The following is a 114,368-nucleotide window of genomic DNA, read 5'->3' on the forward strand; positions in this document are numbered from 1 at the left end:
TCACCGCCCGCCCTCCGCCCCGCCCCCATGCAGAACTGCGACGGCTGCGAACGCGGGTTCCGGGCGGCTCTCCCCGGCCGCTGCCGTGACTGCCGGGCGCGGTCGGGGAGAGCGGCCTGAGGCTCAGTCGGGCAGCCGGTCGAGGACCCACTCGCCGATCTCGGGAGTCATGAGGGCGTGCGGGTCGTTGTCCGAGGAGAGCAGGTAGTCGCTGAGCTCGGACTCCTCCGGCGGGAGCTTGTCGATGTTGACGTACAGGTCCTTCTGCTCGCCCAGGTCACGGATGGCGACCGCGCTGACGGACGGCACGAAGCACACGGACCGGTGGGGCATGTCGACGCGCTCGCCGAAGGCGGCGAGGGTGTCGCCGAGGAGGCCGAACGATTCGAGCGTCCCGCCCGGTGCCCCGTCCAGTTCGGGGAAGCCGCCGGTGGTGATCGTGTGCGGACCGCCGAGGACGCCGTTCAGCACGGCCACCTCCGCCGGGTCGCCCTGCGGCTGGGCGAGGAAGTACGTGCCGTCGAAGAGCGGCCCGGCACAGCTCAGCGTCTTCTCGCCGGCCCGGACGCCGTTGCCCACGCCGTCGCCGCGGCCGCTGGACACCCCGAGCAGCATCGGGATCTGGGGCCACCCGCCAACCCGCTGGAGCTGCTCCTTGAACTCCGTGCGCAGCGGGCTCTCCTGCGGGGTGCCGTCCACGCCGTCCAGGTACCGCCAGAGCATCTGCTGCGAGGCCGGGCTGCTGATCTGCCGCAGGTAGGTGTCGTCGACCTGGGCGAGGTAGTGCGCGAAGGCCTGGAGCCCGATCGGCACCCAGGCTCCCCGGTGCGGGCTGTCGAACGACACGTAGACGCCGGTCCGGTGGTCCATGCGCTGCGTTTCCATCTTCGCCAGCGCGTAACGGGCGACGATGCCGCCCATGCTGAACCCGCCGACGAGCAGCCGGGTGTCGTCCAGCTGCTCGGCGATGGTCTGCATGATGGCGGCGGTCATCGTCTCGGCGTTGCGGAGGATCGACTCGCTGCGCTCCTCGAACCCGACGAGGACCAGCGTGCGCCCGCGGCGCCGCAGCTCGCTGATGAACGGGAACCGGCCGCTCTCCAGCCCGTCCCAGAGCCAGTCGAAGTCGGTCGGCCCGAGGTTGAACCCGTCCGCCAGGACGACCGGCCGGACCACGCCTTTCTGACCCTCGCCGTAGTACACCCGGGCGCTGCCGTGCGGCAGCTGCCACTCCTCATCGGCCCGGGGTGCCTGGGGGGCTGCCGGCCCGCTCACCGGGGTCACGAGTCCGATCGACCCGGCGGCTTTCCTGGCTTTATCGGTCTTGCTGTCGGCCATGGACGTCCCTTCCACGTTGTTGTCAACGACTCAAGGGACATGCTCGCCGGGTAAACACAGCATTACGTACGTATTATGGGGGTTTCACCGTATTGGCCGGGCGTGGGTCCCCGGCCGGGCGCGCCGGTGTACGGCCGTACACGCCGGGGCGTCCGGCCTGAAACCGGCCACTCGGGGCCACACAACCCACACTTCGCATACCTAACTGTCCCCTGAACGGACCGTTCCCGGTCGATTACAGTGCTGACCGCTTGTATGTACGGACGGTGCCCGTGAGGAGGTCATGGTGGTGAGTCCGACGTTGGGTGCCGTCTGGGGCCGGGTCGAGCAGCAGGACTTCCGGAGCAGGGTGCGGGGGACGCTGCTGGGTACTGCCGTGGGGGACGCGCTGGGCGGGCCCGTCGACGGGCTGACGCTGGAGGAGATCCGGGCGGCCTACGGGGCCGAGGGGCTCGTCGATCTCGGGTTCGGGTACGGGCGGCGCGGGAGCGTCACGCATCACACGCAGCTCACCCTTTTCACCGTGGACGGGTTGATAAGAGCCCAGGTGAGGAGGGACACCGGGGCCTGGCATCCGCCTACCGACCTGCACCGGGCCTATCTGCGGTGGGCCGCCACCCAGAGAGACTGGGGGCCGGACGAGCGTCGGCCGGAGGATGGGTGGCTGGCGAGGGAGGAGTGGCTGTATGCCCGGCGGGAGCCCACCCGCGCGCTGCTGCTCGGGCTCGGTGACGAGAAGATGGGGACGCTGGAGTCGCCGAAGAATCCCGATGACATGGGACCGGAGGCCGTCGCCAGGTCCGCTCCCTTCGGGCTGCTCGTCGGGTGGGAGCCGCAGCTCGTCGTCCAGCTCGCCGTGGAGTGCGCGGCGCAGACGCACGGGCATCCGACCGCCTGCCTGTCGGCGGGCGCGTACGCGGTGATCGTGCACGGACTGGCGCGAGGCCAGTCCCTCGACGGGTCGGTCCAGCAGGCCCTCGCGGTGCTCGCCGCCCGGCCGGGGCACCGGCCCGTGTCGGACGCGTTGCAGCACGCGCTCGGGGCGGTGCGGCAGGGGATGCCCTCCCCGGCCCGGGTCGAGGAGCTGACGGGTGACGGAGCGGCGGACGGGATGCTGGCCGCCGCCGTGTACTGCGCGCTGGTGGGGGAGGACGTACGGCACGGGCTGTGCCTTGCCGTCAACCAGGCCGGGCCCTCCGCCGTCGCCGGTGCCCTCACCGGCGGCCTCCTCGGCGCCCTGCACGGCGAGACGGCCCTTCCGCCGGCCTGGGTGGCCGAACTGGAGGGCCGCCAGACCATCCTCGAACTCGCCGACGACTTCGCGATGGAGATGACCCAGGGGCCGGCCCTGCACAGTCCGGTGGGTGCGTCACCGGGGTGGCTCGCGCGCTATCCGCGTTAGGCCGGGCCGTCTCGCCGAGCACCGCAGTCGCCGACCCTCACCAGACCGGTCTCGTAGGCGACCACCACGGCCTGGGCGCGGTCCCGCAGCCCCAGCTTGGCGAAGATCCGGGCCACGTGGGACTTCACCGTGGCCTCGCTCAGGGTCAGTTCGGCGGCCAGCCGGGTGTTGGACAGGCCGCGGCCCAGCAGGGTCAGGACCTCCAGCTCGCGGGGCGTCAGCGCGGTCAGGTCGGCGTGCACGGCGGGGGCACGGTCCGGCTCGGCGGCGAAGCGTTCCACCAGGCGTCTGGTGATCGACGGGGCGAGCAGGGCGTCGCCGGTGCCGACCAGCCGTACGGCCGCCGCCAGGTGTTCCGGTGTGACGTCCTTGAGGAGGAAACCGCTCGCCCCGGCCGAGAGCGCCGTGTACACGTAGCGGTCCAGGTCGAAGGTGGTCAGGATCAGGATCCGGCACTCCGGGAGCCGGTCCAGGATGAGGCGGGTGGCCTCCAGGCCGTCCAGGTTCGGCATCCGGATGTCCATGAGGACGACGTCCGGCCTGAGCCTGTGTGCCGCCGCCACCGCCTCCGCGCCGTCGGCCGCCTCGCCCACGACCTCGATGCCGCGCGCGGTGAGGATCAGCCGGAAACCGGTGCGGATCAGGGTCTGGTCGTCGGCGATCAGGACCCGGGGCGGCTGTCCGGAGCCGTCGGCCGCCGTCACGGGCGGTCCAGGGGGATGCGGGCCCGGACCCGGTAGCCGCCGCCGAGGCGGCGCCGGGCGTCCAGGTCTCCGCCGTACACCGCCACCCGCTCCCGCAGGCCCAGCAGTCCGCGGCCCGTGCCGGGGCCGCGCCGCGGCCCGGTCCGCACCGGTTCCGCGGGCGCCGCGCCGGTCAGCGCGCTCGGGCCGGTGTTCAGCACCTCCACGCGCAGCGCGTGGTCCGCGTAGCGCACGGTCACCTGGGCCGTGCCGCCGTCGTCGCCGTGCCGGAGCGCGTTGGTCAGCGCCTCCTGGACGATGCGGTAGGCGGTCACGTCGATGCCCTGGGGCAGCGGGCGCGGCTCGCCGGAGATCCGTACCTCCACGGGCAGCCCGGCGAACGAGATCCGGTCCACCAGCGGGCCGAGCCGGTCGAGGCCGGGCTGCGGTGCCGGTCCGGTCGCTCCGGTGCCGGTGCCGGTGCCGGTGCCGTCGCTTCCCGTGAGGCCGACCAGGTTCTCGTAGTCCGCGTCCTCGCCGGTCTGGGACGGCGCCAGCAGCCCCAGCAGGTGCCGTAGATCGGTCATCGCCCCGCGTCCCGCGTCCTCCACGGCCCGCAGCGCCGTCGCGGCCTCGTCGGGCATCGTGCCGAGCACCTCCCGGGCGGCGCCCGCCTGGACCACCATGAGGCTCACGTTGTGACTCACGATGTCGTGCAACTCCCGTGCGATACGGTCGCGTTCGGCCGCCACCGCGGCACGCGCGGCGCTCTCCCGCTCCCGCTCCAGCAGCCAGCCGCGCTCGCCCACGACCGCCTGCCACCTGCGCCGGGTCCGCAGCAGTGCCACGGTCAGCCAGCCGACGGCCGCGCCCGCCACCCCCAGCGCCGCCACCAGCGCGTAAGTCCCCTGCTCCGACACGGGGTTCACTCTCGCAGACCACCGCCGCGACCGCATCGGCCCGTGGGACCCGGACCCTGCACCTCCAGGATGAGACGCCGGCCAGGTGCAACCCGGGGGTGGATGCCGCCGTGTCCCCTTCCGCCTTAGCGTCCGGTGCATGGTCACTGACGACAGCGGAGGCGAGACCGTCGTACGACTCGACGGTGTGCGCAAGGAGTACGGCGGGACGACGGCCCTGGACGGGGTGTCGCTGCGGATCCGGGCGGGCGAGGCGGTCGCCGTGATGGGGCCCTCCGGGTGCGGCAAGTCCACGCTGCTCAATATGATCTCCGGCCTCGACCGGCCGACGGACGGGACGGTCGTCGTGCACGGCGAGGACGTGGGGAAGCTCAGTGAGAAGGGGCTTGCCCTGTACCGGCGGCGGCGCATCGGCATGATCTTCCAGTTCTTCAATCTCGTCGACGACCTGACCGCCCTGGACAACGTGGCCCTGGCCGCCCAGCTGACCGGCTCCCCGGCCCGGCAGGCCCGCCGCCGCGCCCTCGAACTCTTCGAGGAACTGGGCATCGCCGACCGCCGCAACGCCTATCCCGCCGTACTGAGCGGCGGGGAACGGCAACGCGTCGCCGTGGCACGGGCGTTGATGAACCGCCCGGCCCTGCTGCTGGCCGACGAGCCGACCGGCGCCCTGGACAGCCGGGCCGGCGAGCAGGTGATGGACCTGCTGCTCGACCTCAACCAGATCGGTCAGACACTGATCCTGGTGACACACGACGAGCACCTCGCGCGGCGCTGCGCGAGCCGGCTGGTCCTGCTCGCCGACGGCAGGGTGGCCGGCGAACACACCCTGGAGCCGTCCGCATGAGGGCGGTGTGGCCGGCCGCACGCGCGGCCGTACGGCGGCGTCGGCTGCAGACCCTCGTCATCTGGCTGGTGACGCTGACCTCGACCGGGGCGATCGTGGTCGCGCTGGGTCTGGTCGACTCGGCGTCCGCGCCGTTCGACAGGGCCTTCGCCAAGGAGCACGGGCCGCATGTCGTCGCCGCGTTCGACCCGGCGAAGGTGTCGGACGCGCAGTTGCGGCAGGCGGCCCGCCGGTCCGGGGCCGAGGCCGCCGCCGGGCCCTTCGCCCAGGCCGCCGTCGACATACCGGCGGATGCCAACCGGGAACTCACGGGCGCGGTCACGATCGTGGGCCGTCCCGGCCCCGGGGGTCCGGTGGACCGGGTGGACCTGTGGGCGGGCCGGTGGGCCGACCGGCCGGGCGAGGTCGTCCTGAACCGGCAGCCGGACTGGTCGGCCGACGCGCTCGGCAAGCGGATCCGGCTGCCCTCGGGCACCGTCCTCACCATCGTCGGGTACGGCTACGAGATGAGCCGCACCGCGGACGCCTGGGTCGCACCGGCCCAGATGGCGGCCCTGCGGCCGACGGCCACCCAGATGCTGTTCCGCTTCACGGACGCCTCGTCGCAGAGCCGGCTCCGCGCGGAACTGTCGACGGTCACCTCGGAGCTGCCGAAGGACGCGCTCACCGCGTCCCAGACGTACCTCACCCTCAAAGAGCAGATCGGCGCGACGGCCCGGGCCTACGCCCAGTACCTGATGGCCTTCGGCTTCCTCGGCGTCGTCGTGGCCGTGCTCATCGTGGCCAACGTGGTGAGCGGCGCGGTGATCTCCGGCTTCCGGCACATCGGGATCCTCAAGGCCCTGGGGTTCACCCCCGGCCAGGTGGTCGCCGTCTACCTCACCATGGTCTCGGTGCCCGCGGTCGTGGGCTGCGCCCTCGGCACCCTGGTCGGGAACGTCCTCGCGCGGCCCTTCCTGCGGTTCGTGTTCACGGGACCCGACGCGGGGATGCTGCACCGCAGCGTCGGCATCGCGCCCTGGGTGAACGCGGTCGCCCTGCTCGGGATGCCCGCCGTCTGCGTGGCCGCCGCGCTCGTCCCGGCGTCGCGCGCGCACCGGTTGTCCGCGGCGCGGGCGATCAGCGCGGGCACCGCCCCGCGGGCCGGGCGGGCGCTGGGGCTCCAGCGGGCGCTGGCCGGCACCAGGCTGCCCCGGTCGGTGAGCCTGGGGGCGGGTCTGCCGTTCGCCCGGCCGGGGCGCAGCGGTCTGACCCTGGCCGCCGTGGTCCTGGGGGTGGCCACGGTGACGTTCGCGACCGGCCTGGCCACGACGATGACCAGGTTCGGGGAGACCGGTGACGACTACGACGTGACGGTGTACGCGGGCCGGGTCAGCCACGGCAGGATCGTGGAGCCCGAGCACGGGGACCGCCGACTCGACGCGATGCTCCGTGCGTTGCCGGGCGCGAGCAAGGTCACCGCGCGGGGGGACGTCGAGGCGCTCATCGCCGGATCCGTGCAGCCGGTGATGTTCGAGGGCCGTCGCGGGGACCTGCCGCGGCTCGGCGACGTGCTCACCGAGGGCCGGTGGAACCACGGCAGCGGCGAGGTGGTGGCCTCCTCGGCGTTCCTGCGCCGGCACGGCCTGCGCGTCGGCGACCGGCTGGTGGTGGCGAAGGGCGACCGCCGGGAGCGGGTGACCGTCGTCGGCGAGACCATGGAGACCGACGGCCGGCTGCTCGTCGGCGACTGGCCGACGTTCACGGCACTCGCCCCGGGGGAGAAGCCCATCTCCTACCACGTGAAGCTCCGCGACGGCGCCGACCCGGCCGGCTACGCGCGGGCCGCCCGTGCCCTGGACCCCGGCCTCGATCCGGTGGTGAACGGCCCCAACAGCAGCGTCGAGACCATCATCGGCTCCGCGACGCTCCTCACCGTCATGCTCGCCGTGGTCGCCGCGCTGGGCGTGTTCAACACGGTCGTCCTCAACACCCGCGACCGCCGCCGCGACCTCGGCATGCTCAAGTCCATCGGCATGACGCCACGCCAGGTCACGGTCATGACGGTGACCTCGATGGGGGTACTGGGAGTGATCGGCTCCCTGCTCGGCGTCCCGCTGGGCATCGCGGGCTACGACCTGGTGATGCCGCGCATGGCGAATGCCGTGGACATCGTCCTGCCCTCCTCCCTGACGGACGTCTGGCGGGCCGGGGTCCTGACCCTGCTGGCCCTGTCGGGCCTCGCGATCGCGGTGCTGGGCGCGTACCTACCGGCCCGGGGCGCGGCACGGCTCACGGTCGCGGAGGCGCTGCACAACGAGTGAGGCGGCGGCGCGCGGTGGGCCGTGCACATGCCTGAGCGCTCTGCTGGATGTGCCGCGAAGCGCCGTCTGCCGTCTGCCGTCTGCCGTCTGCGGCGCCGTCGTGGCTGGTCGCGCCCACGCGGCGGAGCCGCATATTGATACAGCCCCGCGCCCCTTACGGGGCGCTGCCGAACCGTCGCCCGGTACCCATGACTCGGCCCGCCACGGGGGCGGGCCGAGTCGGGGGCTCCGTGTGCCGGTTGCCGTCGGTCAGTCGTTGACCGGTGTCCCCAGGGCGTCGCCGCTGCCCGCCTGTGCGGGAACCGGGACCGCCGCGGCCGCGCTGTCCCCGTCCGTGTTCACGGTCTCGATGACCGCCAGGCGTTCCGGGGTGTCCTCCGGCTTCAGGAAGCCGATGAGGATGTAGAGGACCAGGGAGACGGCGAGCGGGACCGAGACCTGGTACTGGAGCGGGACGCCGCCGTCCACGTTCCAGTTGATCGGGTAGTTGACCAGCCAGAAGGCCAGCAGGCCCGCCGCCCAGCTGGTGAGTGCCGCGGTCGGGCCGGAGCGGCGGAACGGGCGGAGCAGGCCCAGCATCATCGGGATCGCGATCGGGCCCATCAGACCGGCCACCCACTTGATGACCACGGTGATGATGTCCTTGAAGGTGGGGGAGTTGACCTGGGTGGCCACCGCCATGGACAGGCCCAGGAAGACGACCGTGGTGACGCGGGCCGCGATCAGGCCCGAGCGTTCGTTCCAGGCCCGCGCCCGCTGCGACAGGACCGGGGCCACGTCACGGGTGAAGACGGCCGCGATCGCGTTGGCGTCGGAGGAGCACATCGCCATGGTGTGGGAGAAGAAGCCGACGACGACCAGGCCCAGCAGGCCGTGCGGGAGGAGCTGTTCGGTCATCAGGCCGTAGGAGTCGGAGCCGTCCGGCTTCTGGGCGTGGACCAGGAGCGGCGACATCCACATGGGGAAGAACAGGACCACCGGCCAGACCAGCCAGAGGGCGGCGGACAGGCGGGCGCTGCGCTCGGCCTCCTTGGGGCTGCCCGTCGCCATGTAGCGCTGGGCCTGGTTGAGCATGCCGCCGTTGTACTCGAAGAGCTTGATGAAGAGGAAGGCGAGGAGGAAGACCGTGCCGTAGGGGCCGACGAGCGGCTTGCCGTGGCCGTGCAGGGCCGGCTGGTCCCAGGCGTCGAAGAAGCCGATGCCCTTGTCGTTGAGCTTCAGGACGACGGCCACGAACATCGAGACGCCGGCCAGGAGCTGGATGACGAACTGGCCGAGTTCGGTGAGCGCGTCCGCCCACAGGCCGCCGATCGTGCAGTAGACCGCCGTGATCGCGCCGGTGATGAAGATGCCCTGGTTGAGGGAGACCCCGGTGAACACCGACAGCAGGGTGGCGATCGCCGCCCACTTCGCGGCCACGTCCACGATCTTCAGCAGCATGCCGGACCAGGCCAGCGCCTGCTGGGTGGAGAGGTTGTAGCGGTTCTTCAGGTATTCGAGGGGGGACGCCACGTGCAGGCGGGAGCGCAGGCGGTTGATGCGCGGGGCGAAGAGTTTCGAGCCGATCGCGATGCCGAGCGCGATCGGGAAGGACCAGGTGACGAAGGACGTCACGCCGTAGGTGTAGGCGATGCCCGCGTACCCGGTGAACATCACCGCGCTGTAGCCCGACATGTGGTGCGAGATGCCGGACAGCCACCAGGGCATCTTGCCGCCCGCGGTGAAGAAGTCACTGACGTTGTCGACGCGTTTGTGCGACCAGACGCCGATCGCGACCATCACACCGAAGTAGCCGATGAGCACGGCCCAGTCGAGCCCGTTCATACGCCCCCCTTCCAGGGTCCGCCTACTGAACTCCGCTCAGCTGGCTGGCACTTCGCATAAGCGGAGTGGGGACGGGGAAGGCCGCGAAGTGCCCGCTCATCGTGGGTTCCGTTGCGCGGACACGACAAGCGGGCGTAAGGTCAAGTGAAAGTAAAATCGTTCGCCTTCCTGACCTTGGTTCACGAGTATGAACGAGTCGATGGTCCGTGAATGACCCCTCAGCGCATCAGCTCCCCCGCGTTGACCAGCAGCGACTGGCCCGTGATGGCCCGCGCCCGGTCCGATGCCAGGAACACCGCCGCGTCCGCCACGTCCCCGTCCGTCGCCAGCTCCGGCAGCGCCATCCGCCCGGTCAGCCGGCCCAGCACCTCGTCCTCCGGCACCCCTTCCGTGTGCGCGGTGAACTGGACGTACGCCTGCACCGGCGGCCCCCACATCCAGCCCGGCAGCACCGTGTTGACCCGGATCCGGGACGGCCCCAGCTCCCGGGCCAGCGAGTACATCGCGCTGGTCAGCGCGCCCTTGGAGGCGGCGTACGCGGCCTGCCTCACCTGCGAGGGCGCGGCGACGGCGGACTGGGTGCCGATGAAGACGACCGAGCCGCCGCCCGCGGCCTTCATCCCCGGCAGGCACGCCCGGGTCATCCGCAGCGTCCCCAGCAGGTTCACGTCGATCACCGAGGCCCAGGTCGCGAAGTCGGCGTCCTCGACCCCGCCGAAGTAGGAGTCCCAGGCGGCGACATGGACCACCGCGTCGACCCCGCCGAACCGCTCTCGCGCCAGCTCCGCCAGCGCCTCGCACTGGCCCTCGTCGGTGATGTCGGTGGGCAGGTACGCGGTCCGGGTGCCCTCCGGATCGATCCCGGCCGCGCTCTTCGCGAGGTTCGCCTCGGTCCGGGCGCCCAGCACCGCGTTCCCGCCGTCCCGTACGACGGCCGCCGCGACCTGGTGCCCGAGCCCGGCGCCGACTCCCGAGACGACGACGGTCTTGCCCGCGAGCAGCGACATGGAAGCCTCCTGAACCCTGACGCTTTGTCTGACGGAGCGTCAGGGTAGGGGCGGCCACCGGAAAGGGGAACCGCATGGGCGACGGCACCCGCGGTGACGTCTACGCCGGACTCGCCGTGAGGTGCACCATTTTCCTGGGGTCGACGATCCGGTCGAAGTCCTGTGCCGTGATGTAGCCGGTGGCGAGGGCGGCTTCGCGCAGTGTGGTCCCCTCGTCCTCCGCCTTGTGCGCGATCCGGCTGGCCTTGTCGTAGCCGATCTCCGGCGAGAGCGCGGTGACGAGCATCAGGGAGCGGGAGAGGTAGTCGTCGATCTGTTGGCGGTGCAGCTCGACGCCCTCGATGCAGAAGGTGCGCAGCTTCTCGCCGGCGTCTCCGAGAATGCGGGCGGAGTGCAGGAAGTTGTTGATGATGACGGGCCGCATGGCATTGAGTTCGAAGTTGCCCTGGGTGCCGGCGAAGGCGATGGCGCTGTCCTCGGCCAGGACTTGGATGCAGACCATGAGCATCGCTTCGCACTGGGTCGGGTTGACCTTGCCGGGCATGATGGAACTGCCCGGCTCGTTGGCGGGCAGGGCGAGTTCGCTGATGCCGCAGCGGGGGCCGGAGGCGAGCCAGCGGATGTCGTTGGCGATCTTCATCAGCGGCACGGCGAGCGCCCTCAGTCCGGCCGAAGCCGCCACCATGGCATCCAGGCTGCCCTGGGCGGCGAAGGAGTTGGAGGCCGTGGTGAACGGGTAGCCGGCCAGCCGTGCGATCTCCTGCGTCACCTGGGCACCGAAGCCCTCGGGGGCGTTGAGACCGGTGCCGACCGCGGTCCCTCCCACGGCCAGTTCGTACAGTCCCGGCAGGGTGGCCTCGATGCGGTCGACGGCGTCGGAGACCTGGGCGGCGTAGCCGGACCACTCCTGGCCCACGGACAGCGGGACGGCGTCCTCCAGGTGGGTGCGTCCGATCTTGACGATGTCCCACCACGCTCGGGACTTGGCCTCCACGGCGTGTTGAAGGTCCCTCACCTTCGGGAGCAGGTGCTCGCGGATCTCGCGGACGGCGGCGATGTGCATCGCGGTGGGGAAGGTGTCGTTGGAGGACTGTCCCATGTTGACGTGGTCGTTGGGGTGGACGGGCGTCTTGGACCCCAGCGTGCCGCCGGCCAGCTGGATCGCCCGGTTGCTGATGACCTCGTTGACGTTCATGTTGCTCTGCGTGCCGGACCCGGTCTGCCACACGTACAGGGGGAAGTGGTCGTCCAGCGAGCCGGAGATCACCTCGTCGGCGACTCGGGCGATCAGATCGGCCTTCCAGCCGGGCAGGCGGCCCTCGCGCCCGTTGACGAGCGCGGCGGCCTTCTTGACGTAGCCGTACGCGTGGTAGACGGCCTTCGGCATGCGGTCGTCGCCGATGGAGAAGTGGATCAGGGACCGCTGCGTCTGGGCGCCCCAGTACCGGTCGGCGGGCACCTCGACGGCGCCCATCGAGTCCGTTTCGCGGCGGGTGCCCGTGGCGGTGATGCCGATCGGGATGTCCAGCAGCTTCGGCGGCTGCCCGGTGGCGGCGTCCTGGTGCCCGGCGGTCATGGCGACGCCTCCTTCTCGGACAGCGGTCCATAGACCGGCTGCCACATGGCGTCCTGCACGGCCTGGACCAGATCGGACGGCCGGCGGGTGGCGACGTCGTCCTGGACGGCCGCACGTACGACCGCCACGGCCACCGTCGCCGAGGAAGCGCGCAGGTTCGCCACCGGCGGCAGCAGCGGCGCGCCCGGGGCCCTGGCGTCGACCTGCCCGGCCACCGCCTCCGCGGCGGCGAGCAGCATCCCGGCGGTGAGCCGGGTGGCTCCGGCGACGACGGCGCCCAGGCCCAGACCGGGGTAGAGCAGAGCGTTGTTGGCCTGCCCGATGACGTGGCGGACTCCGCCGTGTTCGACGGGGTCGACCGGGATGCCCGTCGCCGTCAGGACCTTGCCGTCGGTCCAGGCCAGCAGGTCGGCCGGCATGGCCTCGATCTTCTCCGTGGGGTTGGACAGCGGGAAGACGATCGGCCGCTCGGCATGCTCGGCCATCGCGGTGACGACCTCCTTGTCGAAGGCGCCCGGCGAGGTCGAGGTGCCGATCAGCATGGTGGGGTGGACCTGCCGGACGGCGGTCAGCAGGTCGATGTCCCCGTCCGCCCAGCCCTGCACCTCCGAGGCCGGCCGCGCGTAGGGGGCCTGGTAGTCACGCAGCTCCGGCATGCCCTCGACCAGCAGCCCCTGCTTGTCGACCAGCCACACCCGCCGGGTGGCCTCCTGGGGCTCCAGCCCGTCGCGGACCATCGCGTCCCGCAGCTGGTCGGCGATGCCCACCCCGGCCGTGCCGGCGCCGAAGACCACGACGCGCTGGTCACGGAAGGACTCGCCGGTGATCTTCAAGGCCGACACCGCGGCGGCCAGGGTGATCGCCCCGGTGCCCTGCATGTCGTCGTTGAACATCCGATAGCGGTTCCCGTACGTCTCCAGGATGCGGCGGGCATTGCCCGGCCCGAAGTCCTCGAAATGCAGCAGCGCGTTCGGATACAGCTCCGAGACCGTCTCCAGGTAGTTCTCGATGAACGAGTCGTACGCCTTCCCGCGCACCCGGCTGTGGCGCACGCCCAGATAGAGGGGATCATTCAGCAGGTTCTCGTTGTCGGTGCCGACGTCCATGACCACCGGCACGCAGCGGGCGGGATGCAGCCCCGCCGCAGCGGTGTAGACGGCGAGCTTGCCCACCGATATCTGGATGCCCTGCACACCCCAGTCGCCGATCCCCAGGATCTCCTCCGCGTCGGTGACCACCACCAGGTCGACCTCGTCCCGGTGGAGCTGGAGTGCCTCGAACGAGCGGCGCACGTCCTGCGGCCGGTCGATGGACAGGAACACCCCGCGCGGGCTCCGGTACTCGTGGCTGTACCGCTTGATCGCCTCACCCACGGTCGGGTCGTAGACGATCGGCAGCAACTCGGCGAGGTGATCCTGCAGCAGCCGGTAGTACAGCACCTCGTTGCGGTCGTGCACCTGCTCGAGATTGATGAACTTCGCCAGCTCGGTCGGCTCCTGCTGCAGCTGCTCGTAGGCGCGGATCGCCTGCTGGTCAAGGGTGAGCACGGCGTCCGGCAACCGGCCTGCCAGCCCGAGGCGCTCCCGCTCCTCCGCCGTGAAAGCGGTACCCCGATTGGTCAGCGGATCCAACAGGACGGAATGCGTGTGTATCGGCATGAGAACCCCTCTATAGGCATGACTCCGGTTGTCCACCCCCTATTTCCATGCTTGTCCCGTTCTCCGGGCGGTGCCACTGGGCTCCCTCTCCGCAGGCGGTCGGGCATGCCTCTTGTCGACGTATCGCGGCAGAATGCGGAAAATTGTCCCAAGAGGCCGTTTCGGTATCTGCCAGGGAGCCACAGATGGACGCCTCGGACGAACTCCTTCGAGGGGCTGACCCGGCGGCTCTTCTGACGCTGGACGGTGTCATCCGGAGCCTCAACGATGCGATGGCCACGGCGCTGGGCAAGCCTGCGGAGCAGTGCCTGGGACGGGACTTCGGGCATATGTGGCCCGCAAACCAGCGGATGTCGGCCGAGAGCCTCGTAGCCCACGCCGCCAGGATGAAGACGGTCGCGATGCGGGTGCTGGACTTCCCCGGGCCGGGCGAAGCCCCCGTCGCCTGCCTGATCGAGGCACGCACGGTCAAGGACCCCGCCGGTGACGGGCAGTTGGTCTGGGTGCACGCACTGGATGCGCGAAACGACCTGGCCAGCCTGGTGATCCCGTTCCGGCTGGCCACCACGGCCGCCCGCCTCGGCCTGTGGATGTACTCACCCTTTGACCACCAGATGGAGTGGCTCGGTGGCGCACCCGCCCTGGCAGCGCTCTTTCCGGATCCCGCCACGCCGCTTTCCGCAGTGATCTCGGCCGTGCACCCTGACGACCGGGAGGCCTTGCGGCAGCTCCTGCGCTCGGCCTCCGCCCGGCAGTCCCCCTGGGTGAAGCTGCGGTACCTCCCCGAGCACGACGGCTGGCACCAACTGGCCGCCCAGACCCGTCGGATCCAGTTGGGATACGGCGGCCCCGAGCGGATCTTCGGAATGCTCCGCGACGACACCAAGCAGGCGAAGCGCAAGGAGAAGGCGCAGGCCGCACTGACGGCCGAGCGGCAGCGCGCCAAGGACATCGCCGACTTCTCCTCCGCCTTGATCACCGCAGCCACCGAGCAGGAGCTGCAGCAGGTCGCCCTGACCCGGCTCGCCGCGACCTTCGGCGCCACCGGCGCCCTGCTCGCACTCGTCGACGAAGGCCGCCTGCGCGTCTCCACCGATGCCGGGATAGCCATGTGGGAGGTCGACGTCCTGCACGGCCTGCCACTGGACCATCCGAGCGCCCTGCCCGAGGCGATCCGCACCGGCAGGCCGCAGCTCATCGTCGACCGGCAGGACTATCTCCGCCGCTGGCCGCACGGGGTCGACTTCCCGCGGCTCGGCCGACTCGGCCGCGACTACGCCGTGTCCATCACCCCCCTCAGCGAGACCGGCAACCAGCCACTCGGGGCGTGGCTGGTGACCTACGGCAGCGGATACCGGCCGTCCCTGGACGAGCGGACCCTCATGGGCACGCTGGCCGACCTGGCCGGCCAGGCACTGCGGCGCATCAGGCTGCAGCAGGCACGGGTCGAGCTGGCCACGGCACTGCAGCGGACCATGCTCCCCACGCTGCCCGAGCACCTCCCGGGGCTGGAGGTCTCCGCCCGCTACCGGCCCAGCCGGGACGGGCTGGACATCGGCGGAGACTGGTACGACGTCTTCGTGATGCCCGACGGCGCGATCGCCCTGGAGATCGGCGACGCCCAGGGGCACGACGTGGGCGCCGCCGCGGCCATGGGACAGGTACGCGCCTCCATGCGCACGATCGCCGCCCACGAACCGGATCCCGCAACCGTGCTGACGCGCACCAACGACCTGCTCGTCACGATGGACGCGACACGGTTCGCCAGCTGCACCCTGCTGCACATCGACCCGGACAACGGACAGGTCACCGGCACCAGCGCCGGCCACGTGCCGTTGCTGTGCGCGCACAAGGACGGCAGCCACAGCATCCGCGAGCTGGCGGGCGGCCCGGTCCTGGGAGTCGTGCCCGACACCGAGTACCGCGAGGAGACCTTCACCCTGGACGAGGACAGCGCGCTGGTCATGGTCACCGACGGCGTGGTCGAAGGACCGGGCCTCACGCTGGACGCCGGGCTGGAGCGAGCCGGCACACTGGCCGGCACGGCCCTCCACGACGGACTGAACGCCGAGGAGACCGCCGACCGCATCCTCGACGCCGCGGTCGCGGTGGACCACCTCGACGACGTGGCCGTGCTGGTCATCCGACGCACCTGACGGCGCCCACGCCCGCACGACCTCGCTGCGGGACCGCCGAACGCGACGCCCTCAGCGGCGATGCCGAGGACTCCCGCCGGGCCGGCGCGCCTTCGTGTCGTCCCCGGACGGCTGCATGACCGTGGAGCCCAGGTACTTGACGGCGAGCAGGGCGACCTCAAGATCGGTATGTCCTGCCCGGACCGAGTGGCCCATGATCCTCTCGGCCTTGCGGATGCGGTAGTGCACGGTGTTCTTGTGCAGGATCTCGTTGCTTGCCGTAGCGGTGTAGTTGCATCCGGTCGCAAGGAAGTCGTGCAGGGTCTGCCGCATCTGTGCGCTCGGCTCGTCGTCGACGGCCAGCGGCCCGAGGACGCTCCCCACCCAGGTGCGCAGATCCGGGAGGTTCCTGCACATCAACGCGACCGGAGCGACCTGGGAGTACGCGGTGAACCGACGGCCGGGACTCGCCGCCGTGGCAAGCTCCTGTGCGCGTAGTGCCTCCCTGTTCGTGCTGCGGAACCCCTCGATCCCGCGCTGCACGCTTCCGGCGCACACCTGCACGGAGGTCTCGCCGCTCTCGACCACACCGGACAACTGTTCCCAGGAGACCTCGCTGTGTGAGCCGAAGGGCAGCCAGACCCAGGCCAGTCCTTCGTCCCGGGGTATGAACAGCGGACTGGCGGGACAGTCGAGTTCCTTTGCGATCCTGTGGGTGAGCCGGTCGAGCCGGACCAGCCCGGCGCCGTCACCGGCCGGCCCCGGCAGCCAGGCCACCAGCCCGAGGTGATGCTGTCGCAGGCGGTAGCCGAGAGCGGACTCCGCCGAGTCGAGGTCCACTTCCTCCTCGGCTTCCTCCTCGGCCAGGATGCACCGCACACGCGCGGCACGTATGGCGTGCCGGCTCAGCAGCCAGCGTTCTCTCTCCAGGCGGTACACCTCGATGACATGCTCGGTGATGCTGTCGATGTAACCGAAGCTCACTTTCAGCATGCGCCGGTTGACGGTGGCGGAGACGACGTCGTCGGCGCCCTGGCGGGAAAGCTCGTCCAGGCACCATTGCAGGAATCGCCAGTGCCCGATCCTGTAGGCCCGGATCAATGCGCTGACAGAGATATCCCGCTGAGCCAGTCTCCTGGCATGCTCATTGGCCGCGGAAAGCCCCTCAAGATTTTCCAGAGGGATGTCGTTCTCGAAGATGTGCAGCAAAGTGGCGACATTTTCCTGGACGCTCGCCAGTAGGATTCTCTCGACGGCGTCGTCCCCTCTGACCTGCGGGATTTCAATGAGCAGGTGTTCCCATACGTCGTGAGAGATCTCCATGAGGCGTGACTCTATGTTTGCCGCACTCACGGACAGTTCCCGTGCAGGTTCCGGACGCTCCATGCCCATGCCCCAAAGGCTACGGCGGTGATCGGTTTGTTTCTATGTCACAAGCCGCAACCAGAAGATGGTGATTTACGTCCGGCACCTCTCCCGTTTCCCGCTCTTACTCTCGTTCTTACTGTCGCGATCCGGACGGCACGGCCCCGATCCTCCCGGACGGCGAGGAGCGGCGGCGCCCCGGCCGCCGGCCGGTGCGAAAACGGTCGCCCTGCCGTCTCCGGCCCGATTCCTGGAAATCCACGTGAGGGGAGAAATCCGGTGACCGAGATGTTCCAAGGCAGCCTCTGCGAGCGACTGGATCCTCAGGAGACGCCCGACGCCGCCATCGCGATGACCGACGCCGAGGGGACGGTGGTGGGATGGACGAGTACGGCGCAGCGGCTTGTCGGTTACCCGGCCACGGAAGTGGTCGGCCGGGCCGTCTCCACGATCCTGCCCGTCACCTGCCGGACACTCCTGGAGTGGGCGTCGACCGAGGAGTGCCTTGCCCGGGGCGGCTGGTCCGGCACCGCGACCGTCCGGCACCGCGACGGCCACACCCTCAAGGCAAGCCTGCGGTTCTCACTGCTGTGGGGGCAGGACCGGGAAATCCACTGGCTCATCTCCGGCACCGACATCGCCTCGCTCTCCCCGGTGGCGACCACCGGATGGGTACGGGACTCACTTCTCACCCGTACACCGATCGGCGTCGTGGTTCACGACCGGGACCTGCGCTGTGCCTGGACCAACGACGCGATGGAGCGGCAGGACGGCATTCCCCGCGACCAGCGGCTGGGACGCCGTCTCCCGGAGACGCTGCCCGGCATCGAAGCCGAAAGGCTGGAGGGGGTGATGCGACAGGTCCTGGACAGCGGCATCACCACCGTCCACGAGTACCGGGCGTGGCCGCCGGCGGATCCGCGCCGCGAGCACGCGATCGCGGCCTCGTACTTCTGCCTGCAGGGCGCCGACGGCCGGGCCATGGGGGTGTGCTGCACGAGTGTGGACGTCACCGGCAGCCAGCGGGCGCGCGAGCGTCTGGCCATCCTCAGCGAGGCCAGCACGCGGACAGGGAACAGCCTGGACGTGATGCAGATCGGCCAGGAGCTGGCGGACCTCGCCGTGCCCCTGCTGGCCGACTACGTCAACGTCGACCTGGCCGAGTCGATCCAGTTCGGCGAAGCACCCTTCGCCCGCATCGGCCCGTCGGACGACCACCGCCGCATTCTCCGGCGCGCGGGCATCGCCTCGATCCACCACGGGGTCCCCGAGTCCCCGTGGGCCCGCGGTGAGCTGGTCGCCGTGCCGCCCGACTCGCCCCTCACGAAGGTCCTCTCCTCCGGCCGTTCCCATCTGGAACCGGTTCTGGACTGCTCCCCGGGCACCTGGTTCGACCGCGACCCCGACCGGGCACGGACCATGCGCGAGAACGGCATGCACTCCCTGCTGGTCGTCCCGATCCGTACGCGGCACACCTTCCTGGGCACGGCGGTGTTCATCCGCACCGAGGAACCCGCGCCGTTCCAGGAGGACGACCTGCTCCTCGCCGAGGAACTCGTCAGCCGGACGGCGCTCGCCCTGGACAACGCCCGCCGGTACGCACGTGAACGCAGCGCGGCCCTCACCCTGCAACGCAACCTGCTCCCGCAGCGTCTGAGGGAGGGCACGGCCATCGAGACGGCCTCACGCTATCTGCCGGCCGACACGGACAACGGCGTCGGGGGCGACTGGTTCGACGTCATCCCCCTGTCCGGCGCCCGGACAGGGCTCGTCGTGGGCGATGTGGTGGGACACGGCATCAACGCCGCGGCGACCATGGGCCGGCTCCGCACCGTGGTGCACACGCTCGCGGATCTCGACCTGCCCCCCGACGAGCTGCTGACCCACCTCGACGACACGGTCCGGCGGCTGGCCGAGGAGGACGCCGACTCCCAGGACCCGACCCGCATCACCGGTGCGACCTGCCTGTATGCCGTCTACGACCCCGTCACCCGGAAGTGCACCATGGCACGCGCCGGGCACCCCCCGCCCGCGGTCATCGACCCGCACGGCAGGGTCGCCTTCCCCGACCTGCCCTCCGGAACGCCGCTCGGCGTCGGGCTGGGGGTCCCTTTCGAAGCCGTCGAGCTGGAACTGCCCGAGGGCAGCAGGCTCGCCCTCTACACCGACGGCCTGATCGAGAACCGCGACCACGACATCGGCGCCGGCATGAAGCACCTGGGCGGCGCCCTGGCATGCCCTGGCCGGTCCCTGGAAGACCTCTGCTCCTCGGTGATCGCGACCATGCCGACCCAGTCACCGGGCGACGACGTCACCCTGCTCGTCGCGCAGACCCATGCGCTGAACCCGAGACAGACCACGTGCTGGGAACTGCCCAGCGACCCGGCCGTCGTCCGCCATGCCCGCACCCTGGTCACCCGGCGACTGGCCCAGTGGGGACTGGAACGTCTGGAGGCGTCCACCCAGTTGATCATCAGCGAACTGGTCACCAACGCCGTCCGCCACGCCACCGGTCCGATCCGCCTCCGCCTGATCCAGCACCAGGTCCTGACCTGCGAAGTCTCCGACTCCAGCGACACGCTCCCCCGGCTGCGCCATGCACGCACCAGCGACGAAGGCGGCCGCGGTCTCTACATCGTCGCGCAGCTCTGCCGGCGCCACGGAGCCAGGTGCCTGACGAGCGGCGGCAAAACGGTGTGGGCCGAACAGGAACTCGACCCCGGGATCTGAGACGGGAAGCGCGACGAAGCGGACGCGCGGGCTCACCGCAGCTCGTCCGTGTCGTAGGCCCGGCCGGGCGGCCTTGACTGCCTCCTTCGGCGAGGGCTCGGCGACCTCCTTTGGTGCGTCGAGCCCGCCCTCTGGTGCCGAGTCCATCCGGCCCGCGCCGGACTCGGACATCAGCTGTTCGCTCGTCGACGCTATAACCTCCCGCGAAGTCCGCAGGTCAGGCAGCTGGCGAAATGTGGTGTACTTCGTAAACGCATTCCGCTGGAGAATGACGTCCGCGTGACGGGGGTCACAGGCGGATGTCGGGGAGCCGCCTGTCGGGATCGACCGTCATCAGATGCTGAACGCCGGGACATGTCCCACCTTCAGTTCGCCACGGAGTACTGGCGCACGGCGACGAGACCTGCGGCACAGATCTCGGACCACCTCGGCTTCGTCACGCCCGCCCGGTTCGGCAAGCACTTGATGCAACGCACAGGCCGTTCCCCGATCGACTTCCGCAAGGGGATCCGGGGGCTGGCGGCGAGTGAGTCGCATTTTGACCATCAGGGTGTCGGTTCAGGCATCGCCGCCACCCCTGCACGGATGGAACATTGACACAGTTCAGACTGTCGCTCACGGGAAATCCCCTCGTCGTCGACAGCTGTCGCCTACACGTTGATGTACAGAAAAAGCAAAGGTGATCTTGCTGATGAACCGCTCCCTTCGTATCTCCCTGTCCGCAGCCGCCGTCGCCCTCGTGGCCGGCGCGGTGATCGTTCCCTCCGCGTTGGCCACGCCCGAGCACAGCACGCCGACGCATGCGTCGAGCCGGCTGTCCGCCCAGGAACTGCGCAACCGGAAGGCCGCCGTGGCCCTGTTGAACGAGGCCTTCAACCAGCACCGGCCGGGCAAGGCTGCCGAGAAGTACATCAGCGCCGGCACCTACATCCAGCACAACCCGAACTTCGGCAACGGCCGCGATGCCTTCGTCACCGGTGTCACGGGCTACCTCCAGCAGTTCCCGGACGCCTCGCTGACCTTCAAGCGGACCGTGACCCAGGGCAACCTCGTGGTCGTGCAGGGCTTGGCGAAGACGTCGGCCGAGGACCGCGGCACGGTTGAGGTGGACACTTTCCGCTTCGACCGGCACGGCCGGATCGTCGAGCACTGGGACGCCCTGCAGGCGGTCGTGGAGCAGAGCGCCAACGGCAACCCGCAGGTCTGACCGGCCAGGACCATCACAACGCCCGCACCTCACAACGCCCGCACTGAGGGAGGTGTGGGCGTTCTGTGCTGTGCCCGGGGCGGACCGATCAGAAGGGGTAGTGGGCCTGCTGGGTCGCGATCGTCACCCAGCGGGTGTTGGAGAACGCCTCGATGCCCCACCGCCCGCCGAACCGGCCGTATCCGGAGGCCTTCACGCCACCGAAGGGCGCGTGGGGCTCGTCGGCCACGGACTGGTCGTTGATGTGCACGATACCCGTCCGGACACGACGGGCGACGCTCAGCCCGTGGGTGGCGTTCTCGGTGATGATGCCGCAGGTCAGACCATTGTCGGTGTCGTTGGCGACGGCCACGGCGGTGTCGTCGTCGCCGAACGTCTCGATGACGCAGACCGGTCCGAAGGCCTCCGCGTAGTGCAGGTCCGCGTCCTTGGGAACGCCGGTGAGCACGGTGGCCGCGTGCACCGCGCCCTCCGGTCGTCCGCCGCCCGTCAGCACGGTGGCGCCCTTGGCGACCGCGTCCTCCACCAGAGCGGCGACGCGCTGTGCCGCGGAGGCGGTGACCAGCGGGCCCACCACGGTGCGCGGATGGACGGGGTCCCCGGCCTGGAGGGAGGCGACCTTGGAGGTGAACTTCCGTGTGAACTCCTCGGCCAGCGACTCGTGTACGAGGACGCGGTCGCCGGACATGCAGATCTGCCCGGAGTTCATGAACACGCTGAAGGTGACGGCGTCGACGGCGTAGTCCACGTCCGCGTCGTCCAGAACGATCACCGCGTTCTTGCCGCCCAGCTCGAGTACGGCCGGCTTGAGGTGCTTCGCCGCGTGGGTGCCGATGATCCGGCCGACCCCGGTGGAGCCGGTGAAGTTCACGGCACGCACCCGGGGATCGGCTATCAGCACCTCGGCGATCTCCGCCGCGTCCTCGCTGGCGTTGGTGACCACGTTGAGTACCCCGTCGGGCAGTCCCGCCTCCCGCAGCACGTCCGCGACGAGCAGTCCGCAGGCGATCGGCGCATCCTCGCTGGGCTTGACGACGACCGTGTTGCCGGCCGCAAGGGGTGCCGCCACGGCCCGGACACCGAGGATGACCGGAGCGTTCCACGGCGCGAACGCCGCGACCACGCCCAGCGGTTCCCGTACGGCCAGGCCCAGCGCGCCTTCCTCCTGGGCGCTGAGCACCTCACCGCGCGGAGCGGTGATCGCGGCGGCCGCCTCTCGTAGGGTGTTCGCCGCAAGCGCCACGTTGAAGAACGCCCAGGGGCGTGTGCCGCCGGCCTCGTGGGCCATGATCTCGGCCACCTGCTCGGCGCGTGAGTCCAGCAGGTCGGCGGCCCTGAGGAAGATCGCACGACGCGCGAAGGGCGTGACCGTGGCCCAGTCGGCGAACGCGGCGTCGGCGGCGTCCACGGCACGGGTCACGTCCTCCGGCCCGGCCGCGGCGACGGTCGCGTAGACCTCGCCGGTGTAGGGGTTGATGTCCTCGGCGGTGCGGCCGGAGCGGGCGGGCACGTCCTTGCCGCCGATGAGGAGTTCACGGGTGAGAGACATGAAGGGCTTCTTTCGGTACGGGGGAGTCGTGGCAGGGCCACGGGGCGCGCGGGGCTCAGGCGGGCATGCGGACGATCGGCTTGATGACGTCGCCCGCGTACGACGCCTCCAGCGCCTGCTCGATCTGGTCGAAGGCGAACCAGGAGACGAGGCGTTCCATGGGGAAGCGGCCCTGGCGGTACAACTCGATGAGCGCGCCGATGAGTTGGGTACTGCGACCGCCGCCGCCGAGGACGCCGACGACGCGTTTGCCCCACAGGGTGGTCAGGTGGTCGAGGGTGAACTCGGCTCCCGCCGGGGCACCGCCGATGAGTGCGCAGGTGCCGAGCATGCCGACCGAGTCGGCGGCCTGGCGTACGACGGAGATGATGCCGGTGCACTCCAGGGCGTTGTCGGCGGGCCCGTCGCAGATGTCGTGCACGGCGGTCACGGGGTCCGTGTCGGCGGCGTGCACGGTGTGCGTGGCGCCGAGTTCCGCGGCCAGCTCCAGCCGTGAGGTGTGCCGGTCGACCGCGATGATCGTGGTCGCGCCGCTGTTGCGGGCGGCCATGACGGCGGCCAGTCCCACCGAGCCGGTGCCGTAGATCACGAGGCTGGAGCCGGTCTGGGGGCGCAGCGTGTTCAGCACGGCGCCCGCTCCGGTGGACAGCCCGCAGGCCAGGGGGCCCAGCAGGTCGAGCGGGACGTCGTGCGGGACCCTCACCAGGCTGTTGGCCCGCGTCAGGGAGTGCGTGGCGAACGACGACTGGCCGAAGAAGTGTCCGTGGAGGGCACCCCCGTTCAGTCGGCGCAGGGCCGAGGCCCCGGTCCCCGGCCGGACTCCGCCGACGAGGAGTTCCCCGAGCCGGGCACAGTAACGGGGCTCACCGGCAAGACAGTTGCGGCACTCGCCGCACCAGGGCCAGCCGATGACGACGTGGTCGCCCTCCCGTACCGACGTAACACCGGATCCCACCGCGGCCACGACACCGGCGCCTTCGTGTCCGAGCACACCGGGAGCCGGGAAAGGGAGATCACCGTGCCGCGCCAGGCCGTCGGTGTGGCAGATGCCGGTGGCCGCGATCCGCACGAGGGCCTCGCCCGTTCCCGGCTCGTCCAGCTCGACGTCCTGGAGCTGGAACGGGCCGTCCTGCTTGTCGAACACGGCGGCTTGTATACGCATGGCGGCCTCCCGGACACAGGGAACGACTCTGTTCGCCTGGTGAAGTAGCGTCCATAGAAGTATGGCGGCGTGAGTCTGTGCCCGTCCGGAGCCGGTGTCAATGAGATGAGTCCCCACTGTTCCGTATGCGGGGACTAGTGTTTCAATTATTCAAACAATATCGCCGAGACGGCTTGGCATCAGGCCTGCGGCCGATGACCGAGTCGGGTGGAGATCTCCGTCGTGGCGCGCCGCAAGGGGGCTTCGAGGCGTGACATGACGGATTCCACCGACGCGTTCCATACCGTGAGGTGCACCGCGATGTTGACCGCGGCCACGACGGCGCCGGACCGGTCCTGCACCGGCGCGGCCAGCGACCGCAGCCCGGGGGCGAGTTCCTCGTCGTTGAGCGCGAACCCGGTACGCCGGACCCGAGCCAGCGCCACCATGAGCTGCTCCCGTGCGGTGATCGTCTTCGGCCCCCGCCGGGCGAGGTCCGTGCGATCGACCAGGTTGCGCAGCACGGCCGGATCCTGGTGCGCCAGCAGAACCTTGCCCATCGAGGTGCAGTAGGCCGGAAGTCGGGAGCCGACGTGCAGGTGGAGGCCCATGGCGAAGGTGCTCGCGCGACCGCTGCGCCGCCGGTCGACGTACACGATGTCCGGACCGTCGAGCACGGCCATGCTCACGGTGTAACCGGTCTCGTCCGACAGGGCCTGCAGGAACGGCCCGGCGACGCGGGTGATCTCCATGGAGTTGATCGCCGCGAAGCCCAGATCGACGACCCTGGGCCCGAGGGAGTACTTCCGGGAGTCCGGATCCTGTTGCAGATAGCCGAGTTTGGCGAGTGTCGCCACGTACCGGTAGGTGGTGCTGCGGTTGAGGCCGACCGCACGCCCCAGGTCGGAAATGCCCAGTACGGGACAGGTCTCACTGAACGACGAGAGGATCAGCAGTCCGCGTTCCAGGGACTGGGAGAACCCCGCGGCGGCTGTCTTGGGCGGCGCCGTTTCGTCGTCATCGGCGCCGGCTGCGAGGGGGTTCGTGGGCTCGTCGGATGCCGACGGCGGTGTCCGTGAGGTCATGTCGCATAGTAGCGCCGGTTGTTTCAGTTATTAGAACGCTGCGTTGACTTTCGTGACAGCCGCTCCTACGTTCCCCTCACCTTTGGCTCATCAGGAGGGCAAACATGCCTAAGTCTCCTATGTCCGAACCATCTCCCGAGCCCAGCAGACGCCAGATTCTGCGTACGGCGGGACTCGGTGTGTCTGGACTCGCCCTGGCGAGTCCGCTGCTCGCCGCCTGCAAGGTCGGCGGCGGCGACAGCGGAAGCAGCAGCGCAGCGGCCACGCTGAAGATCGGGTTCGTCAGCCCGCGCACCGGCGCCGCGGCCGGTTTCGGCGAGCCGGACGCGTACGTGCTCAGCCTCGCCCGTAAGGCTTTCGCCGACGGCCTGACCGTCGGCGGCAAGAAGTACCAGGTCAAGATCATCGACAAGGACGGTCAGTCCAATCCGCAGCGCGCATCCCAGGTGGCCAACGACCTGATCAACGCCGAGGGCATCGACCTGATGCTCACCACGTCGACGCCGGAGACGGTCAACCCGGTCTCCGACGCGTGCGAGGCCGCCGGCGTCCCGTGCATCTCCACCGTCGTCCCCTGGGAGGCCTGGTACTTCGGCCGGGGAGCCAAGCCGACCCAGAAGCAGGCCTACCGGTACACCTTCCACTTCTGCTTCGGCGTCGAGCAGTTCCACCAGGCCTACACACATCTGTGGCCGCAGGTGAAGACGAACAAGAAGACGGGCGTCATGTGGCCCAACGACTCCGACGGCAATGCCATCCGAGAGGCACTCGGACCCCTGCTGAAGAAGGACGGCTACGACGTCGTCGATCCCGGCGCCTACACCGACGGCACCAACGACTACTCGTCGCAGATCGCCAGGTTCAAGTCCGAGAACTGCGAAATCTTCAACACCTTCCCCATCCCCTCCGACTTCGCCACCTTCTGGCGGCAGGCGGCGCAGCAGGGCTACAAGCCCAAGATCGTGCAGGTCGCCAAGACGGGCCTGTTCCCCTCTCAGGTCGAGGCGCTGGGCTCCATAGGCATCGGCATCGCGGGCGGCGCCTACTGGACCCCGACCTTCCCCTACAACTCCTCCCTCACCAAGATCTCGTCCAAGGACCTGGCCGTCGGCTACCAGAAGTCGTCCGGCAAGCAGTGGACCCAGCAACTCGGCCCCAGCCTCGCCCTGTTCGACGCCGCCGCGGCCGCGCTCCAGGCCGCCACCGACCCCAAGGACAAGAGTGCCGTCGCCAAGGCGATCGCCGGTCTCGACGTGCAGACCCCGGTCGGCAGGCTCCAGTGGGGCAAGGGCCCCAACGCCAACGTCGTCGCCACCCCCATCCTCGGTGGCCAGTGGGTGCAGGCGGCCAAGGGCAGTCCGTACAAGCTGGATTTCGTCCTGTGCGAGAACTCCAGCGACCCCAATGTCCCCGTCGCCGCGCGACTGCGCCCCTACACCTCATGAGCGCCGTGAGCACCCCGGCAGCGGACGCCACGAGGACGGAGGACCTCCAGCACGTCCTCGTCGGGGCCGGCCTGACCCTGAACTACGGTGACCTGCGCGTCCTGGACGGCGTCGACTTCCGTGTCGGCGCCGGCGAGGCGGTCGGCATCGTGGGCCCCAACGGCGCGGGGAAGACCACGCTGTTGAACGCCCTGGCCGGATCGGTGACACCGGACCGGGGCACCATCCGCCTCGACGGCCACGACGTCACGTCGATGCGACCGGAGTTGCGATGCCGTCAGGGGATCGGCCGGGCGTTCCAGATCCCGCGCCCCTTCGGCGGGATGACCGTCCTGGAGAACGTCCTGGTCGGCGCCTCCTACGGCACCCGGCTGTCACGGCGCGCCACCCACCAGCGGTGCATCGAGGTTCTGGAACGCTGCGGTCTGATCGATCTCGCCAACCGGCGCGCCGAGAGCCTCGGCCTGCTGCACCGCAAACGGCTCGAACTCGCCCGCTCCCTGGCGACCGACCCGCGCGTCCTGCTCCTCGACGAGATCGGCGGCGGCCTCACCGACGCCGAGGCCGCCGAACTCGTCGGCACCATCCAGCAGTTGCGGACCCTCGGCATCAGCATCGTGTGGATCGAGCACATCGTCCACGTGCTGGTGCAGGTCATCGACCGCCTGGTGTGCATGGACGCTGGACGGGTGCTCGCCGAGGGCGAGCCGCAGGCCGTCCTGCGCGACGCGCATGTCGTCGACGCCTACCTGGGAAGGGGCAGCCATGGCTGACCTGCTGCACGTCTCCCACCTCGACGCCCGTCACGGACTCCTCCCGGCGGTACGGGACCTGTCGCTGACGGTGTCCGACGGTGAGGCCGTCGCCCTGGTGGGCGCCAACGGGGCGGGAAAATCAACCTTGTTGCGTACCCTTGCCGGGGCCCATCCGGCCGCCGGAGGAACCGTCACTTTCGACGGAGACGACATCACCGGCCTGGTGGCGTACCGACGCGTGGCGCGTGGTCTGGCCCTCGTCCCCGAAGGCCGCAAGCTCTTCTCCGACCTCACCGTCGAGGAGAACCTGCTCGTCGCCGGCCGACGCGCCAGGCCCGGACCATGGAGCGTCGACACAGTCCTGGACGCCTTCCCCCTCCTGCGACCGATCCGCCACAAGCGGGCGGGCAGCCTGTCCGGCGGCCAGCAGCAGGCCACCTCCATCGGCCGCGCCCTGATGACCAACCCCAGGCTGCTGCTGGTCGACGAGGTCTCGCTCGGCCTCGCACCGGTCGCCGTCGACTCCGTCTACGAGTCGCTCACGGCACTCATCGCCGACGGCGCCACCGTCGTCCTGGTCGAGCAGGACCTCAGCCGCGCGATGTCGGTGGCGGACAGGGTGGTCTGCATGCTCGAGGGCCGCGTCGTCCTCGAAGCCCCCGTCGGCGAGGTCACCCGCGACCAGGTCACCGACGCCTACTTCGGCCTCGGCCGTGTCAGCACGACCTCCGCCGCGGTCGACACACCGGCGGCCCACCCCACTCCGGAGCGGACATGAGCTGGATCAACGCCATCGTCCAGGGCCTCTTCCTCGGCGGCCTGTACGCCCTCTTCGCCTGCGGCCTGTCCCTGCTGTTCGGTGTCATGCGCATCATCAACCTCGCCCACGGCGACCTCGCCGTGCTCGGCGCGTACGGGGTCTGGTGGGTCTCCACCCAGGCCGACGTGTCACCGTTCCTGGCCCTGCTCGCGGTGCTCCCGGTGATGCTCGCCCTCGGCTACGCGCTCCAGCGCACCGTGCTGGCCCGCAGCCTGCGCGGCGGGGAACTCACCCCTCTGCTGACGACCTTCGGACTCGCCATCGTCCTCCAGAACGCCCTGCTGCAGATCTTCTCCCCGGACGTGCGCTCCCTGGGTCCGTCCGTGGGCTCGCTGTCGACCGGCAGCTGGAGGATCACCGACCAACTGTCCGTTCCCTACCTCGGCGTGCTGATCCTCGGCGTCGCCGTCGCGGTTCTGGGCACACTCCAGTTCCTGCTGCAACGCACCGGATTCGGCCGCGAGATGCGCGCCACCGCCCAGGACCCGGATACTGCGGCGCTCGTGGGCGTACCGGCGGCGTCCGTCTACGCCCGCGCCGCCGCGATCGCCGTCGCGGTCGCCGCCCTGGCCGGGACCTTCCTGGCCGTCCACTCCACCTTCGACGCATCCAGCGGCCCGACCCAGCTCATCTTCGCCTTCGAAGCGGTCGTCATCGGCGGCCTGGGATCCCTGTGGGGCACGCTCACCGGCGGCGTCGTCCTCGGCATCGCCCAGACCCTCGGCGCCCAGATCGACCCGCAGTACTCGATCCTCGCCGGACACCTGGTCTTCCTCGTCATCCTGGCCGGCCCCCGCGGCCGTCTCATCGCCGCCCGGAGAGCCCACGCATGACCACAACAGCCGCCCCCGCCCCGCCCGGCGCATGGTCCGTCCAGCGCGCCGGCCTGGCGTCCCGCATCGGTTCCAGTGCCCTCGTCCTCGTCGCGATCGCCCTGTTCGCCGTTCCCCAGGTCCTCAGCGCGAACGTCGTCCAGCAGCTCACCAGCCTGCTGATCTTTCTCATCCTCGCTGTCATGTGGAACGCCCTGGCCGGGTACGCCGGGCTCGTCTCGGTCGGCCAGCAGACGTTCATCGGGTTCGGCGCGTACGGCACGATCTACCTCACCCAGCGCGGCATACAGCCGTACTTCGCCGTAGTACTGGCATCCCTGGCTTCCGCCGTGCTCGCGGCGGTCCTCTCCCTGATCGTCCTGCGGCTGCGCGGCGGCCAGTTCGCCGTGGGCACCTGGGTCGTCGCCGAGGCGATCGCCCTGTTCGTCATGCTCGACCAGAGCCTCGGAGGCGGAACCGGTGTCTCCCTCCAGGGGCTGAGCGGTTACGCCCCCGAAGTGCGCCGCGCCTTCACCTACTGGCTCACCCTCGCCTTCGCCGTCCTTCTGCTCGTCCTGTTGTTCCTCCTGCTGCGGCACCGCACCGGAGCGGCTCTGCAGGCGATCCGCGACGACGAGGACGCCGCAGCCTCGCTCGGCGTGCGGGTCAGGCCACTCAAGCTCGTGCTGTTCGTCCTCGCCGGCTTCGGATGCGGTGCCGCGGGCGCTCTCACCCTGGCCAACACTCTGTTCATCCAGCCTCAGTCGATCTTCGGGGTGCAGTGGTCGGCGTACATGATCTTCATGGTGCTGGTCGGCGGCATCGGCACCTTCGAGGGACCGATCATCGGCGCCGTCCTCTTCTTCGCCGTGCAGTACTTCTTCGCCGACCAGGGAACCTGGTACCTCATCGCGCTCGGCCTGGCCGCCGTAGCCTTCGCCCTCTTCCTCCCGCGCGGGCTGTGGAGTCTGCTGAACGACCGGCTGCATGTCCAGTTGCTGCCTGTCGGTTACCATCTGCGGCGGCGGGGGGCCCGTCCCCAGTCGTCAGCGAGGGAGACTTGACCAGGTGAACGTTCCTGACTCCACGGCGACGGACGCAGGCAGACCGGATCTCCCGGTCACGGTGCGCCACCACATCGGCGGCGAGTGGACCGAGCCGCTGGGCGGAGGAACCTACCCCGACCACGACCCCTGGACCGGATCCGTCATGGCGACGGTCGCCGCGGGCGACGCCGAGGACGCCCGCCGGGCGGTGGACGCCGCCCAGGCAGCCTTCGCCGGGTGGGCCGGCTCGCTGCCGGCCGAGCGGCAGCGGGTCCTGCTGCGCGCGGGCGACATCCTCGACCGCCGTCGCGAGGAGGTCATCGGCCTGCTGACGAGGGAGACGGGGTGCGGCCGCCACTACTCGACGGTCCAGCTGGACTTCAGCGTCTCGTTGCTCCGCCAGGCCGCCGGACTCCCCTACTCCCCTGTCGGACAGGTGCTGCCCTCGGACATCCCCGGCACCCGGGCGCTCGCCGTCCGCCAACCGGTCGGAGTCGTCGCGGCCATCGCCCCGTGGAACGCCTCCCTGGCGCTGTCCGGTCGCAGCATCATCGGCCCGATCGCAGTCGGTAACACGGTCGTCCTCAAGCCGTCCGAGGAATCTCCCCTCACCGGCGGCACGCTCTGGGCCGAGATCTTCGCCGAGGCCGGACTCCCGCCGGGTGTTCTCAACGTGATCACCCATGCCCCCGGCGACGCCGGCGCCGTAGCAGACGCGCTCCTCTCCCATCCCGCTGTGCGCCGCGTCAACTTCACCGGCTCCACGCCCACCGGCCGCCGTCTCGCCGAGACGGCCGGCCGCCACCTCAAGCGCATCGTCCTCCAGCTCAGCGGCCAGAACCCGCTCCTCGTCCTCGCCGACGCCGACCTGGCCTACGCGGTCGACGCCGCGATCTACGGAGCGTTCGTGCAACAGGGGCAGGTGTGCATGTGCGCCCGCCGCATCTACGTCGAGCGAGCCATCGCGGAGGAGTTCACCCGGCTCTTCACCGAGAAGGCGGCGGCGCTGCCCGTCGGCGATCCGCACGATCCACGCACCGTGATCGGACCGGTGATCAACAAATGGGCGCTGTCCCTGTTGGACCGCCGCGTCGAGGAGGCCGTCTCGATGGGCGCTCGTCTCCTGACCGGGGGCACGGCCGAGCCGCCGTGTTACCTGCCCACCGTCCTGGCCGACGTTCCCGAAGACGCCGAACTCGCCTTCGACGAGACCTTCGGGCCGGTCGTGATCCTGGAGACGGTCGACGACGCCGACCATGCGGTGGAGCGCGCGAACGCCTCCCGCTACGGGCTGACCGCAGGTGTCCTGACCAGCGACGCCCATCGTGGACTGGACATCGCCCGCCGTCTTGAGGCGGGGATAGTGCATGTCAACGACCAACCGGTCAACGATGAGCCGAACATGCCCTTCGGCGGTATGAAGGAGAGCGGCTGGGGCCGCTTCGGCACGGGCTTCACGGCGGAGGAATTCACCGAACTCCGCTGGATCACGCTGCGCGGGGAGCCTCGCGACTTCGCGTTCTGACGGGGCCGCCAGCGGATTTCGGCTGCTGACTGTCCTGAATCGGTAGTGGTATTGCGCCTGAACGGCGATCAAATCGCCGTCGGTTGGCCTGTACGCGAGTCGATGCGTGTCGTCGATCAGCTCGTTGATGCGTTTGACCGTTTTGCGGTCGTTCTTGGCCCGGTAGGTGTAGTCCTCCCAGACGTGCGAGGCGAAGGAGATCAACAAGCGCCTCGGTGGGGCGACGGCGGCCTTTCCCTCGGTCCTGTACTCGCCGTGGCTGGCGACCGTCGGCGGCCGGTAGTGGACGATCTCAAGACCGTCCTCGCGTCGGTGACGCCGGCCCGGGCGTTCCCGACCCCGAGGAGTGCGGCCGGGCCGTCCGGGAACTCCGGCGGACGTTCCCCGGCGTGACCGCGTTGGAGACCATCGGCACCTCGCGCGAAGGCCGCCCGCTGCGGATGCTCACGGTCGGGGACGGCGGCCGGCACGCTCTGGTCGTCGGGATGCCCCATCCCAACGAGCCGGTCGGCGCCGTCGCCGCCCTCCGACTCGCCGGGATACTGGCGAAGAACGCCGCACTGCGGTCCTCGCTCGGCCTGACCTGGCACATCGTGCCGTGCGCCGACCCGGACGGCGCGGCACTGAACGCGGCATGGTTCCGGGGCCCCTACACGCGCGAGACATACGCCACGGGGATCTACCGCTCGCCCTTCGACGAACAGTTCGAGTGGACCTTTCACCGAGCCGACCTCCCCGACCCGGGGCTGCCCGCCACCCCGGAGAGCCGGGCCGTCATGACCGTGATCGACACCCTCCGCCCCGAACTGCTCGTCTCACTGCACAACGGCGAGGTCGGCGGCCTGTACTGCTATGCCACCGACCCCAGCCCGTCGCTGCGGGACGGACTCGCCCGCACCAGCGCCACCACCGGCATCCCGGTGGACCACGGGATTCCCGAGGAGCCGGCCACGCTCCTGGCACCCGGCGTCTTCCACGTCCCGGCGAATCTCACGGGCGGGCCGATGCTCTGCAGCACCGACTACGCCGCGCAGTACGGCACCTTCGGGGTGATGACCGAACCACCGCTGTGGCTGGACCCCCAGGCCGACGACGTCTCAGCCATCGCCTTCCGGTAGCCAGGTGGGCCATCTTGTTCCGGGTGCCAGCGAGCGATCCGAGGTCTGTGTAGAGCGCGGGGTCATCCTGATGGAGGGATCGCCCGGTGATCGCTTTCGCAACAGGTCCGTAGAGTTCGGCCGCGGTGCCGCGTGTCCGCTACAACGATCTGACGCTGGGAGACGAGCTGGACGGCCTCTACGAGTCGAGTGACTGCTTGGCGTGTGTCTCGGCGGCCACTGCCGCGAGCAGGGTGTCCACCTGTGCTTTGCGGACCCAGGTCCGCACCGTCTCCGCCGCTCCGATGCCCGGCTTCGCAGCCACCGCCTTCATCGCGGCCCAATCGGTCGGGTAGTTCGGGCGGACCTCCGCGACCATGAGTACGCACGTTCACGAAGTTCAGCAGGGTAGGGGACGGACGTGCCATGACTCGATCCTCTTAGGGAATCGAGCCTCCAGCAGACCCGAAGCGGTTCATGAGTGCCTTGTCCGCGTGGATCTCGTCGAGCAGCTCCGGACTCACCGCGTCGATGCGCTCGCCGTCGGACTTCGACCGGGGCTTCAAGAACCAGGTCGTCGCACACGGCCTCGGCCTGGGCGCGACGTCGACATCGTCGAACGCACCCACGGGCAGCGGGGATTCCTGCCGCAACCCAAGTACCGGCCGCTTGCGTGTTCGGTCCCCCCAGCGAGGCGATCGGGATCTCATGAGCCACGCATTGACGGCTTTTGGCAATGGCCTGTCACATTTCTGTCTCGATGGCGACAGTTACGCCTCTTACAGTTAGATAGCAGGGCAAGGGCGAAAGGCATCGAGATACGTGCCGTTGGCGCGGCCTTTCGGATTCGTTGCCCGATCGGACATCCCTGTATGGCTGGATCCGGTCATAGTCCTCGTCGCCCTTGATCGCCGAGTGCCGCGCGTGAATTACTTGAAGGGTGGTCGAGATCGTGGAAGGGAATTACTTGAAGTGGTTTTTCATCCACAACAGAGGGAAATTCGGAAAGCCGGCACGAGCGAGGAGTTAGACCGGCTGTTCCTCGAACAGATTGCCCTGCTGAGGCCCCGGGTCTTCGTCGAAGCGGGAGCCCACGAGGCACAGACCTCACTGGCGGTCGCCGCCGCAGTCCCCGACTGCGCGGTGGTCGCGTTCGAGGCGAACCCGTACGTGCACCGGAAGTTCGCCGCCGGTACGGACTTCGCCGCCCACCACGTGGACTACCGGCATCAGGCACTGTCGAGCCTGCCCGGTGAGGCCACTTTCCTCGTGATCACCGACAGCGCCAGCCTCGCCGACGACCGTGTCGAGGGCTACAACTCCCTGCTGCGCAGGGCAGGCGGCGACTGGCTCGGCGACGTCGAATACGAAGAAGTCACCGTGGCCGCGACGACGCTGGACCACGAATTCGCCGACCGCGCAGGACCGTTCGCCCTGTGGCTGGACGTCGAAGGCGCCACGGAACAGGTCCTGGCCGGGGGCCGGGAGTTTCTCGGCCGATGCGACCTGCTGAAGGTCGAAGTCGAGGAGACGCCGTTCTGGCAGGACCAATGGCTCGCCGAGGACGTCGTCGCCGAACTGCGCGGCCACGGCCTCGAACCCGTCGCCCGCGACACCCAGACCGAAGAGCAGTACAACGTGGTGTTCGCCAGCGAACGCCTCCGGTCGGCAAAGGCCTCCGCATGATGTCCGCGTTCAGCCGTCGCCTGCTCGACCTCGAATCCAGGATCGACTCCCGGAACCTCCGCTGGTACACGGACAATCTCAGCGAGCCGGTCATGGACTACTGGCGCGTCGAACGCCCTGGCCGGCTCGTGCGCGATCCCGCCACCGGCGCCCCGGTCACCGAACGCGTCACGATCGCCGAGTTCCTCGCACGCACCGGGGTCGCGGACCTCTTCGCTGAGCGCGACACGGTCGGCATCACGGCTGTCCAGGCGGCGGTGGTCAACCCGTGGGGCTTCGTCGGATTCCAGTTCGGCGAGGCGCTGCTCACCGACCTGCAGTACTACCGCCCGGTGCGCGACACCGTCGTCCTCGACGGCGAAGAGGCCGAACTTCCGTCGTACTACGCCCCGGCGCTGCCGGAGAGCACCTGGCGCGGCGGCACAACGAGCCACGTCCACCACGACGAGGGCATCGGCGGTCCCCGAGTGGGCACGGACGTCAACGAGTGGCGCGGCACGTTCACCGGCCGCGACGGCATCCACTCCTTCGCCGACCTCCGCCGCCATGACAACCAGCTCGCCGTACTGCGCCGCGCGCTGCGCCACAACGCCAGGATCGTCAACCGCCACTTCGCGAAGTCCGGCCGCGACCTCTGGAGTTCGGCCGAGCCGTCGCCGGCATCGTTGCTCGGCGCTGCGCACCTCTGCGGACCGTACGGCGTGCTGGCGTACCTGGACAACTGCTCACGGCCCACCGACGAGGCCGGCACCTCCATCACCGCCTACCTGCGGGCCTTCTCCGACGTCGAGTTCACGCCGGACGACATCGGCGCGGTGTGAACGCCATGTCCGTTTCCATTCTGTTCGTGGTACTCACGGCGTTGTCAGTCTTCTCCTCTCTCCAGGGGTTCGTCCTGCTGGCTGTCGCGAGCAGACCCGTGAGCGGCCCGCAAAAAGAGCCCCGGCGGCGCGTGTCGGTGATCGTGCCGTGTTTCAACGAGGAGAAAGTGCTGAGCAAGACCCTCGACTCCATCCTCGCCTCCCGGGGAGTCGAGCTCGACCGCGTGATCTGCGTCGACGACGGTTCGACCGACAGCACGCCCAAGGTGATGGACGAGGCACAGCAGCGACACGGCGACGTGCTGCTCGTGCTCGGCCAGGACAACCGCGGCAAGGCGGCCGCCCTCAACCACGCCCTCACGGCCGTCAGCACGGAGTTCTTCGCCTCCGTGGACGCCGACACCCAGGTGTTGCCCGACACCCTCGCCCGGCTGCTCGCCCACTTCACCGACCCGCGCGTGGCCGCCGTGTCCGGACAGATGATCGTCGGCAACCGCCACCCGCAGCAGGAATTCGTCTACGCCGCGCAGGTACGCGAGTACGAGTCCGCGAACAACATCGAGCGCCGGGCGTTCGCGCACGTGCGGCGGATCACCGTGATCCCCGGGGCGATCGGTGCCTTCCGCCGCAGCGCCGTGGCCGAAGCCGGGGGCTACCCCGAGGGCACGCTGGCCGAGGACGCGCACCTCACGTTGGCGCTGCTGCTCGACGGTCACCGTACGACCCACGAGGCGTCGGCGACCGTGCTGACGGAGGCACCGGACACGATGGCAGGGCTGCGCCGCCAGCGCGTCCGCTGGGCAACCGGCAAGACGCAGGTGCTGCTGCGCGTTGCGGGCCCGGCCCTGCGCCGCGGGGGTCTCGCGGCGGCGCTGTGGCTGTACCTGCTGTGGAACAACTCGATCCTGCCGCTGGTCTGGCTGCCGAGCGCGCTGCTGCTGCCGCTCTCGGCCGTGACGCTCCTCGCGCGGGGTCCGGAAACCGTGACGTGGGTGGTGGCGGCGTGCGTGCTCACCCTTGCGGTGAACTACGGCCACTTCGTGGTGTCACGCCAGTTCGCGCGCTCGCTCGACGCCGCCGGTCGGGCGGCGGCCGGGCTGGCCGAGGTGCGTAACAGCGTCCGGTCCGCCGTGGTCGTCCCGCTCGTGGGCTCCCTGGCGACGTGGATCGCGTGGGCCCGGATCCTCACCGGCCGGCCCGGCGGCTGGGACAAGCTCGACCGCAGCGGTGACGTGCAGGCGCAGCCGATCTCCCCGGAAGGAGCCCTCAATGCCGACTGACAAACGCGTGGCCTTCACCTTCGACGACACCCCGCACGACCCCGGTGTCTTCTTCACCCCCGACGAACGCACGGCCACCCTGGTCGGGCAGCTGGCCGACGCGGGAGTCGAACAGGCGGGCTTCTTCGTGGTGGTCGGCGATCTCCAGGAGCCCCGCGGCGTCGGCGGCGAGGACCGGATCAGGGCCTACACGGCTGCCGGGCACGTACTGGGCAGCCACGGCTACCGCCATCCCCGCCTGGAGGAGACGTCGGTCGAGGACTTCCTCGCGGACGTCGACCGGGCCGCCGACTGGTTCGTGGACCGCGAAGGCGCCCGGCCGTGGTTCCGGTTCCCGTTCCTCGACGAAGGCGACGCCGACCCGCACAAGCGAACGGCGGTCCGCAAAGCCCTGGCCGAACGGGGTCTGCGCAACGCGTACGTCACCGTCCTGACCCTGGACTGGTATCTCGACGCCCTGGTGGCCGAGACCGTCTGCGCGGGCCGCCCCTACGACCGCGCAGCTCTCCGCGACTTCTACGTGGAATCCCTCTTGGAGCCCGCCGAGTTCTATGACCAGCTCGCCGTGGCCGCGATCGGCCGCTCGCCCGTCCACGTGGTGCTGCTCCACGAGAACGACCTCAACACGCTGTTCGTCGCCGACGCCGCCCGCGCGTTCCGGGAAGCCGGCTGGGACATCGTCCCGGTCGACGAGGCATACCGGGACCCGATCGCCTCGAGCGAGCCCGAGGGCTGGTGCGGCTCCGGCCGCGTCAGCGCACTGGCCCTGGACAGCAAGAGGATCCGCCCGGGCGGCCTCGACCTCGAAGCCCTCGAAACGCCCGTGATGCTCCGCTCGTTCGAACGCCGAGTGGCGGTCCGGTAGCGCGCGAAAGGAGAAACCATGGCAGCACTGTTCGACCTGTGCGTGGGACTGGGCCAGCACTGTGAGTCCACCTACCAGATCCGGCGCATCACGGGTCAGGAGACCGCGCACTTCTTCGACTGGCTCGAAATCGACCTCATATACGTACAGCAGGCTTTCGACAACGACTTCCAGGGACTGCTCGAACCCGGCCGTATGGCATTGACCACTGACGGGCAGGGGGCGATGGACCTCGACGCCGGCATCGAGTTCTACCACGAGTTCCACGCCCGGCCAGGCGCCGAGCTCACGCTCGCCGATGTCGAGGAACAACTGGCCGCCGTACGCGAGAAGATGGAGTTCCTCGCCGGCCGCTGGCGGGAACTGGTCGCCTCACCCGCGCGCGTGCTCTACGTCCGGCAGGACGCCAACGGCGTCGAGACCGCCGCCGACCTCGAACGACTGCACACCACCCTGCGCGATCGCCACCCCGGACACGACTTCGCGATCCTCTGGCTGCGCAGGGCGGCCCCCGAAGACCTCGACAAGCTGCCGCCGGGTGTCGTGTACCGCGAGATCCCGTTGCTCGAAGGCCGCTGGCAGGGAGACGACCGGGCCTGGGACACACTGTTCGCCACCCTTCCGGTCGGCGAACTGTGGCCGTGAACGCAGTGTCCGTCGACGGCCTGTCGATGACCTACCGGGTCCCGGTCCGGGAAGCAGGACTGAAGGCCGCGTTCCGCTCGCTGGTGCACCGGCGGTACCGGGAGGTCCAGGCCGTACGAGACCTGTCCTTCGAGATCCCGCACGGTCAGGTGGTCGGCCTGCTCGGGCCTAACGGCGCGGGCAAGACCACCGCGATGAAGCTGATGTCCGGACTGCTGCACCCCACGGCCGGCTCGGTCGACGTGCTGGGGTTCACGCCGTGGCAGCGCCGGACCCCGTTCCTCAAGCAGATCGCCCTGGTCCGCGGCAGTCGGCCGACGGGCGGGGCACAGGAACTGACGGTACTGGATTCCCTGCAGTACCAACGAGTGCTCTATGGCATCCCCGACACCGACTACCACGCCGGGCTCGACGAGCTGATCGGGCTGCTGGGCCTGGGGCCGTTGCTCCACCGGCAGCTGCGCGCCCTCAGTCTCGGGCAGAAGATGCGGGCGGGGCTAGCGCTCTCCCTGCTGTACCGGCCGAAAGTGCTGTTCCTCGACGAGCCCACGCTCGGCCTGGACGTGTCCGCGGCCACCGCCGTCCGCCGCTTCCTCGCGGAGTACACCGGACAGAGCGGCGCCACCGTCGTGCTCACCAGCCACTACATGGCGGACGTCGAGTCACTGTGCCGGCGGCTCATCCTCGTCGACCACGGCCGGGTCCAGTACGACGGGCCGCTCGAACGGCTCTCGGCGCAGCTGTCACCGTACAAACTGCTCCGCATCAGCGCTCCCGCGGCGACGAAGGAGAATTTCGAGGGCGTCGCGGAGGCCGTCGCCACCCACGGGGTGTCCTGGGAGCTGCGAGTGCCCCGCGACGACATCGCCCGGGTCACGGCCCACCTGCTCACCACACTGGACGTGATCGACCTGGCGGTGGAAGAACCATCGCTGGAGACCGTGCTGGACCGCGTGTACCGGGAGGGCCTGTGAGGACCTCGCGGCTGATCGCACTGGCGGTGCGCAACCAGTTCCTGGAATGGGCCGGCACCTGGTGGTTCACCGTGTCGCTGGTCGTGAACTACGCGGTCGGGCCGCTCATCGGACTCGTCGTGTGGTCGGCGGTCCTGCCCGGCGACGAAGTGATCGTGCGGTACTTCGTGGCGCTGACGGCGGTGCACCTGCTGACGGCATCGTTCGAGGACTACACCTTCGCCGAGTCGGTCTACGACGGCACGGTCGGCCACCAACTGCTGGAACCGCAGCCCGTGGTGCTCGGACCGGCGGGCGCCAACCTCGCAATCCGGCTGTGGCTAGGCCTGTTCGGGCTGCCGCTCACCGTGACGGTCGCGCTCGTCACCGGCGCGTCCTACCGGTGGCAGGCCGTGCTGCTCGCGCTGCCGTCGCTCGTGCTGGCCGCGCTGCTGCGGTTCCTGTGGACGTGGCTGCTCGCGCTCACGGCGTTCTGGACCGAACGCGTGCACGCGATCGTCGGGTTCGGCAACATCCTGGTGTTCGTGTTCGGCGGAATAGCCGCGCCGCTGGGGGACCTCCCCGGCAGCTGGCAGACCGCCGCCGCCCTCCTGCCCTTCCACGCGATGCTCGGACTCCCCGCGGGAATCGCCGCGGGGATGCTGTCCGGTTCCGGAACCGCAGTCGCGCTGCAAGCCGGGTGGTGCGTGGTCCTCACGGCCGGCGCCATGGCCGTCTGGCGGTCCGGTGTCCGCCGGTACACCGCGGTGGGGGCATGACGCGTGAAGCTGCTGAAGCTGTTCGCCACGAGTTTCTCCCTGTCCCTGCGCCAAGCTCTGACCTTCCGGGCGAACCTCGTGTTCGACGCGGTCCTGTCGGGGGTCGCCCTCGCCTCGACGATCGCCACCGTGCTGATCATCTTCTCCCGCACCGGCCGCCTCGCTGGCTGGACACAGCCCGAGGTGCTGGTGCTCATCGGCACGTTCGAGCTGCTCAGCGGCGTGAAGACGACGTTCGTGGACCCGAACCTCGCCGGCTTCCCGACCCGTGGTGTGCGGCAGGGACAGCTCGACCACCACCTGCTGCAGCCGGCACCCAGCATGTTCCTCGTCAGCTTCGCCACCGCGGCGCCCCTGGCCGGCGTGCAGATCCTGCTCGGATTCGCCGTCGTCCTCGCCGGTGCGGGCACGTCGGCCCACCACCCGGGCGCGGGCGCGTTCGGAGCGTGGGCGCTGCTGGTGCTAGCCGCGACTCTGACGACGTGGGCGGTGGGCATACTCTTCGCGAGCCTCGCGTTCTGGGCACCGAGACTGGACCTGCACAGTCTGTTCGGCAGCGTCTGGCAGCTCGCCCGTTACCCCGCCGACCTCTACGCGCGCCCCCTGCGGCGGCTGTTCACGTACGTCCTGCCGCTCGCCGTCATCGCCAGTGCGCCGACGCGCGCACTCGCACGGCCGGGCAGCCCGGCCCTCCTGCTCGGTGCCCTGGCGACGACGGCCGCCGCCGTGCTGGCGGCGACCGTCGTGTGGCGGGCCGGCCTGCGCCGCTATACGGGAGCCGGCGGCTAGCCTGACGCACCGCCGGACCAGGGAAGTCGGGCGGCTGTCTGCCGGCGGTGTTCGAGTGCGTCGGCGGCCTTGCGGCGGGCGGTGTCGGTCACGTCCACGGGTGGTCCGGCGCCGAGTCCGGGCCGCCTGGCCCGCGACTACGAAACCCACCCACACCGCTCCGAAGCCGTGATCCACATCGCCATGACCGATCTCATGGCCCGCCGCCTCACCGGTGAGAACACCCCGTGTAGCGGGCCCGCACCGCCAGCACCAACGAGTGACTGGTGCTGCCACGGCGCACGATCTGCTGCAGCCGCTGCCCCTCCTGGTCATCCGCGACCGGCAGCCCAACCGGCCGAACGCCACCGGCAGAACCCGCAACTGGAAGGAAGCCATCAACACCCTCGCCGGCTACTACGGCGACCGCGTCACCGACCACCAGTAGGCAAACAGAGCACCGGGCTTACACAAAGAAAAAAAAGACACTCTCCGTCGCCCTCGATCGACAACCTCACCAAGCGCATAACGGACGAGACGACACCCACCTGGCGAGGAAATTACTGGAACATGAAGAGCAATCCGCCTAGATCAAACGCCCTTTCAGGGGCGGTCCTGGTGCTACTTCAGCTTACCCCGGTCCTTTGGCAGCACCACCTGGGGGGAATTCGGCGCGGTGCGGTATCGGCCGGATTCGACGATCCAGCGGGCGTGTGCGGCTGTGATGGCGCGCAGGGTGTTCGTCGTGTCCGTGAGGGCGCGGATCTCAGGACCAGGCAGGCGCCGGAACTGCTCCAGCAGAGCGTCTTCGTAGTCGAGGAGGTCTCCGACGCGGCTGGTGATTTGCCGTTCCACCAGTGTTGAGGCTTCCTTGCGTCCGCACCCGAGGGTGTGGGCGAGGACGGCGACGTAGTTGTCGTGGTTACCGATGGCAGATTCCTTGCTGAACGAGGCGAGATCGTTGCGCCAAGCGGTGATCTGGTTGGAACAAGTGGTCAGGTAGCGCCAGGCGATGGTGCGGGTGGCCGGCGTGGGGGCCTCGTGCGGGTGGACGGCTTCGATCAGGTCCCACATGAACATGCCGTTGGACCATGGGCGCAGGTCCATGAAGGCGGCCAGCGAGGGTACTCGGGGCCCCGCTCTCAATCTTGCCTCCCAGGCCAGCGCCTGGCCGTGGCGGGAGAGATGGCGGATGAACCGGTCTCGCCAGGCGGGGGACAGGCTTTCAGGTAGTCGGTGCCACTGCTCACGGATCGCCCGTACCAGAGGGTCTTGGGGTTCGACGTTCTGCCCGGCCAGGACGGCTGTGATCTGTTGGTACAGGGTCTGGATGTGATCCGGCTGCGCGGTGCTCTGCTCGCTGCGGTCATCCAGGGCGAAGAGGATGACCAGCCAGCGGGCGTAGGTGCGGACCCGGGTGGCGGGTTCGGCGGGAAAGATGCGGGCAGCCAGGCGGGGGAAGCGGGCCTGACGGAGCACGTCCACGCCTTGGGGAGCCAGGCCCTGTTCGGCGGCCCATTGGTGGGTGTCCGACTCGATTTCGTCGCTGTCGGTGTGAAGGCCGTCGGGGGCGAGCCCAAGTTCGGCGAAGGCGTCGGCTGGCGGGCGGGACATGGAGGACATTGACGGACTCCTACTGGGAAGTTGCGCTGGAGAAGAGGGCAAGGTCTGTGGGCGTGGACGAGCGCCAGCAGAGCCCTTCAGCAGCCCCTTTCTCAACGGTGATGGCGATGTCCTGGACCGTGCGGTCCGCTCGAGCTGCCAGCACCGGCATCCCGAAGGTAAACAAGTAGGCGCCGCGGGTAAGGTCGCCGAGCGCATGCAAGCGAGGATCGGTCAAGCCGCGCGTTGGAGGGCGCAAGAACTCAGGTAGACGAAATCTGAGCTGATGTCATCCAGTCGGAATGATATTTCGCGAGACATCAGTTTCGTTTCATTTGCGTGATCCCCAATCTGAAGAGCTGAGTGGCAGACTGGTTCTTCAAACGGAAACTGGCCGCCGTGACGATCACACAGACAGCCGACTCGGCGGCGGAGCCGCTCTCGCTGATTCCAGTGCGAAGGTGCCGTATTCGCTTCGAATTTGATTACGCTCGGTCGGCAGCCTCCTCCGACCGGAAGATTGGCTTGTATTCGGTCGCCGCTTCACGGCTACTGCCTAACTGTAAGAGGCGTAATTGTCGCTATCGAGACAGGAATGTGACAAATCATTGTCAAAAGCCGTCAATGGGTGGACCGGACACGCAAGCTACCGGTACTTGGGCTGCGGCAGGAATCCCCGCTGCTCGGGGGTGCGTTCGACGATGTCGACGTCGCGCCCAGGCCGAGGTCGTGTGCGACGACCTGGTTCTTGAAGCCCTGGTCGACTGCCGACGGCGAGTGCGTCGACGCGGTGAGTCCGGAGCTGCTCGACGAGATCTACGCGGACAAGGCACTCATGACCCACGTCCCCGAGAGTTCGTAACGCGATCTTGCTGGGGTGTTCCTGATCGAGCGTGACCAGCGCGACGATTCCGCCGTCGTGAGGTGTGGGGAACCGGCCGTGGATCGTGGACGATGACTTGTGGGCGGTGAGTAGCTGTTTCTGATCCTCCCCCTCGGCCGTCCAGCGTCCCGTGACGAAGTCCGCCATCATGCCTCGACCATGCCCGGAATCGCCCGCATTGCGAAGCGGCTTCCCTGAAGCCGCACCTGACTCACCGTCACCCCGCTAGCCTCGAAACTGCGCCTTTGACCAGCGGGAATGGTGAAGTCCCACTGGAGTACTAAATCGACAGGCGACCAGGCTCTCGTGTTGCCGCGAGCAGGGCACGGCGGTCGGGGCCGTCGGCGTAGCGGGGCGCGTGCGCGGCCAGTTCGGCGAACCGGGCCATGAGGCCCGGTTTTCCCATGGCCTCTCGCGCGTCCGTGAGCAGGAAACCGATCTCGGCGAGCGCGCGCATGACACCGGCGTCCCGCAGGGCGGCGGTCCGTCCGGCGACGTGCTGGTTCCAGGCGGGGTCGGGGCTGTGGTAGGCCTCGCCCCGCATATCGGCGGCTATCTCGGCCTGGCGGTGCGTTTCCCAGGCGGCCAGCCCTGACCAGAGAGGTGTGAGGTGACGCTCTGTCAGATCATCGAAGTGAAGGACCAGTTCGGTGTCCGTAGCGCGGAGAGTGTCGCGCAGGATGGTGGCCTGCATGATGCCGAGGGTGATGCCGAGACCGAACTGCGGATTGGTGGTGGCCCAGGCGTCCCCCACCGTCACCAGCCCCGTCACGAGCGGCCGTCCGGCGTGCACGAGCCGGCGCCGCACAGTATGTATCCCGCCCACGGCGACGACGCCACCCAACGGTTCCCCCTGCGCCCAGGGCGCCAGACCGGGATACAGGGCCGCCGTCCGCTGCCAGATGTCGCCGTGGGCCAGCCGCCTGAGGTCCTGGTCGGCGCCGGACGTGACCAGGGTCATCGACCAAGTGCCGTTGTCGCCGGGAACGACGATGACCGACACGCTGTCGTGGTGGTGCAGGGGCCAGGGCGCCGGTCCGAGGAGGTGTCCGTCCGCGGCGCGGAAGTGTTGGGTGTAGTAGCGGAATCCCCGGTTCGTTCCCCGCTCCCTCCCCTCCGGCCCGGTGGTTGTGACAGCAGGCAGCGCGGTGGTGAACCCGCCACGGCCGGAGGCCACCACGACCAGGTCGGCCGTGATGTGTTCGCCGTGGTCCAGCACGACTCCGGTGACGTGCCCGCCGGGCACTCCGGGAGCGTCCTCGGCCGACAGCCTGGTGGCCCGTACACCGCGCCGCAGTGTGATGCCTGAGGTGCGCCCTGCCACCGCAAGCAGGGCGGCCTCCAGTACCGGGCGGCGTGCCGCGACCGTGCCGAACCGTGCGTCGCCCGATTCGGCCATGCCTTCGGGCAGCAGGCTCAGCGCGCCGACGATCATGTTGTGGCGGTGGCCTCCCCACCGCACCACCTCGGACACCGTCTCAGGCAACTCCCGCCGCAGCACGGAGTGTCCGGCCGGGGCGAGGGCGTGCGCGGCGGCGAACTGGCGCACCCCGGGCCGCCGCCACTTCTGCCAGACGCCGTAGGGGCCGTCGGCGGGCGGCGACGGGTCCTGGTCGACCACGGTGACGCGATGTCCGTCCGCAGCCAGCAACATGGCCGTGACCAGGCCGGTTGGGCCCGCTCCGACAATCAGTGTGTGAATCATCGTCAGCTCCTGTACGGGGACACGACCGGTCGGCGGTCAGGTGCGTCTGCGGAAACGGGCCATCGCGAGCGGTGCCGCCACGACCGTGAGGCCGCACGACCAGAGCAGCACGGTCAACATCGACTCCCCGGCCGGCTTCGCATTGATCAGCTCGCGGCACGCGTCTGCCAGAGCGGACAGCGGGTTGTAGTGGGTGAAGGACACCAGCCAGTCCGGCATGGTGGAGACCGGGGCGAAGATCGAACTGCCGAACTGCAGAGGTACGGCCACCACACCGCTGAGTGCCTGGGCCGCCTGGGCGCTGCGCATGGTCATGCCGACCAGCACGGAGACCCACACCATGGCCATGCCGAAGAGGACGATGAGACCGTCCATGGCCAGTACCGTCAGCGGTCCGGAGAGCACCCGCAGGCCCAGCACCATCCCGAAGTTCAACAGGACCGACAGTGACAGCAGGGAGCGCACGGTCTCCGAGATCAGCCGGGCGGCCAGGACCGACATCGGAGAGATCGGCATGGTCCTGAAACGGTCCATCAGCCCCGTCCGGAAGTCGGTGTTCATGCCGGTGCTGACGGACGTGGCCAGCATCAGACTCAGGATGCCGAGCAGGCCGGGGATCATGTACTGGATGTAGTCGCCCCGTGAACCGGCGATCGCCCCACCGAAGACGTAGACGAACAGCACGGTGAACATGGCCGGCATCAGCACCGAGTCCAGGAGCGAGGAGGGGTCCGCCTTCATGTGCAGCAGGTTTCGCCGGACCAGGGTGCCGGTGTGACGCAGATGGGCCGCCGGTGTCCGGCGTGGGGGACGAGGTGACGGGGCGGGCGGAACGGCCGCGTCCTCCTGCGGATCCAGGAAAGGACCCGGCTCTTGGTAAGGATCCGGCTCCTGGTACTCGTACGGCCTTTGGTGCGCGTTCCCCTCCTCATGCCCCGTCAGGACCAGGAAGACGTCGTCCAGGCTGGGCCGGTGGGCCGTCAGGGCGGAGACGTCGAAGCCCGCGGTGCCGAGCGCTCGCAGTACACCGCTCAGCTGCTTCTCGTCGGCGGCGGTCACCACGATCTGCCCCTCGTCCTCGTCGATCCAGGCACCGCCGATCCCCGCGGTGTGCAGGCAGGACAGCATCGGGGCGAGATCCGCGGGGTGTAGTGGCCGTATCTGCAGGGTGTCCGTGCCGACCTGGGCCTTCAGCTCGTCGATCGAGCCACGGGCGATGACCCGGCCGTGGTCGATCACCGTGAGCTCGTCGGCGAGGCGTTCCGCTTCCTCCATGTACTGCGTGGTGAGCAGCACCGCCGTGCCCTCCCGGGCGAGGGCGGCGACCTCGTCCCACACCTCGTTGCGGGTGTGCGGGTCGAGTCCGGTGGTGGGTTCGTCGAGGAAGAGAACCTGGGGACGGCCGACCATCCCGGCAGCGAGGTCCAGCCTGCGGCGCATGCCGCCGGAGTAGGTGCCGACTCTCCGAGCGGCTGCCTCGGTGAGGGAGAACCGCTCCAGCAGGTCGGTGGCGCGGATCCGTGCCTTTCTGCGGGACATGTCCAGCAGTCGCCCGATCATGTAGAGGTTCTCGAACCCGGAGAGCTGCTCGTCCACGGACGCGTACTGGCCGGTGACACCGATGGCCCGGCGTACTTCATCGGGCTGGTCGCGCACATTGAAGCCGCCGACCCGGGCGGTGCCGCCGTCGGCCCTGGCCAGCGTGGACAGGATGCGTACCAAGGTCGTCTTGCCGGCCCCGTTGGGCCCCAGCACACCGAGTACCGCCCCCTCGCGGACGGCCAGATCGACGCCGTCCAGCGCGGTGTGCTCCCCGTAGCGCTTGACCATGCCGTATGCCTCGACGGCCAGGCCGCTTGGGGCGTCGGGGCCGTAAGGACCGTAAGGGGACCGGTACATGCTGAGGTGATTCCTTTCGGGGCCCGGCGTCACGGCACCGCCGTCTCTCCGTCGGCCGCCGGGAGGGTGGGTACTAGGAGTAGACGGTCACTTGGAGGCGGGGCGGCAGGGTCCAGCTGTGCGGCTCGAAGGCGACCCGGGCCAGCGGCATACGGGTGGCGGCCTCGCACAGCACCCCCTCGAGGCGGTCCTGCTGGTGCGGGCTGAGATAGCCCAACATCAGGCTGTGCCACACCACCGTACGCACCTCGCCGTCGGTGGGCCGGGCCAGTTCGGCCGCCAGCCAGTCGACGGCGTTCGCCTTGTCCACCCGTACGTCCGAGCGGGCGGCCAGGGCGATCGCGTCGTCCAGCTCCAGCCTCTCGACCTCCCGTTCGGGCGGCAGGAAGGAGTGCAGGATCAGGACGTCGGCGGGGTTCGCGGGATCGCGCGGGGCAAGGTCGCACCCGGCGCGCTCGACGATGGTGAAGTCGCCAGGCGGCCGGCCGTACGCGGCCAGGCGTACCGGCGAGTCCGGGGCGCCCCACTCCCAGCCGGGCCCGTACCAGCGGTACCGGTCGAGCAGCAGGTTCAGTCCGGCGCACGCGCCGATCTCCAGCAGCCGCACCTTCGGCGCGCCCAGCATGCCCAGCCCGGACAGCAGGACGCGTGCGCGGCCCGGTTCGTGCTGCTGGACGGGCAGGTCCAGCGCGGCCCGGGTGTGCCAGGGGTGGTCCAGCAGGGCCTGGGCGGACAGCTGCCAGGTTCGCTCGGTGTATTGGGGGTCGCCGATCCCTGTGGTCAACTGTTCGAGGTGGTCGGCCAGTTCGGGTGCGAGACCGCTGAGCATGAGCCAACGCACCGCGGCTGCGGCCCGGATGCCGAACAGCGGCTGGTCGATCTGCGGGTGGTCGCCGATCAACGCCCAGACAGGTCCGCCCTGTTCGATGTCGTCGGCCAGCCGTTCCAGCAGGCCCGCCGACACGGGGGCATAGCCGGCCGAGCCGGCGGCCATGGCCCGCAGTTCGGTGATAGCGGGGTCAAGGGTGGTCATGCTGCGGTTCCGTCCTGGTTGCAGAGTCGGGAGGATGCGGCCGAGACGTCGGCCATCCACTGGATGACGTCCCGGTGGGGTGAGGGTGCGGCCAACTGGTGGAGCAGCAGGGACAGCCGGTTGTGGAGCGTGGCGATCCTGCGGTCGTATCCCACCGCCACGTCCGGCCGCCGCAGCCGCTCCCATACGGCGCCACGCGCACCGGCGTCGCGCGTGGCGGCCGCGCGAGCGCGTCCCAGAGCCGCTGCCTCCGGAGGCGGCAGGGTCTCCAACGCGTAGGCCAGCAGCAGGGTGGGGGTGCCGTTGGCCAGGTCGGTGTCCAGGTCGGCGGTCAGCGGTGCCCGGTCGTTCGCGGTCTGCCGCAGTACCCCGAACAGCCGCCCGAGGACCCGCCAGCCGTGTACCTCCTCCCCGGTCCGGCCCGCCAGGAGCGCGGCCATTGCGGCGTCCCGGCCGTAGGCGGCGCCGGTTTTCCCGACGTAGCCGGTCATCGTCCGCCGCCAGGAGCCGTGACCGGCGTCCTGCGCCATGTCCGTGAGCTGGCCGTCGGCCGCTTCGATGGTGGTGCGGTTCAGTTCCTGGGCGAACGAGGCCTTGAGGGAGCCGGGGAGATCCGCTTCGCTGATCACTTCCTGGGGCAGCAGGGTGAGGCAGGCCGTGGACGCGACGGTGACCGCCGACGGGGACAGGCCCGCAGCGCGCGGATCGAACTCGCCGTCCATCACGTCGTCCAGCACCTCCGCACCGGCCCACCACAACCGGGACAGCAGGCACACCGGCAGCGCGGGCTCCATCTCACCGGCCAGGGCGCCGTACACCGGCAGGGCCAGCAGCCGGAGGGGGCTTACCGCGCTCGTGTCCGCTGCCAGCAGGGCCAGTACCGACCGCTCCAGCGCGGGGGAGCCCGCGCAGGCGGTACGGACTGCGGATCGCACCGCCGGGGCGAGCCGCCGTTGCTGCTCCAGGAGCAACTGGTAGGCCGCTTCGGCATCGTCGTGGGTCATAAGCCCGTTTCCTCGTCGGGGGGAAGAAACCGTGCGTGCCGGGGGGGATCGGCCATGTGCGGCTTCGTCCTCTGGAGATCTCGTACTGCCGCGGGCCCGAGGTTTGGTCCGGGAAGCCCGTGGAAAAGATGATCCGGACGGCGGGCCGCCCGCTCCTCGGCAATCCACGCAGTTACGGCGCCACGCAGCCCACGCGGCCCCCAGGGGCTGACCTGCCGTCCGAAGGGGCGACGGCCCCCAGACCGCGCTTTACCACCGGTTACTTTGATGCCGATTGGCCCGGGCGGCCGTTCTTGTGGGTGAACGTCACTCCATCCCCTGTCCGCTCTCCTCCCCGGGACGCGGCGTGGCGCTTTGGTACGACGTCGGCTGGCCACTTGTTCCGGCGGCGCTCGGTGCTCGGGTACCCGACCGAGACTTCGGATGAATGCTCGTATCTCCGTATGAACGGGGACGTATCGCCATCCGTTACTTCGATCGCAGCGCTCGGAAACTCTTGGCACAGGGAGCAGGACATGATGTACATGGACGACGACCCGCACGGCGCCCAACGGTGTGCCGTGTCCCGTTTTCCGCGGCCCGCCACGGGCAAGCCGGTCACCGGTCGCGGGTCCGGCAGCGGTGGGCGGCGCCGGTGACCACCGCACCCCGGCACGGCTGCGCCGCCTGTGGCGGACCGCTGCCCGCTGCCCTCCCCGGCCGCTCGACACCCCGTTACTGCTCCGGCGCGTGCCGTCAGCGGGCCTACCGGATGCGGCTGCGGTCGACCGACGTGGCGGCCGGTTCCTCGATGGCGGCACAGGCCCACATGACCAGTTTCGTCGGCCGTACCGACGAACTCGTCGAGCTCGTCCACCTGATCGGCGAGGCAAGGCTGGTCACTCTGACCGGTCCGCCCGGCGCGGGCAAGACCAGGTTGGCGATCGAGGCCGCCTCGGCGCGGCAGCGCGCCGGGCGTACGACGGTCGGGTACGTCGAACTGGACGCGGCTGCGGATCTGCGGGACGTACGGGAGCGCATCGCCGACGAACTCACGCGCCCGGAGAACGCGGACCCGGCGGATCGGGGCGCCCGGCTGCTGGTCCTGGACGGCTGCGATCATCTGCTCGACGCCTGCGGTACGGCGCTCACCGAGGTGTTCTCCCGCCTCCCAGGGCTGCGAGTGCTGGCCACAAGCCGGGAGGCGCTGCGGCACCCCGGGGAGGTGGTGTACCCGATCGCGGGACTTCCGGCTCCCCCGGGCGGCGGTGAGGAGACCGACGGCAGTCCCGCCGAGCTGCTGCGTTTTCCCGCGGTGCGGCTGTTCGCGGACCGGGCGCGCGCCGTGCTGCCCGGTTTCCGGGTTACCACGGCCAACGCCCGTCACATCGGCGCGTTGTGCGCCCGGCTGGGAGGTCTGCCGCTGGCCGTCGAACTGGCGGCACGGCAGACACGGGCCTTCCCGGTGGCGGAGCTCCACGAACAGTTGGACAAGGCGCCGCTGCACCTGCTGGCCGAAGGCTGGCGGACCGCGGTACCCCGCCACCGGAGCCTGCGGGCGGCCAACGACTGGAGCTACGGCCGGCTGACGGCCGACGAACAGTATCTGTTCCGCGTACTGGCGGAGGCGCCGGGCGGGTTCGGACCCGACATGGCGGCCGCGCTCGTCGAGTCGGCGCTCGAACCCGCGGCCGTCCCAGGACTGCTGGCCTCCTTGGCGGCCAAATCCCTGATCACGGCGGTCCCGGATGTCACGCACGGGGCCCGATTCCGGATGCCGGAGACGCTCAGGTACTCGGCACGCGACCATCTGTCGGACAGCGCCGAGCAGGACACCGTGCGCGAACGCGCCGCCGCCTGGTTCGTCACCGTCCTGGGCGACTTCGGGGACACCGGCGTACTCGGCCGCACCGGTGCGCGACGCCTCGCTGGGGAGCGGGTCAACCTGGAACACGTGCTCGCCCGGCCGAGCGCGGGCGACGACGAGCGCCGGGTGTTACTCAACGCCGCCGTCGAGACGCTGGACATGCTCATGGGCGCCCCGGCAGCCGGTTCGTCCCCTACACAGGTTCCGGCTCCCGCGCCGGTCCTGGGCCTCGCGTCGGGAGGCGGCGAACCGGCCGCGCGGCACCGCCTCCGTGCATTGTCCGCGCAGGCGGTGCTCGCCATGTGGCACGGTCTGGACGCGTCCGCTCGACTGCTCACCCAGCGGGCGCGGACCGAGGCGTTGCGCATCGGGGACCACGCGATGAGCGCCCGTACGGGTGCCCTGCTCGCTCTGCTGGAGCGACCGGGCCGCGGTCAGGCGGCCATCCGCAGGCTGCGTCAGTGTCTGGGCGCGAGTCGTCTCCAGGACGACATGCCAATGGTCGCGCTGTGCCTGTACCTGCTGGCACGGCAGGTGCTGACGACGGGGGAGGTGGACCACATGGCGGAGACCGTCGACGAGGCGCTCTCCGTCGTACGGGACGAACCCGTCGCCGGTCCGCTGCTGCCCCTCCTGTTGGCACGAGCGGCCGTGGCCCTCCATGACGACGATCACGTGCAGGCCGCCGACCGGCTGACCGAGTTGCTGCGCTGCGCCGACGGACGGACGGTGTGGAGCGCTGGTGCCCTGGAGGGTTTGGCGATCCTCGCCGCGCGGGGCCGGGCCCCCGAGCGGGCGCTGAAACTGCTGGGGAAGGCCGGGGAACTGCGCTCGGAAGTACCGTCCGCCGACGGGTGGTGGTATGGGCAGGTGGACGCCGTGCGCTCCGGCGTGATTGCCGCGCTGCCCCAGCGGCAGGTGGCGGCGGCCATCACGGCTGGACGAGAGCTGACGGTATCTCAAATCCAGCGCTGTGCTGAGGACTTGTTCTCCGTCACCGAGCGCGAGACCTCCCCCCGTTCGCCGCTGAGCGAGCGTGAGTGGCAGGTGGCCGTGCTGGTGTCCCAGGGGCTGACCAACCGTCAGATCGCCGAGCGAATCTATCTCTCGCCCCGGACGATCGACACCCACATCCGCAACATCCGCACCACTCTGGGACTCGGTTCCCGCGCTCAGATCGCCGTGTGGGTCGTCCAGTCGACCCCGCACCGATCGGCCGGCTGACTGGACGACCGTAGGGCGACGGCCCGCACCCACCGGGTGCGGGCCGTCGCCCTACCGTCAGTTGCTGCTCCAGAGCACATCTGCCCCGAAGTAGATGCGCACCACTCCGTCCCGGTCCAGGGCCAGTCGCGCGCCGTTGTGACCCTGGGTCTGGCTGGCCCAGACGGCGGTGCCGTCCGCCGCGTGGACGACGAGGTTGCCGTCCGACTGGAAGATGGCCACGTTCCCGCGCCCGGCGGTCCCCGACTGCCAGCGCAGAGAGCCGTCATGGTCGTAGAGGACCAGGTTGCCGTCGCTCTGGAACGCGAGGGTGATGCGGTCCGTCGACCAGGACTGGCCCGGTGTCAGCCGGCTCGTCGCGTTGATGACCGTCCGGGTCCAGCGCGGGGTGGGGCTCGCCGCCTGCGAGGGGCCCACCGTCACCGTCACCGTCGGTGCGGGTACGGGGGCGCTGGAGGGGGCTGCCTCGGCCGACGTCCTGCCGTCGGCGATCGGTGCGGGCGTGCTCGGCCCGCCGTGCGCCGGTAGCTTGTTGTGCTTTGGCCGCGACGTCTGTTGCGAACAGCAGGAGGACGACGGGAGCCTGGCCTCATTCCTTCCGCTGCGTGAGGACATCATCATGGGTGTGGAAACCAGGACCGTGCCCATCACGGCGACACTCATGAACAGCACCGTGCTGGAGCGGCTGTGGCGGAGCAACCGGCGGGCGCGGCGGCCGCGTTGCCGCGGGGTCGGGGTCAGCACATCGTGCGCGTCCGGCGGCTCTGGATCTTCTGCCGATGGGGCCGGTAGGGCCGGTGGGTGGAGGGGGTCGTGGGGGGTCAGACGGTCGTGATCCATGGGCAGTGTCTCTCTCGTCACCGGTTCCGCAGGCTCTCGACGAGCGCCGGTGCGGCGGCCGCGTGGGTACGCCCTGCTCGCTCCGCGCCTCACAGCAGCCCGGCTCGCATGGCGTGCGCGACGGCATGGGTACGGTTGCGTAACCCCAGACGCTTCGTCAGATCGTGGACAATGGTCTTGATCGAACGTTCCGAATAGCTCAGCTTGGCGGCGATCTCCGCCGTGTCCAGGCCTTCCGCCAGCAGTCGCAGCACGTCGAGTTCGCGGGGCACCAGGCCCGCCGTGTCCAGGTCGCGCAGTGCCGCGTCGTGCCGGTACGGATGACGTGTCAGCGCGGCGAGCCGCGCCACGAGGGCCGACGGCAGCTCGGCACGGCCCGAGTGGCTCTTGAGCACCGCGGTGGCGACCCGGGTGAGGCCGGTCCCGGACCTCGGCAGGAGGCTCACCACTCCGTAGGCGACACCGAGGGTCAGTTGCTCCTCACTGATCTCGTCGGTGACCAGCACGACGCGGGCTGTGCCCTCCGTGCGCCGGCTGATGTGGTTCAGGCAGGACATTGTCTCGCCAGTGACCGCCTCCGCGACGAGGACCACGACATCCGCGTGCCCCAGGTCACCGGGCGCGAGTACCTCGACCCGTTCGTCCGCCTCCAGGTACGCGGCCGCACCGTCCCGGACCAGAGGGTCGCAGGCCAGTACGGCAACGGACGGGCGCTGCGACGGAACGTCGTGATCCGGCATGCGTCTCCTTCCCTCAAGTGCGCCGCCGCACGGCATACGTGTACGGGCGCCCGGTTCTTGGTCCATGCCGTCCGGTACCTCGTCCGTGTCGTACGGACGGCAGCCGCACGACGTGCGGTCCCCGGACGTCGGCAGGGCCTCACCTGCGCGTGAGCGCACGGTAATAGGTTCCACACCGTTGGTATGTGCCCGGGACTTTAAGAGCCGCGCAGGTGGAGATCTTGCCCGACAGTGCACACGAATAGGTCCGTAAATGCACACCGAGCAGGGGGATCTGCCTCACGAGACGGGGAGTTCGCCTCTTCGGGCGGGACGAGGCGTTGCGTGCCGTAACTGCGCCGATCGCCGAGGACTCGGCCGGTCGCTGCACGAATGATCGTAAGCAGGGCACCGCAACACGGCTCGTGGAGCCCTCAGGTGCCCATTCCCCCAATGTCTTCCGTACGAAACGGAGAACGCTATGAACACCCTTACTGTGATCGACGAACTCGAAGCGCTGTTGGACGGTTCGTGGGAGGACGTATCCGAGACCGAAGCCTCCGACGTCGAGGTCCGCATGCCTCGCCTCGGTGACGGCGGGTACAACTACTGCTGACCATGGGGGCGTAGCCGTCCGACGGGACGGCTGACAGGAAGGGCGGGGCGTATCCTGACCGCCCTGCCCTTCCGCGTCGGGTGCGCCGCAGCATGAGCGAGCCGTCGGGCCCGGAGCCCTCGGGGGTGCCTGCTGCAGCTGCGACACCTGTCGATCCGGGCGGCGGTGCTGCCGGCGTGTTCCGGCTGCGATGCGAAGCCCGACCGGATCGAGCAGGTGCCGGAACGTACTGAATCAATCGTCCAGACCCTCGGCAGCGGGCGGTCGCGCGCCGCCGAGGCCAGGGGGCCGGCACACAGCATGACGCGGAGCCCAGCGGCCGTTCGGCACTTACCGGTGACGGTCTGCCAGCGGAGACCGTGCGGTGCACCGGCCTCGGTCGGCCCGCTGCCGATGGAACGGCTGGTACCAACCCGTACGAGGCTGGTGTCGGCGGGCCGGTGTGGCGAGGAACGAAGCACCGGCTGATCACCGCGCCGGTGCCGCGAGACAGTCATACCGGGATCAGGGCGAGGAGTTGGGCCGGCATGACGAGTTCACCTGCGCCACCAGCATCCCGATCTCTTTCTCTATCCCGATCAGTCTCTGACAGCACGCTTGTAGAGAAATCGCCAACGGCGTCCTCTCGAAGGATTTCCGCAGAGGCGCCGACTGACGATTGTAGGAGCCAAAAGAACCAGAGTAGGGCGAGGCCGGAACGCGCTTTAACAGACACTGGCGCTTGCCTACAGACACCAGGACCACCTAGCCATGCACTCTGCGGACAAGTACAACCAGTCCAAGGAGTACGCCAGTGCCAGGCGCCATCTCGGAGCCTGACCATGCGGGAAAAGGCTAGGACCGTTCGTCACTTTACTTCGTCTTCACCGAAATTCCGGTGTCAGTGTCGCCGGGCTATCACGGTCATTCCACCGTGATGTCTCGCAGCAGAATCCACATCCAGGAGTAACAGTGCCCCGTTTCGCCCGCATCGCGGTTGCGGTGCCTGCGTTCGCGTTGACCATCTGCGGGATGGTGGCCGCCGGGCCGCCGACGTCCGCACAGCAGCGTCCGGCCGACGTGCCGACTGCCACATCAACCTCCACGTCGCGCTCACATGCGACGACGGGGTCCGCCGCGACGGTCGTCGAGCGCACCATCCACGGCGACGGCGTCGATCTGTTCGTCCGCGCGGTCGGGTCACCGCGCGCCGAAACTACCGTAGTCGCCCTCCACGGTGGACCGGGCCTGTCCAGCGACTACATGCGCGCCTTCGAGAAGCTGGCCTCCGACCACGTCCGGGTGGTGACCTGGGACCAGCGTGGCACCGGGCGTTCCACCAAGCCGGCCGACGGCGACTACTCGGTCGCGTCATACGTCGCGGACCTGGAGGCTGTGCGTCAGTCACTGGGCGCGCCGCACATCGTGCTGCTCGGCCACTCCTGGGGTGGGCTGATGGCGTCCGCCTATACCGCCGCCCACCCGGACCGGGTCCGTGCGTTGGGGCTGATCGACGCCGAACCGGCCGATGGGGCCGCGGCTCAGGCAGGCTTGCAGCCCTTCAATGCGAGGCTGGCCAAGCTGGTCGGCGACGGTGTGATCCGGCTGCCGATTCCGGACGTGATGGGCGATGACTGCACCGCGCAACTGAAGGCGTTGTTCCCGGTGTACTTCGCCGACCCGAGCTTCGTACCGCCGCCCGGTGCGCTTGACACAACCACCTGCTCTGCAAGCGCCGGCGCTGCAACGAACCAGGGCCTGACCGCCGAGACGTTCGCTGGAATCGCCTCGGGCCTGGCCCAGTACCGTGGCCCGGCATTGATCCTTTCCGGCGCAGACGACCCGTTCGGGTCCGGGTGGGTCAAGGCCGGGCAGCAGGAGCTCGCCCATGCCCAGCCCCGGGTGGTCGTCGTCCCGAACGCCGGCCACTTTCCGTGGCTGGAGCAGCCGGAGCCCTCGTTCGCCGCGGTCCGGGCGCTGGTGTGCGGGTCCTGACGTACTGGGGCCACCTACCTCGGCGCCACCGTCGCCGGTAGGTGGCCAGGGTCCAGACGGCGGCCTGCGGGTGCGCCGTGGCGGCGACCGTACCCCGCCCGACCGCCACGGTCGGCGTCGTGGCCTACGCTCGGGTCGAACGCCGTCGCGAACCCCGCTCAAGTCCGAAGAGCCGGGTTGGTTACCGGAACCCCGCTCGGCGGCGGGGTTCCGGTCGTGGATCACGGCAGAGCAGCCGCAGCACGCTCGACATCGAGGGCCGCGATGCGCTTGTCGGCGAATCTGAGGTTGTCCCGAGCTGCGGCGAGTTCGTTCTCCAATTCGGTGTTTTCGTTGGTCAACCGGCGAACCTGCTTCTTCAGGAACCGTCTCCGACAGAGGCTTCGCACGTTTGCCTACCCGTCCGGCGTTGACGTGTCCCGCTCTGCCCTGTGCTTGCTCGCCGTCCGCCGCAGAGAACACCGTCATACTCTCGGCCCCCGATGGCGGCGCCTGAGCCCGGGCCGGCAGACCTTGCTCACTCTCGCCCACCCCCGCAACGGTCCGCGGCCGAGGGGGAAGCTGTCCGCCGGCCAACAGGCCAAGCCGTCCTCGCCCTCCAACTGGCCTGCTCGGGCTGAGGATGGAAAGAGCTGTGAGTGGGGTCGGCTGCCTCGTACTTCTCGCGAACAGCGCCGCCTCCCGGCGCCGCGGGGCGTCGTCGCGGCCGACTCTCGTGATACGGAGCGGATCGGGAGTTCCAGCCCGATGCGGATTACGGCCGGACAAGGAGACGGAACCGGTCCCGGATCGGTTCACACATCTTCGCCATGCTGCGCCAGGCCGTGAGCCGGGATCGACACGCAGTTCATCCCGAATGGTGTGCGGCACGGACGAGACGATGCCGCAGCTGTTGCCGACGCCGGGGCTGCTGCGGGTGCCGGCGACATCCCTGCATCTGGCCGACGGGCAACCGGTAGCCGTCGATGGTCACTCTGCCGCCCGTACGGATCGTGAGTCGGTCGTTGGGACGCACTCGCATCATGTGTTCCGTCTCGGTGCAGGCGTAGACGCCACTCCCCAGCCCTTGACATCGGGTGAACCGTGGCACGTCCAACACCGTTGTTGCCTATCGCCGTCATGGCCGCGGCCGAAAGGCCAGGTCCGTATCCGAGATGGAAGGCTGAGTCATGCCACACGGGCAGGAGCACCGTCAGCACAGTCATGAGGAGTCCAACCAGGAGGAGGCTTCGGCCACCGCATATCGCCCTGGACCCGACTTGTCAGTTTCCTCGTCTGCGGACGCTGACCGCGAGGAGACCACCGGCACCGCGTCCGCGGTCATCGTCCGCGAGACCACCCCCGACCAGGTCCCGCCCCTGCCCGACGCGGAGGAAGCCCGCAGGTATGTCGACAGCAAGGGGCAGTACGCCAGGGGACAGATCCACTTCGACGCGGGGCACTACCAGAAGCTCGTACTGGATGTCAGGAGCCAGGAGTTCTACTTCTACTGCGACGACTGGCGGGTGCCACGGGGCCGGAACAAGAATGACCGGTTCCCGCCTTCGGCCGGCGTCTGGGCCCCGTTCCATTGGCAGCGCGTTGCCGACATCCTGTTCTGGACGATCGACTCGCACTACAACTTCGTGGAGCGTCCGTACCTCACGCTTGAGGAGGGCAACGCCTTCGCCCATGAAGTCGCCGCGCTCGCCCAGGCCCTGTTGCTGAACCTGCAGTCCGTCCCCGGCACCAACACTTATGACTGGAGCGCGGAGTCGGCCAGCGCGGGTATGGACATCCAGGCTGCCTGCAGCCGTCATTGGCACCCGCCTCAGGGCCGCCGCCCGGGGCTCGTGAACATGGCCGAGGCCGTGTCGGTTCATCCCAGCCTCGTTCAGGACCGGTGGGCCAGTCTCGACGACAGGCAACTCGACGAGGAGGCTGAGCGCCTCAACCGGTACGGCCTGTACCTCAACCCAGCCATCGCCGAGGCCTTGGGAATCGACCCCCATGCCCACGGCGCGTCGCTCATCGGTACCCGGGCCTGGCTCTACAAGCACCGCCGCGAGGCCGCCGCCGGCCGCCCGGTGCAGAATGCCGCCGCCTTCCTCGCTGCGCAGCCGGCGCTCGTCACCGCCGACACCACGTCTGCCGAGTTGGAGGCCGTTCCGGAGAGGGCCAGCGCGGCTGCCGAGGCCGAGGGGATCGTGCTGCTCGGTAACACGACCTACGTGGCTCACGCCCGGCGCGAGGAACTGCGTAAGGAGGTCCTCGACGAACTCGCGGCGTACGGCAGGGCTCGCGCGGCCGCCGAGGCCACCGCGAAGTCCTGTCGCTCCGCCGTCTACGCCCGTCTGTACCGCGTGCTCTCGTGGGAAGACCGGCCGGGCGTCAAATCCGCCGTCAGTGACACTGACCTCGGCGAACTGGCGCACGTCAGCAGCCAGACGTTGGTCAGGCTTCGTGAGCGGCTCGACGAGGGCACCGATGAGGAGGGCGTCGATGGCTGACCCTATATCCGGATAAGGGGGCGATGAGCCGCGCCCGACGTGGCTGCACTGGTGCCTCGAACCTGCTTCCGGAGGCTCCCGACCGCACAGCTACTCCGCCTCGATGAGGGACGGGCCTTACGCGTTCCAGGACGATCCAGGTGCCGAGCGTCGCCAGGGTTTTCCCGCCGGGGCCCGGTCTCCGTCATCATCCGGGCGACCTGGAAGCTCCGGGCCGCTCGACCGTCTCACTGCAACCGCTCACGAAACCCGACCTGGAGCTCCGCCGGCGCTCGGACGACGACCTGGTTGGGGCGCTGGGGCGAACAGTGGCATCTCCAATTCCGATGTTTCCCATGTTTGCGGTGAGCCGGACGAGGGCCGGCCGGACCCTGCGCGGGCAGTAGTGACTGCGTCCCAGGGGGATCTCCATCGGCGGGCTCCGCGAGAGCCTTGGACAGACGATCGGCGACAGCGGTCTATTGCCTCAGCCGGCGGCGGCGTCGACTCCTCGTTCTTGCAGCGCGAGGCGCAGCGAACGCAGGCCATAAAACACGCGGGACTTGACGGTACCTGGCGCAACGCCGAGCACAGCAGCGGCTTGCTGGACGGTGCGGTCGGCGAAAAACGTCTCAAGGAGTGCCTCCCTGTGCACCGGTGTCAGAGCTTCCAGAGCGTCTCGTATCACCATGGTGACGAGAACCCGGTCGATGTCATTGATCTCGGTGCACATGTCGTTCAGCCAGGAGGTATCGCTCCCGACCTCCTGGGGGCGGGCCAATCGGGTGCGGTGCCCGTCGATGACCAGGTTGCGAGCCACTCGGAACACCCAGGGCCGTACGGCCTTCCCCTCCTGGCCGGAGAGATCGAACTTTTGCCAGCAGCGGAGCAGCGTCTCCTGGACGACGTCCTCAGCGCGGTGCATGTCTCCGTTCAGCAGGCGCAGGACGTATGCGTGGAGGGCAGGCCCGTGGGCCAGGTACAGCTCCCGCAAGGCCCGCTCCTCGACGGTGTCGGCGCCCGCTGAGCCGATGACGTTCAGGTTCATAGCGTGTTCCTCGGTTCGTCGACCGGTCAGGCCGGTAATTTCCCGTTTCTCCAGAGGTGTTATGGCTCTGTTCCTGGAGTGGTTCGAGTTTCCCGAGGGGCTGTCCATGCGAGATTTACAGCGGAGATATGAACGGATGACGCCCAGGTCAGGGTGTTGACGTAAGCCAGTGCAGATGGCGCCTCACCAGGTCCGCGAGCTCGCGATGGCTGGACGGAAGCAGCTCTTGTCGCTCCAACGTGTCGTACATGTGCAGCAGTTCGTGGCCATGGGCGACGGCCGCGGCATCGTCCTCAAGCCGACGCCAGGAAGCGGTGGCACGGGCCAGATCGTCCGGAACCCGTGCGTCGCCGTCCCGGCAACGGATCCGTGCGACCCCGAGGGCCAGCACAGTGGCCTGACGGTGCTCGCCGTACAGATACGCGAGATACGCCTCCATAGCACGTGCCTCCAGGGTGTGCGCGTGGTCATGGCCTTCGACATCGGCGAGGTGTACGCGCAGAGCGCTCGCCATCTCCAGTGCATGTCTCACATCGCCGTCAGCAGCGGCGCGATTGATGGCACGAACGCGGTCGAGAAGTCGGGCGGGTACGGGGGTCCCGCCGGTGGAGGCGGATTCCTTGACGGCTGCCGCGGGCTCGGCCGTTTCCGGCAGCGGTTGCCGCGCCTCCTCGGCCCCCGAGGATGCGTCGAGTGTCAGGATGCGGCTGGAGCCGTCCGGGGCGACCTCCAATCGGAAGGTCGTGAGCCCCGGCCGGCTGTCGATGACCGCTTCGACCGCGGCGCCCAGGCGCCGAGCATGACCTTGCAGCAGGTCGAGTACGAGTTCGTGTATTGGCCTCTGGGAGTCCCGGAACATCGGCTCGCCGTTGACCTGGGCCGTGTCGTTGTCGCCGATGAGGATCTCGAAGTGGGCTGACGCCATGGCGATGCTCCTCGTCAGGACTCGGGGGTGGGAGTGGAAGCGGAGGGCGATGGGGTAGCGGGCGGTGAGGAGAACGGAATCGGCGCGGTGCCGTCGTATTTGGCGAACAGGGCACGGACACCCAGGACATAGCCCTGGCCCTCGTTGGTCTGCGGTACGCCGCGCGCGGCGCGGACCGTGTCCATGCCTTCGTCGTAGCCGGCCAGGGCCAGGTCGAGGACCTTGCCGGTGGCGGCGCCGGAGTCGATCAACTTCTGTGCTTGGTCGGCGAGATCGCACATGAACCGGCCTTGCGCCATGATCGAGTCCTTGGGATCGAGGGCGGACGTGCTGCCGTTGTCGTCCTCGTCCTTGCCGTACTGCTTGAAGACGTCCGGCGGCAGTTGCGACAGGCCCTGTTCGCCGTTGAGGCCGGTCAGTGAGGCATTCCAGCCGGATTCCCGTTCGATTTGGGCGGCGATGACGACAGGGCCGACCGGGTCGCACAGTCCGCCGGCCTCGTTGATGGTGTCCTCCAGGTCCGAGGGGACCGTCTCGGAGTCGAGTTCGCCCTTGCCGTCGCCCTGAAACGACGACATCACCGCGTTCGGGTCGCCTCCCGAGTCGCCGCCGCCGCTGAACAGCAGGATCAGGGCGATCAGCGGCGCCAGGATGACTCCCAGGCCGCCGAAGATGATCACGATGACGGTCGTGCTCAGCAGGGCCAGCGGCGACAGCAGGATGCCGAAGCCGGTGCCGGCCGCCAGGGTGTTGCGCACCGTCCTCGATGTACCGCCCTCGTCCGGCGGCTGTCCCGCGCCAAGGCTCATGGGTGCGTGCCTCTTTCTCTTCCGGTGGTCATAACGGATCGCCGGTGCCTTGAACCGTTCGAAGTGAACGGCCGTTGTGGTGCCGACGGGCTCGACACACCCCAACGGGCCCCACTGCAAACCGGTTCAAAACAGAGAACGTCATTCGATATACGGCTACGGTCCGTGATGGGAAGAGTGGGTGGCGCGTATGGCGCACAGAAGCGTGTCCTCGGCGGTGTCCTCGAACCCGCAGTCATGGGTACGGGGGCCCACGGCATGGGACGAGGGCGGCGCGATGGTCGGGGAGTATCCGGCGCCGGAACCGACGACATCGTCACCACGGCTGTCCGACACTGCGTCGGCAGAGCCGCCCGCCATCACCCCTCCGCCCGAGCCCAGTGCCTACACCGTTGCGGACCCGATGTCCCACCAGCACCCAACCGCCCCTCACGCCCAGCACATGCAGCCGGCGTCGGACACACCGTCCAACGCGCACGAGGTCCCCGAAATCGACCGTCCCACCACACGTCTCTCCGTCCCCCGGGCCATGAGAGACGGCGCAAGGAGAAACGGTGTACAGCGCAGGTCCGCGCCGACACCAACCGCCCAGGCGCCCTGGGGCCATCCGCGACAGAGCAGCCGTGTGCGCTCCCCGGCGTCGCAGGAGATCGGATGGGTCAAGGCACACGGCGGGGCCGGCACGACATCGCTGGCCAAGGCGTTGGGAGGGGTCGACATCGGCGCCCGCTGGCCCGATCCGGCCCGGGGCGAACCCCGCCGGGTGTTTCTTGTCGGACGGACCAGCGCCAGCGGGCTGCAGTCGGTGTCGCGCGCCCTGCGTGCACTGCGCGAAGGTGCTGCCCCACAGGAACTCGACCTGCTCGGCGTGGTCCTGGTGGCAGATATCCCAGGCCGACTGCCACTGGCCTTGCTGCGCCGCATCCGTGTTCTGCGCTCGGCCGTGCCTGTGCATCGGGTGCCGTGGATTTCGGCCTGGCGCGTGCACGGCCGCACACAGGTTCTGCCGAAGCAACTCCTGCCCCTGGCGGAACTGATCGGCCGCAGCTTCGGCAGGGAAGCCGACAGCGCGTGAACCTCCGTTTCCGGCCGGGCCGCGTCGGCCGCCGGACGGTCGTACCGGTGTCCGGGAAACCCCGTACGGGCGCTGTATCGAGCCGGATCACCGTGTCCGGGGTTCCTTCCTGACCGCCCGCGACGCCACACAGCAACTCCGTCCCCGGATCACCGTGCTCAGCTCCCGACTGTCGGCTCGCCCCCCCCGAATCAGAAAGCGAAGGTGACCGAACATGACCGGCCACAGGGATGCCGTCCGAACACTCGCTGCTTTCGACCCCGGGCCCGATGCCGGGACCATCCTCGACGTCATCGCCTGGTGCGCCAGTGCCGCCGGGGTCGGTGGGCTCATCATCGTCGGCATCAACATGGCGATCCAGATGCGCCGCGGCGATCCCGGCGAGGGCGGCGAACACTTCCGAGGCGTCCTTTTTATCGCCATTGCCTGTGTCATCGCTTCGACGGCCGGCCCTCTGATCGCCTTCCTCGGCGACCTCTCACTCCACTGACCGCACATCGGCCCAGTCCGGCCGACCCACTTCCGCCTCGCCACGCTCCGTGGCACCGACTCACCCGGAGACCTCCATGTCCAGCCTTCTCTTCGACACCGCCAACTTCCTTGCCGCCGACGTACCCCAGCCGACCCGCGACGCTCCCGGCGAACTGACCGCCAAGGTCAACACGGTGCTCGGCATCGCCGCATGGGCCGGCACGGCCGCCGGTGTGGCCGGTGTGCTGGTCACCGGCGCGATGATGGCCCTCTCCGTCAAGCGCGGTGAGAGTTCGGAGCACATGAGCCGACTCGGCATGGTGCTCGGCGGCTGTGTCCTCGTCGCCACCGCCGGTCCGCTCGTCAGCTTCGTCTTCGCGTGAGCCGGGAGGAACGGTCGAAGTGTTCCGACGCAGGCAACGACGGACCCAGCCCGACGGGCCGTACTACAAACAGCGCAGCTGGCAGGTGTCGGCGGGGTTCCTCGCCGTGGTCCTTGTCGTGGGCGGGGGCGTCGCACTGACGTCCGGGAGCCACGAAGTCTCCGACTCCGGTGCCCAGGGCAGTGGTCCGCTGGGCAGCACGTCCGCCGACAGGGGCAGCCGACCGACAGGCTGCCATACCGATGACAGCGCGGGCTCGGCGCTGCCCACGGCCGCGCCGACGGACATCAGCTGGCGCACGCTCGATGTGGCCCGTGTGCCGGTCTCGGCCTCGGCAGGGCCGACCCGCACCTCGGGCGCGGTGTGGTGGTGCTTCGCGCACACACCGACGGGTGCCGCCCTCGCGGCGCACATCATTCCCGCGCAGATGAGCGGCCCCAACTGGCGGGCGGTCACCGAGGAACAGGTGGTGGCCGGCCGGGGCCGCGACCTGTTCGTGTCCCAGCGCTCCACCGTGCGTGACGCCGCCACCCGCGGCGCCTCGTCGCCCGCGACGTATGCGGGTTTCGCGATCTCGTCCTACCGAGGTTCCACCGCGGACGTGGAACTGCTCATGAAGACCTCCAGCGGCTACGCCGCCACCACGATCGGTCTGCGGTGGAGCGGTGGCGACTGGAAGGTCGTGCCCAGCGCCGACGGCGATCTGCACACGCCTGTTCAGACCGTGCCGGGCGCCAACGGCTTTCTGATGTGGGGGGTGTGACATGGCGTGCCCGACCGGCAATCCCGTGGTCGACGTCGCGGTCGGCTTCTTCGAGTTCCTCGGCGACCCCGTGGGCACGATCGTCAAGGGTGTCGCGAACGCCGTCCTCGCCGGCGCGATCGCGGTGTTCGGAGCGCTCACCACAGCCGTACCCACCCTGGCGGGGACGGACACGGCGCGAGACGTCAACGGCCAGTCGCAGTGGGTCGTGGTGTATCTCGCGGTCGGCTCGCTGGTGTTCGCCGCCGCCCGGATGGCGGCCGAGCGCCGCGGAACCGCGGGCGTCACCGCTCTCAAGGGCATCCTGCGCGTGGTCTTGGTCTCCGGCGCCGCCACCACCATCGTCACCGCTGCGGCAAGCCTGTCCGACCGGTACGCCGACTACCTGTTCTCCGCCGGAGCCCAGAACCAGCTGAACAACGTGGGCAGCTGCTCGGACGGCGACGGCATCCAGGCATTCCTGCTGCTCGTGCTCGCGTTCCTCCTGCTGATCGCCGGCATCGTTCACACGATCCTGTTGTACATCAGGCTCGGCGTGATGATCCTTCTACTCGGCACGCTGCCCCTGGCCGCCGCCGCCTCGATGACGGAGTGGGGCAGCGGCTGGTGGCGCAAGCACATCGGCTGGATGATCGCCTGGCTGCTCTACAAACCGGCTGCCGCGCTCGTGCTGTACGCCGGCTCGGCGATGATCACCTCCGGCGGCTCGGCCAACCAGGGCGGCAACGACATCAACGAACGCATCGCCGGTATCGGCGTGATGCTGCTGTCCGCGGTCTCCCTGCCCGCTCTGCTCAAACTCGTGGTCCCGGCGACCGCGGCCCTCGGCTCCGGCGGCGTGGGGGGTGGGGTGTCCCAGGTCGGTGGTCTTGTGGCGTCCGGCGCCCGGTCGATCGGCTCGGGTTCATCCGGGCGGGGTGATGCCGGACCGAGTGGTGCGACCGGGGGATCCGGCCGCAACGGCACGACAGGCGGTGGCGGTTCCGTCGGCGCCCCGGGACTCGGCGGTCAGACCGGGCCGAGGGGGTCCGGCGGCGGCACCGGAGCGGGCGGTGTCCCAAGCCGGTCCGGACCGGGCGGTGCGGTCGGCGCGGCGATCACGACGGCGACCACCGCGGCCAGGGTCGTCGGCAACACGGCGGCCGGCGCCGTCGATGGCGCCGACGGCGACCGGGGCCACAACCACTGACCCCGGACCGGGGTCGTCCCTCCGACTCCCGGCTTCGTGAGAGGAATCCGGATCACCATGTCTACGGAAACAGTCATCCATCCCACCTATGGGAACTGGCGCCGGCCACGCAGGCCGGGCCTGGGCCCGCTCGGTCTGGTCGGCACGTTCGGGGTTTTCGGCGGGCTCGTCCTGACCCTGCTCGCGTCGCTGATATCCCTGACAGCAGCGCTGGTGGTGGCCGCGCCGCTGATCGTCCTGCTGGTCCCGCTGGCCGTCCGCACCCAGGACGGGCGCAACGTCTATCAGCTCGTCACCCTCCGGATCGGATGGTGGCGCCGCAAGGCCAAGGGCTCCCACCTGTACACCTCCGGCCCGCTCTCCGCGCGGCCCGGCGGGCGCTTCCGCCCTCCGGGTCTGCTCAACAAGGTGACCGTGAGCGATGGTCAGGACGCCTACGACCGGCCCTTCGGCGTGCTGCACCATCCGGCCCGCAACCTGTACACCATCGTGCTGGGCTGCGACCCCGACGGCGGTTCGCTCGTCGACCCGGACCAAGTCGACGTGTGGGTGGCTCTGTGGGGCGAATGGCTGGCCCGGCTGGCGCACGAACCAGGTCTGCGCGGCGCCTCCGTCATCGTGGAGACCGCCCCCGATCCGGGCACCCGCCTCGCCAACGAGGTGCTGCCCCGCCTCCATCCGGACGCCCCACCCGCCGCCCGGGCGGTGATGGAGGAGGTCGTCCAGCGCTACCCCACCGCCTCGTCGGAGATGCACACCTACGTGGCGCTCACCTACGGCGTCCCAGCCGGCCAGAAGCGGAAGAAGGAGGACGTCGTCGCCGACCTCGCCATCCGCATTCCCGGTCTGCTCAGCGGCCTGGTCGCGGCGGGCGGCGGCGCGGCCTTCGCGCTGTCGGCCGAGCGGATCGCCGAGGTGGTCCGGGTGGCGTACGACCCGGCGGTGGCGGCCGACGTGCTCAACGCCCGTGCCCAGCACGGCGGAACGGGCCTGGAGTGGGACGACGCCGGCCCTGCCGCCGCCGTCGAGTCCGTGGGCAGCTACCAGCACGACTCGGGCGTGTCCCGGACCTGGCTGCTGACGCTGGCGCCCCGTGGCACCGTACGGTCCTCCGTACTGCGAGGCATGCTGGAGGCGGCGCCGGGGACCCGCCGCAAGCGGGTGGCGTTGGTCTACCGGCCCATCGACCCGGCCACCTCTGCCCGGATCGTCGAGTCGGACCGGCGCAGCGCCCAGTTCATGGCCACGTCCGGCAAGAACATGGTGCAGGCCCGTGCGGCCTCCGAGGTTCGTGCGGCGGAGCAGACCGCGGCAGAGGAGGCGGCGGGCGCCGGGCTCGTGGAGTTCTCGCTGATGCTGACGGTGACCGTCGACAACATCGAGCAACTGTCCGACGCGAGCGTCGCCATACGCAATCTGACCGCTGCGTCCCGGGTGCAGGTGCGGCCCGCCGACCGGATGCAGGCGGCCGCGTTCAGCTGCACTCTGCCGGTCGGAATCCTTCCCTGGGAGCAGACCCTTGTTCCTTACGAGCTTCAGGAGGCGCTGTGAGCCGCGGTGACGAGAAGAAGGCCGCCCAGGCCGACCGCCGTGCCGGAACCGGGGCCTGGGGGTCGCCGGCCCGGGACGGTGACCCCGGCAGGACCGGGAGATCCGGAAAGCAGGACAAGGCAGCGTCACGCTCCAAGCGGCTCTTCGTCCCACCCCGTGGCTGGTACGGACCGGGCGGCGGACGAGTCGGTTACATGGATCCGCCCACCATGTGGCGTGCCACCACGGTGCAGGCATGCGGCATGTGGCCGTTCGCCGCCGGTTCCGGCTCGCCCATGACCGGAGTACCGCTCGGGCAGCACCTGTTCACCGGCGCCACCGTCTGCGGCGATCCGCTGAACTGGTTCACCCGTGCCCGTTACATCTCCAACCCGTCGCTGTTCATGCTCGGTATGCCTGGCCTGGGCAAATCCACGCTCATCAACCGGATGTTGATCGGGCTGGCCGCGACAGGCGTCGTCCCGTTGGTGCTGGGCGATCTCAAGCCCGACTACGCGGACACCGTACGGGCGCTCGGCGGCCAGGTCATCTCCATCGGCCGCGGCCGTGGCGGCATCAACGTCCTCGACCCGGGTGCGATGGGCGCGGCGGCAGCGAAGATCGGCGGCGAGGCGGGCGAGGTACTGCTGGCCGAAACGCACGGGCGGGTGCTGAACATGGTCGCCGCGCTCATCACCATCGTGCGGGGCCGCCCGATGGACGACCATGAGCAGTCGGTGCTGAGCGCGTGCCTGCATCATCTGCGCGAACGCACCCCGGCGGGCGGTACGGTTCTGCTGCCCGACCTGCTCAGGGTGTTGACCGAAGGCCCCGAAAGGGTCCGTGCGGTCACCCTGGACCGCGGCGACGACGCCCGCTACCGGGATGCGGTCGACCCGCTGCATCGCTCCCTTCTGGGCATCCTCGACGGCCCCCTCGGCAGCACCTTCGCCTCCGAGACATCCACCCGCATCGACCCCGACGCACCCGCCGTGTGCATCGACATCTCCGGCATCGGCGAGGCGGACACCCAGCTGACCGCCGCGGCGATGCTGGCCGCCTGGTCCGACGGGCTCGGCACAGTGGCCGCCTCACACGCCCTCGCGGACGCGGGGCTGGCGCCCCGGCGCTGGTTCTTCACCGTGCTCGACGAGTTGTGGCGCCCGTTGCGCGCTGCCTCCGGCATCGTCGACCGCATCGACGCGCTCACCCGGCTCAACCGTTCCCTCGGTCTCGGCGACGCCAAAATCACCCACACCCTCAAGGACGCCGAGGCGCTGGGCACCGACGCCGACCGGGCCAAGGCCCGCGGCTTCGTCGAACGGGCCGGGATGGTGGTCTGCGCCGGGCTGCCGAAGACGGAGATGGAGGACCTGGGCCGGGTGGTCGGGCTCTCCCGGCGGGAGGTGGAACTCGTGTCGTCCTGGTCCTCGCCCCCTGGCTGGGGCGTGAGCGGTGAACACGAGGAACCGCCCGGCCGCGGCCGCTTCCTCATCAAGGTCGGTGGCCGCCCCGGCATCCCCATCAAGGTCGCCATCACCGACGCGGAACGCAGGCTGCACAACACCAACACCCGTTGGACCACCAACGAGGACGCCGTCGCACAGGCTGTGGCCCGTGCGGCAGCCGACGTCGCGCGGGCCGCCCAGGAAGAGCCCCGGGCCGCACTCGGCGATTTCGCATTCGAAGGCGTGCCGGGTGGCCCCGGCCCGGAGACGGCCGGGCGGTGGTCCACATGAGGGGGCCCCGCGCCGATGGCGCGCACGAGTATCTGTCCTGGGCGATCGTCGCGATCGCCGGCCTCTTCCTCGTCCTGTTCACCGTCGCGTGGGCCGGCGGCACTCTTGGCGCCGGACTCGGCGGTTACGGCTTCGCCACCCCGCCCTTCTCCATGTCCACCGCCGCCCGGCTGGCCGGCCATGGCACCCGCGTGCTGTGGCCCGCCGCACCGCCCGCCGTTGTCTACGCCGGGATGCTAGGACTGCTCCTCCTCATCGCGGTCCCCGTCGGCCTGGCGGCACGCCTTCTTCTCGGGGACCGCGAGGCCGGGCCGAAGGGCTTGGCCGGCCGTCGTGAGCTTGCCGCCATGTGCCCCGCAGGGATCGAGGCCCGGGCCCGTGACCTGCGCCCCACCCTCAAGGGGCGCGAACAGGTACACCCGGACGAGACCGGCAACCTCCTCGGCGACCTCGTCCCCAAAGGCCCCGAGCTGCGAAGCAGTTATGAGGACGTGGAACTCGACCTCATGGCACCCCGGGCCGGCAAGTCCACCGGCATCGCCATCCCGCGGGTGCTGCGTGCCCAGGGCGCCGTCCTGCTCACCTCCAACAAGTCCGACGTGTACGCCGTCACCCGCGCCGAACGCGAAAAGGCCGGCACGGTATGGACGTTCGATCCGCAGGGCATCGCCCACACCCCGCGCGCCATGTGGTGGGACCTGCTCGGTGAGTGCCACACCATCGAGAGTGCCCGCCGTCTCGCCGGCCATTTCGTGGCGTCCGTCAACGACGACACCGCGAAGAAGGACTTCTGGATCTCGGCGGCGCAGAACACCCTCACCGCCCTCTTCCTCGCTGCCGCCCGGGGCGGCGCCTCGGTCTCCGATCTCCTCGGCTGGCTCGCCGACCCTGCCGATCGCACCCCGGTCGACCTGCTGCGCGACGCCCGACTCGTCGCGATGGCCGAGCAGTTGAAGGGAACGGTCACCGGCGCCGTCGAGACCAGGGACGGCATCTACGAGACCGCGCGTCAGACCGTCTCCTGCCTCCTGGATCCGGAGATCCTCGCATGGGTCACGCCCGACCCCGAACTGCCGGAGTTCCGCCCCGACCGGCATGTCCTCGGCAAGGACACGCTCTACCTCCTGTCCAAGGACGGCGGTGGCTCCGCCGCCGGTGTCATCGCGGGCATCGCTGACTCGACGATGAGGGCGGGAGTGGTCGCCGCGGAACGTATGGGAGGCCGTCTCGACCCGCCCCTGACCGCGGTCCTGGACGAAGCGGCCAACGTCTGCCGCATCTCCGACCTGCCCGACCTCTACTCGCACTTCGGCTCCCGCGGCATCAACGTGGTGACGCTGCTGCAGAGTTATCGCCAGGGTGCCCGGGTCTGGGGCGAGATGGGCATGGACGCCCTGTGGAGCGCGGCGACCGTCAAACTCCTCGGTGCGGGCCTCGACGACGCCGACTTCGTGCAGAAGATCTCCACCCTCGTCGGTCAGCACGACGTGCGGACACCCAGTGTCTCCCGCAGCAGGGACGGCACGTCACACTCGTACTCCTACCGTCAGGAAGCCGTCCTGCCCCCCGAACGCATTCGAGCCCTGCCCAAGGGCACCGCCCTCCTCCTCGCGACCGGCGTCAAACCTGCGCTGATCCGTTTGCGCCCCTGGTACAAGGAACCCGGCGCCGACGCCATCTCGGCGGCGGCGAAGGCGGAGACGGCGGCGATCACGGAACGGGCCGCGGCCCGTCTGCCTGGGGTGCCGGCTGCTACAGGCGTGCCTGGTGTGCCGCTCATGAAGCAGGACCCGGCCGGCCTGGACGCCGCGCCGGTGTGACCGTACGCAGCGGCAGTTCAAACGAGCATCGCACCGCCTCGGTTCGTCTTCCTCGAACCTCAAGAAACCAAGACATTGCAGGAGAGCCATGTCGACCATGTCGACGGAGAATTCCGCATTCCATGACGCCGAGCGAGCTGCCCGTTCCGCGAACGAGACCGGCGCCGAGCCGGGAAATGCGTTCCCCGAAAAGGGGGTTCCCGAGCCGCCGCAGTTCATCCTCTACTTGGAGGGGCCCGCATACGCGCTGACGCTGCGGCAGCTGACCCTCTGGACCCACCATGTGCTGCTGCCGGTCTACGGCAGAGAAGTCACGTCTTCAGCCCCTTGGTGCCCCCGATGGTGGGAGCACCCCGAAGCAGTCGCCCAACTCCACGGCTTGTGGCTCGCCTGGGGCGAACTGACCGGTCCCGGCTCCGGCGCGACCGGGCCCGCCAGCTGGCACCGCGACTACTTGTCATCGGTCATGGAAAGCCTGCGGGACCCACAAGGTCCCTTCGCCGGATGCAAGTCGGGCACCCACCGTCCGAAAGAGACCCCCGTCATCGATGCCGTTGACCCGTTCGCACCGCCCTCGCCGGCGTTGTGAAAGACCGTAGGCGCATGGGTGCGTCGGGACTCGATCCTGATGGACATGCTTGCCTTCGCCTACGCCGGTGAGGCAGTGCCTGGCGAAATTGACTGGCTATTCAGGCGACACGTGATGAACCAATGCTCCGGCAGAACCGTTGTGTGTTTGTCGGACGCAGTAATTATCCGTCCAATGGCGCGGAATTCAGTGCCTTAAAAGGCTCTGCGCAGAGCTGCCATCCACTCGGGAAGAAGGGCAAAATGTCAGATTCAGAGCACAGCAGCGGTATTTCCAACGCTTCCTCGTATAATTCCGTCAGGATCAGCGACAATGGGGCGGTCCCGGCGGTCCGTCGCTCAAGTCAGCCCGTCCCAGACAGTGCACCCGCGCTTCCCGCACAGGCCACATCCGGCCTATACGACGCAAGCGAAAGTCAGTTCTACGCGGTCGGCAACAGCGGCGCCGTACAGCGCTGGAGTGCAAGTGCCGTGAAGTGGGTCTCGGATAACCGAGCAAAACTACTGGAAGCTGCGTTGGATGCTGCTCCCAACATCATTCAGGGCGTTTCGACCTTCGTACCCGGCCGGGCCGGCACCGTCGTGAACGCGGTGGGAGTCGGCGCCCAGGGCCTCCAGGCGGGCCATAAGATCTACCAGCAGGTTCAGCAGTACAGGGAAGGCGGCTATATGGACGGGGTCCAGCTAGCCACGAGCGCGACTCGGATCGGGGCTGCGGCCCTGAACACGATTGGAGCGGCCGGTAATCAGGACAGTGCGGCCGTCAAGATGGCGGGCGGAGCGGGGACCTGGCTGTCCGGGGCCGCAACCACGGCTGACTTTATGCAAGGCGCCGCCCGCCAGTCTCACCAACAGCAGGACTACCAGCATGAGATGTATGCCGGATTGGGTCAGAACCCAGCCCTCGGATCAAACGCGGCCTTTGGTAACTACCCTCCCGGATATCAGGGGCCCACGCAATCCCTGCACTCCACCTCTTCCGGTTCGGCGCCGCAGTCCATCCGCATGCAGGCTGCGGCCTACGATCCCCGCGCCGCTGCGGGCCCCAGCCAGCCCCACGAGCAGTCGCCTTCCAGTCGGCACGAGCAGTCGTCTTCCAGCCGGCGGAGGACGGACCGCAGCAGTCGCAGGAGGACCGGGCGGTAAGTAGCCCCAGCGGCTGACTCGACCCGCGACGGCCACGCCCGAGGGCGTGGCCGTCGTGTCGCTTTCCGCCGCCGCCAAGGGACGCTCGTTGAAGCAGCTTCTTACGCTTGAGCTGAACCTTGCATGTCCGTCCTCCCGTTGTACCGGTGCAACCTCGTCGTGGTTCGCTCGCCTCCCCGAACCACGACGAGGTCCTGAGCAAAGGAGTTCAAGCAGATCCATGTCAGCCCATGTCCTCCAGCCGATGGAGCCGCTCGCGGACCTTCTCGGCGTCCGGGTGGTCGAACTCCCCGAAGATCTCCAGCGCCCGGTGCCAGCTGCCGCGAGCGGAGTCCCGTTCGTCGGCGGCCAGTTGGGCGTCACCGAGGTTGCTCAGGGTGTGCCCCTCGCCCCACCGGTTGCCGACGTCACGGTGTGTCCCGAGCGCCTGGTGGTAGTACTCGACCGCCTCGTCTTGGCGGCCCAGCCGGCTGTGGACCGTGCCGATGCTGTCGAGGGCGATGGCTTCGACCCAGTGATTGCTGCCCCGACGCAGGACGGTGAGCGCCTGTTCCAGCGTGTCGATGGCGTCGTCGAACCTGCCGAGTCGCTGGTAGGCGTCGCCCAGATTACTCAGGGCGATTCCCTCGCCCCAGCTGTTACCGGTCAGCCGGAAGACGGCCAGCGCCCGACGGGTGTACTCGACGGCCTTGCCGAGCTCACCGATCTGAAGGTAGGCATCACCCAAGTTGCCTACCGCCGCCGACCTTCCCCACGCGTCTCCGAGTTCCCGGTAGACGGTCATGGCCCGATGCCAGTGTTCGATGGCCTCGTCGAACCGGCCTACGTGGCGCAGCGCGGCACCCAGGTCCGCAAGTGCCTGAGCCTCGCCCTCACGGTCACCGAGTGCGATGGCGGCAGACAGGCCGGTCCGGGAGGTATCGAGCCACTCCTGTATGTGGCTGCGGAGGTAGAAGAACCCCCACAGGACGGCGGGCAGCCGCCATGCGATGCCCGGCTGCCCGGCCATGGTGGCGTGGTGAACCGCACTGACCAGGTTGGGCCGTTCGGTCTCGCACCAGTCCAGAGCCTGTTCCCGCGTCGTGAACTCCAGGTGCCCGCATCCGGAGGGCAGCGGTTCGAGGGGAATGCGGCGGCGCTGCGGGGTGATGTGCAGGTAGGCGGCGTCGGCGGTGTGCAGGTACCAGGCGAGCAACCGCTCCACGGCCTGCTCCCGCTCCTGCGGTGTCTCGTCGGCACGGACCCGTTCGGCGGCGTAGACGCGCAGCAGGTCGTGGAGGGTGTAGCGGCCGGGGAAACGCTCGGTGAGCAGATGGGCTCGGGTGAGCTCGCTCAGCAGACCGCGGGTCTCGCGCAGCGGGAGACCCGGGAGACTGGCCGCAGCGGGCGCGGAGATGTCGGGCCCGGTGTGGAGACCCAGCAGGTGGAACAGACGTGTGGCTGGAGGGGACAGCGCCTTGCACGACCAGGAGAAGACGGCGCGTACGTCGGTGCTGATGTCCTCGCCGCCGGCGAAGGCGTCGAGGCTGCCGTGGCTCTCGCGCAGTTCTTCGGCGATGGCGCTCAGCGGGAAACCGGCGCGGGCCGCAGCGTGGGCGGCGACGATGGCCAGCGCCAGCGGCAGCCGACCGCACTGCGTGATGATCTCGTCCGTGGCCTGTGGTTCCGCTGCGAGGCGCCCGGCGCCGAGGCGGCGCGCCAGCAGTTCGTGTGCCTCGGCGGTCGTCAGCTGGTCCAGCGTCAGTGGATGAGCCCCTTCGCCGACGATCAGGCCGGTGAGCTGATTGCGGCTGGTGACGATGACCAGGCAACCGGGGGATCCTGGCAGCAGCGGGCGGACCTGATCGGTGTCACGGGCGTTGTCGAGGAGGATCAGCACTCGCCGCTTGGCGAGCATGCTGCGGTACAAGGCTGTCAGCGCGTCCAGACCGGCGGGCATCCGCGCCGTGGGGACGCCCAGCGCGTCGAGGAAGACACGAATTGCCTCGTCCGGGGTCACGAGCGAACCGGTCCGGTCGAAGCCGCGTAGGTTGATGTAGAGCTGTCCGTCGGGAAAGCGGTCGGCTATCTCGTGCGCCCAGTGCACGGCGAGAGTCGTTTTGCCGATACCGCCCATGCCCGCGATCGCGCTGATCACCACCGTCTCCGGCGAGTGGCCATCCGTGGGTAACAGAGCACGTGCCCGTTCGAGTTCAGCGCTGCGGCCGGCGAAGGTCGCGAGATCGGCGGGTAGTTGAGCTGGACGTGCCGCATGTGCGGCGAAAGGGGAAGCCGACGCCGTCGGCAGTTCCGGCTGCGGGACCGGGTCCGACTGGTCTGCTCTTTCGGGCTGGTGAACAGGTAGGTGATTCAGGGACGCGTCAGCCGCCAGTATGCGGTCCTGCAGGTCCTGCAGGTCCGGGCCGGGCTCGATGCCCAGCTCGGCCACCAGGGTGTTACGCGTCTCGCGATAGGCGGCCAGCGCCTCCGCCTGCCTCCCGGACCGGTACAGCGCCAGCATGAGCAGGTGGCACAGCCGCTCTCGAAACGGGTATTTACCGGTCAGAGAGACCAGTTCGGCGATCACTTCCCCGTGGCGGCCGAGTTCGACGTCGAGCTCCAGCCGGGCCTCGAGTGCGTTCATCCGTTCCTCGTGCAGCCGGGAGCGCTCGGACTCGGCCATCGGACCGGTGAGTCCGGCCATGGCCTCGCCCTGCCACCAGCCGAGCGCGGTGTGCAGCAGCTTCGCAGCGGTGGACACCTCGCCTGAAGCGCGCAGCTTCGTCGCCTCCATGACCCGTTTCTGGAACAGGTTCAGGTCCAAGGCGTCCTCTTGGACACGCATCAGGTATCCGTCGCCCGCGGACACCACGACCTGTGGGGCCCCTCCTTTGTCTCCCTTGGGCTCCAGCACCTTGCGGAGACGTGACACATAGGTCCGGATGACGGATGCGGCCGCCGCCGGCTGCTCCTCGCCCCAGACGGCATCGATGAGTTCGCCGAGGGTGGCGGATCGCCCGCTTCGCAGAAGCAGAGCGGCCAGCACCGTGCGCTGCTGTGGCGAACCAAGGTCCAGTTCCGATTCTCCGCACCATGCTTTGACCGGTCCCAATACGGCGAAGCAGAGAGAATCTTCGTTCACGTTCACGTCTCGGACTCTACTGACCACCAGATCTCCAGGAGTGGAGCCTGCCCTTCCGGACAACCGGTCGACCCCGTCGGACAGTGAGCCCCTTCCAACTCGCCCTGTCGACCGGGCAGTCGGACGATGGATGAACGAGGCGAAGCCTCTGGTAGACGGGCTTTCGGCCAACCAGTGCCGGCCAAGGCGTCCACGACGTCCGGCCTACATGCGGCATGAAGGTGTGACCTGGTGGAGGGGCTGACTGCCCGCTGTCTTGCAGGTTCGCGGCCGACGTGGAATCGCGGCAGGCGTGACCCATTCCGTACAGGCCCCTGAAGGCTGGACTGCAGGCGAACTGTGCCACGCCTCGCACGTCGCGGAACCGACCCGCACCTACTCACGGCCGTACTTCGGTGACCTTGGGAGACAACTCGCGGTCGGCGGCCTGGCTGAGCTGGTTGGCACCGAGGACGCAAGGGCTGGCCGCCGATCATGTCCCAGACGCAGGAGGTGAGGGGACCATCGAGTCACCACCCGCTGATGGGTTTCGTCGACCACGGCCTGTGCGGGACCGGGGAGCCGGTGGCCTCACCACCGGCCGCCGCCGCATCCGCCGCCTCGCCCGCCACTGGTCCTGGACCCACGCCATCACGGCCGCCCCTGACCCGCTCGCTCAACTACCGACCCGGGCTGACCAGCAAATCTCCCAATCTCTACGACAACGCCATCTGATCCGGAGCAGTGGAACCCGGCGCCCACCCGACGTGACAACCGGGCCGCCGGCCTGCCCCACATCAGCCACACAAGGCGAGACGGTCTGCCGACTCCGTCGGCAGACCGCCATGCAAGATCGAGGCTGGTGAAGGTCAGCCGCAGGCGCTTGGACACCCCGTTGAAATCAGACGTCGCCGAAGAACACGGATGAGATCTTGTTGTCGAAGTCGACGCTGGAGAGGTCGGTGTCGTCGCCCTTGATGACAAGGCTCTTGCCGGTGCAACCCTTGGCGGACCAAACCTTCACCGGCTGATCAGTCTGCACGGCGGAGGCGACGCCGGACCGGAAGACATCGACGCAACCGCTGCCGGTAACGCCCTGGGAAGGGTTGTCCTCGGAGAAGGAGCCCGGGTTGTCGAACAGTACGGACTGACCTTGGCGCGGCGTGGTCTTGGTGCTGTCGCCGTCGCCTGCGTTCTGCTCCTCGTCGTCCCCGCCCGTCTCCCGGCCAAAGAGCTGGCCGCGTACGGCGCCGTCCGGGAACTCCGCAGTGTGCAGGTTGGCGTAGAAGCCGAAAGGACTGTCGTGTATCTGCTTCACCACGGCCCGGTCCTGCTTCTGCGAGGTACCGGAGATCGCGAAGATGCCGCTGGGCACGGGAGAGGCGAACAGCGGCACTTTGACATCACCGTTCTTCCCGAAGACGCCCTGGTGGATATGACCCATGATGGGGGAGTCGATGTTCACCCAGGCCATTGAGTAGTCGACTGCTCGACCGTGGGCGTGCACGAACGTGATGGCGTGTCCGTCGGGATCGCCCACCTTCTTACCCTCAACGCGAACCTCCTGGTCGCCGTCCATGAGAGCGAGTTCCGAGCCACCGGCTACGATCCCCAACGGGTTCACCTGGTACTTGACCGGCTTGAGCTGGCCACGGACTGCGCCGCCAGGGAACTCCTTGCTGTGCAGGTTGACGTAGAAGCCGACCGGATTCGTGCGCAGCTGCTTGGCGAGTGACTCGTCGGTGACGCTGGTCTGGCCAGCCGCGGAGTCCACTGTGTCGGGCATGGCGGAGGTGAACAGAGGAACCTTCACATCGCCGTTGGCACCTTTGTCGCCTTGGTGGATGTGCCCCAACGTCGGGGCACCGATGCCTTGCCACTTCAGAGCGAAGGTGACCCGGTCATCCTTCACCTGCACAAGGGCCTGGGCCGAACCATCGGGATCGCCCACGGCAGGTCCGCCGGCCGTAGGCACTTCCTGGGCGCCAGTGAGTGTGGCGACGAAGGAGGCCGTCGGCCCGTGTGCGGCGGTGTCGATGGAGCCGCCGGATACCTGGGTCATGTTCATGCCGTTATGGCCAGTACGAGCGATGGCGGGTGTGGTGGCGCCGACTCCGACCGTCACGAGCGTGACGGCGAGGGTGAGTATGATCTTGCGCACGTGCTCCAACCTTCCGTATGACTCTGCCCTTCGAGGGCATTGAAGCCTGCAGCCTGTTCAACGCATGCGGCATGGGAATGGGTCAATCTGGGAGCCAAAAAAATTCGTCGGGTCGTGAACCGCGGAAGGCCCCGGACTCGTTTCACGGACGACACCAGCCGGCCACTACAACATCTTCACGGTTTTCAGCAGGGCCAGCGAGCCGGCATCCGCATATCGCGAAGGAATCCCGCATCATGCGTACTCAGTTCGTCATGTTCGCGATCGCTGCAGTTTCTAGCGCCGCGCTCACACTTTCTGCCTGCGATGGCAACTCCTCGGAGAAGAAGAACGACTCCGAAAGAAAATCTGCGGCATCTATCTCGGTGCGAGTTGCCGATTCCGAGTACGGGCGTATCCTGGTCGACCAGTCGGGTCGTACTCTTTATGCCTTCGGTAAGGACAAGGCCGGGGCGAGCGAGTGCGACGTCTCGTGCATAGCAGTCTGGCCAGCCCTGACCACCTCGTCCGCTGCCAAAGCGGGCGTCGGCGCACAGAAGGTACTCCTGGCCGAGAGGCAGCGCGCTACGGGTGTATCACAGGTGATGTACAACGAGTGGCCGCTTTACTATTACGCTGGTGACGCAGTTGCCGGTGACACAAATGGCCAGGGCGTCGACGGCGAGTGGTTTGTCGTGTCGGCGGATGGAAAGCTGCTGGAGATGCAGGCTTCCTGACTGCCCACGGCTTCTTCTCACTTCGGTGACGCATCACACTGGCATTGAAGGTTTCAGAAACGGCCGGGTATGTGCGGTCGAGCCTGGCGGAGAGATCCTAGGCAACGCCTACTTCGGCGAACTCGCAGGTAACCGCCTCACCAGTTGATCCATCGATCACTGGCGTTGAACCTTCTTGGCACGACGCGACGTTGTAGGGGGCAACAGGCATCTTGGTGGCTGTCATCGCATTCGCCCTCAAGGAACATGTGCTGTTCAGCTGAAAGGAAGGAGACCACATGAGTACACCGACCGAACCTCCTCGTGGGCCGACGCCTTATCTGGGAGACCAGAGCCCTCTGCCAGGACCGCCGCGCAGTTTCTCCAGTGCACCCGCTCGTGCACTGTCCGCGGCGTCCAGAGGCCTCAATGCGCTCGGTGAAAGAATAGAGAACCGGACCGTATTGGAAGGTATCGTCCGCTGGATTGCCAAACAGATGAACAAACTGGGTGACCGACTCGAAAATCGGGCGGACACCTCGAGAGTAGGGGGAGCTTCGGCTCAGGTCCGTGACAAGCAGCCGGCTTGGCGCACAGCCGCCGCCGGTTCGGTGAAGTGGCTGGCCGACAAGGCTGCCTCGGGTGGAGACCGCTTGGAGAGCAGGGCAGCCAGGCCTCGCTCTCAGACCGGGCTTGCCACGCGTATACGGCGTGCCGTCGCGCGTACCACGCTCCGGATGAGCGAGGGACTGCAGCAAATCTCGAAACGGCTTGACCCACCTGAGCCCACCTTTGAAATGGCGCAGGTTCCCACGCACTCTCCTCCGGTCAGTGCTGCTCCGGGACCTCCGCAGCCCTCGCAGCGACCGGAGTCCACGGTCTTTTCGCCTGCCGAGGCCGCAGACATCCATAATTGGATATCTGCGCTGGGCAGCTTCGGCCCCGATGTTCCGACGCCACCCACCCCGAGTGGCCCCAGCTTCGCGCCGTTCGAGCAGAAAACGACGGTGGACCGCCATCCCGCATCAGGGCCGCAGAGCTCCACAGCGGACTGGCGATATTCCGCCGGTCCCTCGGTCGCTGAGACGGCTGCGCTCCGTCCGAGCAGGACACCGTCCGTCACGTCTTCGGTCGCCAGCACGACAGCGACTGAGGCTCCACGAACCACTCCCAGAACGCCACGGCCCAACACACCTCGCAGGTCTGGCAGGTAGCTGCTACGCGGAAGGGGAATCTCACAGCGCGAGGCCAAGCGGAACAGAGCAGCCACGGAAGTCTGGTCTTCATCCGGAGAACTCAGTCGGACGCTCGTGCCTCGCGCTCTACAATGCGAGCAGAATCACCATGCATATCAAGTACTGTTCCCCTAGCCTCATGAACGATCGAGGCTAGGGGAACGAACGCACTATGTCGCGGTTCTCCGGCTACCGCCACCTCGGCCCCGCTATAAACGAGATCCCCCGCAACTAATTTGCCTTTCTCGGCCTGGCCGGCGCCCCCTGCCGCTACAAATCCCCCCTCAAACTGGCCATGTACAACACGGTGTTAATCATCCTTCGCAGGATTCGAGGCCTCCGACGAACCCGTGGTGGTCAGGGCAGCCACCTTCGCCGGTTCTCAAGATCAAAGCTGCTTCTGAATTTTTCAGGTTCTCACTCTGGGCAACCAGAGGTCCCAGGCACGGAAGAAGCGGCACCAACAGTTGAACCCGGGCGCCCGTCCTAGCCGTTGTGCTGGTCGGAGATCGACCCGACGGCTCTCCCCGGAAAGGATCCAGGAACGCCATGACTACGTGGAGCGAAGCGGACGCCACTCGCTATGAGTTGGCCAAGGATCTGTTGAACGCGGTCATCGCCGTCTACAGCAGCCGTATCGACCAGGCGAAAACCCCTGAAGAAAAGGCGCGGTTCCTAACCGAGCAGGCGTCCTACGCCGAGGTCGCACAACAGCTCGCAGTGACCGACAAGGAAGCTGTCCTGCGCGTCCTGGAGGAGTATCCACAGCTACTTAGAAGCCTGCGCGCGAATACTGCATGACCCAGACAGGCCCGGGCCTGACTGGGTGCGGATGAGGCTTCCTCCAGTAGGCCGAACTCATCGAGAACGTTGCCGGATCAATACGTTTGAGGCGACCGGGAAATGCGCCGGACTCTTTTGGTGCCACTGTCGGGGACGATTTCCCGATGTAGCCGAGCGTATTTAGTGGGCTCCTTCTAGGACAAAGTGAGCAAAGGCCTTCATGGATAATCAAGATGCCCTCGCCTGGCGGATGGCGCAGATGCGGATCGCATCTGAACGACAGGCGCGGCAGATGGAGACGCGGTTACCGAACGGTGACCTGTCGAGTCGGAAGATTCAGGAGATTTTCAATGAGCAAATCCTGCCGACCGTAAAATTAACCCCCCCAAGGCCGAGGCTGCTCCTAATAGTCGGCCAGATGGGAGCCGGTAAGAGTAGCGCGGAAAAGCCTCTACTTGACAGCCTCGGCATTGAAGATCCCATGTCGATCGACGGAGACAATCTTTATCGGTATCACCCCATGTATGAAAGAATGGCACTACAGGACGACGTTAAGGCGCTCGATTTATGTGAACCTGCGATGCAAAAATGGGCGAGTGGGCTGCAGGCGCACGCTCTGCAAAATAGGCGCAATGTCGCGATGCCGATGTTCTACGGTGCTAGTAATTCGCAGATGGTGCAGTATTGGCGATCGCAGGGCTACGGCATCGATGTGGCCTTTATCGCCGTGGACGACCTGCGCAGCAAGCAGGGGGTCATCTCCCGCTATCTGGAAGCTCGCCAAGCAGTAGGATACGGGCGTTCGGCCTTCGATGACATGAATGGCCATTACTATAAAGGGGTTCTGAGAGTTGCCGACCTGGCCGACCAATTACTGCAGGGCAAGTATATTGACGCTGTCCACGTAGTTCGCAGAGGAGGGGATGTTCTATACAGCAGTAGCAGCCCAGGGTCAGGGAGGACGCGCGACATTATCATAGCAGAGAGGCGACGCCCCTGGACGGGTGAGGAGAAAAAGGCTTTCATCGAAACCCAAAATCGAATTGAGGAGCTCGGTAGATCCTATCGAGGCGGCTGGAAGGAGTTGAAAGTATTTATAAACTACGTTAGCCAACGTGCACTGAATGAGAGGCGGCTGTCGCGCGATGTTCGCGGGATCCTGGTTGACGGTAATGACGCACCGTCGATGCCGCGGATGGTATCGGATTCGGCGCGTCTCCGCCCGCCGGGGGTTCCAGCAATCCCGGAGCAACTTCGCCCGTCTCGTCCCGTCAACCCCTATGCCAATGGTACCCAGCACGAATCGTACGGGAATTGGGAGCCGGAAAGGCTCCGTGAGGTCGCGAACGCTGCACGTCTCCACCCGCCAGGGGTTACCTCGACGGTAGATCCAGGGAGTTCGCACTCATATCGCCCTACGCTCCCTGCCTCGAATCACCGCAAAAGCACCCACACTAAGCACCGGCCCAGATGAGGCCAGTCAAGACGGATGTGCGGTGCCTTTTCAACCTCAGTTTGAGGCGCGCTAATACTCCAGCTGTAGATCGTGATCTTGCTCGTAGTAGGACAGCCGCACTTTGAGATCTTTGGGGCTCTGACATCCCGTGCCTGACATCCCGGCATCGGATCCGCGGGGGTTGGCGTTATTGGGCGCTCGGAACGCGCAGGCCATCGAGAATGACGGCTAGCGGCCGGTCGTCGGGAGCGTACCGGCGAGCTTGAGAGGCGCCGGCGAGCAGCGCGATGACATCACTGACTCCGATGTCCGTGCGCACCGCCTCTGCCCGCTGCGCCTGCTGCAGTAGAGCGGACAGGGCTTCGGTCACCTCCTCGGCGACCGTCGCGACGGCCTCGTTCGGGTGGATGCCCAATTCGGCCAGTGCGTCCACGAGTTCGAGTTTGGTTGCCGAGCCACGGACGACGGAGGTGAAGAAGTCGAAGAAGCCTGCCCTTGCATCCGGCAATGCGGCATGTTCGCGGGCGTCGACGGCGATCCTGGCAAGGCGCTCCACGACAAGTGCCTGCAGCAACGCCTCCTTGCTCGGGAAATGCCGGAAAACGGTACCGACACCGACGCCGGCCGCGCGGGCAACCTCCTCGGTCGAGGCCACCGAGCGCGACCTGTCCGCTCTGGGCCGCATCGTGCGCTCCGCCGGAACGCCCCTGCAGCGCCTCACCGAGGCCTTGGAGTGGTACGCGCCCACCGGACAGGCCCGTGGCTGGCAAGTGTGGATCGACGCCTGGTCCCTGGCACTCCGCGACAAGAACATCGCCAAGGTGGTCGGTGAACTCCAGGAACGCTGGAGCGAGGAGATCGCCCGCGTCATCTCCGACGGTGTCGCCGACGGTGTCTTCAGCTCGGAGGACCCGAGGGCAGCGGCCGTCCGTCTCACCGCCCTTCTGGACGGGCTGGCGGTGCGGACCCTCATCCACAAGACCGGCCCCTCCCGCGAGCAACTGCGCAAGCGGCTCCAGGAGGAAATCACCCGCGAACTGACGACGGACGCACCGGTCACCGACCCGAGCTGAGGCCTGTGGCGAGCCCGTCGGCCGAACCGGTTGGTCGATCGAAAGTTCATCTGCCGTGCAGCGCTGTCGCACCACCGAAATCCAATCTGGCAGCGACATCATCGCCGCCGTCCCGTGCGGTGGCCAGGCCCGTTGCCGGCTGACGGCCGTGAATGGGGCCCGTGAGCCTGCTGCGGCACGGACAGCGGCTGCGTGGAATGGGTGCTCCCCTTCGATGCCCGCCGGGCTGGGCAGCCGAGGCGGTCGCCGGCTCTGTCGAGAACGCCCGGCCATGCTTCGGTTCCTCGAACACGTGGCTCTGGGGAACACCGAAGGGGGTGACCGCCGCGGCCCGGCCACGGCGGCCCGTCGGGACCCGGTGGCGGAGACCGGCCGGCGAGAGCACCTGCCCCCCGTGGGGGTGCCGGGCGGAGCGGCGGAGACGACCTCCTGGATCTCACGAGCGGCAGGGTGTCGGTTTCTGACCATGACCTGTCGTATTCGTGCCCTGTTACCCGCGGTCCCGGCTCCTACTGTGGGGCCAATTCCCGCACAGCAATGGGCAAATGACCCTCGCGAGGGTCGGTACCAGGGTTCGGGCGGCGCCTGATCATAGTCAGCGGCACGGTCGCCGAGAACAAGGAAGAGACCGCTCGAACCCATCCGTGCACTCGGTGACATGCGTCTGTGCGCTCGATGTCGCATCCCGTGCGCAAACCGCCGTGCATGCGATGGCCCGGCTCCTGTGCGGCCTGCCCCCTTGAAGGAGATTCACGGACATGCGCAATCCGACTTCGCACCGAAGAACTCGCAAGAGACTCCTCTATTCCGTGGCCGCGCTGGGCGCCGCCACCGGGATCGGTGCGGCGGTCACCCTCGCCGTCGGGCCCGCCGGTGCGCAGCCGGCAGCCGCGGTCCTCGACAAGCGCGGATCGGTCCTGTCGCACCGCGCCCCAGGCAAAACCGGCGCCCTGGGCGTCACGTTCGGGTTCGAGAGCGAGACGGTGCACGGTATCGGTTACCAGAACCAGATCCCGCTCTATGACGCGGCCAAGGGAACGACCGCCGAGTTCTGGGACAACTACGTCGAGGAACTGGTCACCGCCGGCGTCGACTTCGTCGCGGTGGACACCCGCGGTTATCGGCCGGGGTCGGCCGTGCCCAATGACACGGGGGACCCGCGCGCGCTCACCGGACTGGTCGATGCGATCAAGCGCGGCGGATACACCCGCAGACTGAAAATCGCCGCGCTCGACGACACGGTCGGGTCCATGACGAACAAGAAGAACTGGACCAAACACAACACCTACGGCACGGTCGATCCGCCCTTCGACATGGCAGACGCGACCGGCACCGGCGAGGGCGGCTACCAGTACCTCTGGGACCACGACCTCAGGGCGTACTTCCAGTCCATACCGGACAGCATGCTCTACAAGGTGAACGGCAAGCCGCTCATCTACCTGTGGTCCGACAACTCGCCCGCTTTCACCAACCAGGGCAACGGCAACTCCGCCCGGCTGCTCGGCTACGTTCGGTCGCACGCCCGCTCGGAGTTCGACGAGAACCCGTACCTCGTCGTCGACAACAGCTGGGTGCAGCACGACGGGGCGGCGCTGTCGTCGGTCATCGACGGGGCGGACGGCTGGTTCGGGTTGACGACGCCGTACACCAACCAGACGTACAAGGGCGTCACCTACGGCGCCACCCTGCCCGGCTTCTACGAACCGCAGCACAACATGGTGATCGACCCGAAGCACGGACGGACGCTGGCCACCAACCTCAAGGGCACGGTCAACCACAGCGACCGGCTCACCCTGGTCGAGGGCTTCGCCGACTGGCAGGAGGGCGCCGCCCTGTGGCGTACCGAGGCCGCGCCCTACAGCAAGACCCAGCGCGACTACCCGAACCAGGACATCAACATCCTGCGCCGGTACTCGCGCACCCCCTTCCCCGGCAACCTGGTCGTCCAGGCCGAAACCGCGGACGCGGTGCACGACACCACACCGGGCAACCGCAGGAACGTCTACCGCACCGACGACCTCGACACCGAGCCGACCACCGACAAGTCCGGCGGCTGGGACGTCGGCAGCACCGCCACGGGCGAATGGGAACAGTGGCGAGAGGTGCCGATGCAGGGCACCGAGAACCTGAAGGTGCGGGTCGCCACACCCCGCGCGCACACCAGAATCCGCTTCGTCGTCGACGGAATCGCCGGGCCAGTGGTGAGCGTGCCGGACACCGGGGGCTGGCAGCGGTGGCGGACCGTCGACGCGGGCACCTTCCGCTTCTCCAAGGGCACCTACCACACCGTGCGACTCCAGATCGTGACAGGCGGCCTCAACATCAACTGGTGGCAGGCCCGGCGACTCACCCACCCCTAGTAGGACTTCGTTAGACCTTCACGCTAGGCCTGTTCGGGAGCATGTTGGTTGTGTGGACGCACATCAAGTGAACCGTGTCTGGGCGGTGTTGGCGCTGTTCGTTGCTGATGCGTTCGCGTCGGTGCCGCGCAAGGACCAGCGAGCCAAGGGCGACTGCTATCTGCGGGGCCTGATGCTGGACTCCACGGAAACGGGGGCAGCTCACTCAGCGCGGCGTCAGCGGGATCTGCACAAGCCGGACTCTTCACAGCGGCCGTTCCTTCACGCGACGTTGCTCGACACCTCGAAGCGTGACGAACGGCCGCCCTGCTGTCTCACGAAACAGCCAAGATCAGCAGGTCAGGTGACCCGGCGAGGATAAACACCAATCTCAGAACAGGCCGTTGGAGTGCGGCAGTTCGGCCGGGACGGGAGCGATGACGTCCCAGTGCTCGACTATCTTGCCGCCGACGACACGGAACAGGTCCCAGTAGGCGACCGGTACCCCGAACTCGCCCGCCGACTGCAGGAGTACGAGGTCGCCCTCGGCCACGATCTTGTGGACGTTCTTGTAGACCAGGTTCTTGCCCTGCTCGGCCCACTTGGCGGCGGCGGCGCCGAAGCCGGCCAGGCCGTCGGCCGCCTCCGGGTTGTGCTGGCGGTAGGTCTCGGTGGAGATGTAGTCGGTGAGCACCGAGTAGTCGGCGCCCTTGAGGACCTTCTCCGCGAACTCGGCGACCAGCTCCCGGTTGGCCTCGGTCCGCTCCAGGTCGGCCGGCTCGGCCGGGCCGTCGGTCTGCGAGCGTCCGGAAGCGGTCGCCGTCACGACCGGCGTCAGCGCGTCCCAGTGCTCGGCGAGCATGCCGTCGGCGTCCACACGGAACAGGTCGAAGGCGACCAGGGGCTCGGGGCCGAAGCCGTGGTACGTGCCGTGCAGTGCAACCAGGTCGCCGTCGGCGATCACCCGGGCGCCCTCGTAGCGGAAGCCGTCCGGCAGTCCGGCCACCAGCTGCCGCAGCGCCTCCGGACCGTCCGCCGCGAGGCTGCTGTGCTGACGGTAGTCGGCGGCCACCCATCGGTCCACCGCGCTCGGGTCCTTGTCCCCGAACAGCTCGCCGGCCGCCTTGAGGACGATCTCCTTGTTGCTCATGGCACCTCTCCTATCTGCGCTTTCCGGTGACAACCTGCCCGCCGGACTGCATCCATTCTCGCGGCCGGCCCGCGCCGGCACACGGTAGAGTCAGGCATGGCTATGGTCGGAATGGGACAAGCACTGGTGATCGAGCGGGGTTATCGCAACCCGGCCCGGCCGGATCTGCGGATGGAGGTGCTCACCTTCACGGACCTCGCTCGTCGACTGCCGGGCGAGGAGTTCAGGCGTGTGCACCGGCTCGACTTCCATCACCTCGCCCTTGTCCACAGCGGCGAGGCGACCGGCATGGTCGACTTCGTCGACGTGCCGCTTCGGCCGGGCACTCTGCTGTACATCCGGCCTGGTCAGGCGCAGCGCCTGCCGGCGACGTCCGGTAACGCCTCGACGGACCTGGATGCCACCGTCGTGCTGTTCACCCCGGACTTCCCGGCCCGGTCTCCCGCGACCGCCCGTGTGACGGACGACGCCTTCGGCCCGGCCCACTGGCCACTCGGCCCGGCCGACCACGACCGCCTCCGCCGTGCCCTGGCCGACCTCGCCGCCGAGTACAACGACCTCCCCGAGCAGGACCCCGAGATCACGAAGGAACTGCTGCGCCAACTGCTCGCGGCCCTGCTGCTGCGCATCGCCCGTCTCCCTACCTCCGACGGCCGCGCACAGGCGGTCACGGAGGAGCCGTACCGTCTCTTCCGGCACGAACTGGAGCGGTCCTTCGCGGTCCTGCGTCAGGCCCACGAATACGCGGCCCGGCTCGGCTATTCCCTCAAGACCCTCAACCGCGCCTGTCAGCGGGCCACCGGTCGCACCGCGAGGCAACTCATCGACGACCGGGTCATGCTGGAGGCGAAACGTCTGCTGGCCCACACCGACCTGCCCGTCGCCGCCGTCAGCGCCCGGCTCGGCTTCACCGAACCCACCAACTTCAGCAAGTTCTTCACCAGAGAGAGCGGCCTGACCCCGGGCACCTTCCGCGATACCCAGCGCTGACCGACCGTCACCCTTCCGGCCGTCAGGGCGCGAGCTTGGCATCGGCCACCGCTCTTCTCCTCCCAGGCGGCCCCTTCCTTCAGGGGACGAGTGCGTCAAGGAGCCGGCCGGCCCCGAAGGGCAGGGACAGCGCGCGGGCGCCGAGGTCGGCGGGGACGTCGGGATGACGGGGGTTGACTCGCACGAGCCGGGCCTGCCGGGTGGGGCGTACCAGGTTCTCCATCGGCATCCGAATCACGCCCGGGGTGTTGAAGCCGGCGCCGATCTCCAGGACGAGCAGCCTGCCGTCCGCGGGCGCCCGGTCGAGCCAGCCGGACAGCCACCGCCCCGCGGGAAGGTAGGCGTCGTCGACGAACTCGGGGCCGACCCGGACATTGGGAAAGACGGCGGCACCGCAGCGGGGGCACTGCGGCAGCACGGCCGGGTCGGTCACCCGGCCGCCCTCTCGGTCGTACACCGCGAGGATCCGGTCGACGTACGGCTTGCTGGGCCAGGTCTCGCGTGTGCAGGGAACCGTGCACTGGAGCTGGCCGTAGTCGCCCTGGGGGGGGTGAAGACGCGGTCCGAGGCGAAGCCGTTGCGGACGAAGAGTGCGTCGACGTTCGACGTCATGACCCAGTGGTCGCGGTCGCCGACCAGTGCCCGCAGCCGCTGGTAGAGGTCGTTGGGGCCGGGACCGTGGCGGATGTCGTCGATGTGAACGGCCCAGTAGCCCCACATCATGTCCGCAGGCAGCGGGGCGCCCAGCAGATAGCGCGACCGCAGCCCCAGCCGGTGCAGCGCCGGCAGCAACTCGCGGAAACGCTCGGCGTCGCCGTAGTCGAAGCCGGCGGCCGCGCTGAGACCCGCTCCGGCCGTGACCAGGACCCGGTCGGCCTCTCCCAGCCAGGAACGCAGTGTCTCGACCGCCTGCGGTGCGGAGGTGTGGGTGTTGCTCGTGGAACTCACGATGCCTGGGTCCTTCCGGTTAACCTGATGAGTGATGATGGTCAAAAACCGACACGCTGCCTCGCGGGAGATCCCCGAGCTTCCCTTCGCCGCGCCTGCGGGCACGCCCACGGGTGCCGAGGTCATGTCGCTGGCCGAGCTGCGCGGCCGTGTGCCGCAGCCGTCCCTCGCCCGGCCCCAGCGTCCCGGCTTCCACCAACTGCTCACTCTCACCTCGGGGGAGCTCCGGCAGACCGTGGACTTCACCGAACACGCCCTCCGGCCGGGTTCCTGGCTGTGGGTGCGCCCCGGGCGGGTGCACCAGTGGGGGAACCTGGCGAACGCGGAGGGGATGCTGATCCTGTTCCAGCAGGACATGCTCGACGCCGCCACCGCCGTGGCCGCCCGCGTCGACGACCCGTACGCGCCCGTCGTCAGCGTTCCGGTCGCCGACGACGTGCGGGCGTTGGACGAGGCCGCCGAGCACCTGAGGCACGAGTTCCAGGCGCTCGGTCACCTGCCGCTGGAAGTGCACATGGCGGTCCTGCGCCACCTGCTGGCGGTTCTGGTGCTGCGTCTGGCCCACCTGACGGTTCCGGCCGGCAGCCCCACGCCGGAACCGGACGAGATCTATCTGCGCTTCCGTGACGTCGTCGAGCGGAACTTCACCCGCACCCGGCGGGTGGAGGACTACGCCCAGATGCTCGGCTATTCGGCACGCACGCTGGCCCGGGCCACGCTGAACAGCGCCGGGCTGAGCGCGAAGGAGTTCGTCGACCGCCGCGTCGTCCTGGAGGCCAAACGTCTGCTCGCGCACAGCGACCAGACCGCCGGCCAGATCTCGGATCAACTCGGTTTCGTGAATCCCTCCCAGTTCAGCAAGTACTTCCTGCACCGGGTCGGCCGGTCCCCGATCGACTTCCGCGACGAGGTCCGCGGGCGCCGGTCCGCTCATGAACCGGCGGGTGGTCAGAACGGGTAGCGGGCCTGCTGGGCGGCGATGGTCACCCAACGGGTGTTGGAGAAAGCCTCGATGCCCCACCGTCCGCCGAACCGGCCGTAGCCGGAGGCCTTGACACCGCCGAAGGACGCTTGGGGCTCGTCGGCCACGGACTGGTCGTTGATGTGCACGATCCCGGTGCGGACGCGGCGTGCGACGGCGAGACCGTGGGTCGCGTTCTCGGTGATGATGCCGCAGGTCAGGCCGTTGTCGGTGTCGTTTGCGAGCGCTACGGCGGTGTCGTCGTCTGAGAATGTCCCGATGACGCACACCGGGCCGAAGGCCTCCGCGTAGTAGAGCTCGGCGCTCCTGGGCACGTCGGTGAGCACGGTCGCCGGATGCACGGCGCCCTCCGGCCGGCCGCCGCCCGTGAGCACGGTGGCGCCCTCCGCGACCGCGTCCCGGACCAGACCCGCGACGCGCCTCGCCGCGGACGGGCTGACCAGCGGGCCCACGACCGTCTGCGGGTGGCTCGGGTCACCGGCCCGGAGCGCGGCGGCCTTCGCGGTGAACTTCTCCTTGAACTCCTCGGCGAGCGAGGCGTGCACGAGGACGCGGTCGGCCGACATGCAGATCTGGCCCGAGTTCATGAACACGCTGAAGGTGACGGCGTCGACGGCGTGGTCGACGTCGGCGTCGTCGAGGACGATCACCGCGTTCTTGCCGCCCAGTTCGAGGACGGCCGGCTTCACATGGTCGGCCGCGTGCAGTCGGCGCCGAGGGCCTCGACGACCGCGAGGCCCCACTTGGCATCGGCCTCGCAGGTCCCGACGACCGCCACTGAGCGAGGCGTGCTGAACGGCGTCAGGGAGCGAGCTGCTCGCACGGCCGACGCCATCTCGATCTCCTCGGCGGAAGCCAAAATTTACTGAACTAGCATTCAGTTTTGATGGGGGTCAATCAGCTGTCAATGGATCTCATGCCAGGCTGTTGTTGCACTGGTCGACCGTTTGCCTGACCTGTTGTTCAGTTCTACGGTGTTGCCCGGACGTGGTTCGCGTGGTAGGCAGTGCCCATGACAGGGCGATGGAGCAATGGCGACACGACGGTATCGGGAGCGATGACCGTCCGCCTGTGCGAGGTCATGTGCCCTGTGATCCCTGAGCCGCACTGGCAGACCGGACTGTAAACGGCCCGCTTCCCGGTGAACGCCTCCTGCTCTCTTTCAGGGTGACGCGGCTTCGGCCGGTGTCATCGCAGGAGACCGTTCAACTGGAAGCGCACAAGAGCCGTCCTCAGCCGCAGCACAGCAGCCTCTGGAGATCCAGGTGCACTTCTCTTCTGCCTCTTCCGTCCCTTCTTCCACTCCCCGTCTCCCCGACGAGCGCCGCCGACCTTCCCGTTCGTCCTACGACGCCGTCGTGGTAGGCGGCGGCCACAACGGTCTGGTCGCCGCCGCGTATCTGGCTCGCGCCGGGCGCAGCGTCCTGGTCCTGGAACTGCAGGACCGCACGGGTGGCGCCGCGGTGTCGGCGCAGGCGTTCAGCGGTCTGGACGCGCGGCTGTCGCGCTACTCCTATCTGGTCAGCCTGCTGCCGAACGAGATCGTCACCGACCTCGGGCTGCGCTTCCAGGCCCGAAAGCGCCGGGTCTCCTCTACACGCCCACCCTCGTCGATGGGCGGCCGACGGGGCTCCTGGTGGACGCGGACGACGACCGGACCCGGCACTCGTTCCGTCAACTCACTGGCTCCGACAGTGAGTTCGATGCATGGCGGCGCTTCTACGGGATGACTCGGCGGGTCGCCCGGCGGGTCTTCCCCACGCTCACGGGTCCGTTGCCCAGCCGCGCCGAGCTGGAGCGGATCGTCGACGACAAGGAGGCCTGGGAGGCACTGTTCGAGCACCCCCTGGGTACGGCGATCGAGTCGAGGTTTTCGCACGACCTTGTGCGCGGGGTGGTCCTGACGGACGCGCTGATCGGGACCTTCACGCACGCCCACGACCAGTCGCTCCGACAGAACCGGTGCTTCCTGTACCACGTGATCGGCAACGGAACGGGGGAATGGAACGTCCCGCTGGGCGGGATGGGTGCGCTCACGGACGCGCTGACGGACGCCGCCCTCGCCGCGTGCGCCGAGATCCTGGTCGGCCACGAGGTCTTGAGCGTGGCCACGGACGGCACTGCCGCGGAGGTACGGTATCGGACGGTCCGGGGCGAGGGGGTGCTGGCTGCGGGTTCGGTGCTGGCGAACGTCGCACCGGCCACGCTGGCCCGCCTGCTCGGCGAGGAGCCGGAACAGCCGGCTCCTGAGGGCGCCCAGCTGAAGGTCAACATGCTGCTGCGTCGCCTGCCGCGGCTGCGCGACCGCGCCGTGGCCCCCCGGAACGCCTTCGCCGGTACGTTCCATATCGCCGAGTCGTACAGCCAGCTCGACGCCGCCTATCGCGAGGCCGCGGAGGGTCGGCTGCCGAGCCTGCCGCCCTCCGAGATCTATTGCCATTCGCTGACCGATCCGTCGATCCTTGGACCGGAGTTGGCGGAACGTGGTTATCACACCCTCACCCTGTTCGGACTCCATATGCCGGCGCGGCTCTTCGAGGGCACCGACGGCGTGGCACGCGAGGAGGCGCTGCGCGCCACCATGGCTCCGCTCGATGCCTGCCTGGAAGAACCGATCGCCGACTGCCTGGCTCTCGACGCCGATGGCCTGCCCTGTATCGAGGCCAGGACGCCACTGGACCTGGAGGCTGACCTGGGGCTGCCGGGCGGCAATATCTTCCACCGCGACCTGTCCTTCCCCTACGGCGGCGAAGGAACCGGGCGGTGGGGTGTGGAGACCGCACACAGGAATGTCCTGCTGTGCGGCGCCGGGGCGATTCGAGGTGGCGGAGTGAGCGGAATTCCCGGTCACAACGCGGCCATGGCCGTTCTCGGACACTGAAACCAAAGGCGGCACGGGCGCAACTCAATTCACCCGTGCCGCCATCGGACTATTGTCCTGGGCGGCCGCGCTGTCTAGTCCTCGAGCCGCGTGATGATCTTTATGACATCAGGTGTGCGATACAAGAATTTCTTGAGCTGTTCCAGTCTCGTCTCGTCGGAGACGCGTACGTGGATCGTGATCCGCCGCCGGTCGTCAATCAACTCGTCGACCTGCAGAGTCGTCAGTTCGAACTGACGGAACGCCACGATCGAGGCAACGCGGGCAACAGCCTGCGGCCTTGCGGTCACATCGATGTCCAGCACAGCACGGAGGCCGGCCGACTGCCTGACGGTTTGCATGGGGACACGCTTTCAGTACCAGCATTCGACGGCAACGAAAATATGTGCATCGATACCGAAGAAGCAGCTTTCTGTAAGTGGGACCGATCCCAGACTGAGCAATGCGTCCAGTTCCGCTTACACCTGAGGGCATGTCGGCACAGATATCTCTCGACACGGTCGATCTGCGAATTCTGGAACTACTGCGGGCCGACGGACGGCGCACCGTTCGGGATATCGCCCGGCTGGTGAATCTCTTGGACCAGGGTCTTTACGGCGCCTGGTAGCGCGTCGCCACCCTTGCGGCCGACGGGTGTTTCGGCGCGCCCCTGTCGGCGGCCGTGCACACCCTCGTGGGGGCCAGCGTGACGCTCCGGTGGCTGACGAGCGCCCTCGCGCCGCGGGTCGGCCCGGGGTGGTCAGTGGGGGATGAGGGGCTGCTCGGCCCAGATGGTCTTGCCGCTGGGCGTGAAGTGGGTGCCCCAGCGATGGGCGAGTTGGGCGACGAGGAACAGGCCGCGGCCGCCTTCGTCGGTGACGGCGGCCTGGCGTGGATGGGGAGCGGTGCTGGAGTGGTCGGAGACCTCGCAGATGAGGTTGAGGTCGCGGATGAGGCGGACGTGGATGGGGGCGGTAGCGTGGCGAATGGCGTTGCTGAGCAGTTCGGTGAGGATGAGTTCGGTGGTGAAGGCGCCGTCCTGCAGGTTCCAGGCGTCGAGCTGCTGGTTGGCGGCGGCGCGGATTGCGGGGACGATGGCGGGGTCCGCAGGGAGGTCGTCCCAGGCGGCGATGTCTTTCGGGTCGAGGGCGTGCGTCTGGGCGACGAGCACGGTGATGTCATCCTCGGCCGGTTGGGTGGTGGGCAGATTGCGGATGATCTCCTCGCATGTGCCCTGGGGGGTGCGATGGCCGTTGGCCAGGGTGTGCCGCAGGCGGTCCAGTCCGACATCAATGCTGTGAGCGCGATCTTCGACGAGACCGTCGGTGTACAGGATGAGCTGGCTGCCCTCGGGGATGTCGAAGTCGACGGAGGCGAAGGGCAGCCCGCCCAGGCCGAGGGGCGGGCCCGCGGGCAAGTCGGGGAAGGTCACCGTGCCATCGGGGTGCACGAGGGCGGGAGGCAGGTGGCCTGCGCGGGCCATGGTGGCCCGCCGGGTGGTCGGATCATAGATGGCGCACAGGCAGGTCGCTCCGATGACACCGTCGCTTCCCGAGGTTTCCTGGTCCATGCAGTCGACCAAGTCATCGAGGCGGGTGAGGAGTTCATCGGGATCGAGGTCGAAGACGGAGAAATTACGGACCGCCGTGCGCAGCCGTCCCATGGTGACGGCCGCGTGGATGCCGTGGCCCACCACGTCACCGATGACCAGGGCGACGCGAGCACCGGAGAGGGGGATGACGTCGAACCAGTCGCCCCCGACGCCGGAGCGCGCAGGCTGGTAGTAGTGGGCGACCCGCACAGCCTGCTGGCGGGGCAGGCCCGTGGGCAGCAGGGTATGTTGCACCGCGATGGCCATGGTGTGTTCGCGGGTATAGCGGCGTGCGTTGTCGATGCAGACCGCGGCCCGGGCAACGAGCTCCCCGGCGAGGGCGACATCGTCGTCCTCAAAGGGCTCGGGCTGTTCGCAGCGGTAGAAGCAGGCGACCCCCATGGTGACGCCGCGAGCGCGGGCGGGCACGGCGATCAGGGAGTGAACTCCCCGTTCGAGGATCTGCTTCGAGCGTGTGGGGTCGTGCGCCTTCCACGCTTCGGCGGTCGACAGGTCGGCCTCCAGCACCGGCCGCCCGTTGGCCAAGCAGCGGGCCTGCGGTGTGGCAGGTCCGTAGTGCATCTGCGTACCGGCAGGGTGGAACGGGCAGTCTTCCGCTATGCCCTGCAGCGCTGTGCGACGCAGGGTGGGGGCGGGAGTCGGCTCGTCCCCGCGGAGCACCCCGTCATACAGGTCGACAGTGATGTAGTCGGCAAAGCTGGGCGCCAGCGCCTGGGCGAGTTCTTCGGCGGTGCGCGCGACGTCCAGGGTAGTGCCGATGTGCTCTCCGACCGTATTGAACAGTTCCAGGCGGCGCCGGGCGGCGAGAGCGAACTTGCCCACCCGGGGGTCGCCGATCATCACGGGCCAGCTGGCGCCGGGCAGGGGTGGCGCGGCGGTCTGGCGAGCCGTCGGGGGGACCATGCGGTCCGGCACCACCACGGCGGCAGGGCGCGCCGGGTGGGGCGTGTCGGCCATGCCCAGCCGATGTGCTCTGCGGCTCGGGACCGCCTGCGCCGACCGGCTCGAGGCTGCCGCGGGCCCGGCGATGGGCTGTGGCACAGTGCGCGGGGACGGCGGGTCGAGCACGGTCAGGTGATTCGGCAGGGGACCTTCGAGGAATACCTCCACCACGACGCCGGGCGTGCTGCCGGGCACCGGCCGGGCCAGCAGCCACGCCGTCTGTTCGCCGGAGAGCGGCACCTGGACGGTGTCCGCACGGCCCGCGGCGATCAGTGAGGCGGCCGTCTGCTGCAGGACAACCCGGTCCCTCGGGCTCCATCCGATGGCCATCAGCGCGGCCAGGCCGATTGCGTCCGTGGTCACCGAGGCGTCCGGGAACCGTCCGGTGGCGTGCATATACGCCTTGATCAGGGCCCGCTCCGTCTCCGTGGCCTGCTCCAGCATCCGCTGCTCGATGTCGAGGGCCGCCTGGCGGATGAGGGCGTCCGCCTTGGAGCCGAGGTTGCCGGTGGACGGATAGGCAGCGTTCACCACACCGACCAGGCGTCCGTTGAGCGGATCGCGGACCGGAACGGCATGGCAGTCCGCTCCTTGCAGGCGCTCGTCGAAGTGCTCCGGGCCGAACAGATGGCAGGCGTGTCGCCCGGTCAGCACCAGGTTGATGGCGTTGGTGCCGGCCAGCGGCTCCGCCAGGCAGAAGCCGGGAAACCCAGCGGTGGAATCGCAGTGCACGGCCATCTGGGGCTCACCGACACACCGCTGCAGGATCCAGCCGGCCGCATCGGTGACGATCACTCCGACTGGGGTCCCGCTGATCAGGTCGGTGACCCTGTCCAGCACCGGTCGTGCCGCCCGCATGAGGTCACCGTCAGTGTCGAGCGTATCCACGTCCCGGTAGGGCACATCAATGCCCTCGGGCCGAAGGCCCAGCGCCTGGCAGTGCTGCCAGGAGGAAACCACCGAGCTCCGCACGCCCCCGCTGACCAGGTCACCGGCCATGAACCTCTCCCGGCTCCGTGCGATCAGCTCGATGCGCTCGCGCACGTCGACAGCCTCCCATTCCCCCGTGCCCTCCATGGCGAACGTCGAACCGTCAACGTACCCAGAGTGCAAAAGGTCAATATCACATTATATCTGGATGGTGAGGCACGCCAAGGGCCGTGTTCACGGGGCTTGCGGTGTTCTTAGCACCAGCTCGTCAAAGATGGAGCGTCCCCGGACGACCCCGCGCTGAGCGAATACTGGCGGGACCGCCGCCGGAAGAAAGCGCCGCCGCCGATGGACAAGACCAGTCTCCTCCTCGCGGTCCGGCAGCAGGGGCTGTGTTTTCTCTGCAAACAGGCGCTGATCGTCGGAGGCGAGTGCCAACCGGACAGCCCACGCGAGTGGATCGACTGGTTCGCGGCCTTGAAGAAGATGCTCCGCAAACGTCACTTCACCTACCGGCGAGACGGCGGCACGGATGAACGGACCAGCCTTCGCCTAGTGCGCTCCGAATGCCACCGACAGCACCACGCGGGCGACAGCAGACGGGCCACATAACCCTGCTGACCTGCGAAGCCCTCGCGGCTTGCTTGAACCGGATGCGGGGAAAGCCTGCACGTCCGGTTCTGAAGGGGCCAGAAATCAGTAATGGCCTCCGGCTACCGGATCAGCCCAAGCGCCCCCTGCTCGCGATGTAGTTAAAATTGGAACCCAGGGGCGGGGCGCGGGACGGCGAGGTTGGAGGGCACGGTGGCCGACACGGTTTGGCTCGACCAGCGCCAGCTGGATGCATGGAGAGCGTTTCTGCTGGTCAGCTCGCTTATCGAGCGACAGGTCGAGCAGCAGCTAAGAGACGACGCGCAGCTGTCTCATCAGCAGTACGAAGTTCTCAGCCGTCTCGCTGACGCCCCGGACGGTGAGCTGCGCATGACCGTCCTGGCGGACGTGGCTCTCACCTCGAAGAGTGGGCTGACGTACCAGGTGACACAGCTGGAGAAAGCCGGGCTGGTCCGGCGCCGCTCTTCCGCCGGCGACGATCGCGGAGTCGTCGCTTCCTTGACCGATGCAGGGCTGGAGAGGGTCCGCGCCACTGCGCCTGGGCATGCCGGCCTCGTCCGGACATTGTTCGTCGACGGCCTGTCGGATGACGAGTTCGACGGGCTCACCAGGGGACTCGGCGCCCTTGTCGACTGGCTGACCAACTGAGGAACTCGCCCTTCCTGAAAGGACGCTGAACGGATTCACTTATCTCAGCGATGCCTCAGCGACCCGTGCTCGCGCTTTTGCTGCGAGGCCCCGAACGATTTGGCGCACCCGGGCCGCTGACCGGTGATGCGCCCGCGAACATGCGTGTGCCGCCCGGCCGGTGGCGGGGCGGCACACGGGTGGGGTGAGACCGGAAGTCAGGAGAGGGTCTTGAGGGCGGCGTTGGCGAAGTCGGCGTCGAGTTCGCCGGTGGGAGCGCCGGAGACACCGATGCCGCCGACGATCTTGCCGTGGACCTTGATGGGGATGCCGCCGGGCAGGATGCTGAAGCCGGGGATGTAGGTGAAGCCGGGCGAGGTCTTGGCGGCGTTCTGCAGGTCGGCGGTGGGGGTCTGGAAACCAGCTGCGGCGTAGGCCTTCTCGAAGCTGACCTGGACGGTGGCGCCGGTCGCGGTGTCCGCACGCTGCTGGTTGATGACCACGCCGTCACGGTCCACGACGGTCACGGAGACGGGGTAGCCCTTCTCAATACCCTTCTGCATCGCGATGTCCGAGACCTTCTTGGCCACCGACAGCGGCAGGTAAGGGGCGGTGCCGAGACGCGTAATGGTGGCGGCGGGCTGCGAAGCGGCACCGTTCGGGGCTGCGGACGCGCTGGGCAGGGTGGTCAGCACGGCGGTCGCGGCACCGGCGGCGGTGAGAGCGGCGGCAATGATGAGGCTCTTGCGGGGCATGATGTTCTCCCGAGTCAGGGTTGTTCAAATTGGAACTTCTTGCTGGACGGAACGCTAGTCAAGAAGTTCCAATTTGAACAACCCTGTTGGGTGTGACCCGCATCACCACGGCCTCGTCGTATGCCTGCGCCTCACGTAGCGTCGACCGCGGCGGAGCGGTGTGCAGCGCGACCGCAGCCGCCATCCCCCTGCCGCCCGCGCGCCAGCCAACGTCCAGGTTCATCTGCAGTGAGGACGGGCCCAGGACAGCAGATCGAGCTTGTCCGCGTCCTCGTTCATCCAGGGGGTGACCTCGCGGGCCGACGGAGGCTTGGGTCCCGGGACGGGTGCGTGTCCACGCCCGGTTCGGCAGCGTCGCATGTGACGTTGGGCAGCCAACTCCCCTCCTAGGTAACCCAGTTGCTCGATATCCCGGTAGAGTTGTGTGACGTTTCTGACGCCTTCGTTCCAGCGCCGGTGCAGGTAGCCGGCGTACGGATCGACGATGTGTGCCCGCTGAAGGCTCTTGGCGACGGCATCGTCGGCACAGCGGGCGCCCACCAGCTTGCGGACTGTGGCCTGGTGAAGCCCGAGCTTCCGGCCGATCGCCGCCTTCGACATCCTCCGCTCCCACAGTTCGTGGACGGCGGCATGCTGCTCACGCAGCCCGGTCACGATCTTCAGCCCCCGTGGTGGCTGGACCACCTGCGGCTCCGCCTCCGGCTCGTCGGACGTGTCGGCTGGTGCAGGAGGCGGTTCGGCCAGGCGGGCGCGATGCGGGTTCACCGTCTTCTCGACCGCCTGGCCGAGGTTGGCCCACAGGTGATAGCGGTCGGCAACCTGCTCGGCCTGTGGCGCCCCGATTCGCGCGCCCTCCCCGTAACTACCCGAGCGGTCCCGGTAGATGACCTCCACCTCAGGGTGACCGCGCAGCCAGGCGGCCAGGTCCTCGCTCTCAGGCCTGCGTTCCGCGTAATTCAGCGGCATAGAGTCACGAATCTGTGGTCTGGCTTGCGCGGACATGGGTGAGGGAGCTTGAGAGGCGTTTCTCTAGGTGCTGGTGTTCGTGCTGGTCAGCGAGGTGTGGGTTCGAGGGTGATGATCTACTTCGGTGTGGGGATGTCGAGCTTGGCCGAGCTTCGGTGCCTCTTCCGTGGCGGCGCAGCGCGTCGTCGACGAGCGGGCCCGTGTCATCGCCCTGGACGGCGGTTCCTGGGGAGCGGGACGGATCCGCCGCGCTCCCCGGGAAGACGTGTGGTGTTGGGAGCCGACACCGACGATGAGCTTCGAGCAGACCCGCGGTGCCGACTACTGGACGGCTGGCGAGGACAAGCCCGCCCTGCGGCTGCGTGTCGTGGCGACGTTCCCGTGAGCCGAGGCCAGTGGCCCAGAGATCACCCGGGACCGCCACGCCGAACTGGCTATGGCGCTGCCCAGCAGCTCACTCACCGGCGTGGTTCCCCGTGTCCTGAAACGCCGAAGCACGGCTATTCCTGCGATTGCCTGGGCCCGGGGCAGGCAGGGCAATGACCTGCGCCGAGCCAGCTACATTTACTCGGTCACGGACTCCGATGGCCGACCAGCTCTGGCCACCGAGGTTATGCTCTCCGTCCAGCACAACACCCTGGTCACGTGCACCGAGATGCGTATCGAAAGCCAGGCCGCCTGGCGGTCGGTCCTTTCCCGCTCAACCGGCGACCACCCCGCCATGCAACTGAGCCTGGAAGAAGTCGAGGAGTTCCTGTACGCGGCGTGGTGCGTGGCCACCGAGCAACTTCCAAGAGCCGCCCACCGGGAGCCGTTCGCCCTGCCCTGGGAGGGCACGCCTACGGTCGAGCTGCGGTTGAGCGCGGAGCACCGACACGATGCCGCCGGGCGCCACCCGTTTCTGAAGGACCTGATCGACCTGAACTCGCTTGGCTCCACCGACCGTGGAGACCTGGCGAGGATGTCGGTGACGGTCGCGGCGCCACCGCACATGAGCGCACCCGACCAGAAGCAACTCCTGTCGTCCGCCCTGGAACATATGTACCAGGGCTTCGGATACCTCGACGGACCGCCGGGCGCCACCCAACAACTCGGGACAGGGATCTCAAGCGGTGCCTGGGGGGCTCACCGCAGCTCGTCCGTGTAACGGTCGGTCCCCGGGACCGTCGGTATGAACGGCGCGACGAACTCCACGTCACCCAGCCCCGAAGCCGCCACGGCCGTGTCCAGGTCCGCGAAGTGGTCCCGCCAGGGCTCGCGGGGATCCTGCTGGAGGAACCACAGCAGGGTCAGCCGGGTCCCGACCCCCTCGACCTGCTTGACGTAGGTCATCCGGTCCAGGGGCAGCGGGGTCGGCGCGAAGACGGTCACCATGGCCGCGGGGGAGCCGGCCAGCCGTTTCGGAAGGTGGTCGTCGCGCAGCCATGCGAGCAGGTCCCCGCGCTCGCCGGGGGACCTGGCGTCGACGACCTGGACGACGAGCCCGGCGTAGGGGTGGTCGAGGGCGTGGATGTCGCGGGGCCCCTGGTCGCCGTCGCGGTAGACGGTCAGGGCGTGGTCCTGGAAGGCGGTGAAGACGTGCGTACGGTCCTGGTAGACCCGGTGGTCGCGGTTGAGGCGCTTGTTGATGCCGACGGTCCACCGCATGTGGTCGGCGTAGCGGCCGGCGGTCATCCAGTAGACGGATATGTAGCAGCCGGCGGTCACCGGCTGGGCGACGGCCGACTTCTCGGGGTAGCGCAGGAGCTGGAGGTCCCGGGTGGCGACCCAGCGACGGCCCGCGTACATCCACGGCATGGCCATCGCGCCCGCGATGAAGTGGTCGTCCTCGTACCAGCGGTTGTACTGGCGCTCGTGGCCCGGGTGTGGCTCGACCATGGTGATCAGGGCATGTCCGAGGTCGGCTCCATATGGGCCGACAGCGGCCAGTTCCGCATACGTGCGGCTGCGGGTCTCATCTGTGTGCGTCGCATCCTCTGTCATGAGTCCGGTGTACCTGACTAGGCGTCAGATTTGGAGAGGGATTCCGTTCAACTCCGTCCGAAGTTAGGCGAGTACGCGCACGATCCGACATGCGGATCAGTGGCCATGCCCACAGCGAACCGCCCGCGTCGGAGTGTCCGACCCCAGGCACCGCCAATACGGGGGCCAAGGCCGGATTGGATATGGAGGTGCCGAAAGTGCGGCTGTTGATTTCCTCGCGCCACAAGAGGAGTCGTACCTGGGGTCTCATGCGCGCCTGTAACGCGCAGCACCGGGCGGGTGGGCGAGAGCGACATAACCCCTATGGATCGATTTGCACTCCTGTGGCGAAGCTGACGGTGACCGAGTTTGGCACCGGCGGCCGGCTCGAAATGACCCCGATTCGACCCCACCGCAGTGTCGGCGTCGAAGAGCGGCGCCCTGACCTGCTGCTATGCAATTGACGGGCGACGTGCACCCACTACCAGCGGTTGTACGCGCGCTCGTGGCCGGGGTGGGGCTCGACCATGGTGATGAGCGCGTGCCCGAGGTCGGCTCCGTAGGGGCCGACGGCGGCCAGTTCAGCGTACAGGTCGCTGCGGGTGTCGGCTGCGTGCGTCGCGTCGTCTGTCATACCGTCAGGTGTAGCTGACGGAGCATCAGATCGGGAGAGGGGAAACCCGATTCGGTCCGAAGGGGGACGGCGGGGTGCGCCGGGTGCCGGGCACGGTGGCCGAATTGGGACATCCGGTGCCGTGACTTCCCGCAGTACCTACCGGCTTTCCACTCCGTGGTGGCGGCGGACGGGGGTCGTGCCCCCATACAGAAATGACCGACGCAACCGCAGCGACGACGACCGTTCCTGCCGTTCCGGCGCGCGACCGCACCACCTGGGCGGAACTCTTCTTCGACCTGGTCCTCGCGTTCGGCGTGGGCCAGGTCGCCCACCCGGTGGCCGTGCACCCGAGCTGGCCGGTACTGGGGGAGTGCCTGCTCGTACTGGTCCCGCTCTGGTGGGCCTGGGTGGACGTGGTCATGGCGATGAACGCCGTGCTGGAGACCAACCTGCAACGGGTGTTCCTGCTGCTGACCGCCCTCGCCGTCTACGGCATGGCGGTGGCCGCCCCGCTCGCCCTGGCCGACCGGGAGGCGGCCCTGCTGTACTCCGGAAGCTATCTCGCCCTGCGCCTGCTGATCGGGGAGGCGATCCGCAAGGAGTGCGCCCTCTACACCATCCACCCCTACCGGGCCGGACTCGCCTTCGCCCTGGTCCTGTTCGCCTGCGCCACCGTGCCGGCGCCGTGGCGCGAGGTCTGCTGGGCCTTCGCCGTCGTCGCCGAGATCGCCGCGCCCGTCGTACTCAGCGGCCATCTGCGCCAGTTGGCGTTCGGCGTCAACCATCTGCCCGAGCGCTTCGGCCTGTTCGTCATGATCGCCCTCGGGGAGAACGTCTTCGCCGTGGGCGCCGGGGCCGCCACCGGCCCGTTCGCCCCGGTCGAACTGATCGCCCTCGTCCTCGCCTTCCTGGTCGGCTGCGCCCTGTGGTGGCTCTACTTCCACCTGGTGGCCTCGGCCGTCGCGCACGCCCTGCGCACCCATCCGACCCCGTCCGTCGTCGTCCGTGACGTGCTCAGCTACGGCCATCTGGTGCTGGTCGTCGGCCTGTTGCTGGTCTCCGTCGGCGCCACCCGCACCGTGCGCGCCCCCCTGCACATCCCGGACGCGCTGAGCGCCGCCCTGCTGCCGTCCGGCGCCGCCCTCTTCATGCTCGCGTTCTGCTACACCCGGCGCCGCATGTTCGGCGCCGCGTCCGCCACCCGGTTCTACTGCGGCCTCGCCCTGCTCGCCCTCGCGCTGCCGGTGTGGCGGCTGCCGGGCGTGGCCACGCTCGCCGTCACCACCGTGCTGCTCCTGCTGGTCAACGCGGTCGAGCACTGGCTGATCAGCTCCGGGCGGCAGGTGCCGCTGGTGCTGCGGAACCGGGCGTTCGGGACGGCCTGACGACGGCCCGACGACGGCCCGACGACGACCTGACGTAGTAGGCCGACGGACCTGGGGCAGTGCCGGACGCCCTTCCGGGGCGGCCTCGGCGGGACGCGGAGCGTTCCTAGGTTCGCAGTATGGAACTTTCCGGCTCCCGCCTTTCCGGCACCGATGACGAAGAGGAAGAGGAGGTGGCTTGATGCCGTCCCGCAACGCCTTACCCGCCCTGCTCTCCCTGTCGCTCGGCTACTTCAGCCTCGGGACGATCTCGCTGGCGGTCGTCGGCCTGAACGGCCCGATCGGCGACGACCTGCACGTCCAGCCGGCCACGGTGGGCATCCTGGTCACCGTCTTCGCGCTGACCTTCGCGGTCTGCGCGCCCACCGCCCCCATCCTGCTGCGCCGGTGGAACCGCAAGCGGGTGCTGCTCGTGGGCATCGGCCTGCTCACCGTCGGCGCGGCCCTCGGCGCCGTCGCGCCCAACTACGGCTTCCTCACGGTCACGCGGGTGCTCGGCGCGATGGGGGCCGCGGTCTTCGGTCCCGGCGCCTCGGCGGCCGGTGCGCTGATCGTGCCGCCCGAGCGCCGGCAGCGGGCCCTGGCCACGGTGTTCGGCGGCATGACGGCCGCCGCGGTGCTCGGCGTGCCGCTGGCCTCGTTCCTCGGCGGCACGCTGGGCTGGCGGCCGGCCCTGCTCGGCGTGGCCGCGCTGTCGGCGCTCGCCTTCGTGACGGTGCTGGTGTTCGTCCCCGAGATCCCGGCCGGCGAACCCCCGACGGTCGGCGCCTACCGCGAGGCGATGCGCACGCCGGCCACGGCCGCCACGGTCACCACGACCCTGCTGTTCATGGCCGCCCAGTTCACCGTCTACGGCATCGCGGGCGCCTATCTGAAGGACCGCTTCGGCGCCTCCTCCGGGCTGATCTCGCTGACGCTGCTCGCCTTCGGCGTCATCGGGGTGGCGGGCAACGCGTTCGCGCCGCGGATCGCCGAGCGGCTCGGCGGCGGGCGCACGGTGAGCGTCGCCGTGCTCGGCCTCGCGCTGGGGTTCGCGCTGCTGCTGGTCGCTCCGCACTCCGCGCCCGGGGTGGTCTTCTTCGCGTTCTGGGCGTTCTTCAGCCAGATGTACCAGGCGCCGCAGCAGGCCCGGCTGGTGGAGCTGGTGCCGTTGCAGCCGGGGCTGATCCTCGCGATGAACGCCGCGGCGCTGTACCTGGGGATGAGCCTCGGCAGCTTCATCGGCAGCTCCCTGCTGCCGGACCTGGGCGCCGGGCCCATTCCGTGGGCGGCCCTGGGTGTCCTCGTGCTGGCCGGGCTGGCCCACTTGTCCTCGGTCCGGCAGGTCGCCTCGGCGGCGGTCGGCGCGGATCGGTCTGCGACCAGCCCCGTCCACACCAGCTGAGCGCACAGCTGAAAGGGCCGAGATGCCTTGTCGGTCGGCCGCGGCGCCGTCGTGGCTGGTCGCGCAGTTCCTCCCCCAGCCTTCGGCCGGGGGTACCCCCAGCGCCCCTTCGGGGCGTTGTCCCTCAAGTCAGTTCAAGGAGAACCCTATGAGCAGCCACCAGGTGAACTTCGTTCGGGAGTACATCGAGACCGTCTGGAACCAGGGGCGGACCGAGCTGGCCGACAAGTACCTGGCCGAGGACCTCATCCAGCACAACCCGAACCTGCCCGACGGGCGGGCCCCGCTGGTCGAGTTCGTCGACGGCTTCCACAAGCAGTACCCGCGGGCCCGGTTCGAGATCCGGCGCGCGGCCGGCTCGGGAGACCTGGTCTTCCTGCACACCCGCTTCCGCGGCGACCCCGACGACCGCGGCATGGTCGTCGTGGAGGTCTTCCGGATCGACGAGGGACTGATCGTCGAGCACTGGGACGTCCGCGACGAGATCCCCGAGACCACCGTCAGCGGACACGAGGTCGTCTGACCGCCCCGTCCGCGGCTCCCCCCCCTGCCGCCCGGGAGGCTCCGCGCCTCCCGGGCGGCGGCCTTTTCCGCCCCTGAAACGCCCGAGAACCAGGAGACACCTGTGACACGACAGCAGCAGCCAGACCGGCGGCCGGCCGCCGGACTCACCCGCCGCGGACTCCTCGGCACGGCCGCCGCCGCCGGGGCCGGCGCGGCCCTCCTACCGGCCCCCGCCCACGCCGCGGAGGAAGCGGCCGGCGCCCCCGCCGCGGTCACCGTCGACGCCTCCGACGCCCGCTATCTCGACCTCACCTCCCGCGGCTACAACGCGAGATTCACCGCCGCCCCCGACTCCGTGCGGCTCGTGCACAGCACCGACCAGGTGGTGGCCGTCGTCCAGGAGGCCGTGCGGGACGGCAGACGCATCGGGGTGCGCGGCGGCGGCCACTGCCTGGACGGGCTCGTCGACGACCCGGACGTACGGATACTCGTCGACATGTCCGAGATGGACGACGTGCGCTACGACCCGGCGCGCCGGGCCTTCCGCGTCGAGGGCGGGGCCACGCTCGGGCATGTCTACCGGACGCTGTACCTGGAGTGGGGGGTGGCGCTGCCGGGCGGCACCTGTCCGACGGTCGGCGTCGGCGGGCACGTCAGCGGCGGCGGGTACGGGGCGATGTGCCGGCAGCACGGCGCCGTCGTGGACCACCTGTACGCCGTCGAGGTGGTGACCGTCGACGCCTCCGGCACCGCCCGCGCGGTGGTCGCCACCCGGGAGCCGGACGATCCGCACCGCGAGCTGTGGTGGGCGCACACCGGCGGGGGCGGCGGCACCTACGGCATCGTCACCCGCTACTGGTTCCGCTCCCCGGACGCCACCGGCACCGACCCCGCCACGCTGCTGCCCAGGCCCCCGAAGACGCTCCTGAAGTCCACGGTCAGCATCAAGTGGACCGACCTGACCGAGGCGGCCTTCACCGCGCTCATCGCGGACCACGGCACCTGGCACACCCGCAACAGCGTGGCCGGCTCCGCCTACGACAGCCTGCACAGCGTGCTCATCCTCTACAACCGGGTGCAGGGCGCGATCGTGCTCAACTCGCAGATCGACGGCACCCTTCCGGACGCCGCCGCGCTGCTGGACGCGTACGTCACGGCGGTGGCCGGCGGCATCGGGGCGCCGTACACCGAGGTCCGCTCCTCCTGGCCGTGGATGAAGACGACGCTCAAGGACCCCTACGACACCGGCCTGTACAACCGGACCAAGTCCAAGGGCGCCTATCTGCGCAGGGGCTGGTCCGCCGCTCAGGCCTCGACCCTCTACGGCTACCTCTCCGACGCCGGCTACGACGGTCACGCCGGCATCCTGCTCTACTCCTACGGCGGCAAGGTCAACACCGTCGCGTCCTCGGCCACCGCGCTGGCCCAGCGGGACTCGGTCCTGAAGGCCAACTTCACGACGTACTGGCCCGCCGCCGCGGACGACGACCGGCACGTGGCCTGGATGCGCGCCCTCTACCGCGACCTGTACGCGGCCACCGGCGGGGTGCCCGCGCCCGACGACACCAACGACGGCTCGTACATCAACTACCCGGACACCGACCTCGCCGACCCGGCCTGGAACACCTCGGGGGTGCCCTGGCAGAGCCTCTACTTCAAGGACAACCTCGCCCGGCTGCAGGCCGTGAAGGCGGCCTGGGACCCGCACAACGTCTTCCACCACCGGCTGTCCGTCACAGCCCCCTAGTCGAAAGGCAGATTCCAGGGATGGTTTCTCAGGCGCGGGCCCGGACGATGAGGGTCCCGATTGTCCGGTTGCCGGGGGGAGCGGCGAGCACGCGGGCGTCGACGTCCGCGTAGCCGTGCTCGTGCAGCAGGCGCGTCCACGCCTCCGGTTCGAAGTCCCAGCGCTTCACGACGAGCGGGTCCTCGTCGTCGCCGCGCGGAATGTACGACGCCTGACAGCCGTAGCAGCCGTCGACCGGGGGCCGCTGAGAGAACACCAGCCGGCCGCCCGGCCGCAGTCGCTCACGGATCGCGGGCAGCAGCCGCGCCGGATCGGTGAACCACAGGGCGCCGTACACCGAGTAGACGGCGTCGAAGCCTTCCTGGCCCAGGGCCAGGAAGCCCACGGCTTCCGCCTGGTGCAGCTCCAGCCCCGGCGTCGCCCCCCAGCGTTCCCGTGCGGCGGCCAGCTGCCGGGGCGAGACGTCCACCCCTACGGCCGTCATCCCGAGGCCGGCCAGGTGTGCCGCGTTGCCGCCCTTGCCGCAGCCGAGATCCAGCACGCGGCCGCCGGCCGGAAGCTCCAGCAGTTCGGCGCCAGGACCGTGGTCTTGGTACTGGGTCCAGTTGAACCAGGTGGTCTCGCCGCGCCCGTTCACCGGCCGTCGCTCGGGCCGCTGCCGCGAGTAGGTGTCCCAGGCGATCGATGTCTCTGTCACGTGGTGCTCCGCTCATATGGCCAGCCGCCCGGCTGTGACACCGGGCGGCTGGAGTCTTGCACGATCGGTGGTGCTACTTCAGCGCTTGCCACCGCTGTTGGGGCTGTCGGTGCAACCGTCGTAGCACTGGTTGCAGTCCGCCACGTCCGGCCACAGGTCCGGGTCGACGGTGTACCCGGCCGCCGCGATGGCGGCGACCGTCCGCTCCCGGGCGGCCTGCGGTCCGCCGGGTACCTGGTCGTCGTCGGCGGTCGGGACGTGGTGGACGAACCGGCCGACGACCTGTTCGCAGAACTGGGCGTAGTCGACGGTGTGAAGGATGAAGGCGTGCCAGCCGTAGTCGACCAGGTTGCTGGGTGCCAGCGACTGGCCGGGCTGTCGGCCGGACGCGGCGATGAACCCCGCGGCCTGGCCGACGATGCGGAGGGCGGTCTCCGGGCTGACCTCGGGGTGGTCGGCGACGATCCGACGGGTGAGCCGGTCGGCTACCTCAGGGGTGACGAGGAGCGTCGGGTCGGTGCCCACGGGACGTTCTAACGCGATGGTCACATTGTCCTCCTATTGTGGACGGGCATCCTCAGGTCAGAGGGTGCCGCGCCTTCCGCCGCTGGGAGTGGTGCGGCGGCGGAAGGGGCTTCAGGGGTTGGTGCTGTGACGGGCCAGCCGGATGAGCTGGGCGGGCTCGGGCGGCGTGCAGTCGTCGTCCCTCGCGTGGACGATCAGACGGACGTCGGCCCCGGACATGCGCGGCAGCCAGCGGACGATGGCCTTGTCGGTGTAGGCGCCGCAGGCCACACATATGCCCTCGGCCAGCTCGGGTTCGTTGTCCCACATGGGGCTCACCGGGATGCCGTCCCTGCATTGCAGCAGGGGCACTCGCAGGGCGGAAAGGCCAGGTTGATCACGGGCTCGTCCGCTGGGGGGAGCGTGCGTGATCCCAGGGGGGTGCGCTCCATGGTCCTGCTGTTGACCCGGTAGACGGTGATCGTCAGTCCGGGGTGGCCCGCGTTGCTGCCTGTATCCGTCACGGATTCAAGATGCTCCGGTCACAAGGAGTTGCGCGGCGTCAGTGCAGGCGTCATAACGGCGACATCGGGGGTGTCATTTCGGTGTCATTCCTTGCGCGTGAGGTCTACCGTGATCCGTATGGCCACACCGAACAGCGCACTGCGAGCGGCTCGTATGGGGCTGCTCATGTCACAGGACGACTTCGCCCGCGCCATCCGCGATGCAGGCACCCGTGCCGGGCAGCCCAACGACGCCAACAAGCGCCTCGTACAGCGCTGGGAATCCGGCGTCACCATCGCCCCTCGCCCCGTCTACGCCCGAGCCCTTGAGGTCGTCACCGGCCTGCCCATCGAGTCGCTCGGCTTCACCGCCGTACCCCAGGCCCGCGTCTCCGAGGACGGGCAGGGCGGACACGACATGGAGCCAGAGGTCCCCGTAGCCACTCATTCGGCCGCGGCCCCGCAGAGCGAGCCTCACGCAGCACACCGGAACTACTCCGGGGTCTGGCTGTCGCGGTACGAGTACTTCAGCTCCGGCCGGGATGCCGCGTTCACCGGACTGCACTACGTCGTCCTCCTCCAGCACGGCAACCGGCTGACCGCACGCTCACTGCCGAACGGCTCGTCGAACCCGAACTCTCCGCTGACGATGGACCTGGAGATCGACGGCCACATTGCCACCGGAACGTGGACCGAGCAGACCGCGACCGATGGCTACTACCGCGGTGCCCACTACCACGGTGCGATCCAGTTGCTCGTTGAGCCGACCGGCCGCCGTATGACGGGCAAGTGGGTGGGCTTCGGCAAGGAGTTCGACGTGAACACCGGACCGTGGGAGCTGGTGTTCCAGGACGCGTCGACGACGAAGGCAACGCTCGCCGCATACGACCGGCCGCCGGAGGCCTGACCCCGAATGCACGAAAGCGGCCCTGCTCTCCCGAAGGAGGGCAGGGCCGCGGGTGTTTGGTCAGGCGGCGATCTGACGGTTCGCCATCACAAGTTCCACCTCTACCAGGTTGCGCCACTGAGGCAGCGACAGGTGGAGTCCGTCCTCGGCGATGTCCTCGGCCCGGAGGCAGAGCCGACCGACGAGCCGGTCCAGTTTCCGGAGCTCCAGCCCGGTCAGGTAGTTCTTGGCGACCTTGCGGGCCGCGCTCTTCAGGCTCGGCTCCGGCCTGCCCTCTTCGATGCCCGGCCAGGTCTGGAGGGTGCGCGCGTGCCTGATCTCGACGGCGGTCATGCCGACGACGTGGACGTAGAGCTTGTTCTGCATGGCGGCGAAGAACATGCGGGTGGTCTTGCTGCTGGGCTCGTAGTCGGGGGCGTTGTCGCGCATCATGTCGCGGAAGATCTGGTAGTCGACCATCCGCCGGGCGCGAGCCAGAGCGGTACGCCGTACCTCCAGCTCGGTCAGCGCGCCGAGTTCGGCCTCGCGGGTCCTGACGGCGAAGTAGACGCGCGCCTGGGCGACGGCATTCTTGGTGTCGTCGCCAGCCATCGCGACGAGGTAGGCGCCGAAGCGGGTGAGACGGAAGTCCGCGACTTCGCGTTCGGCTCCGGACCCGATCGGAACCATCTTTCCCATCCGGGAAAAATGGTTCTGAGCTGCGGCTTCGCCCTGGACGATGGACAGGGATGTCTTGGCCTTCTCGATGACGGGCTCGAACTTCACCCACTGCGGGTAGTCCATGAGCGGCTGCATCTCGCGCCCGAGCCAGTACTCGCGCCCGTAGGCGTCCAGGTGGCGGATTCTGTCGAACGGACTCGCACCCCCAGTCTTCCAGCGCCGCGTCCATCAATCGCTGCGCCGCCGCGGCTACGGCCTTGTCCTTCACCATGCCCAGCGGCAGTCCTACAGCCGACACACGGGTCATGTGCGTGGTCAGCTCGACAGCTTCAGTGAGGGTGCCTCGGTCCCAGGCGTCTACAACTCGCACGGCTGGAGCCGCTGCTGCTGCAGCGGCCTCCCGTGTGCTGCCCCGGGCATTCCACGCCGACCAGAACTCCACGCCTGCCATCGCCAAGGTGCGGAACTTGGCACGTCGGCTCAGGTGGGCCTCGCGGTAGATCCTGCGCGCCCGCTCCAGGTCCATCACCTCGACGACAAGCTGCTGCATCAGCGCCAGTTGGCGTGCCCGTTCGGCCCTCTTGTCGGAACTGCGCTGCTGGAAGTACGACAGGCAGAAGCCTATGAAGATCCCCAACGGCCCTGCGATCAAACCGTTGACCACTACTTCTCTCATGCGCACGGCATTCTGCCCCACGAACGCCAAAGCGGCCCCGCTCTCCCAAACGGAGAGGGGACATGGACGAGCCCCCGCTTCGCTGCGGTGAGGCGGGGGCTCGTGCCGTGCGGGCCGGATCAGCCGAAGCTGGCCGGGAACGCCACTCCGGTCAGGGACTCGCTCAGCCTGCGCAGCTGGGCGCGGGCGCTCTCGTCGTAGGCCTGGGCGCCCGCCCGGGCCCGCGTGGAGCGGTTGAAGTAGACGCCCGAGACGTCGTCCAGGGCCGGGTCGGTGATCAGCCGCAGGGTGTTGCGCATGCCGTCCGCGACCGTGCTCTGCGGGGTGAACAGGTTCACCACCATCTTGGTCGGCATGTACGACGCCGGGTGCAGCGCGTTGGCCGTCACTCCGGTGCCCGCCAGCCGCTCGGCCAGGTCGAAGGTGAGCGAGATCTGGGCGAGCTTCGCCTGGCAGTAGGCCTGCACGCCGTCCCAGTTGCGCTCCAGCATCACGTCCCGGAAGTTGATCGGGGCCTGGCCCGCGGAGCTGACGTTGATGATGCGGGCCGGTGCCGAGGACACCAGCAGCGGGGCGAGCCGGCAGCTGAGGATGTAGGCCGCCAGGTAGTCGACCTGGAAGGTGAGCTCCAGCCCGTCCTGGCTCTCCTGGCGGGCCAGCTCGACCCCGATGCCCGCGTTGTTCACCAGCACGTCCAGCCGGTCGTACGTGGTGAGGATCCGCTCGGCGAGCTTGCCGATGTCCTCCAGCGAGGAGAAGTCGGCCAGCTCGTAGCTCAGCCGGCCGGTGGCGCCGGCCGCGCGCAGCTCGGCCAGCAGGTCCGCGCCCTTGGCCGCGCTGCGGCCGTGCAGGATCAGCGACGCGCCCTGCGCGGCGAGTTCACGGGCGACCGCGCGGCCGAGACCGTCGGTCGCGCCGGTGATGAGAATGGTCTGCTCGGGAACGGCCTTCATAGTGGGGAACTCTCCTGTCAGGCGTACGTTGCCAGTTCTTCGGTGGACTGGTCGGTGTACCCCTGGCTGACCTCCACCACGATGCCGTCCGGGTCGGAGACCCAGACCGTCTTCCAGCCGGGGATGAACTCGTCGAACGTCAGCGGCCCGAGCGTCGGCTCGAACTCGCCCTGGGCCGCGGCGAGGAAAGCGTCCACGTCGTCGACCTGGAAGGCCAGATGGCGGGCGGTGCCGGGGCTGGCCGGGCCGTCCTTCGCGGCCGGGAAGAGCGGGTCCGCGTCGGTCGCGAACAGCTCCAGGTACACGGGGCCGTTGCGCAGGAACACCACGCGGACGCCGTCGGCCTCCACCACCCGGGCCCGGCTAAAGCCGAAGAGCCGGGTGTAGAAGTCCTCGGTGGCCTTCTGGTCACGGCAGTTGAGGCCCACGTGCGACCAGCGCAGGCCCTGCGGGGCGGCGGTCGTCATGGCCGTCACTTCCCGGTGACCGGGGCGAACGGCACGGTGTCGTGGACGTTCGTCATGTAGGTGATCAGCCCGCCCCGGACCCGGAAGTAGTTGCACACCGCGGCCTCGACCGCGATGCCGTCCGGGGTGCGGGCGGTGATGTCGGAGACCACCGCGGCCTGCTCGCCGTCCACGACCACGAGGCGGGGGACGTTGGCGAAGGAGGCGTACATCTGCGGGAAGCCCTTCATCATCTCGCGGAGCGTCTCGCGTCCCTCGACGTGCCCGGCCAGCTGCTCGTCCATGGTCTGGTCGATCGCGAACAGGTCGCACCAGGCGTCCCAGTCGCCCTCGTTGGCCAGCCGGTAGTACGTGTCGACCACTTCTCGGGTGCTCATTGCGCCCGTCCTTCCTGCGTGCCTGTGATGGGGGTCAGGGGAGGTCCACGCCGAGCTGGCGCATCAGGCCCGTGGTGTCGGCCTGCACCCAGCGCTCGACGACCTTGCCGTCCTCCAGGCGGTAGACCTCCAGGCTGGTCCAGGACACCTCCTTGCCGGTCGGCTCCTTGCCGAAGAACGGCGCGATGTGCCGGCCGTGGAAGGTGATGTGCATGATCACCTTGTCCGGGGCGGCCGGGTACAGGGCGTCGAGGTGCACGGTGAAGTCCAGCGCGTCGTGCGCGGCCTTGATGATCCCCTTGAGCTCGTCGAGGCTCTCGACGCTCCAGGCCGGGTTGTTGTCCTTGAACGTCGGCCCGAACATCTCGTCGAGGTCGTCGTAGCGGCGCTCGTTGACCGCGTCGCTGACCTGCCGTACGACGGTGTAGTTCAGGTCGTCCGAGGACAGCTGGGCGCGCAGGCCGAGCAGGTCGTCCTGGGCCCAGCGCTCGGCGAACAGGCCGTTCTCGGCCCGCCAGATCTCGGTGGTGGACCACTCGACCTTGCGGCCGGTGGCCGGGAAGCCGAGCACGTCGCCGAGGTGGGTGCCGGTGAGCTTCACCCGGGTGACGAGCCGGTCCTCGCCGAGCGGCACCCCCTCCTCCAGCTCGCCCTTGAGGTCGAGCGACTCGTGGGCGCCGCGCACCGCGTCCAGGTAGGTGTCGATGCCGGTGATGTCGAAGCCGGGGTGGTGGTCGGTGAAGTCCGGGCTGAGGACGGCGCGGACCCCCTGCAGGTCGCCGGCGTTCAGCGCGTCGAGGAAGCGCCCGTAGAGCTTCTGGATCTCCTGCTGGTCACGGGTGGACATGCTGCATCCCCTCGTTGGTTCGGGCGGCGGTCGGAAGCGGCTCGGAGGTGCCGAGGGCGAACGCCGCCGCGCGCTCGCCGATCATGACGCTGGGTGCGTGGGTGTTGCCGGCCACGATGGACGGCATCACGGAGGCGTCCGCGACCCGGAGGCCCTGGATGCCGTGGACGCGCAGCTCGGGGTCGGTGACGGCGTCCGGTCCTGTGCCCATCCGGCAGGTGCCGGCCGGGTGCCACAGGGTGGTCGCGTTGGCGGCGACGTAGGCGCGCAGCTCGGCAGGCGTCGTGACGTCCTTGCCGGGGCCCAGTTCGTCGCCGCGGAAGGCGTCGAAGGCCCGGGTGGCGGCCAGTTCGCGGGCCAGCTCGACCCCGTACACCAGGACGTCCAGGTCGGCCGCCGAGGTGAGGTAGCCGGCGCTGATCACCGCGTTGGACTCGGGGTCGGCGTCGCGCAGCCGGACCCGGCCCCGGCTGTGCGGGAGCACGGCGATCGGGGCGAAGGTGAGGCCGGGGCCCTCCCACTGGTCGGCGGGCGCACCGGCGGGCAGGAACTTGACCGGGCCGAAGGTGAACTGCAGGTCGGGCGGCCCGTCCGGGTCGGCCGCCGGGGTGTGGGTGAACAGCCCGGCCTCGGAGAGCAGCGCGCCGGGCGGGTGCTCCTGGAGGGACTGGTAGCAGACCGGGGTGAAGAGGTGGTCCTGGAGCCCGGCGCCCACGCCCGGCAGGTCGCGTACGCAGTGGATGCCGTGCGCCCTGAGGTGGTCGGCCGGGCCGATCCCGGACAGCATCAGGAGCTTCGGCGACTCGAACGCGCCCGCGGACACGATGACCTCGCGTTCGGCGCGGAGCTGTGCCGGGGCGCCGTCGCGGACGTACTCGACACCGGTGACGCGGTCCCCGTCGAGCAGCAGCCGGGTGGTGCGGGCGCCGGTCAGCACGGTCAGGTTGGGCCGGTCGAGGGCCGGGCGCAGATAGGCGTCGGCGGCGCTGCACCGCCCTCCCGCGTCGTCGCGGTTGGTCTGGTACAGGAAGCCGAACCCGTCCTGCCGGGCGCCGTTGTAGTCGCCGTCGCTCGCGGCGTCGTGGCCGAGTTCACCGGCCGCCGCCACGAAGGCGGACGCCAGCGGGGACGGGTGGTCCAGCTGCCGTACCCGGACCGGGCCGTCGGCCCCGCGCAGCTCCGAGCCGCCGCCGGAGTAGCTCTCGGCGCGCCGGAAGTACGGCAGGACCTCGTCGTACGACCAGCCGCTCGCGCCCTCGGCGACCCAGCGGTCGTAGTCGTGGCGGCTGCCGCGCACCCACATCAGGGCGTTGACGGAGCTGCACCCGCCGAGGACCTTGCCGCGGGCCACCGGGATCCGGCGGCCGTCCATGCCGGCCTCGGGCTCGGTTTCGTAGCCCCAGTCGATCTCGCCGCGCCAGTCGGCGGTGAGCAGGGAGAGGACCGAGGCGGCGTCGGCGTGGTGGATCTCGGGACGTTCGTCCGGCCCGCCGGCCTCCAGCAGGATCACGGTCACGGACGGGTCCGCGCTGAGCCGGGCGGCGACGGCGCAGCCGGCGGAACCCGCGCCGACCACCACGTAGTCGGCGCCCAGTGGCACCGGGGGAGTCGCATTCGACGGCATGACAGCCTCCAAACGGTGACGGGGTCAGAGGGCGGCCGGCTCGCCGACCTGGTAGTCGACGATCACCGGGGCGGCGCCCGGCGCGGGGCGTTCGAGCTGCCACTGCTGGTTGATCCGGAACGAGGACACGGTGCCGTCGGCGGTCGACTTCGCCGTCCACACGACGGTCAGGTCGATGCCGATCCGGGCTCCGGTCTCCTGGTGGACGAGCTTCTCCACGGTGTGGTCCTGCTCGCTGTAGGCCTCACCGACGGCCGCGTACCAGTCGAGGAAGTCCGCGTGGCTGTGCAGGGTCCGCTCCGGGAAGGCCATCTCCAGGCCCTCGTCGGCGACGTGGGGCAGCAGCTCCGCGACCGGGGCGTGCACGTTGAGCAGGCCGAACCAGCGCTGCACGAACTCCTCGATCTCCCGGTCGGAGCCGGTCTGTTCGGTGGACATGGATGTCTCCGCTCATCGGGGTCCCGCCCCCGGGAAACCGGGAGCGATACGCGTCCGATGACCCCACAGCCGGGGCGCACCGTGCGCCGTGCGCCGCACCTCCGGCCGCACTGTGCGAAGTCGCAGCTCAGGCTCGGGCAACTCGCCTGCCGGGTCGGCCGTACCGCCCGGTAGCGACCGGCCCGCAGGCGTTGGCCACAACATGCCGTAGTGCATTCGGCCACTTGGGCATGTGCCCTGAGCACGGGCGACGGAGATGGTCCGGACGAAGTGCCCCGCCGTAGACAGGAATCCGCCACTTGGCACCGTCCCGCCGATCCGGGAGGAATCCCATGAGCAGGCGCATCCTCGTCGTCCTGTCCGAACACGGCTACTGGGGCGAGGAGTTGATCGGCCCCCTGGAGACCTTCGACCAGGCCGGCTACCACCTCACCTTCGCCACCCCCACCGGCAAGCGGCCCAACGCGCTGCCGCCGAGCATGGACCCCGAGTACGTCGACCCGCCGCTCGGCCGGTCCGTCACCACGCCCGAGAT

General features: G+C 69.0%; 99 protein-coding genes and 8 pseudogenes (2 of these 107 cut by a window edge). 59 read left to right on the forward strand and 48 right to left on the reverse strand.

Going from position 1 to position 114,368, the window contains the following annotated elements; translation table 11 throughout:
- Positions 1-120, forward strand: partial view of a helix-turn-helix domain-containing protein gene (locus SSP29_RS19660; RefSeq protein WP_150134506.1) — the 3' portion only. Its footprint begins 603 nt before the window's first position; the window shows 120 of its 723 coding nt (coding positions 604-723); its start codon lies off the left edge, out of view; its stop codon occupies positions 118-120.
- Between the two features lie 3 nt (positions 121-123).
- Here the strand turns inward: SSP29_RS19660 and SSP29_RS19665 are convergent, their stop codons facing one another.
- Entirely contained in the window at positions 124-1,338 is a 1,215-nt protein-coding gene (locus SSP29_RS19665) for an esterase/lipase family protein (protein ID WP_089102000.1), read from the reverse strand.
- 289 nt (positions 1,339-1,627) lie between these two features.
- Between SSP29_RS19665 and SSP29_RS19670 the strand changes: the two genes are divergently transcribed.
- Positions 1,628-2,740 (forward strand): ADP-ribosylglycohydrolase family protein, encoded by a 1,113-nt coding sequence (locus SSP29_RS19670; protein WP_089102406.1) that lies wholly within the window; start codon positions 1,628-1,630, stop codon positions 2,738-2,740.
- Here the strand turns inward: SSP29_RS19670 and SSP29_RS19675 are convergent.
- Complete coding sequence (locus tag SSP29_RS19675) at positions 2,737-3,444, reverse strand: response regulator (protein WP_089102001.1); 708 nt, start codon at positions 3,442-3,444, stop codon at positions 2,737-2,739. The genes SSP29_RS19670 and SSP29_RS19675 overlap by 4 nt on opposite strands.
- Entirely contained in the window at positions 3,441-4,343 is a 903-nt protein-coding gene (locus SSP29_RS19680) for a sensor histidine kinase (protein ID WP_245883146.1), read from the reverse strand. Before SSP29_RS19680 ends, SSP29_RS19675 begins: the two co-directional genes overlap by 4 nt.
- A gap of 139 nt (positions 4,344-4,482) precedes the next feature.
- Here SSP29_RS19680 and SSP29_RS19685 point away from each other — a divergent pair, with 139 nt between their 5' ends.
- Together SSP29_RS19685 and SSP29_RS19690 are read left to right on the forward strand one after the other, a co-directional pair.
- Positions 4,483-5,190 carry an ABC transporter ATP-binding protein gene (locus SSP29_RS19685; RefSeq protein WP_089102003.1) on the forward strand — a complete coding sequence of 236 codons (708 nt, stop codon included), beginning with the start codon at positions 4,483-4,485 and terminating at the stop codon, positions 5,188-5,190.
- Positions 5,187-7,493, forward strand: coding sequence for an ABC transporter permease (locus SSP29_RS19690; protein ID WP_089102004.1), 2,307 nt, complete (start codon positions 5,187-5,189; stop codon positions 7,491-7,493). Before SSP29_RS19685 ends, SSP29_RS19690 begins: the two co-directional genes overlap by 4 nt.
- Positions 7,494-7,742: 249 nt before the next feature.
- On the opposite strand, the gene SSP29_RS19695 is transcribed toward SSP29_RS19690, so the two are convergent.
- From SSP29_RS19695 to SSP29_RS19710, 4 genes are all read right to left on the reverse strand, one after another.
- On the reverse strand, positions 7,743-9,317 hold the full coding sequence (locus SSP29_RS19695) for a sodium:solute symporter family protein (RefSeq protein WP_089102005.1): 1,575 nt from the start codon (positions 9,315-9,317) through the stop codon (positions 7,743-7,745).
- Positions 9,318-9,535: 218 nt separating this feature from the next.
- On the reverse strand, positions 9,536-10,324 hold the full coding sequence (locus SSP29_RS19700) for an SDR family oxidoreductase (RefSeq protein WP_089102006.1): 789 nt from the start codon (positions 10,322-10,324) through the stop codon (positions 9,536-9,538).
- A 100-nt stretch (positions 10,325-10,424) separates the two neighbouring features.
- On the reverse strand, positions 10,425-11,900 hold the full coding sequence (fumC, locus tag SSP29_RS19705) for a class II fumarate hydratase (protein WP_089102007.1): 1,476 nt from the start codon (positions 11,898-11,900) through the stop codon (positions 10,425-10,427).
- Positions 11,897-13,594 (reverse strand): NAD-dependent malic enzyme, encoded by a 1,698-nt coding sequence (locus tag SSP29_RS19710; RefSeq protein ID WP_305793841.1) that lies wholly within the window; start codon positions 13,592-13,594, stop codon positions 11,897-11,899. The genes fumC and SSP29_RS19710 overlap by 4 nt, the downstream gene beginning before the upstream one ends.
- Before the next feature lie 149 nt (positions 13,595-13,743).
- On the opposite strand from SSP29_RS19710, the gene SSP29_RS19715 reads away from it, so the two are divergent.
- A complete protein-coding gene (locus tag SSP29_RS19715; RefSeq protein ID WP_167449956.1) occupies positions 13,744-15,714 on the forward strand; it encodes a SpoIIE family protein phosphatase in 1,971 nt (656 codons plus the stop codon).
- Positions 15,715-15,765: 51 nt separating this feature from the next.
- Here SSP29_RS19715 and SSP29_RS19720 read toward each other — a convergent pair whose 3' ends face one another.
- Positions 15,766-17,085 carry a PucR family transcriptional regulator gene (locus tag SSP29_RS19720; RefSeq protein WP_089102010.1) on the reverse strand — a complete coding sequence of 440 codons (1,320 nt, stop codon included), beginning with the start codon at positions 17,083-17,085 and terminating at the stop codon, positions 15,766-15,768.
- A 261-nt stretch (positions 17,086-17,346) separates the two neighbouring features.
- Here SSP29_RS19720 and SSP29_RS19725 point away from each other — a divergent pair, with 261 nt between their 5' ends.
- The 3 genes from SSP29_RS19725 to SSP29_RS19735 all read left to right on the forward strand — a co-directional run bounded on the left by SSP29_RS19725 (position 17,347) and on the right by SSP29_RS19735 (position 20,995).
- Positions 17,347-19,788, forward strand: a complete 2,442-nt coding sequence (locus tag SSP29_RS19725; RefSeq protein ID WP_089102407.1) for a SpoIIE family protein phosphatase — start codon at positions 17,347-17,349, stop codon at positions 19,786-19,788.
- Positions 19,789-20,142: 354 nt separating this feature from the next.
- Positions 20,143-20,385 (forward strand): helix-turn-helix domain-containing protein, encoded by a 243-nt coding sequence (locus SSP29_RS59795; protein WP_089102011.1) that lies wholly within the window; start codon positions 20,143-20,145, stop codon positions 20,383-20,385.
- Between the two features lie 94 nt (positions 20,386-20,479).
- Positions 20,480-20,995, forward strand: a complete 516-nt coding sequence (locus SSP29_RS19735; RefSeq protein ID WP_089102012.1) for a nuclear transport factor 2 family protein — start codon at positions 20,480-20,482, stop codon at positions 20,993-20,995.
- Positions 20,996-21,083: 88 nt separating this feature from the next.
- Here SSP29_RS19735 and SSP29_RS19740 read toward each other — a convergent pair whose 3' ends face one another.
- The 3 genes from SSP29_RS19740 to SSP29_RS19750 form a co-directional block, all read right to left on the reverse strand.
- Complete coding sequence (locus tag SSP29_RS19740) at positions 21,084-22,544, reverse strand: aldehyde dehydrogenase family protein (RefSeq protein WP_089102013.1); 1,461 nt, start codon at positions 22,542-22,544, stop codon at positions 21,084-21,086.
- A gap of 55 nt (positions 22,545-22,599) precedes the next feature.
- A complete protein-coding gene (locus SSP29_RS19745; RefSeq protein WP_089102014.1) occupies positions 22,600-23,706 on the reverse strand; it encodes an NAD(P)-dependent alcohol dehydrogenase in 1,107 nt (368 codons plus the stop codon).
- Between the two features lie 179 nt (positions 23,707-23,885).
- Complete coding sequence (locus SSP29_RS19750) at positions 23,886-24,770, reverse strand: IclR family transcriptional regulator (RefSeq protein ID WP_089102015.1); 885 nt, start codon at positions 24,768-24,770, stop codon at positions 23,886-23,888.
- 179 nt (positions 24,771-24,949) lie between these two features.
- On the opposite strand from SSP29_RS19750, the gene SSP29_RS19755 reads away from it, so the two are divergent.
- From SSP29_RS19755 to SSP29_RS19780, 6 genes are read left to right on the forward strand one after another with little or no spacing between them, the layout of a single operon-like run.
- Positions 24,950-26,215, forward strand: coding sequence for an ABC transporter substrate-binding protein (locus tag SSP29_RS19755; protein ID WP_218036911.1), 1,266 nt, complete (start codon positions 24,950-24,952; stop codon positions 26,213-26,215).
- On the forward strand, positions 26,212-26,988 hold the full coding sequence (locus SSP29_RS19760; protein ID WP_089102017.1) for an ABC transporter ATP-binding protein: 777 nt from the start codon (positions 26,212-26,214) through the stop codon (positions 26,986-26,988). Before SSP29_RS19755 ends, SSP29_RS19760 begins: the two co-directional genes overlap by 4 nt.
- Positions 26,981-27,748, forward strand: coding sequence for an ABC transporter ATP-binding protein (locus SSP29_RS19765; RefSeq protein ID WP_089102018.1), 768 nt, complete (start codon positions 26,981-26,983; stop codon positions 27,746-27,748). Before SSP29_RS19760 ends, SSP29_RS19765 begins: the two co-directional genes overlap by 8 nt.
- Complete coding sequence (locus SSP29_RS19770) at positions 27,745-28,623, forward strand: branched-chain amino acid ABC transporter permease (RefSeq protein ID WP_089102019.1); 879 nt, start codon at positions 27,745-27,747, stop codon at positions 28,621-28,623. The genes SSP29_RS19765 and SSP29_RS19770 overlap by 4 nt, the downstream gene beginning before the upstream one ends.
- Positions 28,620-29,666: a branched-chain amino acid ABC transporter permease gene (locus SSP29_RS19775; RefSeq protein WP_089102020.1), complete on the forward strand. Its 1,047-nt coding sequence runs from the start codon at positions 28,620-28,622 to the stop codon at positions 29,664-29,666. The genes SSP29_RS19770 and SSP29_RS19775 overlap by 4 nt, the downstream gene beginning before the upstream one ends.
- A gap of 4 nt (positions 29,667-29,670) precedes the next feature.
- Positions 29,671-31,173, forward strand: a complete 1,503-nt coding sequence (locus SSP29_RS19780; protein ID WP_218036912.1) for an aldehyde dehydrogenase family protein — start codon at positions 29,671-29,673, stop codon at positions 31,171-31,173.
- A gap of 42 nt (positions 31,174-31,215) precedes the next feature.
- Here SSP29_RS19780 and SSP29_RS55900 read toward each other — a convergent pair.
- Positions 31,216-31,380 (reverse strand): annotated as a pseudogene (locus SSP29_RS55900) (type II toxin-antitoxin system YoeB family toxin); the annotation flags it as partial.
- Between the two features lie 8 nt (positions 31,381-31,388).
- On the opposite strand from SSP29_RS55900, the gene SSP29_RS19790 reads away from it, so the two are divergent.
- Positions 31,389-32,291: a M14 family zinc carboxypeptidase gene (locus tag SSP29_RS19790; protein ID WP_089102022.1), complete on the forward strand. Its 903-nt coding sequence runs from the start codon at positions 31,389-31,391 to the stop codon at positions 32,289-32,291.
- Between the two features lie 235 nt (positions 32,292-32,526).
- Here the strand turns inward: SSP29_RS19790 and SSP29_RS19795 are convergent.
- A pseudogene (locus SSP29_RS19795) lies at positions 32,527-32,681 on the reverse strand (IS3-like element ISMyma3 family transposase); the annotation flags it as partial.
- A gap of 29 nt (positions 32,682-32,710) precedes the next feature.
- Positions 32,711-32,899, reverse strand: coding sequence for a hypothetical protein (locus tag SSP29_RS59340; RefSeq protein ID WP_089102024.1), 189 nt, complete (start codon positions 32,897-32,899; stop codon positions 32,711-32,713).
- Positions 32,900-33,194: 295 nt separating this feature from the next.
- Here SSP29_RS59340 and SSP29_RS19805 point away from each other — a divergent pair, with 295 nt between their 5' ends.
- The 10 genes and pseudogenes from SSP29_RS19805 to SSP29_RS58525 all read left to right on the forward strand — a co-directional run bounded on the left by SSP29_RS19805 (position 33,195) and on the right by SSP29_RS58525 (position 40,515).
- Positions 33,195-33,956: an FkbM family methyltransferase gene (locus tag SSP29_RS19805; RefSeq protein WP_167449958.1), complete on the forward strand. Its 762-nt coding sequence runs from the start codon at positions 33,195-33,197 to the stop codon at positions 33,954-33,956.
- A complete protein-coding gene (locus SSP29_RS19810) occupies positions 33,953-34,777 on the forward strand; it encodes a hypothetical protein (RefSeq protein WP_145968922.1) in 825 nt (274 codons plus the stop codon). The genes SSP29_RS19805 and SSP29_RS19810 overlap by 4 nt, the downstream gene beginning before the upstream one ends.
- A 5-nt stretch (positions 34,778-34,782) precedes the next feature.
- Entirely contained in the window at positions 34,783-36,057 is a 1,275-nt protein-coding gene (locus tag SSP29_RS19815; protein WP_145968923.1) for a glycosyltransferase family 2 protein, read from the forward strand.
- Complete coding sequence (locus SSP29_RS19820) at positions 36,047-36,922, forward strand: polysaccharide deacetylase family protein (protein ID WP_089102028.1); 876 nt, start codon at positions 36,047-36,049, stop codon at positions 36,920-36,922. Before SSP29_RS19815 ends, SSP29_RS19820 begins: the two co-directional genes overlap by 11 nt.
- Before the next feature lie 18 nt (positions 36,923-36,940).
- Positions 36,941-37,567, forward strand: coding sequence for a DUF1796 family putative cysteine peptidase (locus SSP29_RS19825; protein ID WP_089102029.1), 627 nt, complete (start codon positions 36,941-36,943; stop codon positions 37,565-37,567).
- Positions 37,564-38,541: an ABC transporter ATP-binding protein gene (locus tag SSP29_RS19830; RefSeq protein WP_150134512.1), complete on the forward strand. Its 978-nt coding sequence runs from the start codon at positions 37,564-37,566 to the stop codon at positions 38,539-38,541. Before SSP29_RS19825 ends, SSP29_RS19830 begins: the two co-directional genes overlap by 4 nt.
- On the forward strand, positions 38,538-39,299 hold the full coding sequence (locus SSP29_RS19835) for an ABC-2 family transporter protein (RefSeq protein WP_089102030.1): 762 nt from the start codon (positions 38,538-38,540) through the stop codon (positions 39,297-39,299). Before SSP29_RS19830 ends, SSP29_RS19835 begins: the two co-directional genes overlap by 4 nt.
- A 3-nt stretch (positions 39,300-39,302) precedes the next feature.
- The gene (locus SSP29_RS19840; RefSeq protein ID WP_089102031.1) at positions 39,303-40,088 is read left to right on the forward strand and encodes an ABC transporter permease; all 786 of its coding nucleotides are present in this window, start codon (positions 39,303-39,305) and stop codon (positions 40,086-40,088) included.
- A gap of 123 nt (positions 40,089-40,211) precedes the next feature.
- A pseudogene (locus SSP29_RS59800) lies at positions 40,212-40,313 on the forward strand (IS5 family transposase); the annotation flags it as partial.
- 34 nt (positions 40,314-40,347) lie between these two features.
- On the forward strand, positions 40,348-40,515 hold the full coding sequence (locus SSP29_RS58525) for a hypothetical protein (protein ID WP_167449947.1): 168 nt from the start codon (positions 40,348-40,350) through the stop codon (positions 40,513-40,515).
- A 173-nt stretch (positions 40,516-40,688) separates the two neighbouring features.
- On the opposite strand, the gene SSP29_RS58530 is transcribed toward SSP29_RS58525, so the two are convergent.
- Positions 40,689-41,690 carry a terpene synthase family protein gene (locus SSP29_RS58530; protein WP_089102032.1) on the reverse strand — a complete coding sequence of 334 codons (1,002 nt, stop codon included), beginning with the start codon at positions 41,688-41,690 and terminating at the stop codon, positions 40,689-40,691.
- A gap of 607 nt (positions 41,691-42,297) precedes the next feature.
- On the opposite strand from SSP29_RS58530, the gene SSP29_RS59345 reads away from it, so the two are divergent.
- On the forward strand, positions 42,298-42,531 hold the full coding sequence (locus SSP29_RS59345) for a hypothetical protein (RefSeq protein ID WP_089102034.1): 234 nt from the start codon (positions 42,298-42,300) through the stop codon (positions 42,529-42,531).
- Positions 42,532-42,832: 301 nt separating this feature from the next.
- Here the strand turns inward: SSP29_RS59345 and SSP29_RS19860 are convergent, their stop codons facing one another.
- From SSP29_RS19860 to SSP29_RS51625, 5 genes and pseudogenes are all read right to left on the reverse strand, one after another.
- Positions 42,833-44,257, reverse strand: a complete 1,425-nt coding sequence (locus tag SSP29_RS19860) for an FAD-dependent oxidoreductase (RefSeq protein ID WP_089102035.1) — start codon at positions 44,255-44,257, stop codon at positions 42,833-42,835.
- A 36-nt stretch (positions 44,258-44,293) separates the two neighbouring features.
- Positions 44,294-45,205 (reverse strand): ABC transporter permease, encoded by a 912-nt coding sequence (locus tag SSP29_RS59805; RefSeq protein ID WP_275539770.1) that lies wholly within the window; start codon positions 45,203-45,205, stop codon positions 44,294-44,296.
- Positions 45,191-46,156: pseudogene (locus tag SSP29_RS59810) on the reverse strand (ATP-binding cassette domain-containing protein); the annotation flags it as partial. The pseudogene SSP29_RS59810 and the gene SSP29_RS59805, both read right to left, overlap by 15 nt.
- Before the next feature lie 73 nt (positions 46,157-46,229).
- A complete protein-coding gene (locus SSP29_RS19870) occupies positions 46,230-47,189 on the reverse strand; it encodes a DUF2332 domain-containing protein (RefSeq protein ID WP_167449959.1) in 960 nt (319 codons plus the stop codon).
- Positions 47,186-48,193 (reverse strand): polyprenyl synthetase family protein, encoded by a 1,008-nt coding sequence (locus tag SSP29_RS51625; RefSeq protein WP_107436227.1) that lies wholly within the window; start codon positions 48,191-48,193, stop codon positions 47,186-47,188. Before SSP29_RS51625 ends, SSP29_RS19870 begins: the two co-directional genes overlap by 4 nt.
- Positions 48,194-48,827: 634 nt before the next feature.
- Here SSP29_RS51625 and SSP29_RS19875 point away from each other — a divergent pair.
- Positions 48,828-51,263: a LuxR C-terminal-related transcriptional regulator gene (locus SSP29_RS19875; RefSeq protein ID WP_167449960.1), complete on the forward strand. Its 2,436-nt coding sequence runs from the start codon at positions 48,828-48,830 to the stop codon at positions 51,261-51,263.
- Positions 51,264-51,320: 57 nt separating this feature from the next.
- On the opposite strand, the gene SSP29_RS58535 is transcribed toward SSP29_RS19875, so the two are convergent.
- Positions 51,321-51,692, reverse strand: coding sequence for a hypothetical protein (locus SSP29_RS58535; protein ID WP_167449961.1), 372 nt, complete (start codon positions 51,690-51,692; stop codon positions 51,321-51,323).
- Between the two features lie 500 nt (positions 51,693-52,192).
- Positions 52,193-52,843, reverse strand: a complete 651-nt coding sequence (locus tag SSP29_RS19885) for a helix-turn-helix transcriptional regulator (RefSeq protein WP_107436230.1) — start codon at positions 52,841-52,843, stop codon at positions 52,193-52,195.
- 460 nt (positions 52,844-53,303) lie between these two features.
- On the opposite strand from SSP29_RS19885, the gene SSP29_RS60935 reads away from it, so the two are divergent.
- From SSP29_RS60935 to SSP29_RS19900, 3 genes are all read left to right on the forward strand, one after another.
- On the forward strand, positions 53,304-53,438 hold the full coding sequence (locus SSP29_RS60935) for a hypothetical protein (protein ID WP_275539767.1): 135 nt from the start codon (positions 53,304-53,306) through the stop codon (positions 53,436-53,438).
- A 951-nt stretch (positions 53,439-54,389) separates the two neighbouring features.
- Positions 54,390-55,412: an alpha/beta fold hydrolase gene (locus SSP29_RS19890; RefSeq protein WP_089102040.1), complete on the forward strand. Its 1,023-nt coding sequence runs from the start codon at positions 54,390-54,392 to the stop codon at positions 55,410-55,412.
- 1,169 nt (positions 55,413-56,581) lie between these two features.
- Entirely contained in the window at positions 56,582-57,901 is a 1,320-nt protein-coding gene (locus SSP29_RS19900; RefSeq protein ID WP_089102041.1) for a hypothetical protein, read from the forward strand.
- A gap of 466 nt (positions 57,902-58,367) precedes the next feature.
- Here SSP29_RS19900 and SSP29_RS19905 read toward each other — a convergent pair whose 3' ends face one another.
- The 3 genes from SSP29_RS19905 to SSP29_RS19915 form a co-directional block, all read right to left on the reverse strand.
- Positions 58,368-58,928 carry a sigma-70 family RNA polymerase sigma factor gene (locus SSP29_RS19905; protein ID WP_089102042.1) on the reverse strand — a complete coding sequence of 187 codons (561 nt, stop codon included), beginning with the start codon at positions 58,926-58,928 and terminating at the stop codon, positions 58,368-58,370.
- 148 nt (positions 58,929-59,076) lie between these two features.
- Entirely contained in the window at positions 59,077-59,853 is a 777-nt protein-coding gene (locus tag SSP29_RS52555; protein WP_145968926.1) for a hypothetical protein, read from the reverse strand.
- A 14-nt stretch (positions 59,854-59,867) separates the two neighbouring features.
- Positions 59,868-60,662, reverse strand: coding sequence for a transglycosylase SLT domain-containing protein (locus SSP29_RS19915; RefSeq protein ID WP_089102044.1), 795 nt, complete (start codon positions 60,660-60,662; stop codon positions 59,868-59,870).
- A gap of 625 nt (positions 60,663-61,287) precedes the next feature.
- On the opposite strand from SSP29_RS19915, the gene SSP29_RS19925 reads away from it, so the two are divergent.
- From SSP29_RS19925 to SSP29_RS19965, 9 genes are all read left to right on the forward strand, one after another.
- Positions 61,288-61,737, forward strand: coding sequence for a DUF6668 family protein (locus tag SSP29_RS19925; protein WP_150134515.1), 450 nt, complete (start codon positions 61,288-61,290; stop codon positions 61,735-61,737).
- A gap of 214 nt (positions 61,738-61,951) precedes the next feature.
- On the forward strand, positions 61,952-62,227 hold the full coding sequence (locus tag SSP29_RS19930) for a hypothetical protein (RefSeq protein ID WP_089102046.1): 276 nt from the start codon (positions 61,952-61,954) through the stop codon (positions 62,225-62,227).
- Between the two features lie 76 nt (positions 62,228-62,303).
- A complete protein-coding gene (locus SSP29_RS19935; protein ID WP_089102047.1) occupies positions 62,304-62,591 on the forward strand; it encodes a hypothetical protein in 288 nt (95 codons plus the stop codon).
- Positions 62,592-62,610: 19 nt separating this feature from the next.
- Positions 62,611-63,354: a DUF8175 domain-containg protein gene (locus tag SSP29_RS19940; RefSeq protein WP_089102048.1), complete on the forward strand. Its 744-nt coding sequence runs from the start codon at positions 62,611-62,613 to the stop codon at positions 63,352-63,354.
- Position 63,355: 1 nt separating this feature from the next.
- Positions 63,356-64,543, forward strand: a complete 1,188-nt coding sequence (locus SSP29_RS19945; protein ID WP_089102049.1) for a hypothetical protein — start codon at positions 63,356-63,358, stop codon at positions 64,541-64,543.
- A 57-nt stretch (positions 64,544-64,600) separates the two neighbouring features.
- Positions 64,601-66,094 carry an SCO6880 family protein gene (locus SSP29_RS19950; RefSeq protein WP_089102050.1) on the forward strand — a complete coding sequence of 498 codons (1,494 nt, stop codon included), beginning with the start codon at positions 64,601-64,603 and terminating at the stop codon, positions 66,092-66,094.
- 194 nt (positions 66,095-66,288) lie between these two features.
- Positions 66,289-67,812, forward strand: coding sequence for a putative type IV secretion/conjugal transfer ATPase (locus SSP29_RS19955; RefSeq protein WP_245883147.1), 1,524 nt, complete (start codon positions 66,289-66,291; stop codon positions 67,810-67,812).
- The gene (locus SSP29_RS19960; protein WP_089102410.1) at positions 67,809-69,632 is read left to right on the forward strand and encodes a type IV secretory system conjugative DNA transfer family protein; all 1,824 of its coding nucleotides are present in this window, start codon (positions 67,809-67,811) and stop codon (positions 69,630-69,632) included. Before SSP29_RS19955 ends, SSP29_RS19960 begins: the two co-directional genes overlap by 4 nt.
- Before the next feature lie 88 nt (positions 69,633-69,720).
- Positions 69,721-70,221, forward strand: coding sequence for a DUF4913 domain-containing protein (locus SSP29_RS19965; protein WP_150134516.1), 501 nt, complete (start codon positions 69,721-69,723; stop codon positions 70,219-70,221).
- Positions 70,222-71,589: 1,368 nt separating this feature from the next.
- Here SSP29_RS19965 and SSP29_RS19975 read toward each other — a convergent pair.
- Both SSP29_RS19975 and SSP29_RS19985 read right to left on the reverse strand, forming a co-directional pair.
- A complete protein-coding gene (locus SSP29_RS19975) occupies positions 71,590-74,550 on the reverse strand; it encodes an AfsR/SARP family transcriptional regulator (RefSeq protein WP_245883148.1) in 2,961 nt (986 codons plus the stop codon).
- 817 nt (positions 74,551-75,367) lie between these two features.
- The gene (locus SSP29_RS19985) at positions 75,368-76,627 is read right to left on the reverse strand and encodes a CHRD domain-containing protein (RefSeq protein WP_150134518.1); all 1,260 of its coding nucleotides are present in this window, start codon (positions 76,625-76,627) and stop codon (positions 75,368-75,370) included.
- Between the two features lie 236 nt (positions 76,628-76,863).
- Here SSP29_RS19985 and SSP29_RS19990 point away from each other — a divergent pair, with 236 nt between their 5' ends.
- The 3 genes from SSP29_RS19990 to SSP29_RS20000 all read left to right on the forward strand — a co-directional run bounded on the left by SSP29_RS19990 (position 76,864) and on the right by SSP29_RS20000 (position 80,814).
- Positions 76,864-77,343 (forward strand): COG4315 family predicted lipoprotein, encoded by a 480-nt coding sequence (locus SSP29_RS19990; protein ID WP_167449962.1) that lies wholly within the window; start codon positions 76,864-76,866, stop codon positions 77,341-77,343.
- 1,763 nt (positions 77,344-79,106) lie between these two features.
- Entirely contained in the window at positions 79,107-79,358 is a 252-nt protein-coding gene (locus SSP29_RS19995) for a hypothetical protein (RefSeq protein ID WP_089102056.1), read from the forward strand.
- A gap of 202 nt (positions 79,359-79,560) precedes the next feature.
- Complete coding sequence (locus SSP29_RS20000) at positions 79,561-80,814, forward strand: zeta toxin family protein (protein WP_089102057.1); 1,254 nt, start codon at positions 79,561-79,563, stop codon at positions 80,812-80,814.
- 169 nt (positions 80,815-80,983) lie between these two features.
- Here SSP29_RS20000 and SSP29_RS20005 read toward each other — a convergent pair whose 3' ends face one another.
- Positions 80,984-81,451 (reverse strand): TetR/AcrR family transcriptional regulator, encoded by a 468-nt coding sequence (locus tag SSP29_RS20005; protein ID WP_167449963.1) that lies wholly within the window; start codon positions 81,449-81,451, stop codon positions 80,984-80,986.
- 31 nt (positions 81,452-81,482) lie between these two features.
- Between SSP29_RS20005 and SSP29_RS58540 the strand changes: the two genes are divergently transcribed.
- From SSP29_RS58540 to SSP29_RS55925, 3 genes and pseudogenes are all read left to right on the forward strand, one after another.
- On the forward strand, positions 81,483-81,869 hold the full coding sequence (locus SSP29_RS58540; protein WP_167449964.1) for a TetR family transcriptional regulator C-terminal domain-containing protein: 387 nt from the start codon (positions 81,483-81,485) through the stop codon (positions 81,867-81,869).
- A gap of 758 nt (positions 81,870-82,627) precedes the next feature.
- Entirely contained in the window at positions 82,628-84,229 is a 1,602-nt protein-coding gene (locus SSP29_RS20015; protein ID WP_089102059.1) for a DUF5010 domain-containing protein, read from the forward strand.
- A 52-nt stretch (positions 84,230-84,281) separates the two neighbouring features.
- Positions 84,282-84,414: pseudogene (locus SSP29_RS55925) on the forward strand (IS701 family transposase); the annotation flags it as partial.
- 185 nt (positions 84,415-84,599) lie between these two features.
- Here the strand turns inward: SSP29_RS55925 and SSP29_RS20025 are convergent.
- Positions 84,600-85,358, reverse strand: a complete 759-nt coding sequence (locus SSP29_RS20025; RefSeq protein ID WP_089102061.1) for a nuclear transport factor 2 family protein — start codon at positions 85,356-85,358, stop codon at positions 84,600-84,602.
- Positions 85,359-85,454: 96 nt separating this feature from the next.
- Here SSP29_RS20025 and SSP29_RS20030 point away from each other — a divergent pair, with 96 nt between their 5' ends.
- Complete coding sequence (locus tag SSP29_RS20030; protein ID WP_150134519.1) at positions 85,455-86,348, forward strand: AraC family transcriptional regulator; 894 nt, start codon at positions 85,455-85,457, stop codon at positions 86,346-86,348.
- Between the two features lie 79 nt (positions 86,349-86,427).
- Here the strand turns inward: SSP29_RS20030 and SSP29_RS59820 are convergent, their stop codons facing one another.
- Complete coding sequence (locus SSP29_RS59820) at positions 86,428-86,805, reverse strand: SIR2 family NAD-dependent protein deacylase (protein ID WP_150134520.1); 378 nt, start codon at positions 86,803-86,805, stop codon at positions 86,428-86,430.
- The gene (locus SSP29_RS59825; protein ID WP_150134521.1) at positions 86,778-87,296 is read right to left on the reverse strand and encodes a hypothetical protein; all 519 of its coding nucleotides are present in this window, start codon (positions 87,294-87,296) and stop codon (positions 86,778-86,780) included. Before SSP29_RS59825 ends, SSP29_RS59820 begins: the two co-directional genes overlap by 28 nt.
- Before the next feature lie 34 nt (positions 87,297-87,330).
- On the opposite strand from SSP29_RS59825, the gene SSP29_RS20040 reads away from it, so the two are divergent.
- Complete coding sequence (locus tag SSP29_RS20040) at positions 87,331-88,257, forward strand: helix-turn-helix domain-containing protein (RefSeq protein WP_150134522.1); 927 nt, start codon at positions 87,331-87,333, stop codon at positions 88,255-88,257.
- Here the strand turns inward: SSP29_RS20040 and SSP29_RS20045 are convergent.
- Positions 88,245-88,982 (reverse strand): annotated as a pseudogene (locus SSP29_RS20045) (aldehyde dehydrogenase family protein); the annotation flags it as partial. The gene SSP29_RS20040 and the pseudogene SSP29_RS20045 sit on opposite strands and share 13 nt — an antisense overlap.
- Positions 88,983-89,636: 654 nt before the next feature.
- On the opposite strand from SSP29_RS20045, the pseudogene SSP29_RS20050 reads away from it, so the two are divergent.
- Positions 89,637-91,159: pseudogene (locus SSP29_RS20050) on the forward strand (phytoene desaturase family protein).
- Positions 91,160-91,233: 74 nt separating this feature from the next.
- On the opposite strand, the gene SSP29_RS20055 reads toward SSP29_RS20050, so the two are convergent.
- Complete coding sequence (locus SSP29_RS20055; protein WP_089102062.1) at positions 91,234-91,500, reverse strand: acetolactate synthase small subunit; 267 nt, start codon at positions 91,498-91,500, stop codon at positions 91,234-91,236.
- Positions 91,501-91,631: 131 nt separating this feature from the next.
- Here SSP29_RS20055 and SSP29_RS55935 point away from each other — a divergent pair, with 131 nt between their 5' ends.
- Entirely contained in the window at positions 91,632-91,766 is a 135-nt protein-coding gene (locus SSP29_RS55935) for an AsnC family transcriptional regulator (RefSeq protein ID WP_245883149.1), read from the forward strand.
- Between the two features lie 132 nt (positions 91,767-91,898).
- Here the strand turns inward: SSP29_RS55935 and SSP29_RS20065 are convergent, their stop codons facing one another.
- Entirely contained in the window at positions 91,899-94,769 is a 2,871-nt protein-coding gene (locus SSP29_RS20065) for a SpoIIE family protein phosphatase (protein WP_150134527.1), read from the reverse strand.
- 201 nt (positions 94,770-94,970) lie between these two features.
- Here SSP29_RS20065 and SSP29_RS20070 point away from each other — a divergent pair, with 201 nt between their 5' ends.
- Both SSP29_RS20070 and SSP29_RS20075 read left to right on the forward strand, forming a co-directional pair.
- Entirely contained in the window at positions 94,971-95,234 is a 264-nt protein-coding gene (locus tag SSP29_RS20070) for a hypothetical protein (RefSeq protein WP_150134528.1), read from the forward strand.
- A gap of 192 nt (positions 95,235-95,426) precedes the next feature.
- On the forward strand, positions 95,427-95,882 hold the full coding sequence (locus SSP29_RS20075) for a MarR family winged helix-turn-helix transcriptional regulator (RefSeq protein WP_089102063.1): 456 nt from the start codon (positions 95,427-95,429) through the stop codon (positions 95,880-95,882).
- Positions 95,883-96,079: 197 nt separating this feature from the next.
- On the opposite strand, the gene SSP29_RS20080 is transcribed toward SSP29_RS20075, so the two are convergent.
- A complete protein-coding gene (locus tag SSP29_RS20080) occupies positions 96,080-96,616 on the reverse strand; it encodes a GlcG/HbpS family heme-binding protein (RefSeq protein WP_089102064.1) in 537 nt (178 codons plus the stop codon).
- A gap of 219 nt (positions 96,617-96,835) precedes the next feature.
- Positions 96,836-97,618 carry a transposase gene (locus SSP29_RS20085; protein WP_107436232.1) on the reverse strand — a complete coding sequence of 261 codons (783 nt, stop codon included), beginning with the start codon at positions 97,616-97,618 and terminating at the stop codon, positions 96,836-96,838.
- A gap of 130 nt (positions 97,619-97,748) precedes the next feature.
- On the opposite strand from SSP29_RS20085, the gene SSP29_RS20090 reads away from it, so the two are divergent.
- Both SSP29_RS20090 and SSP29_RS20095 read left to right on the forward strand, forming a co-directional pair.
- On the forward strand, positions 97,749-97,967 hold the full coding sequence (locus SSP29_RS20090; RefSeq protein WP_089102066.1) for a hypothetical protein: 219 nt from the start codon (positions 97,749-97,751) through the stop codon (positions 97,965-97,967).
- 51 nt (positions 97,968-98,018) lie between these two features.
- Positions 98,019-98,729, forward strand: coding sequence for a hypothetical protein (locus tag SSP29_RS20095; protein ID WP_145968928.1), 711 nt, complete (start codon positions 98,019-98,021; stop codon positions 98,727-98,729).
- On the opposite strand, the gene SSP29_RS20100 is transcribed toward SSP29_RS20095, so the two are convergent.
- Complete coding sequence (locus SSP29_RS20100; protein WP_089102068.1) at positions 98,708-99,565, reverse strand: hypothetical protein; 858 nt, start codon at positions 99,563-99,565, stop codon at positions 98,708-98,710. The genes SSP29_RS20095 and SSP29_RS20100 overlap by 22 nt on opposite strands.
- Before the next feature lie 463 nt (positions 99,566-100,028).
- A pseudogene (locus SSP29_RS58545) lies at positions 100,029-100,229 on the reverse strand (hypothetical protein); the annotation flags it as partial.
- A gap of 143 nt (positions 100,230-100,372) precedes the next feature.
- Here SSP29_RS58545 and SSP29_RS20105 point away from each other — a divergent pair.
- The 4 genes from SSP29_RS20105 (at position 100,373) to SSP29_RS20120 (ending at position 105,180) form a co-directional block, all read left to right on the forward strand.
- A complete protein-coding gene (locus SSP29_RS20105) occupies positions 100,373-101,545 on the forward strand; it encodes a low temperature requirement protein A (protein ID WP_089102069.1) in 1,173 nt (390 codons plus the stop codon).
- A gap of 181 nt (positions 101,546-101,726) precedes the next feature.
- Positions 101,727-102,929, forward strand: coding sequence for an MFS transporter (locus SSP29_RS20110; RefSeq protein ID WP_089102070.1), 1,203 nt, complete (start codon positions 101,727-101,729; stop codon positions 102,927-102,929).
- A 148-nt stretch (positions 102,930-103,077) separates the two neighbouring features.
- Complete coding sequence (locus tag SSP29_RS20115; RefSeq protein WP_089102071.1) at positions 103,078-103,452, forward strand: nuclear transport factor 2 family protein; 375 nt, start codon at positions 103,078-103,080, stop codon at positions 103,450-103,452.
- A gap of 102 nt (positions 103,453-103,554) precedes the next feature.
- Positions 103,555-105,180 carry an FAD-binding oxidoreductase gene (locus SSP29_RS20120; protein ID WP_089102072.1) on the forward strand — a complete coding sequence of 542 codons (1,626 nt, stop codon included), beginning with the start codon at positions 103,555-103,557 and terminating at the stop codon, positions 105,178-105,180.
- A gap of 28 nt (positions 105,181-105,208) precedes the next feature.
- On the opposite strand, the gene SSP29_RS20125 is transcribed toward SSP29_RS20120, so the two are convergent.
- From SSP29_RS20125 to SSP29_RS20135, 3 genes are all read right to left on the reverse strand, one after another.
- A complete protein-coding gene (locus SSP29_RS20125) occupies positions 105,209-105,877 on the reverse strand; it encodes a class I SAM-dependent methyltransferase (RefSeq protein ID WP_089102073.1) in 669 nt (222 codons plus the stop codon).
- Positions 105,878-105,955: 78 nt separating this feature from the next.
- Positions 105,956-106,426 carry a glycine-rich domain-containing protein gene (locus SSP29_RS20130; protein ID WP_150134531.1) on the reverse strand — a complete coding sequence of 157 codons (471 nt, stop codon included), beginning with the start codon at positions 106,424-106,426 and terminating at the stop codon, positions 105,956-105,958.
- An 87-nt stretch (positions 106,427-106,513) separates the two neighbouring features.
- Positions 106,514-106,711, reverse strand: a complete 198-nt coding sequence (locus SSP29_RS20135) for a hypothetical protein (protein ID WP_089102075.1) — start codon at positions 106,709-106,711, stop codon at positions 106,514-106,516.
- A gap of 312 nt (positions 106,712-107,023) precedes the next feature.
- On the opposite strand from SSP29_RS20135, the gene SSP29_RS20140 reads away from it, so the two are divergent.
- A complete protein-coding gene (locus tag SSP29_RS20140; RefSeq protein WP_089102076.1) occupies positions 107,024-107,791 on the forward strand; it encodes a helix-turn-helix domain-containing protein in 768 nt (255 codons plus the stop codon).
- Positions 107,792-107,851: 60 nt separating this feature from the next.
- Here the strand turns inward: SSP29_RS20140 and rhuM are convergent, their stop codons facing one another.
- From rhuM to SSP29_RS20175, 7 genes are all read right to left on the reverse strand, one after another.
- The gene (rhuM, locus tag SSP29_RS20145; protein WP_167449965.1) at positions 107,852-108,574 is read right to left on the reverse strand and encodes a RhuM family protein; all 723 of its coding nucleotides are present in this window, start codon (positions 108,572-108,574) and stop codon (positions 107,852-107,854) included.
- A gap of 672 nt (positions 108,575-109,246) precedes the next feature.
- Entirely contained in the window at positions 109,247-110,080 is an 834-nt protein-coding gene (locus SSP29_RS20150) for an SDR family NAD(P)-dependent oxidoreductase (protein ID WP_089102078.1), read from the reverse strand.
- Positions 110,081-110,097: 17 nt separating this feature from the next.
- Positions 110,098-110,547, reverse strand: coding sequence for a VOC family protein (locus SSP29_RS20155; RefSeq protein ID WP_089102079.1), 450 nt, complete (start codon positions 110,545-110,547; stop codon positions 110,098-110,100).
- A 5-nt stretch (positions 110,548-110,552) separates the two neighbouring features.
- A complete protein-coding gene (locus SSP29_RS20160; RefSeq protein WP_089102080.1) occupies positions 110,553-110,924 on the reverse strand; it encodes a nuclear transport factor 2 family protein in 372 nt (123 codons plus the stop codon).
- Positions 110,925-110,958: 34 nt separating this feature from the next.
- Positions 110,959-111,771 (reverse strand): ester cyclase, encoded by an 813-nt coding sequence (locus SSP29_RS20165; RefSeq protein ID WP_089102081.1) that lies wholly within the window; start codon positions 111,769-111,771, stop codon positions 110,959-110,961.
- Positions 111,758-113,395, reverse strand: coding sequence for a GMC family oxidoreductase (locus tag SSP29_RS20170; RefSeq protein ID WP_089102082.1), 1,638 nt, complete (start codon positions 113,393-113,395; stop codon positions 111,758-111,760). Before SSP29_RS20170 ends, SSP29_RS20165 begins: the two co-directional genes overlap by 14 nt.
- Positions 113,396-113,419: 24 nt before the next feature.
- On the reverse strand, positions 113,420-113,833 hold the full coding sequence (locus tag SSP29_RS20175) for a hypothetical protein (protein ID WP_089102083.1): 414 nt from the start codon (positions 113,831-113,833) through the stop codon (positions 113,420-113,422).
- 332 nt (positions 113,834-114,165) lie between these two features.
- Here SSP29_RS20175 and SSP29_RS20180 point away from each other — a divergent pair, with 332 nt between their 5' ends.
- On the forward strand, positions 114,166-114,368 hold the start of the coding sequence (locus SSP29_RS20180; protein ID WP_089102084.1) for a type 1 glutamine amidotransferase domain-containing protein. The gene runs 634 nt beyond the window's last position; only the first 203 of its 837 coding nucleotides appear in the window; it begins with the start codon at positions 114,166-114,168; its stop codon lies off the right edge, out of view.

It is taken from the genome of Streptomyces hyaluromycini, assembly GCF_002217755.1.
GTDB classification, from domain to species: domain Bacteria; phylum Actinomycetota; class Actinomycetes; order Streptomycetales; family Streptomycetaceae; genus Streptomyces; species Streptomyces hyaluromycini.

Bases quoted from the DNA above. Each gene is read 5' to 3' on its own strand.
- SSP29_RS19665 (WP_089102000.1), bottom strand. From the start codon at position 1,338: ATGGCCGACAGCAAGACCGATAAAGCCAGGAAAGCCGCCGGGTCGATC.
- SSP29_RS19685 (WP_089102003.1), top strand. From the start codon at position 4,483: ATGGTCACTGACGACAGCGGAGGCGAGACCGTCGTACGACTCGACGGT.
- SSP29_RS19690 (WP_089102004.1), top strand. From the start codon at position 5,187: ATGAGGGCGGTGTGGCCGGCCGCACGCGCGGCCGTACGGCGGCGTCGG.
- SSP29_RS19695 (WP_089102005.1), bottom strand. From the start codon at position 9,317: ATGAACGGGCTCGACTGGGCCGTGCTCATCGGCTACTTCGGTGTGATG.
- SSP29_RS19700 (WP_089102006.1), bottom strand. From the start codon at position 10,324: ATGTCGCTGCTCGCGGGCAAGACCGTCGTCGTCTCGGGAGTCGGCGCC.
- fumC (WP_089102007.1), bottom strand. From the start codon at position 11,900: ATGACCGCCGGGCACCAGGACGCCGCCACCGGGCAGCCGCCGAAGCTG.
- SSP29_RS19715 (WP_167449956.1), top strand. From the start codon at position 13,744: ATGGACGCCTCGGACGAACTCCTTCGAGGGGCTGACCCGGCGGCTCTT.
- SSP29_RS19720 (WP_089102010.1), bottom strand. From the start codon at position 17,085: ATGGGCATGGAGCGTCCGGAACCTGCACGGGAACTGTCCGTGAGTGCG.
- SSP29_RS19725 (WP_089102407.1), top strand. From the start codon at position 17,347: ATGTTCCAAGGCAGCCTCTGCGAGCGACTGGATCCTCAGGAGACGCCC.
- SSP29_RS59795 (WP_089102011.1), top strand. From the start codon at position 20,143: ATGTCCCACCTTCAGTTCGCCACGGAGTACTGGCGCACGGCGACGAGA.
- SSP29_RS19735 (WP_089102012.1), top strand. From the start codon at position 20,480: ATGAACCGCTCCCTTCGTATCTCCCTGTCCGCAGCCGCCGTCGCCCTC.
- SSP29_RS19740 (WP_089102013.1), bottom strand. From the start codon at position 22,544: ATGTCTCTCACCCGTGAACTCCTCATCGGCGGCAAGGACGTGCCCGCC.
- SSP29_RS19745 (WP_089102014.1), bottom strand. From the start codon at position 23,706: ATGCGTATACAAGCCGCCGTGTTCGACAAGCAGGACGGCCCGTTCCAG.
- SSP29_RS19750 (WP_089102015.1), bottom strand. From the start codon at position 24,770: ATGACCTCACGGACACCGCCGTCGGCATCCGACGAGCCCACGAACCCC.
- SSP29_RS19760 (WP_089102017.1), top strand. From the start codon at position 26,212: ATGAGCGCCGTGAGCACCCCGGCAGCGGACGCCACGAGGACGGAGGAC.
- SSP29_RS19765 (WP_089102018.1), top strand. From the start codon at position 26,981: ATGGCTGACCTGCTGCACGTCTCCCACCTCGACGCCCGTCACGGACTC.
- SSP29_RS19770 (WP_089102019.1), top strand. From the start codon at position 27,745: ATGAGCTGGATCAACGCCATCGTCCAGGGCCTCTTCCTCGGCGGCCTG.
- SSP29_RS19775 (WP_089102020.1), top strand. From the start codon at position 28,620: ATGACCACAACAGCCGCCCCCGCCCCGCCCGGCGCATGGTCCGTCCAG.
- SSP29_RS19810 (WP_145968922.1), top strand. From the start codon at position 33,953: ATGATGTCCGCGTTCAGCCGTCGCCTGCTCGACCTCGAATCCAGGATC.
- SSP29_RS19815 (WP_145968923.1), top strand. From the start codon at position 34,783: ATGTCCGTTTCCATTCTGTTCGTGGTACTCACGGCGTTGTCAGTCTTC.
- SSP29_RS19820 (WP_089102028.1), top strand. From the start codon at position 36,047: ATGCCGACTGACAAACGCGTGGCCTTCACCTTCGACGACACCCCGCAC.
- SSP29_RS19825 (WP_089102029.1), top strand. From the start codon at position 36,941: ATGGCAGCACTGTTCGACCTGTGCGTGGGACTGGGCCAGCACTGTGAG.
- SSP29_RS58530 (WP_089102032.1), bottom strand. From the start codon at position 41,690: ATGTCCTCCATGTCCCGCCCGCCAGCCGACGCCTTCGCCGAACTTGGG.
- SSP29_RS19860 (WP_089102035.1), bottom strand. From the start codon at position 44,257: ATGATTCACACACTGATTGTCGGAGCGGGCCCAACCGGCCTGGTCACG.
- SSP29_RS19870 (WP_167449959.1), bottom strand. From the start codon at position 47,189: ATGACCACCCTTGACCCCGCTATCACCGAACTGCGGGCCATGGCCGCC.
- SSP29_RS51625 (WP_107436227.1), bottom strand. From the start codon at position 48,193: ATGACCCACGACGATGCCGAAGCGGCCTACCAGTTGCTCCTGGAGCAG.
- SSP29_RS19885 (WP_107436230.1), bottom strand. From the start codon at position 52,843: ATGCCGGATCACGACGTTCCGTCGCAGCGCCCGTCCGTTGCCGTACTG.
- SSP29_RS60935 (WP_275539767.1), top strand. From the start codon at position 53,304: ATGAACACCCTTACTGTGATCGACGAACTCGAAGCGCTGTTGGACGGT.
- SSP29_RS19900 (WP_089102041.1), top strand. From the start codon at position 56,582: ATGCCACACGGGCAGGAGCACCGTCAGCACAGTCATGAGGAGTCCAAC.
- SSP29_RS19905 (WP_089102042.1), bottom strand. From the start codon at position 58,928: ATGAACCTGAACGTCATCGGCTCAGCGGGCGCCGACACCGTCGAGGAG.
- SSP29_RS52555 (WP_145968926.1), bottom strand. From the start codon at position 59,853: ATGGCGTCAGCCCACTTCGAGATCCTCATCGGCGACAACGACACGGCC.
- SSP29_RS19915 (WP_089102044.1), bottom strand. From the start codon at position 60,662: ATGAGCCTTGGCGCGGGACAGCCGCCGGACGAGGGCGGTACATCGAGG.
- SSP29_RS19930 (WP_089102046.1), top strand. From the start codon at position 61,952: ATGACCGGCCACAGGGATGCCGTCCGAACACTCGCTGCTTTCGACCCC.
- SSP29_RS19935 (WP_089102047.1), top strand. From the start codon at position 62,304: ATGTCCAGCCTTCTCTTCGACACCGCCAACTTCCTTGCCGCCGACGTA.
- SSP29_RS19945 (WP_089102049.1), top strand. From the start codon at position 63,356: ATGGCGTGCCCGACCGGCAATCCCGTGGTCGACGTCGCGGTCGGCTTC.
- SSP29_RS19950 (WP_089102050.1), top strand. From the start codon at position 64,601: ATGTCTACGGAAACAGTCATCCATCCCACCTATGGGAACTGGCGCCGG.
- SSP29_RS19955 (WP_245883147.1), top strand. From the start codon at position 66,289: ATGGATCCGCCCACCATGTGGCGTGCCACCACGGTGCAGGCATGCGGC.
- SSP29_RS19960 (WP_089102410.1), top strand. From the start codon at position 67,809: ATGAGGGGGCCCCGCGCCGATGGCGCGCACGAGTATCTGTCCTGGGCG.
- SSP29_RS19965 (WP_150134516.1), top strand. From the start codon at position 69,721: ATGTCGACCATGTCGACGGAGAATTCCGCATTCCATGACGCCGAGCGA.
- SSP29_RS19990 (WP_167449962.1), top strand. From the start codon at position 76,864: ATGCGTACTCAGTTCGTCATGTTCGCGATCGCTGCAGTTTCTAGCGCC.
- SSP29_RS19995 (WP_089102056.1), top strand. From the start codon at position 79,107: ATGACTACGTGGAGCGAAGCGGACGCCACTCGCTATGAGTTGGCCAAG.
- SSP29_RS20000 (WP_089102057.1), top strand. From the start codon at position 79,561: ATGGATAATCAAGATGCCCTCGCCTGGCGGATGGCGCAGATGCGGATC.
- SSP29_RS20015 (WP_089102059.1), top strand. From the start codon at position 82,628: ATGCGCAATCCGACTTCGCACCGAAGAACTCGCAAGAGACTCCTCTAT.
- SSP29_RS20025 (WP_089102061.1), bottom strand. From the start codon at position 85,358: ATGAGCAACAAGGAGATCGTCCTCAAGGCGGCCGGCGAGCTGTTCGGG.
- SSP29_RS20030 (WP_150134519.1), top strand. From the start codon at position 85,455: ATGGCTATGGTCGGAATGGGACAAGCACTGGTGATCGAGCGGGGTTAT.
- SSP29_RS20040 (WP_150134522.1), top strand. From the start codon at position 87,331: ATGATGGTCAAAAACCGACACGCTGCCTCGCGGGAGATCCCCGAGCTT.
- SSP29_RS20055 (WP_089102062.1), bottom strand. From the start codon at position 91,500: ATGCAAACCGTCAGGCAGTCGGCCGGCCTCCGTGCTGTGCTGGACATC.
- SSP29_RS55935 (WP_245883149.1), top strand. From the start codon at position 91,632: ATGTCGGCACAGATATCTCTCGACACGGTCGATCTGCGAATTCTGGAA.
- SSP29_RS20065 (WP_150134527.1), bottom strand. From the start codon at position 94,769: ATGGAGGGCACGGGGGAATGGGAGGCTGTCGACGTGCGCGAGCGCATC.
- SSP29_RS20070 (WP_150134528.1), top strand. From the start codon at position 94,971: ATGGACAAGACCAGTCTCCTCCTCGCGGTCCGGCAGCAGGGGCTGTGT.
- SSP29_RS20080 (WP_089102064.1), bottom strand. From the start codon at position 96,616: ATGCCCCGCAAGAGCCTCATCATTGCCGCCGCTCTCACCGCCGCCGGT.
- SSP29_RS20085 (WP_107436232.1), bottom strand. From the start codon at position 97,618: ATGTCCGCGCAAGCCAGACCACAGATTCGTGACTCTATGCCGCTGAAT.
- SSP29_RS20095 (WP_145968928.1), top strand. From the start codon at position 98,019: ATGGCGCTGCCCAGCAGCTCACTCACCGGCGTGGTTCCCCGTGTCCTG.
- SSP29_RS20100 (WP_089102068.1), bottom strand. From the start codon at position 99,565: ATGACAGAGGATGCGACGCACACAGATGAGACCCGCAGCCGCACGTAT.
- SSP29_RS20105 (WP_089102069.1), top strand. From the start codon at position 100,373: ATGACCGACGCAACCGCAGCGACGACGACCGTTCCTGCCGTTCCGGCG.
- SSP29_RS20110 (WP_089102070.1), top strand. From the start codon at position 101,727: ATGCCGTCCCGCAACGCCTTACCCGCCCTGCTCTCCCTGTCGCTCGGC.
- SSP29_RS20115 (WP_089102071.1), top strand. From the start codon at position 103,078: ATGAGCAGCCACCAGGTGAACTTCGTTCGGGAGTACATCGAGACCGTC.
- SSP29_RS20135 (WP_089102075.1), bottom strand. From the start codon at position 106,711: ATGTGGGACAACGAACCCGAGCTGGCCGAGGGCATATGTGTGGCCTGC.
- SSP29_RS20140 (WP_089102076.1), top strand. From the start codon at position 107,024: ATGGCCACACCGAACAGCGCACTGCGAGCGGCTCGTATGGGGCTGCTC.
- rhuM (WP_167449965.1), bottom strand. From the start codon at position 108,574: ATGGACTACCCGCAGTGGGTGAAGTTCGAGCCCGTCATCGAGAAGGCC.
- SSP29_RS20150 (WP_089102078.1), bottom strand. From the start codon at position 110,080: ATGAAGGCCGTTCCCGAGCAGACCATTCTCATCACCGGCGCGACCGAC.
- SSP29_RS20155 (WP_089102079.1), bottom strand. From the start codon at position 110,547: ATGACGACCGCCGCCCCGCAGGGCCTGCGCTGGTCGCACGTGGGCCTC.
- SSP29_RS20160 (WP_089102080.1), bottom strand. From the start codon at position 110,924: ATGAGCACCCGAGAAGTGGTCGACACGTACTACCGGCTGGCCAACGAG.
- SSP29_RS20165 (WP_089102081.1), bottom strand. From the start codon at position 111,771: ATGTCCACCCGTGACCAGCAGGAGATCCAGAAGCTCTACGGGCGCTTC.
- SSP29_RS20170 (WP_089102082.1), bottom strand. From the start codon at position 113,395: ATGCCGTCGAATGCGACTCCCCCGGTGCCACTGGGCGCCGACTACGTG.
- SSP29_RS20175 (WP_089102083.1), bottom strand. From the start codon at position 113,833: ATGTCCACCGAACAGACCGGCTCCGACCGGGAGATCGAGGAGTTCGTG.